We start from the raw sequence: 110982 nt of genomic DNA, 5'->3' as shown, positions 1-110982 counted from the left end.
ACGATTGGGGGCACGATGATGCGTCAGCGCCGCTGGCACGATCTGTGGCTTGTGATCACGGGACGGCAGAGGCGCGGCGAGCCCGAGGCGGCCGTGGAGGTGGCGCTGCGGGATAGTGATCTCGCCTTCGACGGCCAGATGACCTACGGGCTCGATGCGGACCGGCGCGAGGGCCGGCCCTTGCGACGCAGGCGGCCGCGGGAGCCGGTCGGCTTCTGACGAAGAGAAAGGCGGCGTCAGCTTTCGGCGACGGCGCCTTTCGTCTGTTTGGCCTTGTAGCCGGTGATCTCCTCGCCGGCGGTCGGCGAGAAGCGCAGGTTCCAGAAAGTGGCGGTGATCGAGATGATGGTGACGACGATGAAGGCCGCCGAGAAATCGCCAAGGGCCGGCGTCTCAGTGCCTGACAAGGCCATGGAACCGTGCAGCGCCAAGGCGCCGATGCAGATGCCGAGCGATAGCATCAGCTGCTGGAAGGTGGTGTAGAAGCTGGTGGCCGAGCTCATCCGCTCCTTGCTGATCTCGTCATAGGCAATGGTGTTATAGGCCGTGAACTGGAACGACAGGAAAAAGGCGCTGAGCACCAGGACGATAAAGACCAGCGGCATCGGCCAATCCGGCCGGAAGGCGGCACAGAGGCCATAGCCGATCGTACCGAGGATGCCGTTGAGGATGAGGCTTCGCCGGAAGCCCAGCCGGCGGAAGACAAACTTCGCCATCGGCTTCATGGCGAGAGCGCCAAGAGCGGTCGCGATGATGATCTGGCCGGCCGCGGCCGCAGACAGGCCGAAGCCGATCTGGAAGAGCAGCGGCAGCAGAAAGGGCTGCGCCCCTTGCGTGATGCGGGTCAGCGAACCGGCAATGACCGACGTGCCGAAGCTCGGCACCTTCATCAGCGAAAAATCCATGATCGGCGACGGGTGCTTGCGGGCATGTCTGAGATAGGCGATGCCGAAGAGCAGGCCGATGGCGATCAGGAAGATCGAAAAGGCGCCCTCGCCCTCATGGCTCGACATTTCGAAGCCGAAGAGCAGCGAGCCGAGCGAGATGCCCGAGAGGATGAAGCCGATCGTATCGAAGGGACCGCTTGCCTTGCCCTTTACCTCGTCGATGTAGATCGAGACGAAGATCATGCCGATGATGCCGATCGGCACATTGATATAAAAGATCCAGCGCCAGTCGAGATAGGTGACGATGAAGCCGCCGAGCGGCGGGCCGACGATCGGGCCGATCAGCGCCGGCACGAGCAGCCAGGACATGGCACTGACCATATCCTTGCGGTCAACGCTGCGCATCAGCACCAGGCGCCCGACCGGCATCATCATCGCGCCGCCGATGCCCTGAAGCAGCCGCGCCAGAACCAGGAAGGACAGCGTCGGCGCCAGCGCGCAGAGGATGGAGCCGACGACGAAGACGGCGATTGCAGAGCGGAAAACGGTGCGGGAGCCGAAACTGTCGGCCATCCTGCCGCTTGCCGGAATGAAGATCGCGAGGCTCAGGAGATAGGAGGTCAGGGCGATCGACATGGCCGGGGCGCCGACGCCGAAATCGCGCGCCATGGTGGGCAGCGCGGTCGCAAGCACGGTCGCGTCGATGTTTTCCATCAGCATCGCACTCGCGACAATCATCGCGATCACCCGGAAATTGGGCGCGGCGCGCCGAACCATCGGCGCCTGGTAAATCTGATCCGACATCGTCCGGGATCACTCGCGGTGGCGCGGCGGAGCACACAAGGCAGCAAGGCCGCGGGGGATGACATGGCGCAAAGCCAAGGGGAGACGATTTGCTATACGCCCGCGATCATGGCGGCGCTATGTCGTTTATGGCAAAGCTGCTTTGACGAGAGGTAAAGGCAGATCACGATTCCTTGCATGGGTCTGATCTTCGTGAAGGTCTTCATCGCCCGGCTTGCACGGCATGCATCCTAGCCCTACCTATGAACCATGACCTCCGCCCTGCAGAAAAACCGGCCCGGTGCGGCCTTTCCGTTCGACAACAGCTATGTCGGCTTGCCGCCACACTTCTTTGCGGCGCAAGCGCCGACTGCGGTGGCGGAGCCCTGGCTGATCAAGCTCAACGAGGCGCTCGCTGCCGAACTCGGGCTCGACGTCGAGGCCTTGCGCCGCGATGGCGCGGCGATCTTTTCCGGCAATCTCGTTCCCGAAGGGGCCGAACCGCTGGCGATGGCCTATGCGGGGCATCAGTTCGGCGGCTTCTCGCCGCAGCTCGGCGACGGGCGGGCGATCCTGCTCGGCGAGGTCGTCGACCGCAGCGGCAAGCGCTACGACATCCAGCTGAAGGGCGCCGGGCCGACACCGTTTTCGCGTCGTGGCGACGGGCGGGCGGCAATCGGACCGGTATTGCGCGAATATATCATCAGCGAGGCGATGTTTGCGCTCGGCATTCCGGCCACACGGGCGCTGGCGGCGGTGACGACAGGCGAGCCGGTCTATCGCGAAGAGGTGCTGCCGGGCGCGGTCTTCACCCGCGTCGCGGCCAGCCATATCCGCGTCGGCACCTTCCAGTACTTCGCGGCCAGGGGCGACACCGATGGCGTGCGGGCTCTGGCCGACTATGTGATCGACCGGCATTATCCCGCGCTGAAAGAGGCCGAGAACCCCTATCTCGCGCTCTTCGATGCGGTCTGCGAACGGCAGGCGGCGCTGATCGCCCGCTGGCTGCATGTCGGCTTCATCCATGGCGTGATGAACACGGATAATATGACCGTCTCTGGCGAGACGATCGATTTCGGCCCCTGCGCCTTCATGGATGCCTATGATCCGGCCACCGTCTTCTCATCGATCGACCAGCACGGGCGTTATGCCTATGCCAACCAGCCCGGCATCGGCCAATGGAACCTCGCAAGGCTCGGCGAAACGCTGCTGCCGCTGATCGACGCCGAGCCCGACAGCGCCGTCGACAAGGCGAATGCGGTGATCAAGAGTTACGGCGAACGGTTCCAGGCGCATTGGCTGGCCGGCATGCTCGAAAAGATCGGCCTTGCCGGCGAAGAGGACGGCGATCTCGATCTGGTGCAGGCGCTGCTGTCGCTGATGCAGGCGCAGGGCGCCGATTTCACCCTCACTTTCCGGCGGCTGTCGGATCTTGCCGGCGATGACGCCGCAGAGCCTGAATTCGCGGCGAGTTTCCGCGAGCCGGATGCCTGCGGCGCGTGGCTTACGCAGTGGCGCGAGCGGCTCTCACGCGATCCGCAGACGGCCAGTGAGCGCGCCATTGCCATGCGCAGCGTCAATCCGGCCTTCATTCCGCGCAATCACCGCGTCGAACAGGCAATCGAGGCCGCCGTCGACAACGGCGATTTTTCGCTGTTCGAGGCGCTGCTGAGCGTGCTTTCGAAACCCTATGAGGACCAGCCGGGCTTTGCCGCCTATAGGGAACCCCCGAAACCCAGCGAACGGGTGCTTGCGACCTTCTGCGGAACGTGACAGGCGATCTTGCCCGTTTCGGTGGAGCATTTGTGCCACTGCGATCCGCTTCCAACCTGCCCGACGCCCGGTTCGGTGCATCCGTGCCCTGCGGCAATTGTGGCCGTTGAAAGGCATATCCTTCGCGCTATCTGCCTGATCGGCGGGACTTTTCCGCCGATCCTTCAGCCCGGCTAACCTCAGCGGGAGACAGCCTTATGGCGATCATCGTCACCTCCATCTTCTTCATCATCGTCGGTCTTACTCTCGGCGGCGGTGGGCTCTGGCTTGTCACGCTCGGCGGCAGCGTCTTCTATCTGTTCGCCGGGCTGATGTTCCTGATTACCGCCGGGCTGCTGTTGATGCGCAAGGCGGTGGCGCTCTGGGTCTATGCGGTGCTCGTCGTCGCAGCACTCGCCTGGGCGATCTGGGAGGTCGGCTTCGACTGGTGGCAACTCGGCCCGCGCGGCGGCATGATCATCCTGCTCGGGCTCTGGCTGCTGACGCCGTGGATCCGCCGGCCGCTCGGCCTGCGCAGCCCGACGGGCATTACCTATGCCGCCAACCCGTGGCCGCTCGCCGTGCCTGTCATCCTCGCCATCCTCGTCGCCCTTTATTCGATGACGACTGACCCGCATGATCTCGCCGGCGAACTGCCGAAGGATACGGTCGCCGCCAATCCCGCCTTCGGCGGCAGCGTACCGGATGGCGAATGGCATCAATACGGCCGCACGCCCTTCGGCCAGCGCTATTCGCCGCTCGACCAGATCACCGCCGAGAACGTCTCCACCCTCAAGGAAGCGTGGCGATACCAGACCGGCGACGTCAAGCGGCCGGACGATGTCGGCGAGACGACCTATCAGGTGACGCCGCTCAAGGTGAAGGACACGCTCTATCTCTGCACGCCGCATAACTGGGCGATCGCGCTCGACGCCAAGACCGGCAAGGAGAAATGGAAATACGACGCCAACTCCGGCATGAACCCCGACCGGCAGCATCAGACCTGCCGCGGCGTCACCTATTATGCCGATCCTGCCGTTGCCGCCGGCCAGCCCTGCGCCGAGCGCGTCTACCTGCCGACCTCCGACGCCCGGCTGATCGCGCTCGATGCTGCGGACGGGAAGGTCTGCACCAGCTTTGCCGATCAAGGCGTGCTGCATTTGGAAACCGGCATGCGCTACAACCCGGCCGGCTATTATTATTCCACTTCGCCGCCGGTCGCGGTGGCGGGCAAGATCATCGTCGGTGGGGCGGTCAACGACAATTATTCGACTGAGGAACAATCCGGCGTCATCCGCGCCTTCGACATCAATACCGGCGCCTTGGTCTGGAACTGGGATTCCGGCAATCCCGATCTGACGACGCCGATCACCGAGGGCCAGACCTACACGACCAACTCACCGAACAGCTGGTCAGTCTTCAGCGTCGATGAGGCGCTCGGCATGGTCTACATCCCGCTCGGCAACCAGGTGCCCGACCAGATCGGCATCAACCGCAGCGACAATGTCGAGAAATTTTCCTCCTCTATCGTCGCGCTCGATATCGCCACCGGCCAGTTGCGCTGGGTACGCCAGACAGTGCATCACGATCTCTGGGACATGGACGTGCCGGCCCAACCGGCGCTGATCGATCTGACGAAGCAGGACGGCACCGTTGTTCCGGCCTTGGTCGGCCCGACCAAGCAGGGCGATATCTATGTGCTCGACCGGCGCAGCGGCGAGCCGATCATCCCGGTCAAGGAAATACCAGCGCCAGGCGGCGCTGTCTCGGGCGATCATACCTCGCCGACACAGCCGATCTCGGACCTCACCTTCTCGCCCGAGCCGCTTCAGGAAAAGGACATGTGGGGCGTGTCGCTGTTTGATCAGATGGCCTGCCGCATCGACTTCCACCGCTACCACTATGAGGGCCGCTATACGCCGCCTTCGCTCAAAGGCACGATCGTCTATCCCGGCAATTTCGGCACCTTCAACTGGGGCTCGGTGGCGGTGGATCCGGAGCGGCAGATCATGTTCGGCATGCCGACCTATCTCGCCTTCACCTCGCGCCTGGTACCGGCCGCCGATATTCCGCCGCGAGGCCAGGACGAGAAGGGCAGCGAACAGGGGCTCAACCGCAATGACGGCGCGCCCTACGGCGTCTTCATGGGTCCCTTCCTCGGGCTGCTTCAAATCCCCTGCCAGGCGCCGCCATGGGGCTATGTCGCCGGCGTCGACCTGCGCACCGGCAAGATCGCCTATATGCACAAGAACGGCACCGTGCACGACATGACGCCACTGCCCCTGCCCTTCAAGGTCGGCGTACCCGGCATCGGCGGGCCGATGCTGACCAAGGGCGGCGTTGCCTTCCTGGGGGCCGCGGTCGACAACTACCTGCGCGCCTATGACGTGACGAGTGGCCGGGAGCTCTGGCAGGGACGGCTTCCCGCCGGCGGCCAGGCGACTCCGATGACCTACATGACTGATGACAACAAGCAATATGTCGTCATGGTCGCCGGCGGCCACGGCTCGGTCGGCACGACACCCGGCGACTACGTGATCGCCTATACGCTGCCTTGATGCGAGAGCCCCTTCTCCTCAAGAGAAGGCGCCGGCGCAAGCTCTAGGCATGGTTGCAACGCCATTCTCTCCCCGGTTTTCGGGGAGAGTTTTTATGGAAATCTCTAACAATATTCGCAACTATTACGGCATCGGCGGCCTTTTCGATCAGTCGGCCAAATCCAAGAATCAGCAGACGACGGACTTCACCAAAACGGCGCCCAATGCCGCGCCCGGTCTCGAGCCCAGCGGCACGCCGCCTTCGATCGCCAATACGATCTGGGCTCTTCAAAGCACCGGAGGCCCCTATATCAATCCGCCTTCCGACGACGAAGCGGCGGCCAGTGCTGCGCATGACGCCCTGGTCGACGAATTCTCCAAATGGGGCAACATGACGCCGGCGGAGTATATCCGCGCCCGCTATCTCGAGCAGCACGATCTGACCGAGGCCGATCTGGCCGCCATGCCGGCCGACCAGCGCGCCGCAATCGAGAAGGAAATCGCCGAGCAGATCAAGCGCGAGATGGCCGGTATCGAGGATGACGGCACCGAGACGGCGGACGACGTTCCGGCTGCTTGAGCGCTGGAAAATCTGCGCGTTTCGAACTGCAGTGCTTTTCTCGGGCTCCGTCCACGGCTGTCGGTTGGCGCCGACGGCTGCCCCTCACCCTAACCCTCTCCCCGTTCTGACGGGGAGAGGGGACGTGCCCTGCGAGAGGTTGGTGGAGAACCGAGAGGGTGCGGCATTCCCCTTCTCCCCGCAAGCGGGGAGAAGGTGGCGGCAGCCGGATGAGGGGCTGGTCTCGCCGAACTCCACGGCGGGATATCGCGTGACATTGAACTCCTGCTCGTGCATCAAACAGATGCTCTATCTCTTTGTTTTTACGTAACTCCTGGGAACCATGTTTCTGTATCTTTCATAGCTCACACCATCTCGACGATCATGCGGCCGACTTCGGCAAAGACCGGGTTGAGTTCCTTCGCCGGCACGGTCGCCTCGCTGATATAAACTGCTGCGACGATCGGACCGCGATCCGGTGGCCAGATCACTGCGATATCGCCGAGAGAGCCATTCGGCCCGGTGCCGGTCTTGTCGCCGACCTTCCAATCCGCCGGCAGGCCGGCCCGCAGCCGTTCCTTGCCGGTCGTGCTTGCCACCAGCCAGGCGATCAGCCTGTCGCAGGAGGCTTCAGTGAGGACCGAGCCGAGCGTCAGATTGCCGAGCGTGTCGAGCATCGCATCCGGTGTGGTCGTGTCGCGCGGATCACCCTTCCTGCCCTCGTTCAGCGTCGGTTCGGTGCGGTCGAGACGCGTCGTGCCGTCACCGATCGAGCGCAGCCAATCGGTCAGCCCCGCCGGACCGCCGAAACTTTCGAGCAGCAGGTTGCCGGCGGTGTTGTCGCTGACGGTCACCGCCGCCTCGCAGAGTTCGGCAAGGGTCATGCCATCGGTTCCGGCATGTTTTTCGCTGATCGGCGAATAGTCGACAAGCTTGTCCTTGCCGTAGCTCACCCGCCGGTCGAGGTTCTCCTCGCCCTTGTCGGCCCGGGCAAGCACGAAAGCGGCGGCCAGCGCCTTGAAGGTGCTGCACATCGGAAAGGCCTCGCTGCCGCGATAGCCGAAGGAGATGCTCGTGTCGGTGTCGAGCACCGAGACGCCGAGGCGGCCGCCGGTGCGTTTTTCCAAAGCGGCAAGGCGATGTTCAATATTGTCCTCGCCCTCACCTGCACTCTCTTTGGCACTCTCCTTGGCCCCCTCCTCAGCATTGGCTCGAAGCGTCAGCATGGGTAGGCACAATGCCGAGCCTATCAGCATGCGGCGGGTCAGACTGAGATCCATGAAATCCTCCGGCGAATCAGGAGGACAGAGCTAAGCAGCGATTGCGGCGACTTGTCGTTCCCGCGGCGACCTTTGTCGTCCGCCGAGCGATGTCAATCTTCCGTCGAGCGATCTTGTCGTCCGCCGAGCGTCTCGGCCCGCCCCGATCATGCGGCGCGCGTGACCTCGACCGTCACATGCGACAATTCCTCCACCGCCGAAAGCCTGCCCTTGTAAAAAGCCGGATCGCGCGGCTGCGAGGTGAGGACGGCAACGATTGCGGCATGATGGCCGGGCCCGACCTGCCAGACATGCAGATCGGTGATCCGGTCGTCCTCCGTCTCGATGGCGCCGCGGATTTCGGCCGGCAGCGTCTCGCCTTCGGGGACGACGTCGAGAAGGACGCCGCCCGAGGATTTCATCAGGCTCCAGGACCAATTGGCGATCACCAACCCGCCGACGATGCCCATCAGAGGATCGAGCCAGAGCCAGCCATAGAGGCTGCCGAACGTCAGCGCCGCTATGGCGAGCACGGAGGTCAGGGCATCGGCGATGACATGCAGATAGGCGGCGCGGATATTGTTGTCGCCGGTCATTGCGTGATGGGCATGGTCGCCATGTCCGTGATGATGATGGCCATGGGCATGACTGCCATGCCCGTGATTGCCATGCCCGTGATGCGCATGATTGGCGTGCGCGACATGGCCGCCGCCGGCCAGCAGCCAGGCGCTCACCAGATTGACGGCAAGACCGAGCACAGCCACGGCGATTGCCTGGGCAAAGCCGATCGGCACGGGATTGGAAAGGCGCAGCAGGCTCTCCCAGGCCATCAGCAGGGCGATCAGCGCGAGGACGATGGCGCTGGCGAAGCCGGCGAGATCGCCGAGCTTGCCGGTGCCGAAGGTGAAACGCGGATTGCGCGCCTGCCGGCGGGCGAAGAGATAGGCGAGTGCGGAAATCAGCAGTGCGCTGGCATGGGTCGACATGTGCCAGCCATCGGCGACGAGCGCCATTGAGCCGTAGACGGTGCCGGCGGCGATTTCCGCCACCATCATCACCGCCGTCAGCGCAATCACCAGCCAGATGCGCCGCTCGTTGCGCGCATGATCAGTGCCGAGGAAGACGTGATCATGTTCCATGGCATCAATTCCAGCTTTGTCGATTCCGGCACTCATGACAGGCTCCTTCGTCGCTTTAACTCTTTGTTTTTGCACAATTCTCGGCAAAACCACTTCGCGCTTTGCCTGGGAAACCCGCTTCACACTTTCATGGAATTGCTCAGCGCATATAGGTTCTCAAGACTTCCGATATTTCCTCGACCGCCTCTGCCCTGGCCGCATCGTCGGCGGCATTCAGCACATGCTCGCGCAGGTGATCGTCAAGCACCTCGCCGGTCAGCCCGGTCAGGGCGCCGCGGATCGAAGCGAGCAGTTGCAGGATCTCGCCACAGGGGCGCTCGGCCTCGAGCGCGCGCTCGACCGCCTCCATCTGCCCCTTCAGGCGACTGATGCGGGCGACGAGCTTCTTTTTCTGCAGGGTGGTGTGGGACATGATGGGCTCGCATATAGCATAGGGGGGTATGGTATCAAGAGTGAAGCCGGAGCTCAATGCCTGTGATGGGCTTGATCCGCCATTGACAAAGCCCGCGTTTCCGACGATCTATGATCCATGATCAAGAACGCGCACCAGAGCCGCTCGTATTTTTGGCTGTACCTGTAAAGGGCGGCCGGACAAGATCATATTGTCAACAAGCCGCCGTCAGGCGGCTTTGTTGTATCGGCAGCGTCCTGACGGCAGACTATCAAAGGACGCGAAGACCATGACCGAAATCGAAGACAGCGAAATTTCACTGATGCGCCCATCGGTGGTGACGATCCGCGCCGCCAAGCCGCGCGACCTGCCTGAACTCGGCGAGATGATCGCCCTGCTTGCCGCCCATCACGGCGATGCGGCTGCTACAACGCCGGAGCAGTTGGAGCGCGACCTCTTCGGGCCCCTGCCCTGGATCAATGCGCTCGTCGCCGAGACCAGCGAAGGGCTGATCGGCTATGCCATTCTCGTGCCGCTCTACAGGGCGCAGGAAGGCAAGCGCGGCATGGACCTGCACCACCTCTTCGTACGTGACGGCCATCGCGGCCACGGCACCGGCCAGTTGCTCGTCGACCGGGCGCGCGAGACCGCCCGCAATGCCGGCTGCGGCTACCTCTCGGTCAGCGCGGCGACCGGAAACGTGCTGGCGCACCGCTTCTACGAACAGCTCGATTTCACCCCGCGTCCGGTGACCGGCATGCGCTACATGCAGTCGATCGCCTAAAGCGCGTGCGCAAAGTGAGCGGCGTTGCGATAGCGGGGTGCGTTGACATAAAGGCCTAAAGCGCGACGAGCGAATCTGAAAGATTGCGACGCGCTTCAGGGCTGGAAGGCATGAAGCGGCCGCCCGGGTTTGTGCAAGGACCGGCTTCAGCCAACTGACAATTATCGAATTGCATGAGGAGCTTTTATGCCAGATTTCAAACTACATTGCTTCGCTCTCTCGGGGAACTGTTACAAGGTCGCGCTCTTCCTCACACTTGCCGGCATCGAGTGGGAGAGCATTTTCGTTGACTATCTGGGTGGCGAAACACGCACCGAACAATGGCGAAAAACCATAAACGAGCAGGGCGAAGCCCCTGTGCTCGAACATGGCCAAACGAAGATCAGCCAATCGGGGATCATCCTGGACTACTTGTCAGAGATGACAGGCCACTTTGGGGCGCAGACAGCCGAAGAACGGCGTGACATCATGCGTTGGATTCTTTTCGACAACCATAAATTCACGAGCTACTACGCGACGCTGAGGTTCATGTATGGCCTCCAGAAGAGCGGCGAGACGCCCGTCGTCGAGTTTTTGAGACTGAGAGCCAAAGCTGCCTATGCCATTGTTGACGAACATCTGGCGCACCGGGCCTTCATGGTCGGCGACCGGCTGACAATCGCAGACCTCTCTCTGGCGGGCTACGTCTTCATGCCGGAGGAAACCGGGATAGATCACAGCGCCTTCCCGGCTATCGCAGCCTGGAAAGATCGTATCAGCAAGATGCCCGGCTGGCGCCATCCCTATGATCTGATGCCAGGTCCCACCTCCCTATAAACAGGCGTGGGACCTTGCGAAGGTGCCAAGCACAACCGCACTTTGGATTTTTGTTTTTACGCATGTCGTTGCCGCAAAACCGCTGCGCAGTTTTGCACAACATGCTTTAGCGTCCCGGCACGGCCTTCAGATAGGCGGCGATCGCTTCACGATCGGAGGCCGGCAGATGGGCGATGTTCTGCTGCACATCGACCATCGAGCCGCCGACGGAATCGAAATCGGGGGTGAAGCCGGTTTCGAGGTAGCTGGCGATATCGGCCTCGCTCCAGCCGCCGATGCTCTCGGAGGCCGGGGTGATATCGGGTATGCGGCCCTTCCCTTCCGGATTGGGCGCGCCGGCAAGCCACTGATTCGCCTTGAAGCCGCCGAGCGCATCACGCGGCGTATGGCATTCGCCGCAATGGCCGGGGCCTTCGACGAGATATTGCCCGCGCTTGATCTTGTCGTCGCTCTTTGCCAGGGCGACGCGCGGCTGGTCGTTGAGATAGAGGAATTTCCAGCCGCCGAGCGCCAGCCGGATGTTGAAGGGGAACGGCAGTTCATGCGGCGGCGCCACGTTTGCGCTCTTCGGCAGGGTTTTCAGGAAGCCATAGAGATCGTTGACGTCCTTGTCGCTCATGCGGGAATAAGAGCCATAGGGAAAAGACGGATAGAGATGTTGCCCGCCCGGGCCGACGCCGCGCTTCATCGCATTGCCGAACTCGGCAAGCGTCCAGGTGCCGATGCCGGCTTTTTCATCGGGTGATATGTTCGGCACGTGGAAGGTGCCGAAAGGGCTCTTCAGTGCCAGGCCGCCTGCAAGTGTCAGCTTGGCATCGCCTTCGGACCCGGGCGCGGCATGACAGCTGACACAGCCGCCCGCCCAGAAGACCGCCTGGCCGTTTGCCGGATCCGGTGCGCCGAGACCCGCCCAATGGCTTTCCGGCAGCGGATCGGGTGCGGTGACGAGATAGAAGGCGCCTCCGCCGAGGACGGCGACGCCGATCAGACAGAGCAGTACCCGGATGAACCTGCGGACCATGCGCCGCCTCCCCTGTTGTCAATATTTCCTTGCAGATCGATCATTCGACCGGTCCGCGCAGGCGGAGAATAAGGCGATCCGCGCCGGCGACAAGGCCGGCGCGGATCCAGTACTATCTTTGCTTTGCGAAATCCCGGACGCAAAACCGCTGCACACTTTTGCTGGAATTGCTCCAGACGAAAACGGCCTATCGCTCACTTGCCGAGGCGATAGGCCTTGTGACAGCCGGCGCAATTGGCCCCGAGCGTGTTCATCGTGGCGCCGATGGCCGCAGGATCGGCCGGAAGCTGAGCCAGCGCGGTTTCGGCATCAGCGGAGAGCTTGGCGGCGCGGGCCTTGAAGTCGTCCATGTTTTCCCAGATCTTCGGGCTCGCTGCCTCGTCGCCTGTCTCCGTGCCCGGCTTGAACTGGTCGGGGAAAACCTTGGCCGTTGCGGCGATCGTCGTCAGCGCCGCCTTCACCGCTTCGGCGTCATAGGGCTTGGTGCCCTTGGCGATGGCTGCCAAGGCCCCGGCCGAACCGCCGATCTGCTTCATCAGCGCAACGCGCGAATCATGGGTTCCGTCGGCGGCGGTCACCGAACCGAAGGCCATGCCGGCCATGACTACGGCCGCAGCCGCTGCTTTCCAATTCATATTGCTCTCCCTTTTTCCTCGGCCAAGCTGGCCGATGGCCAATCTGCACCGGCAGCATGACAAAATCCATGCTTCCGGGCAGTCACGTTTTGCCGGATCATCATAAAAACAATGTGATAGGCCGTTCTCTGCTTTTATGCATGTCGTTATCCCGGAACCGCTGCACACTTCCGGGCGACATGCAGTGGCGCTCAAGCGCTTTTCCACCCCTGCCAGAGGCTGAAGGCAGAGACCGCAACCAGCAGCAGTCCGGCGAAGCGGCCGACAAAGGCCGTAACGTCAGGGTTTGCGATGAGCAGGTCGCGGCTGCGGCCGGCCGTCATCGCCAGCGTGCCGTAAATGGCGAACTGGGTGACGACGGTCATGGCGCCCATGATCAGTCCCTGCATCCAAATCGGGCCATACTCCGGTCTGAGGAACTGCGGGTAGACGGCAAACATGAAGATATAGGCTTTCGGATTGACCAGACAGGTGACGGCGCCCTGGCGGAAGGCGCGCCAGCCGGAGCGTGCGGTTCCCGGCCCGACCGCCTCGACGGTGATCGAACTGCGGATCAGCGAAAGGCCGATCCAGATCATGTAGGCAACGCCGGCAAAGAGCAGCACGTTGAAAAGCTGCGGCAGCATGGTGACGAGCACGCCGACGCCGGCCGCGCCATAGGCCGAATGCACGGCGCCGCCGGCCATGATGCCGCCGGTCGCCGCCAGCCCACGCTTGACGCCGCCGGTCAGCGAATTGGCGAGCACGAAGAGCATGTCCATGCCAGGCACGATGATGATGCCAAAGAGAAGGGTGAAGAAGAGCCAGAGGTTTTCGTGGTAGTTCATGTCAGTTACCGCCTTCAGTTCTGCGGGCCGTTTTGAAAGACCCTGATTGATTTCAATCCGATAGGCGGCTCTATACGGGAACCCAACTGACAGTGTATTGTCAGGAGCGTGGCGGATGGGAGAGGTTAAATGCGCAAGGCCTCGCGGCTTTTCGAGATCATTCAGATCCTCAGGCTGGCAAGAAAGCCGATGACGGCGGCTGTCATGGCGGAGACGCTCGAAGTGACCGTGCGCTCGATCTATCGCGACATCGCCGCCCTTCAGGCAATGCGGGTGCCGATCGAGGGCGGGCGCGGCATCGGCTACATCATGCGGCCGGGCTTCGACCTGCCGCCGCTGATGTTCTCGATCGAGGAGATGGAGGCGATCGTGCTATCGCTGGCGCTGCTCGAACGGACGGCGGACGAGGAGCTGAAGCAGGCCGCGCGCCGGGTCAACCGGAAGATATCAGGCGCCGTGCCGGCGCCGCTGCGCCAGGCGATGGACAATAAGGCGCTTTACGCCTGGGGCTCGATTGCACAGCCGGCAGGCTTCGACCTGGCGATCGTACGCCGCGCGATCCGCGACGAACGCAAGCTGATGCTCGGCTACCGCGACGAGCTCGGCCGCGCCAGCGAGCGGACAATCCGGCCGGTCGCGCTGATCTATTATTCGCAGACCGCCAATATCGTCGCCTGGTGCGAGCTGCGCCAGGCGATCCGCAATTTCCGCAGCGACCGGGTGGAGCGCTGCGCGACAGCTGAGGATTTCTTCAAAGGCGACGGCGATCGGCTGCGGGAACTGTGGACCAGTGGCTGGACGGAGAAACCAGTTGCCGTCTAGCTGCTTGCCCAAGTCGGATGGCTCAGAGCGACATGCCGCCGGAAACCTCGATGCGCTGGGCATTGACCCAACGGTTGGCATCGCTCAACAGGGAGGCGATCATCGGCCCGATATCGTCGGGCACGCCAGCGCGGCCGAGTGCGGTCATGGAGGCGACTGCACGGTTGATCTCCGGATTGTCCCGCACCATGCCGCCGCTGAAATCGGTCTCGATGGCGCCCGGGGCGACGGTGTTGACGGCAATGCCGCGGGGGCCAAGCTCCTTGGCCATGTAGCGCGTCAGCACCTCGACTGCACCCTTCATCGAGCCATAGGCCGAGGCGCCAACCATGGCCATGCGGGCAAGACCGCTGGAGAGGTTGACGATGCGGCCGCCGTCCTCGATCACCGGCAGGAGCTTCTGCGTGAGGAAGAAAACCCCCTTGAAATGCAGGTTGTAAAGCTTGTCCATCTCCGCCTCGGTCGTCTCCGATATCGGCGCGTGGTAGCTGGTGCCGGCATTGTTGACGAGAAAGTCGAAATGCTGACGACCCCAGCCCTCAAGCACCGCGCGGACACTTTCGACAAAAGTATCGAATGCCGCCACGTTGCCGGCATCGAGTTGCAGTGCGGCGGCCTTGCGGCCCAGCGCCTCGATCTCAGCGACGACCTTCTCCGCCTCGTCGCGGTTCGAGTTGTAGGTAAAGATCACATCGACGCCGCTCCTTGCCAGATTGACGACCGTATTGCGGCCAAGGCCGCGGCTTCCGCCGGTGACGATTGCGACTTTCGAGGTTGAGTTCTGGTTAGGCATTTCAGGTACTCCTGATGTTTTGACAGGCCAGTTTTATGCGCCGCAAGCCTGGAATCCTGAATGCCGAAATCCCGCAATTTCTTGCCTATTCCTCCAAACACCTTGCCCAGCCGGGTTGAGGGATTAAGATCATCCTCACCGGCGCGGCAGACCGACCCCGCGTTCATTGGAGACCAGGAATGTCCGCAGATCTGAAGAAGGCGCTCAATGGGTACATGGATGCCCATGGCGGAGGCGACGGGCTCTTTACCACCGCTATTGACGGCTTTTTCCTGATGCGTTCCAGCACTCTCTCCATGCCGAAACCGGCGATCTACCGACCGGCGCTCTGCATCATCGTCGACGGCGCCAAGCAGCTCATGTTTGGAGACCGCCTTTTCGATTACGAAGCGATGCAGGCGCTGATCATCAGCGTCGAGATGCCGGCCTTCGGACAGGTGACGAAAGCCAGTGCCGAACGGCCGATGATCGCCATCAACCTGGAACTCGACGTCACTATCCTGCGCGAGGTGCTGGAGGAGATGGATGCACCGCCGAAGGCGGCAGGCGACGGCGGGCCGGGTGTTTTCGTACAAGAATTCGGCCCCGAGCTGCAGGACTGCATACTGAGACTGATCCGGACGCTCGCGACGCCTAAAGCGATCCCAATCCTTCATCCGGCAATCATGCGAGAGATCAGTTTCTGGTTGCTTTCCGGAAAAAATGGCGATGAGATCTGCAAGCTTGCATTGCCCGACAGCCATACGCGCCGCGTGGCCGAGGCCATCTACCTGTTGCGCGGCAATTTTGCGGACGCCGTCCGGGTGGAAAAGCTTGCGGCGGCAGCCAGGATGAGCCCTTCCTCCTTCCACCAGCATTTCAAAGTGCTGACCTCGATGACGCCGCTGCAGTATCAGAAGCAATTGCGGTTGCTCGAAGCCCGGCGGCTGATGGTGACCGATGGGTTCAACGCCGCAAACGCGGCCTACCAGGTGGGTTACGAGAGCGCCTCGCAGTTCAGCCGCGAATATGCCCGCATGTTCGGCACATCACCGAAGCGCGACATCAGTGAAATGAAGGCGGTGCCGGCTGGGCCAGCAATCAGTTAGATGGAAAGCGTGCGGCTGTCCTCGCGGCCGAAGCCGCGGATTTCGATGCGGTCGGCATGAACTTCGACGATCGCGAAGGCGTTTTGCGTCTCGGTGTCGACGACGCCCTTGAAATTGACGAAGTGACAAGAGCCGGCCATGCCGTAATTGCCGACGTGGTCGTGGCCGTTGAGATAGGCGACGACATTGCTGCTGGAGGCGAGCAGCGCGACGATGCGTTCGCTATCCCACATGCCGTGCTCACCGGGCGGATGCACCGGATAGTGATTCATGACAATCACCTTCTCGCCAGCCTCGGCCGCTTTTGCGATTTCATCGCCGAGCCAGGCGAACTGCTCATCGCTCAGCGCGGCATTCCAGCGATGGGCATTCCTCGCACCTTTTGCCTGCAGCTCCGCCAGCATCTCCGCGGCAAGGGCGCGATGATGATGGCCTTCGGGCGGCGCGAAGATGCTGACCTCGTTGCCGTCGAGCACGATAAAGCGCCAGCCGTGGCGCAAGAAGCTGTAATAGGGCGACGACATGCCGAGACGCGCAGCGACGTCGGAGAGATGCCCAGAAGAGACCGAGAAATCGTGGTTGCCGAGCAGGAAGAGCGCCTCGTGCCTGAGCTTCTCATAGACCGGCAGGATATCGTCGAAGCTTGAAAAGCTGCGGTCGATGACATCGCCAAGCGTCATCACGAAGCTTAGCTCCTCGCCGTTGAAGACCTCGATCGCCGCGGCGACCTTGGCGAGGCTATTGGCATAATAGCGATCCATCGCAATATGCGGCGCGATCGCCGCATATTGCGGGTCGGCGATGATGCCGAAGCGGAACAGGAGAGAAGCAGAGGAGGACATGGGGCGTGATTAGGAGCGGCCGATGACAGGGATGTGACGGCTTCGTGTTAAAACGAAACACCCGGCGTTTGAGGCGCCGGGTGCTGAGTTCGAAGAGGCGGACGACATCGCCGCCGTGGCGGCGCGTCTGATACCGCTTACTTCGTGGCTGCTTCGTAGCGTTCCAGGACGTAGTCCCAGTTGATCAGGCTGTCGACGAAGGCCTCGAGATATTTCGGGCGGGCGTTGCGATAGTCGATGTAATAGGAGTGTTCCCAGACGTCGACGCCGAGGATCGGGGTGGCGCCGTGAACGAGCGGGTTTTCGCCGTTCGGGGTCTTGGAGATTTCGAGCTTGCCGTTCTTGACGGAAACCCAGGCCCAGCCGGAGCCGAACTGGGTGGCGCCGGCAGTGGCGAAATCGGCCTTGAACTTGTCGTAGCCGCCGAGATCGGAGGTAAAGGCCGCTTCGAGCTTGCCCGGCAGCTTGTTGCCGCCGCCGCCCTTCTTCATCCACTTCCAGAAATGGATGTGGTTGTAGTGCTGGGCCGCGTTGTTGAAGAGGCCGGCATTGGTGCCGAAGGACTTCTTGACGACGTCTTCGAGCGACAGGTCCGAAAGACCGGCTTCGGCGGCGAGCTTGTTGCCGTTGTCGACATAGGCCTTGTGGTGCTTGTCGTGGTGGAACTCCAGCGTTTCCTTCGACATGAAGGGAGCAAGCGCTTCGTAATCATAGGGAAGTTCAGGCAATTCGAAAGCCATGTCAGATCTCCTCTTGGCAATAGATTGCGTCTCGGCAGGTGAGGCGGAACATAGGAGGGGAAAGGGGGAGAGGCAACCGGCGAATTATCAAAAAACGACCGGCCGGAGGAAAATTTGCCTCAGTTGCAGGGTTGGAGTCGTGCGTAGAAATCGCCTGGGCAAATCAATGGGAATACTCGCCCCGAAAACCACTTTGCCTGTTATGGAGATCAACGGAGACCCGATATCAACAGGAATATAATCCAGCCTCTCACTGCCGCCGCACTGCTTTGCCTGGCAGGTGTGGCGCATGCCTCTTCCGATGACGCCTGGAAACAGCTCGCCGCCGACGTCGAAGCCAAATGCAAGAAGGCAGCGGTCACGATCGAGAAGCCCAGCGCCACCGTCGATCCCTTCGGCAGCTCGCATTACGGGCTTGCCCTGGTGACCGGCAAGCCGAAGGGCGCCAAGGGGCTGATCGCCCAGATCTGCGTCTACGACAAACAAAAGAAAACCGTCGAGATCGGCAGCGAGCTGGACGCCAACACGCTCGGTCTCACGCCGGCAAAATAGGCCCACTTTCAGGCTGCTCACCGTGCTGGTTTGTGCCTTGCGTCACATTTCCGCGGAACCGAAGCCTACCCTCAGGAGTTGAAAGCCTGGGCTTTAGGGAGGTGCGGCATGTCAGAGCTTCGCAGCAGGGCGGAAGATCAGCAAAAAATCTATCAGCGCTGGGCACCGGTCTATGACCGGGTCTATCGCGGCATCCTGCGCGATGGCCACCGCAAGCTTGCAGCCCTCGCCGCTGCGGCCGGCACCGACATCCTGGAGATCGGCGTCGGCACCGGCCTGACTCTCGGGCATTACCCGCACCACTGCCGGGTGACCGGCATCGACATTTCCGAACACATGATCGCGCGGGCGCGCGAAAAGGCGAAACGCGAAAAGCTTGAGCATGTGCAGGCGCTGGAGGTGATGGATGCGCATGCGCTCACCTTTGCCGACCGGTCTTTCGATGCGGTCTGCCTGCCCTTCGTCATCACGCTCATCCCCGAACCCGAACGGGCGCTGGACGAATGCGCCAGGGTGCTGAGGCCGGGCGGCGAGATCATCCTCGCCAGCAAGCTTGGCGACGGCGCCGGTCTGCAGGGCGCGATCGAGACGGCGGTGGCGCCGCTGGTGCGTCACATCGGCTGGTCCTCCGCCTTCCGCATTCACCGGATCGTCGCCTGGGCGGAGCGCCGCGGCGATTTTGCCGACGCCGATATCCTGCCGGTCTTTCCGAACGGCTTCTTCAAGATCATCCGGCTGAAGCAGCTCAGACTTGCCGGCTGAGACCGGAAATTTATTCCCCGCGTCGCGGGTTCTGCCGCATAATTCCTTAAACCGGAATCGATTTAAGGAGTTATGCGGCAATTCAAAGTGTTACAGCGTCCTTTGCGCGTCTAAAGACGCGCGGCGCTGTAATGCTACCGTTCGTCTGAGGGGACTGCATGACATCGGATATCTTCTTTTTCATCGTCGTGGGTTTCTGCGCGCAGATCGTCGACGGCGCGCTCGGCATGGCCTTCGGTGTGCTGTCGACGACGAGCCTTCTCGCCTTCGGGGTGCCGGCGGCCAATGCCAGCGCCATGACGCATGTGGCGGAAATGTTCACCACCGCCGCCTCGGGCATCTCGCATGCCTATCATCGCAACGTCGACTGGCGTCTGGTGGCGCGGCTCGCACCGGCCGGCATGATCGGCGGCGCGATCGGCGCCTATCTGCTTGCCAATATCGACGGCAAGACGATCGAGCCGTTCGTGTCGGCCTATCTGATCGCGATCGGACTGGTGATCCTCTACAAGGCCTTTCGGCCGCCGCCGAAACGGGATGTTCGCGACTGGATGGTGCCGCCAGTCGGACTTTGCGGCGGCATGCTGGATGCGATCGGCGGCGGCGGATGGGGGCCGATCGTCACCAGTTCGCTCGTCAGCCGCGGCCATGACCTGAAGCGGGTGATCGGCTCAACCAATTTCACCGAATTCGCGGTGACGCTGACGATTTCCCTGACCTTCATCCTGACGCTCGGCTGGTCGGAACTCGATTCGGCGATCGGCCTGATCATCGGCGGTGTCATTGCCGCCCCCTTCGGCGCGATCCTCGTCAAACGGCTGCCGGTGCGGCCGCTGATGGTGGCGGTGTCGATGATCATCATCGGCACTTCGGCGATACGGCTCCTGTAAAGACCGCCTCGCTAGCACTATGCGAGGATTGAAAGTGCTACAGCGCTGTAGGGTTACAGATTCCGGCCGAAATAAACATCCACGGAGGCGATCTTGTCGCCGCGGAAGCGAAAGCACTCGATGTTGCGGAAGCTGCCGCCATCCCATTTTTCGGCACGGTAGCGGACGACCGCCTCATCGCCGTCGATCGCCAGGAATTCGATGTCAAAGCCCCGGAAGACCGGCTCCTTCGGCCAGCAACGCTCGAAATAGGTCGCCCGGTCGATGTGGTCGTCACGCGGACTGGAGAAGGTGAAATCCTCCGTCAACATGGCGCCGACGATATCCTTGCGATCGTCGAGATAGGCGGCGTAAAGATGACGGACGGTCTGCTCTCGGGATGTGCGCATGTCGCTCATGGCAATGTCCTTGGATTAACCGATTGCATCATGCAATCAGTCTTGTTCTAGCACTTTTGCCGGAGAGGGTCCAGATTGCGGCTCTCATTTCCAAAGACAGGTCACCGATGCGAAAGCGCCGTCTTGAAGGATGGGCCATAGCGCGGTTATATCAGCTTGTGCCCGCCCTGGAACGGCGAGCGCATGCACCGCCACGGCCTATGCGCTCGACCTCGAAAAGCTCGATCTTCAGGACAGTTTTACTGCGCCGATCTTCTCGCCGCGGCAAAAGGCACAGCACTTCATCAGGCGCGGCGGAACCCGCGCTTGCCGCATATTTCCTCAAATCGGAACCGATTTTAGGAAATATGCAGATTTCAAAGTGTTACAGCGTCCTTTGCGCGCCTTAAAAGACGCGCGGCGCTGTAGAATCAATGCCGGGGCCGAGAGAATGACCGATACGCAGTGGGACGCCAGCGCCAGGCCGGGCTCGATCTACTGGAAGCGCAATCTCACCATCTCGCTGATCGGCTCCTTCACCACGATCGTGGCGATGACGCTGCTGCTTCCCTTCCTGCCGCTTTATGTCGAGGAACTCGGTGTCAGCGACCATGCTGATATCGTGCAATGGTCGGGCATCGCCTATGGCGCCACCTTCTTTGCCGCGGCTCTCGTCGCGCCGCTGTGGGGCCGGCTCGGCGATATTTACGGCCGCAAGCTGATGCTGGTGCGCGCCAGCCTCGGCATGACGCTGGCAATCTCGCTGATGGGCATGGCCGGCAATGTCTGGCAGCTGGTGGCGCTGCGCCTCTTCGTCGGGCTTGCCGGCGGTTACGCCTCCGGCTCGATGGTGCTGGTGGCGACGCAGACGCCGAAGGACCGCTCGGCCCGGGCGCTTGGCGTGCTCTCTTCCGGCATCATGGCCGGCAATCTCGTCGGGCCGCTGATCGGCGGGGCGCTGCCACCCATCATCGGCATCCGCGGCACGTTCCTCGCCGCCGGCGGCATGATCTTTCTCGCCTTCCTCGCCACAGCCTTCCTGATCAAGGAAGAGAAATCACCGGCCCGCAAGCAGGCGGCCAAGGCCAGCGGCGGCTGGAAATCCATTGCCGACAAGCGGCCCGTCATCGCCATGCTGGCGACCGGCATGCTCTTGATGTTTGCGAATATGTCGATCGAGCCGATCATCACCGTCTATGTCGCGCAGCTCGTGCCCGTCGAATCCCAGGTGACGATGATATCGGGCGTCGTCATGTCGGCGGCCGCCCTCGGCAGCATTCTGTCGGCCTCATGGCTCGGCAAACTCGCAGACAGGATCGGCCACTGGCCGGTGATTTCAGGCGCGCTTGCCGTCGCCGGGCTATTGCTGATCCCGCAGGCCTTCGTCACCAGTTCCTGGCAGCTGATCATCCTGCGCTTCCTGATGGGCGCAGCACTCGGCGGGCTTCTGCCCTGCATCGCCGCCGTCATCCGCCACAGCGTGCCGGATAGTGCGGCCGGCAGCATTCTCGGACTTTCGATTTCCTCGCAATATGTCGGCCAGGTGGCCGGCCCCATTCTTGGCGGTTTTGTCGGCGGGCATATCGGCATGCGGGCGGTGTTCCTCGGCACCTCCGTGCTGCTTCTCGGCGGCGCGGCCTATGCCTGGATCGTGCGGCCGAGGGGCGCGGAGACTCGGGACTCGACCTAAGGATTATTGGCGCTTCCGCAGATCAGCTCGACGCCCGACCGGGCAATCGCTTCCAGCGTCTCGCGGCTGTCGCCGGCGCGGGCGCGGACGGCGAGCGAATGCATGACGGCGGAGGCGAGCCTGGCAAGCATCTGCGGATCGGCGCTTTCCGGAAGCTCGCCCCTTTCCACGCCAAGGCGCATGCGCTTTTCGATCTCATCGTCGAAATCGTTGAGGCTGCGGCCGAGCACCTCGCGGACGCGCTCATGCTGGACCGCCTCGACCGATGCCGTGCCGATCAGCAAACAGCCGCGGGCGGCGGTTTCACCATGCAGATAGATCGCCAGCGCACCGGCATAGACGCGGGCAATATTGTCGCGCAGCGGCAGTGACGGGTCGAGCGCCTCGGCAAGCGTATTCATGCCGTCCTGCCGATAGCCCTCCAGCGTATCGAGATAGAGATCCTCCTTGTCGCCGAAGGCGCCGTAAAGGCTCGGGCGGTTGAGGTTGGTCGCAGCACTCAGATTGTCGAGCGAGGCGGCGGCAAACCCCCTGTCCCAGAAGACATCTCGTGCCTTTCCAAGCGCCGCCTTGGCGTCGAAGGCCCTCGGGCGGCCGCGCTTCTTCTCGTCTTTCATATTTTGTACCGTTTCGCATTAAATTCTTGACGATAGTTATTTTATGCGAAACAGTACAGATGTTCAACGCCATCGACGGGCGGTATCGACCGCCTCCACGAGGAGAGGAAATCCGCAATGAAACTTTACATGCATGCCGCGGCCTGCTCGCTTTCACCGCACATCATCTGCCGGGAGCTGGGCCTCGATATCGAGCTCATCCAGGTCGACCGGCAAACCCACAGGACGAGCACCGGCGAGGATTACCTCGCGATCAACGGCAACGGCTATGTGCCGGCGCTGATGCTCGACGACGGCAAGGTGCTGACCGAGGGGCCGGCCATCGTGCAGTTCCTCGCCGACAGCGTGCCCGAAGGGGCAGCCTTGTTGCCTGAGGTCGGCAACATCCGGCGCAACGAGGTGCAATCCTATCTCAACTTCATCACCGCCGAACTGCACAAGCCGATGGTGCTGCTCTTCAATCCGACCTATTCCAGTGTTCATGGGGAGGTCCGCGCGCTGATATCGAAGCGGCTCACCTGGCTGAACGGCCGACTTGCCGGACCCTATCTCACCGGCGATGCCTTTACCGTGGCGGACGCCTATCTCTTCGTCTGCCTTAACTGGTCGCCCTGGACCGATATCGATCTCAAGCAATGGCCGGCGCTGCACGGCTTCATGGCCCTCGTGGCGGCACGGCCGAAGGTGCGCGAGGCGCTGCAGGCCGAAGATCTCGAGGCCTTCGATGCCGACGGCGTCTATTTCGCGCCGCACGCCTATCTCGCTTCATCAGGACGGACGGGCGAGCCGGTCAGGCCATAAACCCCGGGTCGCGCCCGCGCGCATCCCGCGCTTCGACGACCTTCAGAGCGCGCTGACAGCCACCGGCAAAGCGCGCTTGTGGGCGGTCGCACGATAGGCGGCGAGGATGCGGCGGCGGGCGATCTCGCCGACCGGTTTGCCTTCGAGGAAATCGTCGATCTCGTCATAGCTGACGCCATAGGCCTCCTCGTCGGGGCGCAATGGGCGCTGGTCCTCGAGATCGGCGGTCGGCACCTTGAACACCAGCTCGTCCGGGGCGCCGAGCCGCTTTGCCAGCAGACGGACGCGGCGCTTGTTGAGGCCGGCGAGCGGCAGGATATCGGCTGCGCCATCGCCGAACTTGGTGAAGAAGCCCATGACCGCTTCGGCCGCATGATCGGTGCCGATGACGAGGCTGCCAAGCGCTCCGGCCAGGGCAAACTGGGCGATCATGCGCTGGCGCGCCTTGATATTGCCGAGGATGAAATCCTGCCGGCCGGCATCGGCAAAGGCGAGGCCGCCGTCCTGTGCGGCGGCAAGCATCGCATCCGCCGGCGCCTTGATGTTGACCACCATCGAGCGGTCGGCGCCGATCGTTTCCAGCGCCTTCACCGCATCGGCCTCATCTGCCTGGACACCATAGGGAAGACGCACGGCGATGAATTCGGCCGCATGGCCGCTGTCACGCAGCTCGCGCACCGCCTTCTGAGCCAGCAGCGCCGCCGTCAGCGAATCGACACCGCCGCTGATGCCGAGGACGTAGCCGCGCATGCCGGAGGCGACGAGATAATCCTTGAGGAAAGCGGTTCGCCGTTCGATCTCCCGCTCAGGGTCGATATCGGCGGCGACGCCCAGTTCGCGGATGATCTCGCCTTGTTCGTCGAACAGCACCGTCATAAGCCTCTTCCTCCCCGCTTACGGAATTTCGGCGCCACTATGGCGAAAAGATGGGGGAAGACGAAGCCGTTTAGGGCAGACCTGCCATGCATTTTATGCAAGTGGCCTGTCTGAGCCCGGCAGGGCAGAGGGGGTGGGTTTGCACCTACCGCAAGATCGTGAACAGCTCGACCGGATCGGCAAAACCCTTCAGCCTGTGCGCCCCGACCGACACCACATCCCCTGCCCCCGCTTCCTCGCGAAACGGCGCCGACATCAGCAGGGCCTCTCCCAGTTCGCTGCAGGCGGTCTGGATGCGGCTGACCAGATTGACGTCGCCGCCGATCAGGGTGAAATCGAGGCGGCGGCCGGAGCCGACATTGCCGTAGCTGACCTCGCCGTAATGCAGGGCGATACCGGCTTTGACTCCGATGCCCTCATACTGGAAATGGTCGATCTCATCGAGGATGGCGCGGGTCGATGCCAGGGCCGCGCCGCAGGAATGGGCGGCATCGTAACCCGGGAAGAAGGCGAGCACGGCGTCGCCCATGAACTTCAGCACCTCGCCGCCCTCGCGGGTGATGGCCGGCACGATCCTGTCGAAATAGGCGTTCAGCATGCCGAGCACGGTGCTGCCGGGCAGCCGGTTCGATAATTCGGTGAAGCCGCGCAGATCGCAGAGCAGCAGAGCTGCTTCCATCGATTCGATCTCATCGCGGCGGATGCGGCCGGCCAGAATGCGGCTTGCCGTCAGCGGGCCGATATAGGTATCGAGCAGGCTGAGCTCGACCTGGCGCAGAATGCGCAGCTCGCTGGTGTTGCGCAGCGCCGGCAGGATGCGCTCGATCACCTGACGCTCGGGGACGGTGAAGCCGCCCGGCCGCTTCGTGCCGAAGACGGCGGCGCTGACCGGGCCGTCGACATTGCAGAGCGGCGCGATGACGAGCTGCATCAGGCCGCGATCGGCAAAGACATCGATATGCTGCCAGCGGCCATGCACGCTTTCTCTGGTATCGACGACCAGCGGTTCGCGGGTCTCCATGACCTTGCGCAGCGGCGTATTGGCGATGGCGACGCGCGCACCGTGCTCCCGGTCGTGGATCTCGACCGGCTCGCCCGGCGCCCAGGCGATGGTGCGGCCGATGAATTCGGGATGCAGCGTCATCAGATGCAGGGTCAACCGGTCAACCGGCAGGCCGAGCGCCTGAAGCCGGCGGCCGAGGCCGGAGACGAGCCCCGCTTCGTCGAGCGCGTGGCATTCGTCGCCGGAGAGCCATTCGATGATCGAGAGCAGTGCGCCGATGCTGACGGCATGGCCGACAGCCTTGGGCTGGAGCCTGTCGGCATCGGGAGCATAGATCGCTGACGTCATGGCTTTCTCCTCCTTGAGGGTCGCGCGGCGCTAGTGGGCGCCGCCGCCGGAGAGTTGACCGGGTTTTTTCAGAAGCAGAGTTGCAAGCAGGGCGACGACGAGGGCGACGCCGAGCAGGAAGAAGGTGTCGCTGAAGGCCATGATATTGGCCTGCTTGCGTATTTTGAGCGCGATGGCGACGACGGCCTTGTGGCCGGCGAGCGCCTGATCGCTGACGCCGTGGTTCATGAAATAGCCGGTGAGCCTGGCGATACGATCGCGGGTGGCTTCCTCGAAGACCGAGACCGAGTGGGTCAGGATGTTCGAGTGGAACTGTTCGCGCTTCGACAGGAAGGTCTGCAGCGAGGCGATGCCGACGGCGCCGCCGAGATTGCGCATCATGTTGAAGAGCGCGGAAGCCGAACCGGCATTCTCCTGCTCGATGCCGGCGGTGGCGATTGCCGAGAGCGGTGTGAAGACGAGCGCCTGACCGATCGCGCGGACGATGTTCGGCCAGAACAGCTGATCGCTCGCATAATCGCCGGTCATGTGCACGTTCATGAAGTTCGAGGCGGCGAAGAGGGCAAAGCCGACGATGATCAGCAAGCGCACATCGAAACGCTTCATCAGCCGCGGCACCAGCGGGATCAGCAGCAGCTGCGGGATGCCGGTCCAGGCGAGAACCATGCCGATCTGCTCGGAATTATAGCCCTGGATGCGAGCCAGATAGATCGGCAGCACGAAGACCGAGCCGTAAAGCGCAATGCCGAGCAGGAAATTGGCGACGATGCCGAAGCCGAAATTGCGGCGCACCAGCAGGCGCAGGTTCAAGAGCGGATTGGCGGTCTTCAGCTCGATGATCAGGAACAGCGTCAGCGAGACGGCGGCGATAACAGACAGGCGGACGATGAAATCGGAGCCGAACCAGTCTTCCTTGTTGCCCTCTTCCAGCACGGTCTGCAGGGCCGCCAGGCCGATCGCCATGGTGACGATACCAGGCCAGTCGCCCTTGGCGAGCAGCTTCAGGTCCATCGGTGCGCGGTCGAGCGAGGCCCAGAGCAGGCCGACCATCAGCGCACCGGGCACCAGGTTGACATAGAAGATATGTTCCCAGCCCCAGTTCTCGGTGAGATAACCGCCGATCGTCGGGCCGATCGCCGGTGCGAAGGTGGCAGACAGGGCAAAGAGGGCAAGGCCGACCGGTTGCTTGGCCTTGGGCAGCAGCGTGATGATGATGGTGAAGGCCATCGGGATCAGCACGCCGCCGGAAAAGCCCTGAACGGCGCGCAGGATGATCATCTGCTGCAGATTGGCCGCGAAGGCGCAGGCAACAGAAAAGATCAGGAAGAGGATGGCGTTGGTGAGCAGGTAATTGCGGAGCGAGAAGACGCGCGCCAGCCAGGCGCTGAGCGGAATGACGACGATCTCGGCGATCAGATAGGAGGTCGAAATCCAGCCGCCGTCATCGGTGCCGGCGCCGATCGCGCCCTGGATATCGGCAAGCGAGGCATTGACGATCTGGATATTGAGGACCGCCATGAAAGCGCCGAGCGTCGAACCGACAACGGCAGCCCACATGCGCAGCGGGCTCATGGCGGCAGGTGCCGCGGGGGCCGCCAGCGCATTGCCGTTTGCGGCGATCTGAAGAGTGGCCATGGCTTATCTCCTTCCAGCTCTCGCGGGAAACTTTCTCATGACGGGGTCCGGGTGATCATTCAGGAACGATCGGGATCAATTCGGGAATGATCGGGATCATTCGGGAAAAAGGGAAAGGATCATCCAGCAGGGTTGGATGATCCCTCCTTGGCTGCCCCAGAGGTCTGGGCAGCATGGGTTTGGGCAGCCTTGGTATCGATTTCGGGCTCGACCGACATGCCCGAGCGCAACAGGCCGCTCAGAGCCTCGTCGTCGATGACGATCTTGACCGGGATGCGCTGGACGATCTTGGTGAAATTGCCGGTGGCATTGTCCGGCGGCAGCAGCGAGAATTCCAGCCCGCTTGCCGGCGAAACGCTGTCGACATGGCCCTTGATCGAGATATCGGGAAAGCTGTCGATCTTGATCTCCACCGACTGGCCGGGGCTGATATAGGTCAGCTGCGTTTCCTTGAAATTGGCGACGACATAGACCGCATGCAGCGGCACGACGGCCATCAGCTGGGTGCCCGAGGTGACATACTGGCCGACCCGGATCGACCGGGCGCCGACCGTGCCGTCGACGGCGGCGACGATATCCGTATAGGAGAGGTTGAGCTCCGCCTGCTGCGCGGCGGCCGCCGCACGGTCGCGCTGGGCAACCGTCTGTTCGCGCTCAGTCTGAAGCACCGGCACCTTGTTCTGAGCCGTGACGAGGGCTGCCCGGTCGCGCTCGACGGCGGCAGCGGCCTGGTCGCGGGCCGACTGCGTCTGTTCGGCACGAGACTGGGTGCCGGCGCCGTTGGTGATCAGGCGGGCCGAGCGGGCGGCATCGGACACGGCAAAATCGAACGAGGCCTGCGAGGCATCGACCGTCGCCTTGGCCTGCTCGATCACCGATTGCTGCAGAGAGATCTGGGCGTCGATATTGGTGATGGCGGCCTCGGCCGCCTTCACATCGGCCTTCGCCTGCGACAATGCGGCCTGAAAGTCGCGGTCGTCGATACGGGCGAGAACCTGGCCGGCCTTGACCGCGTCATTGTCGTTGACGAGCACTGCCTTGATATAGCCGGCGACCTTCGGGGCGACGGTGGTGTAATCGGCTTTCACATAGGCATCGTCGGTGGATTCGATGAAGCGGCCGACCGTCCAGTAGCGGTAGCCGAAGTCGCCAGCGAAAGCGACGCCGGCAAGCAGGACGGCGGCGATGACGGCGCGCTTGACGATGCGACGGCCAGTCTTTTTGGGAGCATCCGCGACCGGTGCGTCCGCAACCGGCGCTTCGGAGACAGGCATGGGGCGCGCCTCGACGGCGGGTGCCCTGGCGGCTTCCTCGGCCAGGATCTGCTCAGCCTCCCTCGCACTTTCGAAAACGTCTTTGCGGGGCAACTCGACCATCGTCATTCTCCTTCACCGTTGGCCTCCTCTGCGAGAGGCCCTGTTCGATGCGAAGGAAAATGCACCCTGACATTCATTTTGATAATCTGCTTAAATCGGGAAGGATCATCAACTCTCAGCGGATAATCCGAGGGCAATATGGATCGACTAACCAGCCTCATGGTGTTTGGCCGCGTGGTGGAATGCGGCGGTTTTTCCGCCGCCGCGCGCCGGCTCAACATGTCCGTCACCATGGTCGGCAATCACGTGCAATCGCTGGAGGACCGGCTCGGCGTGCGGCTGCTTAACCGCACGACGCGCAAGGTCAGCCTGACGGAGACCGGCAAATATTATTATGAGCGCTCGTCGCAGATCCTGGCCGAACTCGATGAGGCGGACCGGACGGCCGGCGCGCTGAGCACGACGCCGCGGGGCACGCTGAAGGTCTATACCAGCAGTGCCATCGTGCGTTTCCTGCTGCCCGTCGTCAGCGAATTTATGGAGCTTTATCCGTCGATCTCACTCGATTTCAGCGTCGGCGAACGGATGGTCGACATGATCGAGGATGGCTACGACCTGGTGATGCGCACCGTACCGCCGCCGGATTCATCACTCGTCGCCCGCAAGCTGACACCCTGGCGCCATATGCTCGTCTGCTCGCCGGCCTATTTCCAGAGCCATCCGATGCCGAAGACGCCGGCCGAGGTCGCCGATCACAATTGCCTGCAATATGCCTATTACCCCTATGGCGACGAATGGCGCTTCGAGGATGGCGAGGGGAACAAGGAGAGCGTCAAGATCAGCGGCAACGTCGTCTCCAACAGCGCCGAGATGCTGCGTTTCCTGACGCTGACCGGGCGGGGCATCTTCCTGGCGCCGAGTTTCGTGGTGTTCGACGACATCGCCGAAGGGCGGCTGGTGAAGATCATGCCGGACTACCGGCCGGTGGAATTCAACATCAACGCCGTCTACCCCAACCGCAGCCATCTGCCGACGAAGGTGCGGCTGTTCATCGATCTCTTGGCGGAGAGATTTGCTGAGCATCGGAAGTGGATGACGTGAGGGGTAATTTTACATTGGAGGTCACCCTTCACTGCAACACAGCGGAATTCGGCAGCAATGCCGTTCGGCCCCAAAAATGCCTCGACTTCGCTGGACACCATTCGACTATGAAAAACAACAGGATGGTGTGTCGGCTGTGCCCATAGATATTTGGAATGTTCGGCGAATGGTCATCGCCGCTTTTCTTGGCATCGCGTGTGCAGCTTACCATCGCGCCTTGGATTTTTGGCCGCTTGATTCGGCCAATGGGCTACGAGGACTCTTGGATCTATTGGGAGGGCCGCTGCTCTTTCTCTCGGTCGCGGGCATACTGTTCGTTTGGTTTATCGGCGCATTAGTCGCGTTATTTCGTCGTCGTATCCGTGGAATGGTGAGTCGTCTTATTGCTATCATCATTGTTCCGGTTTGACGATGATCACCGTGCCTTTGTTCGATCCTTGGCTATGGTACGTCATTTTCAATAAATCGCGTTTCGAAGCGTCGGCAGCCGCGAGTGGCTCTGCACAGAACGGTACGATCATCGAGGGGCGCGACGTTTCGACAGGGATCGCCGGCGCGGGTTACAATCATTTTGTCGCTCTCATCTTTAGCGAAAGCGATCCGCCCAAACTGGTTTATGGCGACAGCGATGAAGAAAAATTGGCAGCCAATTCGGTGCTGACGCACCTCTACGGCAATTTCTACAGGCGAGATGAGTACTTTTGACGACCCTTGCGTGAACTGAGAGGCTGCGGCTATCCCCCTTCGCCCCGCAAGCGGGGAGAAGGTGCCGGCAGGCGGATGAGGGGCGGGCTGGGCTCTGATCCGCCGAACCGCTGCAGCCCTGCGCTTGCGCTTCGGGCGTTCGTCGTTGCAATCGATTCACTGGATCGATTGCTCCCGCTTCGCGGGACCTCTCCTCACTCCTCGCTCTCGCTGCGGCCGAAGGCCCAGTCCATGTAAAGTTCCAGCGCCTTGCGGGTGACCGGGCCTTCCTGGAGATTGCGGTCGTCGAGGCGGGTGACGCCGACGACTTTGGAATAGTTGCCGGTGGTGAAGATCTCGTCGGCCTGCAGGAAATCCTCGACGGAGAGCGCTGCTTCATGCACGTCGAAACCGGCCTTGCGCAGCAGGCCGATGACGCGGGAACGCGTAATGCCGGCGAGGAAGGTGCGGTTGGCGGCGGGCGTCATCACCACGCCGTCCTTGACCATGAAGACGTTCGAGGAAGCGGTCTCGACGACGTTGCCGTTCAGGTCGCGCACCAGCGCATTGTCGAAACCGCGGCTGCGCGCTTCGGCGATCATGCGGCCGCTGTTTGGATAGAGCGAGCCGGTCTTCGCCTCGGTCATCGCCGTTTCCGGCGACGGGCGGCGATAGGGCGAGACTGTGAGGCTTGTGCCGCCATGGCCGCCCATCGGCGCCTCGAACAGGCAGAGCGCGAAGCGGGTCGATTCCCCGTCGACGGCGACGACGCTGCCCGGCGAACCGTGCTCGCCCCAATACATCGGCTTGATATAAATCGCCGTGGCGCCATCGAATTTCGCAACGCCTTCCCAGGCAAGTGCCACAATCTCCTCGGCTGATTTCACCGGCTTCAGGCCCATGGCGAGCGCCGAGCGGTTGATGCGCTGGCAGTGCAGGTCGAGATCCGGCGCGATGCCGTCGAACCAGCGGGCGCCGTCGAAGACCGTCGAGCCCAGCCACATGGCATGCGAGGTAGGCCCGATCAGCGGCGGATTGCCGGGGAGCCACTCTCCGTCGACATGAGTCCAGGTGGTTGAACGGGGTGATGTATCGACGGCCATGATGGTTTCCTCCTGAAGCCGGAGAAGGAAAAACCGCCGCGGCAAGCCGGGTCAAGGACAAATCCCGAGCGGAAACACGGAAGCAAGAAAATGCCGGGGAATGGCGCCAGGCCGCAATATTCGTGCGCAGCAACGGCAGCTTCATCGATGGGTGCATCAGCAAAAATGATGGAATGGAATGTTGGAATGGCTGGCTGCCGCATGCGATGATGGGCGCAACAGCGGATAAGCAGCAAGGGAAGACGCCGATGAAAGCCATGTTCTACGAAGCCTTCGAACAGGCGCCCGAAATCCGCACCGTTGCCGATCCGACTCCGACAGAGGACGGTGTCGTCATATCCGTCGGGGCCAGCGGGCTCTGCCGCAGTGACTGGCACGGCTGGATGGGCCACGACCCGGATATCCGCCTGCCGCATGTGCCGGGACATGAGCTTGCCGGGCGGATCGTCGCCACCGGCCGCGGCGTGATGCGCTTCAAGGTGGGCGACCGGGTGACCGTGCCCTTCGTTTCCGGCTGCGGCCATTGCGGGGAGTGCCATTCCGGCAACCAGCAGGTCTGCCCGAACCAGTTCCAGCCGGGCTTCACCCATTGGGGGTCGTTTGCCGAATATGTGGCGATCGATTATGCCGATACCAATCTGGTGCACCTGCCCGATACGATCGACGATGCGACGGCGGCAAGCCTCGGCTGCCGCTTCGCCACCTCGTTTCGCGCCGTCGCCGACCAGGCGCGCACCAGGCCCGGCGAATGGATCTCAGTGCATGGCTGCGGCGGTGTCGGCCTGTCGGCGATCATGATCGCCACGGCGCTTGGGGCGAATGCGATCGGCATCGACATTTCCGAGGAGAAGCTCGCCTTTGCCCGGGAGTGCGGGGCGGTGGCGACGGTCAACGCGTCAGGCGTCGCCGATGTGGCGGAGGCGGTGCGCGAGATCACCAAGGGCGGCGCGCATGTCTCGATCGACGCGCTCGGCCATCCCGTCACCTGCTTCAACTCGATCAAGAATCTGCGCCGGCGCGGACGGCATGTGCAGGTGGGGTTGATGCTCGGCGAGCATGCGACGCCGCAAATCCCGATGGCACAGGTGATCGGCCAAGAGCTGGAAATCTACGGCAGCCACGGCATGCAGGCATGGCGATACGACGCCATGCTGTCGATGCTTTCGGCCGGAAAGATCGCACCGCAGAAGCTGATCGGACGCCGCATCAGCCTCGAGGAGGCCGTGCCGGCGCTGATGGCGCTCGACAAGGCTGAGTCTACGGGGATCAGCGTGATTACCCGGTTTTCATGAGGGAACTCCACCCTCCCCGCCTGTGACGAACACAGGAACCAGGGAGAGTGGAACGGGCAACTGGCCTTATTCGGCCACGCCGATTGAGGCGAGATAGGCAGCAGAGGCCGGGATCTTCAACTTGTCCTTGATCTCGATGATGAGGCGCGGATTGCTTTCGAGCTTGGCAAGGGCTGCGAAGACGGCATGCCAGCGGATCGTGCCTTCGCCGAGGCTCCAGTGGCGGTCGGCATATCCGTCGGCATCCTGCAGGTGGACATGCTGGAGGCGATTGCCGGCGGCCTTGACGTAATAATCGACCGGCGGCGCACCGGTATAGCCATGGGCATAATGGGCGTGACCGGTATCGATCGAGACCGTGACCGCTGGCGAATTGAAGCTCTCGGCAAGCGCCACGCGAATATGCGGATCCTTGTCCTCGATGTTCTCGATGACCATTGTGCAGCCGATATCCTCGGCGCGCCTGACGGCGTCGCGCAGGGTCATGTGCGTGCGCTCGGCCAAGGCTTCGCGGGCGCCGGCATTGTCGTCGAGATTGTTGTAGGACCAGGACGTATAAGGGCTGTGGATGACCATATGGGTCGCGCCGATGGCGGCGCAGACATCGAGGCCCTGCAGCAGGCGCCGGGTGACGATGGCGCGGATATCGGGATCTTCCGAGGCGATGGTGAAGCCCCAGAACGGGCCGTGAATGCCGAGGCGGCCGCCATGACCGTCGAGAAGCCGCCTGGTGCGGGCGGCAAGCGGCGCCCAGTCGCCGTTCAGAACCTCGGCATCGATGAAGCTCTGCAATTCGAGATCGCGGGACTTTTCGAAGAGCCAATCACGGTGAAGTTCAACTTCATCGAGCGTCATGGCGGCGCCGACGACGGGAAGAGAGGACATGGATGCGCTCCATCAATGTGAATGATCAATGTGAATGCCGGGACGGCGTGGAAGGACGGCCCCAAGAACGGCCGCCGCGTTCTATGCACCCCTTCTGTGTCGGCGGTATTACAGGTGCAGAACCTTTCGAAACCCTCGGGCCTCAGTCATTTCCGCATAGCTGATGCGGCATTGGCGGACCTTGCGGAAACGCCCCGAAGTACCGATATCGGCCCCGACAGTCTCGTGACGCAGTGGCGCGCGAGCGGCGTTGAACCCCCGGCAACGGAGCCGTTTGTTCAGCGCTTCCGCTGATATAGCGCGTTTCTTTGAAAGCGCTCGGCGATGTTACCCTCAACAACAGGGCGGGTTGTCAAAGGCGTCGCAAAGGTCTAACGGCTGCGCCCGCAAGAAAAAGCCCGTAAGAAAAAGAAAGAGACATGATGTCCAACTCATTTGTGAAAATGCCTGCCAGCGACGAGGCCAAGCGGTTTTTCGTCCTCGGTGATCGGGTCGAGCGGCGGCTGCGGATCAGCGGAACCTGGCTCAATCTCTTCGACGTCACCGTGCCATCAGGCAGCCGGACGCCGAAACATGCGCATGCGAGCCCTGAAGTGTTCCGCATCCTCGAGGGAAACCTGACGATCTGGCGCCTGAGCGACAGCGGCCCCGAAGAGATCGAGGCCAGCGCCGGCGACATCGTCACCATCCCGCCCTTCATGGTGCACGGCTATTCCAACCGCGGAACCGCCCCCGTGGTCTTTTCTGCGATCGTCGATCGGGACATGGCCGAGTTCATCGAAGCGGAAGGCGCAACCGAGCCACCAAAAGCCAGCCCTTCAGCCGAAACCATCGCCCGCATGACGGCGGCCGCCAATGCCTACGGGATCACCATCCTCGCGGCGTGACGGCGCGAGCGCGTGGTGTCGTTTTTCGGACGACATCATGCGTTCCTTCGTCGGTTATGCTAGGCATTTGGCGGGGCCGATTTCAATCGGCTCACCAGTTCATCCAAAACGGCGTCGACCGTTTTCCAAGCCGTATCGATGACGATCGCATCGTGCCATTCGTCATAGGCTCTTTCGGAAGTCTCTTGCCATGTCGGCTTCACCAGACCTTCGACGTCAGTGAGGCGCGTTTCGACACGGTTGCGGTGCTCGGCTTTGTCCGAGCAAATGACCTCGACCTCCGCCGCCGTCACCCCAGCCGCTTGTGCGACCGAAAGCCACGCCGACCGGGTTATCCGAAGCGAGTTGACGGAGTCGGCAATGACAGTCCTGCCAAGGGTCAGATTGTCTCCGGCAATACCGTAAGCCACGATATAGCCTGCAGGCCCGGCATCATCGGCAATTCCGGAGGCACGGATTGCCTGCTCGATGGTATCGACGCGCACATGGACCGCATTCAACCGCTCAGCCAAGGCGCGGGCAATCGTCGTCTTTCCACTGCCAGGCAGACCACCGAAGATAATGAGCATCGTGACCTCGTCGTTTTTGGAGAGGCTCCACGAGAACGTCAGAGCAGCTCGCGGTCAGCGCAATACTTCACCATTGAGGCCCGGTTCGCAATTCCTTAGTCAGCACCGGGGTTTCACCACCGGCCTCAACGACGGTCCACCCGAGCGCGCCGTAGAATCCCACGGCGTCTCGCGCCGCATTCACAAGCAACCTCTTGACCCCGTGTTGTGATGCCAATTTTTCGAGGCCTGCCATGAGCGTCCGCCCGTACCCCTTTCCCTGGCATTCCGCGCTGATCGCGACGGTTCGCACCCACGCCGCCGCATCGTCCATCAGATCGAGGCGAGCCGCACCGACCGGCGTATTTTCGAGCAAAAGCAGCAAAGGGAAATGTCCATCCCTTCGATCATCGGGATGGTTTGCATCATAGCCAATCAACTCGCGGGCCTCGAAGAGGACAGCGCGGCGGATGTCGTGGTAGGCGTTCCAGTGTTCATCCGAAGACACCTGGACGACGATCCAGGGGTCTTCGCGCTCGTCATTCGGAAATCTGGGCTCGTTCATCGGCGGCCTCGTTGATGCTGGTGGACAACCGGTCGGCAAAATCGGTGACGGCCTCACGGTTCGACAACAGGAATTTCGGACGGGAAAAGACCGAGAACAATCGCGCGTGCGTCTCGAATGAATTCCAGTTGTTCGTTCTACTCCGGTATTCGGCCACCCAGTTCAAAAGGCCATCGAATTGCGTTGCCGTCTCGCCGCCTTGGATGCCTCGCAGCTTGATGTTGGCGATGCATTCCTCCTCCGGCAGATCAATCCAGACCAGGATCGTCGTGCGGTTGAGGACCATGTTCACCAATTGCCCGTAAACGCCCTCCATGACCCAGGCGTCGCCCTCGGCCGCTGCCATGACCATCTCATCCCGCAACGCCCTGTCGCGATCGATACCGTAGCGCCCCGGCTCCCAATGCATGTCATCAAGGTGGACAACCGGATGGTGAAGCTGCTCAGCGATACGACAGGCGAGCCATGTTTTACCCGCGCCGCCATTGCCCATGATGAGCATGCGGTCAAAGGCGGCAGAGGGATTGGGAAACGTCATCGGCAACTCCGAGGACTTTGCGCTTATGCTGGTTTGTGTGACCCTAGCGCGAGATATTGAATGCTTTCAAATCAAAATTGAACGCGTCCTGTCCTTGCAGCTCTGTCCGCTGGAGGAAAACAATGTCTGCCGCCGTCGAGGACGCGTGTGGAGTGTCTAGAACTCTTCCCAGTTGCCCTCGGTCGAAGCCGGTGCGGCTGAGGTGCCGAAGGCGGCTGCGAGCTTGCCGCCGAGTGCGCGCGCCGGCGAGGGAGCGGGCCTGGCATGGTCGGTGGCCGACGCGGGAACCGGTCTGCGCGCCGCAAGCGTCGCCGCGACCGGGCGTGCCAACGGCTTGGCAGTCGTCCTGGCGGCAGGAGCCGCGTTGGCCGTCTGGCCGAGATTGAACTGTGCCAGACGCTCTGAAAGGGCAGATACTTCCGTCACCAGCGTGTGCGAGGCGGCGTTCGATTCCTCGACCATTGCGGCATTCTTCTGGGTCGACTGGTCCATCTGGTTGACCGCCGTGTTGATCTCCAAGAGACCCGTCGACTGTTCGCGGGCGGCCTGGACGACCGCCTGGACATTGCTGTTGATCTGCTGGACTTCGGCAACGATCGCCTGCAGCGCCTTGCCGGTCTGGCCGACGAGATCGACGCCACGCTTGACCTGGTCGCCGGACGAGGTGATCAGCGCCTTGATCTCCTTGGCGGCCGTCGCCGAACGCTGCGCGAGTTCACGCACTTCCTGTGCGACAACGGCGAAGCCCTTGCCGGCCTCCCCTGCACGCGCCGCTTCTACACCTGCATTAAGGGCCAGCAGATTGGTCTGGAAGGCAATATCGTCGATCACGCCGATGATGTTGGAGATCGACTGCGAGGATTGCTCGATGCCGGTCATGGCGTCGACGGCATTGCGCACGACCTCTCCAGACTTTTCCGCACCATCCTTGGTGCGGCTGACGAGCGCGCCCGCTTCCTCGGCGCGAAGAGTGGAGTCCTTGATAGAGGTGGTGATCTGCTCGAGCGCGGCGGCAGTCTCCTCGACGGAGGCGGCCTGCTGTTCTGTGCGGCGAGCGAGATCGTCGGCGCCGGAGCGGATTTCTTCAGAACCCGCCTGGATGACGGCGGCGTTTTCGGAGAAGGAAATCAGGGCTGCCTGAAGCTTTTCGACGGACGCGTTGAAATCGACGCGGATTTCGTCAAGCGAGTCGGCAAACGGCTTTTCCAGCCGGATGGTCATGTCTCCATTCGAAAGGCTGGCCAGTCCGTTGCCGAGTTCGCTGACCGCGAACTTGATCGAATCCTCACGGGCGGCATGATGGACGGAACGTTCCTGCCGTTCGACCTCTTCGCGGGCCCGGGAGGTTTCCGCATCGGCTTCGAGCTTGATCTTCTGGCGATTGCTTTCCAGCAGGATGGCGAGGGAACGCGAGAGGTCGCCGATTTCGTCCTTGGCATTCTTGTCGCTCAATTGCACGTCGAGCTGGCCATGGGCGATGCGATCGGTCTCGGCGATCACGCCCTCTATGCGGCGGATGAATTTGCGGGCGATGAGCCAGCCTGAAAGACCGAGCAGGAGAGCCGCGATGGCGGTGATCGCAACGGCGCTCCAGGCCATGTTGTCGAGCTGGGCAAAGACGGTGGATTTCGGCACCGAGACGACGGCGTACCAGTTCAGGTCAGTCGTCAACTTTACCGGATAGGCGACCGAGAAATAGGTCTTGCCGTCCCGCGCTGCGATCTCCCGCGCGACGCCGGGCTTGGCGATCAACTGATCCCAGCCGGCGGTCAAATCACCGCCGTCCTTGATATTCTTGCCTGCGAGCTCGGCGGAGGGATGGCTGATGATGCTGCCGGCGCCGGTCACCAGGCTAAGATAGCCGGTCTCCATCGGGTGGACTGCCGAGATCGCCTTGTTGGCGTCGTCGAGCGAAATATCCATGCCGGCAACGCCGAGCGCTTTGCCGTCGACCATGATCGGCTTGGCGACCGAGGTCATCAGCACGTCCTTGCCGTCGACCGCGTAAACATAAGGTTCGATGACCACGGCCTTTTTCTGGGTAAAGGGCAGCTGGTAGTAATCGCCGGCGCCCGATACGGCATAGTCGACCAGCGGCGTGTGCTGGATCTTGTCGCCACTGCGGACCCAGTAAGGCACGTAGCGACCGGTCGTGTCGTGGCCTTCCTTGCCGACGAAATCCTTGTCCTTGCCGTCAAAGGCATTCGGTTCCCAGCCGGTCCAAACACCGAGCGCCATCGGATTGTCCTGCAGCATGTTCTTCAGCAGGTCGTCGGCAGCAGCACGATTGGCGCTTCCGCCGTCCTTCATCGTCGACAGCGACGTTTCCAACGCATTGACGATACCGAGCGCAACGCTCATGGATTTCTCGACGTTGAGCGCATTGGCAGCAGCGATCTGCAGCATCTCGTCGAGGCTCGATTTGCGCATATCGTTGTAGGCGATGTAAAAAAGAACGCCCGATGCCGCGATCGTCGCGATGACACCGCAGGCCGCCACGGAAAAAATGTTGCGTCCAGTAGCCGATTTGAACTGCATGCGCTTAACCTCCTCGAGCGGGCAGGTCGTCGATCGCGCACCGATCTATTCCGTCCCGGCTTCCCCCTGACCGAGAACTGATTTCAGGACATGGCTGCACGTCACGGAAATCGTTCGCAATTTAAAGAAAATACGGAGCGGCTGTTAATTTACGGTGTATTGCGCCAGCTTTACCTATGACCGGGCAGCCTGCTGCGCCTCTTTTAAGACGCGCAAATGCTGTGCTTGCTGCCGTTGGCGAAACTGTCACATCAAGACGCTATAAGGATTTTCGCCCTGCGCCTCTTGCGTTGGCACTGTTTCACCGTCAAAATTGCGACATGCCTGACAGCGACCCATCCAGTACAAGCTCCTCCCCTTCCAACCGGGATCTCCCGGCCGAGGAAGCAGGCGACCATTGTAGACGGTGCGATGACCTCCGCCTCGCCTCAGGCATATCAAGGCTCCCGCAGAGAGGGCCGCTTCCCAGACCATTGTCGATGACGGGCGGCCGCGGGGCCTACCCGGTTTTAACGATGGCCCATGACATTCACTTCAAAGGAGCGGCCTGATGGAACCCGCACTGATGTCAACACGATGATGGAAATAGGCGATGCGTATATGCGTATATAGAGCATCCCTTCGAATGCCTCGCCGCTTCGCCTGACGAATGCGGCATTACAACCTCAACGAATAGGGTCCCTGTGTTTCTGGAAATTGGAATTGTGGCGTTTCTCACCATCCTGAATGGTGTGCTCGCCATGTCTGAGCTGGCCGTTGTGTCTTCTCGAACAGCCCGCCTAAAAGTTCTCTCCGACAATGGAAGCAAGGGTGCAGCTCAAGCGATCAAACTTGCCGAAAATCCCGGTCGTTTTCTCTCTACGGTGCAGATCGGCATCACGCTGGTCGGCGTTCTATCCGGCGCTTTCTCAGGGGCCACGCTCGGCGGCCGCCTGAGCGGATGGCTAGAAGCCCAGGGGATGTCATCGACGGCCGCTGATGCCCTTGGCGTAGGTTCGGTCGTTGTGGCAATCACATATCTTTCGTTGATCATCGGCGAACTTGTTCCGAAGCAGATCGCACTACGGGAACCCGAAGCGGTTGCGGCCAAGGTCGCACCAGCCATGGCGGTCCTTTCAAAAATCGCGCTGCCACTCGTGTGGCTTCTAAACGCCTCCGGAAACCTTGTACTGAAGCTCTTGGGCCAGGCAGGAAAAGGTGGCGACAATGTCTCTGACGCAGAGATCAAAACTGTTCTGGCCGAGGCGCAGTCGGCTGGAGTTATCGAAAGCGAAGAGTCCGCGATGATATCAGGTGTCATGCGGCTGGCGGACCGCACCGCCCGAGCGCTTATGACGCCACGACGGGACGTCGAAATTATTGATATCGACGACAGCCTTGATGAAATTCGGACCCAGTTGCACAGGACGAAGCGGTCGCGGTTGCCCGTTCGAAAAGGCAGTTCGGACGAGGTGATCGGCATCCTTCCGGTCAAGGACTTCTACGACTCGATGTCCGAACACGGCAGTGCCGACATCAAGGCTCTGACGCAAGACGTCCCGGTGGTTTCAGACCTTTCAACTGCCATCAATGTGATTGAAGCAATCAGGAAATCGCCCGTTCACATGGTGCTGGTTTTCGACGAGTACGGCCACTTCGAGGGGGTTGTCTCGTCAGGTGACATTTTGGAAGCAATCATGGGGGCTCTCCAGGAGGGGCCTGTCGATGAACAGGCCATCGCTCGTCGAGACGACGGGTCTTATCTCGTGTCGGGCTGGACGCCAATTGACGAGTTCGCTGAATTCCTAAACCTCAGGCTCGATGGCGATTTGGAATATCAGACGGTCGCTGGCCTGGTGTTGGAAGAGTTGAAACATCTGCCGGAATTGGGCGAGAGCTTCACGAGAGATGGATGGCGCTTTGAAGTCGTCGATCTCGACGGGAGGCGCGTGGACAAAATACTTGTGTCGGCTGAGTGAAGCTTCGTCGCCGGCGACTTCGCCTGAGAAGTCGTCAATCTCGACGGCCGTAACATCGACAAGATCCGCATCCACCACATGGACGATGTGGCCTGACAGCAGGAGTGAACGCCATGGCATGGTCCGCCAATCAATATGTGAAATTCGAGGATGAGCGCACGCGACCAGCGCGCGACCTGTTGGCACAGGTGCCGCTGCAAAACATTCGTCATGCCATCGATCTCGGCTGCGGCCCGGGCAATTCGACCGAACTGATCATCGAGCGCTATGGGGCGGACGGCGTCTCCGGCGTCGACAGCGACATGAACATGCTGGAAGCGGCCCGCAAGCGGCTTCCAGGCACTGCCTTCGTCGAGGCCGATCTAGGCATCTGGCAGCCGACTGAGCCCGCCGACCTGCTGTTTGCCAATGCCGTCTTCCAATGGCTGCCCGATCATCTCGATATCTTCGACCGGCTGATGGACGGGCTTTCCGAAGGCGGCGTGCTGGCCGTGCAGATGCCCGACAATCTCGGCGAACCCTCGCATCTGGCGATGGAGGAGACCGCCCATGCCGGCCCGTGGAAATCCGCCTTCGAGGCGAAGAGCGTGCGCCGCAAGCCGCTGCCGCCGCCATCCACCTATTACAGCCGGCTGATCGCCAAAGCCGCGCGTGTCGATATCTGGCACACCGTCTACAATCACCCGATGGCGGATGCTGCAGCGATCGTCGAATGGGTGAAGGGAACCGGGCTGATGCCTTATCTCGCCCATGCCGGCGAAGAGCATCGCGAGGCATTTCTGACGGATTACCTCAAGCGGTTGGAAAAGGCCTATCCCAAGATGTCGGACGGGCGGGTGCTGCTCAGGTTTCCGAGGATCTTCATGGTGGCGGTGAAAGGGTAATCGGCCGCGCCCGGCATGCTGGGTCGTGTCGATGGCTGCCCCTCACACCCTAACCTACCGTGTGGCTTGCCCTCACCCTAACCCTCTCCCCGTAAACAGGGAGAGGGGACGTGCCCTGCGAGAGGCTGGCGGGAACGGAGACGTTGCGGCATGTCCCTTCGCCCCGTTTACGGGGAGAAGGTGCCGGCAGGCGGATGAGGGGCGGGCGGCCGCAGGCGCCGGAGGATGTCAAATGCCTGTTATCCCTCGCCTGCATATGTTGCGGCAAAGCTGGCGCGCAGTATAGTCGGCCGGAAAATCCAAGGAGATGACACATGGACGCTGCCCCTACCCCGCCGGTCACCCTCGTCATCTTCGGCGCCACGGGAGACCTGACGCGTCGCCTGCTGGTGCCGGCGATCATCAATCTGACGCGCAGCCGCCTGGTCGGCGAGGATCTCCAGATTCTCGGCATCGGCATCGAGCCGGGTGACGACGAGTTCCTGCGCGGGCGGCTCGACCAATTCCTCAGCCATCTGAGTGGCGAAGAGCCGAGGGTGAAGGACGAAGCCTGGGAAAGCCTGCGCCGGCGCATTTCCTATACGTCCGGGGATTTCACCAAGGACGATATTTTCGTCGAGATCGGCAAGCGGCTAGGCCCGAATGCCAATGCCGCCTTCTATCTCGCCGTCCCGCCATCCTTTTTCGGGACGATCGTCGAGAAGCTCGCCGCTCATGGGCTGACCGATGAAAGCGACGGCGTCTTTCGCCGCGTCGCGATCGAAAAGCCGTTCGGAACCGATCTCGCCTCGGCGCAGGCGCTCAATGCGCAGATCCTCGCCCAGGTCGAGGAAAGCCAAGTCTACCGGCTCGACCATTTCCTCGGCAAGGAAACCGTGCAGAACCTGATGACGGCGCGCTTTGCCAATATGATGATCGAGTCCTTGTGGAACAACCGCTACATCGACCATGTGCAGATCACCGCCACCGAGATCGTCGATGTCGGCAGCCGCGGCAAATTCTATGATGCAACCGGCGCATTGCGCGACATGGTGCCGAACCATCTCTTCCAGCTGCTGGCGATGATCGCCATGGAGCCGCCGAACAGCTTCGATGCCGAAGCGATCCGCAACGAGAAGAGCAAGGTGCTGAAGGCGCTACGCATCTATACGCCTGAGGAGGCCAAGACGCATGGCGTGCGCGGCGCCTATGGCGCAGGCCCACTTAATGGCACTGAGCTTCCGGCTTATCGCGATACCAAGGACGTCTCGCCCGACAGCAGGACTGAGACCTTCGTGGCGCTGAAGCTCTATGCCGATACCTGGCGCTGGGCCGGCGTGCCCTTCTATCTCAGGACGGGCAAGGCGCTGACGGCGCGCGACACCGAGATCGTCATCACCTTCCAGCCGGTGCCGTTTGCGCAGTTTCGCGAGACCGAGGTCAATAGTCGCCTGCCGCCAAACCGGCTGGTGATCCAGGTGCAGCCCGACGAGGGCATGAGCATGGAAATCTCGATCAAATCGCCGGGGCTTTCCGTTGACACGGTGCCGGTCTCGCTCGATTTCCGCTATGCCGACAAATTCGATATTGCCAAGACGACCGGCTATGAATCACTGCTCTACGATCTCTTCATCGGCGACCAGACGCTGTTCCAGCGCGCCGACGGCATCGAGGCCGGATGGGCGGCGGTGCAACCCTTCCTCGACATCTGGGCTGGGGATCAGAGCGTGCCTGACGCTTACGCGCCGGGCAGCATGGGACCGGCCTGCGCCGACGAACTGATCCAGCGCGACAGGCGGGAGTGGCATGAGCTCGGCGTTTTGTTGCACAGAAACGGCAAATAGACGGTTCTGCCTTCCAATCCCGGACTACCCCGTCAGCGGCAGGCGTCGCTTAGCGTACCGTCGCGCTCGGCCGCGCGGTACTGACGCGTCCCGGGCCGCGGGCACGTGGGTCGATCCGGCGGAATGACGACGTTGATATCACCGGTTTCGACAGAATCGAACGGAATCACGAGTCCGCTGCTGGATTCCGCCCCCGGCACCGTGCCGGGCGGCATACCGCCGAAGCGGCCGCTATAGTCCATATCAGCAAGCGCCTGGGAGAAGGCCGGCGCGGCGAATCCGAGGAGAATGATCGAGGCTGCTGCAAGAAACATACGCATGATGCTATTCCTTCTGGTTTCGGCGATGCGGCAGAAACAGCAGGACGACGTCATTGTTCCCCCGGAAGCGGGGGCGGACGATCAAAGTTTAGCGATCGGAATATGGCGCCTGAGGGCGGGCGATCTCCGGCTCAATCGCGCCAGCGCGACAGCAGTTTGTCGAGGCCTGTCGGATAGAGATCGATGCCGGCGTCACGCAGCCTGTCGCGGCCGAACCAGCGCGCTGTCGCCGCCGTCTCGTCGAGTTCGCAGTAGCGGATTTCGTCGCGCTCATAGAGCGATGCATCGGCCAGTTCGATGTCGGCGGCGAAGATGAATTCGTGACCGGTCGCACCATGATGCTCGTAGATGTTTTCAAGCAAATGCCAGGGGCCGACGATCCGGATATCGGTATCGAGCTCCTCGCCGAATTCACGGTGCAGGGCCTCTTCGCGGCTCTCGCCGAATTCGATCGCGCCGCCGAGCGGGCGGACGCCCTTGATGCGACCGCTGTCATCCTCCACTTCGGCGGCAAGCAGCTGGTCTTTCCGCCAGGCGAGGCCGATCACCTTCACCCGGATCTGCTGCGATGGGCGCCAGACGGTCACGAATTCCCCTTCCATAGGGACAGCGCTTGCTTTTCACCCCGATGCGGGGAGTACTGTGAGCCCCGCAACAAAGCGAGGCTCCTGCCGATTTTTCGTCTCAGACGAACTGGCTGAGGCCCGGGACGGAAGCGACGACCTCGTCGACGACTTCCTCGCCGGCATATTGCTTGGCGATCGCGATGGTTTCCTTGGCAAGCGAGGTGATCTCGCCCATGCCGAGGCCTTCGCCCATCAGTTGCTGGCCGAGCCCCATGATGCCGCCGCCGCCAAGCGAGCTCATCAGCCCGCCGAGCAGACCGCCGCCGCCGGCACCTGCGCCATTGAACTGGGCGACGAGATCGGCGCCGCCGGGGATCGCTTCGATCATCTTGGCAACCGGGCCATCGGCGGCCTCGCGCTGCAGGAAGCCGAGCATCATACCGAGCGCCTTTTCGGCCAAATCAGGCGCAATACCCACGCGATCGGCGATCTGGGTCACAATTTCATTCATCGTCAGCCTCCTGTTTTTTGACGTTAACGTCAACGTTAATCGAGATTTGACCGCAACTCAAGCCGGTCCCTCCCCGCGCCGCACTTTGTCCGGTTTTGCTTTCAATGCAAACAGTTGTCCGCATGCGCCTGCCTGCTTATAACAGGGAAACGATGGTTCGATGAAGGCGGCAGAAGCACGCCTTCTCATACAAATGGCGGCAGAGCCCCAAGGGAGCATTCCGAATGATCGAGGAAGGCAAGATTTTCATCGGCGCGAGCCGCAATCCCGATGACAGTATCAACAAGCCGGAATATCTCGACCTGAAATTCGGCAATCGCCACGGCCTCGTCACCGGCGCAACCGGCACCGGCAAGACGGTGACGCTGCAGGTGCTGGCCGAAGGTTTCTCGCGGGCCGGCGTTCCGGTGTTTGCGGCCGACATCAAGGGCGATCTTTCCGGCATCGCCGCCAAGGGCGAGCCCAAGGACTTCCTGACGAAGCGCGCCGAGCAGATCGGCTTTGCCGACTACGAATTCGACCAGTTTCCGGTGATCTTCTGGGATCTGTTCGGGGAGAAGGGCCACCGGGTGCGCACTACCATCGCCGAGATGGGACCGCTGCTGCTCGCCCGCCTGATGGATGCCTCCGAACCGCAGGAAGGCGTCATCAACATCGCCTTCAAGATCGCCGACCAGGGTGGGCTGCCGTTGCTCGACCTCAAGGATTTCAGCTCGCTGCTCAACTATATGGGCGAGAACGCCAGCCAACTTTCCAACCAGTACGGGCTGATCTCCAAGGCTTCGGTCGGCTCGATTCAGCGGGCGCTGCTCGTTCTCGAACAGCAGGGTGCGGAGCACTTCTTCGGCGAACCGGCGCTGAAGATCACCGACATCATGCGCACCAGCAATAATGGCTACGGCCAGATCTCGGTGCTGGCCGCCGACAAGCTGATGATGAACCCGCGGCTTTACGCCACTTTCCTGCTCTGGCTGCTTTCCGAGCTCTTCGAGGAATTGCCCGAGGTGGGCGATCCCGAAAAGCCGAAGCTCGTCTTCTTCTTCGACGAGGCGCACCTGCTCTTCAACGACGCGCCGAAGGTGCTGACCGAACGCGTCGAGCAAGTGGTACGGTTGATTCGTTCCAAGGGCGTCGGCGTCTACTTCGTGACGCAGAACCCGCTCGACGTGCCGGAAACGGTGCTCGCCCAGCTCGGCAACCGGGCGCAGCACGCGCTTCGCGCCTATTCGCCGCGCGAGCAGAAGGCAGTGAGGACGGCGGCCGACACCTTCCGTGCCAATCCGGCCTTCGATTGCGCCACCGTCATCACCAATCTCGGCACCGGCGAGGCGCTGGTCTCGACGCTGGAGGCCAAGGGCGCGCCTTCGATCGTCGAGCGCACGCTGGTCCGCCCACCATCCGGCCGCGTCGGCCCGGTGACGGATGCCGAGCGCCGGCAGATCATGGACAGGAGCCCGGTTCTCGGTGTCTATGACGAGGATGTCGACCGCGAATCCGCCTTCGAGCTGTTGGCGGCGCGGGCAAAGAAGGCGGCCGATGCCGAGGCCGCCAAGCGAGCGCAGGAAGAAGCACCACAGCAACAGGGCAACACGACCTCCGGCTGGAATCTGCCGGGCTTCGGCGGCGGCAATGACGACGACAACCAGGGCCGCGGCCAATCTCGCGGCCGGACGTCCGGCTATCAGCGCGAAACGGTGGTGGAAGCGGCGATGAAGAGCGTGGCGCGCACGGTTGCGACCCAAGTCGGCCGGGCGCTGGTGCGTGGGATATTGGGGAGCTTGAAGCGGTAGGGCTGAGTGTCTTCTCCGCTTTAGGCATATCGTCGGTGGCGTGGCGTGCAGCCCCTCATCCGCCTGCCGGCACCTTCTCCCCGCTCGCGGGGCGAAGGGGACATGCCGCGACCTCTCCGTCTCCCGTCGGCCCCGCGCATGGCACGTCCCCTCTCCCCGTTTTTACGGGGAGAGGGTTAGGGTGAGGGGCAATCTCAGGACGAAGCCGCCGAGAAAAACGGGGCGGAAAGTCGGCTGTTTTGCTTGAACCCGCAGCCTTTATTCCCTAAATGATCTACCATCGACCAATTCAACAGGATGTGTGCCGCAATGGATTTCAACCCGATCGCAACGCCAGTTCGCCTTGCCAACGGGGACATCCATATCCATGCCTGCATCCATCACCCTCTCCCAAATTTCATGGTCCGCACCTGACGGGCGGCCGCTTTTTTCCAATCTCGACCTGAGTTTCGGGGCGGAGCGTACCGGTCTGGTCGGGCGCAACGGCGTCGGCAAGACCACGCTGCTCAAACTCGTCTCCGGTGAGATACAGCCGCATTCTGGGACGGTATCCGTCGGCGGCAGCCTCGGCGTGCTGCGGCAGAGCGTTCAGGTGGCGCCTGAGGAAACGATCGCCGATCTCTTCGGCGTGACCGATGCGCTCGCTATTCTTCGCCGCGCCGAAGCCGGCCAAGCAACAGCCGACGAGCTTGCATCGGCGGACTGGATGCTGGAGGCGCGCGTCGCCGCGGCGCTCAATCGGACAGGGCTCGACGCGCTGCCGGAGACGCCACTTGCGGCACTCTCCGGCGGGCAGCGCACACGTGCCGGGCTGGCGGCGCTGATCTTCACCGAACCGGACTTTCTGCTGCTCGACGAACCCACAAACAATCTCGACCGCGAGGGCCGCGACGCGGTGATCGCGCTGATGGCAGCCTGGCGGGCCGGCGCCATCATCGTCAGCCATGACCGGGAACTGCTCGAAAGCGTCGACGCGATCGTCGAACTGACGTCGCTTAGTGCCACGCGCTTCGGCGGCAACTGGAGCCATTATCGCGAGCGCAAGGCTCTCGAGCTCGCGGCGGCACAGCATGATCTCACTGAAGCCGAAAAACGCATGGCCGAGGTGGCGCGGAAGGCGCAGGCGACGGTGGAGCGTCAGGCGCACAGAGACAGCGCGGGCCGGAAGACGGCGGCCAAGGGCGGCATTCCACGCATCATGCTCGGCGGCATGAAGGAGCGGAGCGAAACGACGGGTGGCGACAATGCCCGTCTCGCCGACCGCCGGCGCGCGCAAGCAATGGAAGAGGCAACAGCAGCGCGCGAGAAGATCGAGATTCTGCAGCCCTTGTCGGTCACACTGCCGCCGACCGGGCTGCCCGCCAGCAAGATCGTGCTGAAGATGGATGGCGTGACATCGGGCTACCAGCCTGATGATCCCGTCATACGCGATCTCTCCTTCGATGTGACGGGACCCGAGCGTATCGCCGTCACCGGCCGCAACGGCTCGGGCAAGACGACCTTGCTGGCGCTCGTTACCGGCGCTCTGAAACCCTGGGCCGGCACGGTCAGCGTCATGACCGACCTCTCGATGCTTGATCAGAAGGTCAGCCTTCTCGATCCGTCGGCCTCGATCCGCGATAATTTCCGTCGGATCAATCCGCAGGCCGATGAAAATACCTGCCGGGCGGCGCTTGCCCGCTTCATGTTCCGGGCCGATGCCGCGCTGCAGACCGTATCGACGCTGAGCGGCGGGCAATTGCTGCGCGCCGGCCTTGCCTGCGTCCTCGGCTCGGCACCGCCGCCGCTGTTGATCCTCGACGAGCCGACCAACCATCTCGACATCGACTCGATTGCCGCCGTCGAGGCCGGACTGCGCGCTTTCGATGGAGCGCTGCTCGTCGTCAGCCATGACGAGACGTTCCTCGATAGCATAGGGATAACACGGCGGCTGGAGCTGCCTTCCGCCGATCCGGCGGGATAATTCCGGCTCACGCTCGTTCTGCGCTTCGAACACGACGGTTGCGGCGAACGGCAACGATCAACGCCGTCGCACAGATCAGAAGTTCCAGACCGAAGGTCCAGTGCAGCATGAAACTGATGACCCAGTTGCTGTAGGCCGCCGGCACCGTCGTCAGCTCGAATTTGGACCAATCAAATGGTGCCAGCCAGAGCATCGGCGCGGCGACCGTATCCATGATCATGTGGAGCATGACGGCCGCGAAAAAGACGGCGGCCGCGGGAAACCAGCGCGGCGCCAGCCGTCCGACGGCCGGCAGAGCCACAACGGCGAGAGCAAGCCAGAACAGCGGCCAGTGGGAGACATAGTCGTGATGATGGACCTTGCCGCCGGTCAGAAAGAAATAGACCATGTCGAAATCCGGAAGCGCGCTACCGACCAATGCCGCAGCCACGATGCGGGACGCAGCGGATCGCTGCCGCGCGGCGCTCGCCAGAATGTAGCCTGCCGGCAAATGGGCAATGAGCATGCGTCTTGTTCTCCCGGTCGGCCCAGAGGAATCCTCTATGCACGGTTTGTGGTGGAAATCGGCGCACGTCCGGCTCCCTTGCCTCTTTTTGCGGGCAATGTTATTGGAATCCCGCAAGCTTTTGAGAAAGGAGGATCACGCAATGCAATATTATTTTCGGTTTAATCGCCAGCGTGGTCCCGTCAACGCCCTGCAAATGCGTTTGCAGGGCTGACCAGAGACCGTTTCTCGACATCTCTTCCTGGTCTGCCCTTCGTGGCCAATGCGGCGCCGTAGCTGACAGCGCGCATTCCTCTCATTTCCCGGGTCCGAACCGCGCAATCCCGTGATGGCTGAACGCCCCGGACCGCGCTTGATACCCGGTCAAGACCAGAGAACGATCATGACACTCATCAATATCCGCAATCTCGGCGTGACGCTGGGCAATCCCTTGTTTTCCAAGCTCAATCTCGTCGTCAACGCCGGCGACCGCATCGGCCTCGTCGCCGCCAACGGGCGGGGGAAATCGACGCTGCTTGCCTGCATCACCGGCGCGCTGGAGCCGAGCGAGGGCGAGATCACCAAGGCGCGCGGGCTGACCGTCGGCCATGTCGCGCAAAATGTGCCCCCTGCCCTTTTCGACACGCCGTTCTACGATGCGGTGCTGCAGGCGTTGCCGGCCGACCAGGCCGAAAGCGAGAGCTGGCGGGTCGACGTGGTGCTGGAGTCGCTCGACGTGCCGGAGGCCATGCGCGGCCGGCTGCTGAAGCAGTTGAGCGGCGGCTGGCAGCGGCTTGCCATGCTTGCCCGCACCTGGGTAAGCGAACCCGACGTGCTCCTGCTCGACGAGCCGACCAATCATCTCGACCTCGAAAAGATCGCGCAGTTGGAGGCCTGGCTGAATGCGCTGCCGCGCGACGTGCCGGTCATCCTGTCCAGCCACGATCGCGCCTTTCTCGATGCGACGACCAACCGGACTCTGTTCCTGCGGCCCGAGCAATCGCCGGTCTTCGCCCTGCCCTATACAAGGGCGCGCGCCGCCCTCGACGAGGCCGACGCTTCCGAAGCCCGGCGCTACGAGCGCGACATGAAGGTGGCGGAGCAATTACGCAAGCAGGCCGCCAAGCTCAACAATATCGGCATCAACTCCGGCAGCGATCTGCTCGTCGTCAAGACGCAGCAACTCAAGCAGCGGGCGGAAAAGCTGGAGGACGCGGCAAAACCGGCGCATCTGGAACGCTCGGCCGGCGCCATCCGGCTTGCCAATCGCGGCACCCATGCCAAGGTGCTGGTGACGCTGGAGGATGCGGCGGTGACGACGCCGGATGGAACGCTGCTGTTCAAGACCGGCCGGCAGTTCATCTGCCAGGGTGACTGCATCGTGCTGCTCGGCCTCAACGGCGCCGGCAAGTCGCGGCTGGTGTCGATGCTGAAGCAGGCGATCGAAAGACCCGAGACGGCGCGGGACAGCATCAAGGCGACGCCTTCGCTGGTACTCGGCTATGGCGACCAAGCGCTTGCCGATCTTGCCGACACCGACACGCCGATCGGCACGATCATCCGCCGCTTCGATGTCGGCGACCAGCGGGCGCGGGCGTTGCTGGCGGGCGCCGGCATGACGATCGACATGCAGGCAAAACCGATCGGCCAGCTCTCCGGCGGCCAGAAGGCCAGGCTCGGCATGCTGGTGCTGCGGCTGACGGAGCCGAACTTCACCCTGCTCGACGAACCGACCAACCACCTCGACATCGACGGACAGGAGGCGCTGGAGAGCGAGTTGATGGCGCACGAAGCGAGCTGCCTGCTGGTCTCGCACGACCGCAGTTTCGTGCGGGCGGTGGGAAACCGATTCTGGCTGATCGAGAGGAAGCGGCTGGTGGAGGTAGAGAGCCCGGAAGGGTTTTTCGCTTCGGTGGGATCAGGCGCGTGATGGGCGACGGGGCGTGCCGCGCCGCCCCGTCCTTTGCGAGGGTTCGCAACAAATCTCAATGTTAAAGGACACTCCGCAACACCGGCGCGGGGCATGGTTTCTTGAGAGCCGAGTGTCGCAATCGCTCTCTCGGCTTTTCTTCCCATGAACACGAGGCATCTCCATGCATATCAGATTAGTCGCCTGCGCCGCCCTGACGCTTTCCGTTGCCGTTCCTGCCGTTGCCGCTGATCTCACCTATGAAACGCCGCCGGCGCCGTCCGCCGGGCAAGTATCTTCGGCCTATGACTGGTCGGGCTTCTATCTCGGCGCCCAGGGCGGATATTCCTGGAGCCAGGCAACGATCCTCGGCTCGGATCAGGATATCGACAGCGGCACATCCGGCCTGCATGCCGGCTATAATTTCCAATCTGGAAATATCGTCTACGGCATCGAGAACGACTTTAACTACAACTTCGAGAAAAATGACAATGCGAACCTCGAATGGGATGCTTCCGGCCGAGCTCGGGTAGGTTACGCTTGGGATCGAACCCTGTTCTTTGCAACGGCAGGCGTGGCAGCCGGCGGCGGCAAGGTCGACATTCCCGCCGCTGGAAAGAAGGACGGCATCCTGATCGGCTGGACGGCCGGCGGCGGCATCGAACATGCGGTCACCGACAATATCCTGGTGCGCGCCGAATATCGCCATTCCGATTTCGGCAACAAGGACTTCGGATCGACCATCGGTGAGGTCGGCGCCACGCAGGACAAGGTCCTCTTCGGGACCAGCTACAAGTTCTGACGGAAAGGCAGCGGCGGCAGCCTTATGAGGGTCCTGCCGCACGCTGCCACGCCTAGAAAACCTACCGCTTCGGCGCGACCAGGCAGAAGAAGGCGCCTTGTGGGTCGGTGGCCTGGATGATCCAGCTGCCGCCGGGGACTTCCATCGGGCCGTTGACGACCTTGCCGCCGCCTGAGGTGACACGTTCGATCGCGGCGTCGAGGGTCGGCACGATGAAATAATAGCACCAGAAGGTCATCGGCATGTTTTCCGGCTTGGTCATCATGCCGCCGGTCTGCCGGCCGTTATGGGCGAAAAGATAATAGACACCCATCGGGCCCATGTCGAATTCACTGTCCTTCGTCCAGCCGAACAGCTTGGAATAGAAGGCCAGCGCCTCTTTGCCATTGCCGGCATAGAGTTCGCGCCAGCCGATATTGCCGGGTGCGTCGAAGGCCAATTCCGGCATGGGCTTCTCCATCGGCGCCGGCGTCATGATGCAGAGCACCGCGCCATGCGGATCGGCGACGACGGCGAAGCGGCCGATGGTCGGGATGTCGTCCGGCGGACGGCGGACCGAACCGCCATTGGCGGCGAAATCCTTGGCCGACTGGTCGACGTCGTCGACATCGACATAACCCGTCCAGTTCGGTGGAATGCCCTTGCCTTCGAGTTCGGCCGGAAATTCCATCAGACCGGCTACGCCGACGCCGTTCGCCTCGAAGATCGTATAGGTGGGCATGCCCTCCATTTTCATTTCGGAGGTGGTCCAGCCGACGACCGAGCTATAGAATTTCGCGGCAGCCGATGTGTCGGGGGTCATCAACTCGCACCAGATGAACTTTCCATGCGTCTCAGACATCATACTCTCCCTTTTTCGACGCCCTTTTGCCAAGGCCTCTTTTTCGAAACCTCCTTTTCAAGGTTGAGCGCCGCGATTGTCAGATCTTGCGGGCGTAATGTGCTTCCATGAACTGCTTCCAGGAACCGTCAGGCTGCTTGGCGCTGGAGATGAAGGTGCGGTGATCGGCGTCGGTGAAGATGATCTGCTCGCGATAATCGGCAAGCCCCTCGCTGTTGAAGTCGGGACCTGTCGTATAGAGGTCCAGCACATTGCCTGACGCGTCGAGCTCGCCCTCATAGACCCACATATAGTCCATCATGCTGCCGATCCAGCTGCCGACGTATTTGCTTTTTGCGGCGTTGTAGCCGAGCGTCAGGATGCTGGTCGCCTCTTTGCCATCAGGCATGCGGCCGGTCCCTTCGGCGACGAACCAGATGCCGTGCAGTGAGCGGACGGTTTCCGTCCAGGGCTCGCTACCCGTCATGTCGGGTGCGGTGACGGTCCAGTTGCCGACCAGTCTTTCCAGGAAGGAATGTTCCTTCAGCACTTCAGCGGTCTTCATCGTCCTCTTCTCCCTTGAGCGCTGGTGGCGTTTGTCAGTGACAGCAGGATGGCGCCTTGGCGGCCTCCTCATATTCGTCGTGGCGTCGCACGAAATTCATCGTGCTGTCCTCGTTGCGGCCCTTCGGCGCGCGGTCGAGCATCATCAGGGTGCCGATCAGTTCTTCCGGCCCGCGGGCATAACTCGAATAGGTATGGAAGACCTCGCCCTTGTCGTTGCGGTAGAAAGCGCTGAGGCCCGGCAGTTCGTCATTGGCATCAGCGGGCTGCATAGGTGTGAAATTGTAAAACACCTTGTCTTTGGCAAGATCCTCGGGGCTGAAAGAAACGTGATAATCGAAATTGAAATCGCTGCCGAAGGAAGAGACCCAGGGAAATTGCCAGCCCATGCGCTGCTTGTAGGCGGCGATCTTGTCGAGCGGCGCGCGCGAAACGGCGACCCAGGTAACGTCATGATGGTTCAGATGCGGCAGGGCGCCATCGACATGATCCGACAGGAAGGAGCAGCCGGTGCAGCCGGCATCCCAATCCGGGCCAAGCATGAAATGATAGATCAGCAACTGGCTGCGGCCGTCGAAGAGATCGGCGAGCGACTTCCTGCCGTCGGGCGTTTCGAAGACATAATCCTTGTCGACCTTTACCCAGGGCATCGCCAGACGGGCGGCGTTGACGCTGTCGCGCAGCCGCGTCGCCTCCTTCTCCTTTGCCAGCAGGGCACGGCGGGCTTCGAGCCATTCTTCGCGGGAAACAACCTCGTTCTGCATGAAATGCGCCCTCCTCCGGCGCTTGCCGGTGAAGCCGGCTCATCTCCTTCTCCTTGACTAAATACATTGATATCAATAGAAATGGAGCATGTCAAATTCGATCGAGATTCCCTTTTCCACGACGCTGATGGTGCGCGACACCTGCCTCTGCCTGCATGTGCAGCGGGCGGCGCGCGCACTTGCCCGGCTGTTCGACGACGCGCTGAGGCCGGCAGGGCTGACCAACGGGCAGTTTTCGCTGATGATGTCGCTGAACCGGCCCGAGCCGCCGCCGATGGGACCGGTCGCCGCCCTGCTCGCCATGGACCAGACGACGCTGACGGCGGCGCTGAAGCCGTTGCAGCGCAAGGGCTGGGTAAAGGTGATGGAGAACCCCAGAGACAGGCGCGGCCGGCTGCTGAGCCTCACCCCTGACGGCAAGGCGGTGCTGGCGAAAGCACTGCCGATCTGGGAATGCACACATGCGATGATTGACGGAAAGCTGCCGGAAGGCGGCGCAGCCCGGCTGCGGGAGGATCTGCAGGCGCTGTCATAAATGACGATAGAAACGCCGGGGCCGGCCGGGCTGAACGCCGACCTCGTCACGGCGGACGGGCAACGGACGAATAGAGCAAGCCGATGGCGATCCAGCTCGCTCCGATGGCTGCCCCTCACCCTAACCCTCTCCCCGTAAAAACGGGGAGAGGGAACGTGCCCCGCGAGAGGCCTGTGGGGGAACGGAGAGGTCGCGGGATATCCCCTTCGCCCCGCGAGCGGGGAGAAGGTGGCGGCAGCCGGATGAGGGGCTGACCTCACCGATTTCCTGGGCTGGGCTGTACTGCGTTCGTCTCAGGAGCAGAAGCGCGACGGTGTCCGGTCGAAGACAGAAGCTGCTCCCGCACTTTTGCTGGGAATTGCCCCGATCAGGCGACGGTGACCGGGACTTCGGTCGAGGTGCGCATGGCGTGGCTATAAGGGCAGACGATGTGGGCTGCGGCTGCGAGCTTTTCAGCGGTCTCGCGGTCGAGACCCGGGATGTTGACTGTCAGCGCCACTTCGATGCCGAAGCCGCCGCCATCTTCACGCGGGCCGATGCCGACCTTGGCGGAGACCGTCGTGTCCTCGGGAATCTTGACCTTCTGCTGGCCCGCGACAAATTTCAATGCACCGAGGAAGCAGGCGGAGTAGCCAGCAGCGAAAAGCTGTTCGGGATTGGTACCGGTTGCGCCGTCACCACCGAGCTCCTTGGGAACGGTCAGCGTCACGTCCAGAACGCCGTTTTCGGAAACGGCGCGGCCCGCGCGACCGCCGGTGGCAGAGGCTTTGGTCGTATAGAGAATAGGCATGACAATCTCCTTTGGTTGAGCCCTTCGATCGGGTTGGATTTTTATTATCGCACAATTAAATTGTACGCAAGTGAATTTTGCAAATTGCATTTCGGATTCGAAAAGAGGACAATCAGCGTCTCAGGGATGATGGATATGAAAGCGCAAACGACGAAGACGATGGAGATACCGCAAGAGGAGAAGCGGCTGGAAAAGCAGTTGTGCTTCGCGGTCTACGCGACAGCGCATGCTTTCACCCGCGCCTACAAGCCCATCCTCGACAGGGTCGGCCTGACCTATCCGCAATATCTGGTGATGCTGGTGCTGTGGGAACGCGGCGAACTGCCGGTCAAGACGATCGGCGAGCAGCTGGATCTCGATTCCGGCACGCTGTCGCCGCTGTTGAAACGGCTGGAACAGAGCGGGCTGCTCAAACGCATCCGCGACCTGCGCGACGAACGGCAGGTGATCGTGTCGCTGACCCCGCAAGGTGAGGCAATGAAGGGGGAGATCGATACGATCATGGGGGCGATCGGGCAAGCCGCAGGCTGCACGCTTGAGGAAATGGCCGAGATGCGCGACATGCTGCATCGGCTGCGGGGCAATCTCGGGCGGGCCAGCACGAGCGGCTGAACGCATTCACCCCGTAGAGCCGGCACCCGGTAGAGCCGGCGTGCGCGCCGAGAAATCAGGGCCGCGGCTTAGCCGGCGACCGGCGCTTCTTCGCAGGCGCCGCCTTAGGTTCAGCATCGGCCTCCTGCTGCAAACGCAGCGCTTTCAGCTTCTCCGTCTTCTTGTCACGGGCCGATGCCTCGGCGGCGATAATGGCGCGTGCCGTGTGATCGGTCGCTTCCGCCTTGTCGCGAGACGAAAGCTTGGCGGGATTGAAGAATTCTCCCTTGGTGGCGGTCATGTGCCCCTTTCCCAGGTGATGGCGGCTCTACTGCATAGTTCCTCAAATCGGAATCGGTTCAAGGAATTATGCTGAAATGCAAGTGTTACAGCCCCCTTGCGCGTCTGGAAAAGACGCGCGGCGCTGCAAGCCATGGCTCCACGGCAGAAACCATGATTCACGGCTGAACCGTGATTGCCGCGGTTAATCCGTGATGCCACGGTAGGCCGTGATGCCACGCCCGGAATTAGCGGGTGGGGCGCAGAACCTTCTTCGGTGCCGGCAGCAGACCTTCGCGCTGCAGCTTCTTGCGGGCAAGCTTGCGCTGGCGGCGAATGGCCTCGGCCTTTTCGCGGGCGCGCTTCTCGGACGGCTTTTCAAAGGCGCTGCGCGCCTTCATTTCCCGGAACAAGCCTTCCCGCTGCATCTTTTTCTTGAGTACGCGGAGCGCCTGATCGACATTGTTATCTCTGACGAGTACCTGCAAAACGATATCCTTCCTGTTGCGGCGGCGAGGCCGCACTGTCCAAAATAAAAAACCCGGGCCAAAATAAAAAACCCGGAACTACTTCCCGATTTTAATGCTCGAAAACTTCAGCCAGGGCTCGGCGCCGTCGGACTTGGCCGCCGCCTCGGGGGAAGCCCTCGACGGAGATTCACCGGTATCGATGTCGGCCTCAGTGATGCGGCGCTCGAAATTCTCCGCGTCGAACTGGACGCGATATTGCACATGCCCGTGGTCGTTGGGCAGGATGCTGGAGATCCGGCACCGCTTGTCGGCTTTCGCCGTGCGGGTAAGGCCGGATTTCAGCACGATCATGTCGCCGACTTCATAGTTTGGTCTGCCCATTTCAGCGTCCCTTCGACTCTTCGGCTGCTCAATCGGTCAATCAGAACGACCGGGGGTCACTCAGGAACGACCGGGCATTCCGCAAAAGCCTGCGATCAAAGCAAAAAGGCCGGGCTGGTACCCGACCTCTTCCAGTCACTCAGCCCGCCGCCGGTATCGGTAGCTCGCTGCCAGTACATCCGTGGTCAGCTTGCTGCCAGCACATGGCCAGCCCGCTGCCATATTCATGGTCAGCAGAGGCGAATGACAAATCATGCGGCCTGAAGGTTGTCGGCCGAATTCTTGCCGGACTTCTTGTCGCGGACGAGATCGTAGCGGATCTTCTGACCTTCAACGAGTTCGCGCATGCCGGCGCGTTCGACCGCTGAAATATGGACAAAAACGTCCGTAGAACCATCATCGGGCTGAATGAAGCCAAAACCCTTGGTGCCATTGAACCACTTTACGACGCCTGAATTCATAACGATCTCCTTTTCAACCGTTTGTGTTCGCCTGCGGAAAGATATCCGACAAGCCGTATCGATGTTGAGAGGATATCTGACGGAGCGCTCAAGCGCGTGGACAAAGGTCGCAAGCAATTCGATACGCACCATGTAGGATATTTACCGAATTAAGCAATGGTATTTCGGAAAATAATTCTCTCGCGGGCGCAAAATGAAGCTCTTGCCCCCCGGGGAAAGCACCCTTTTCCCCAGGGGCAAAGCACCCTTTTCCCCGGGGCAAAGCAACCGCTTGCCCGGGAAAAGCGATCGATCCGAGGCGGCCGGATTGCGGCCGCCTCGGTGACGATCATTGCCAGACGACGATGGGCGCCTTGGTGGGAACGCGGTCGTAGAGATCGATGATATCCTGGTTCATCAGCCGCACGCAGCCTGACGAGACGGCCTTGCCGATCGAGCGCCAATCGGGATTGCCGTGCAGGCGGTAGAGCGTGTCCTCTCCGTTCGAGAAGATATAGAGCGCGCGGGCGCCGAGCGGGTTCTTCAGACCCGGCTCCATGCCGCCGTTCTCGATCGAATATTTGACGAGTTCCGGCTGGCGGGCAACCATCTCGTTCGGCGGCTTCCAGCGCGGCCATCTCTGACGCCACTGGATGACGCCCGACCCCTGCCAGGCGAAACCCTCGCGGCCGATGCCGACGCCGTAACGCATCGCCATGCCATCGCCCTGGACGAGATAGAGGAAGCGCGACGGCGTATCGACGACGATGGTGCCGGGGGGCTGGCCGGTGGGATCGACGACGCGCTGGCGATAATAGCGCGGATCGATCTGCTCGTAGGGAACGGCTGGAATGAGAAAGCCGCCGTCTTCGATGGGGCCATACATGACGGCAAGCTCGGCCCCACTCGGCACGCTCGACGCACCCGGGGACTGGAACAGGCGCATGGGCGAACGGTAAGTGATCGTCGTATCGCCTGATGTCACGGTGTTGGCTGAGGAGGCGCAGCCGGCAAGCGCGGAGGCTGCGGTCAACGCCGAAAAGGAAAGAAAGCTGCGGCGGGAAAGATGTCTATCGAAGCTCATGACGCGGGACTGATTTCCTCTGATGCGGGAAGCCGGACGAGACGCCGGTTAAACCGGTGATTCGTCCAATGCCGATAACAAGATCAAAAGATCTATCGGCTTGCGTTAAATAAACCATAGCTTCACGCAGACGTGTCCAGCCTGGAGCAGACGATATGGGCCGCGCTGTTGCAGCGCTACATCACAACGATCTCGGCCCTGGCAGGAACGCGGTCGTAAAGATCGATGACGTCCTGGTTCAGCATGCGCACACAGCCCGACGAGGTGGCCTTGCCGATCGACTGCCAGTCGGGTGTACCGTGGACGCGGTAGAGCGTATCCTGCCCGTCTTTGAAGATATACATGGCGCGGGCGCCGAGCGGATTCATCAGCCCCGGATTCATGCCGCCATTCTCCGCCCCGAACGGGCGGACTTCAGGCTGGCGCGAGACCATTTCGACCGACGGCGTCCAGCGCGGCCATTTCTGCTTCCACTGGATGACGCCGCGGCCCGACCAGGCGTAACCGTCGCGGCCGAGGCCGACGCCATAGCGCATCGCCTTGCCGTTGCCCTCGACGAAATAGAGGAAATGCGTCTTGGTATCGATGACCACGGTGCCGGGACGCTCGGTCGTCTGATAATCGACCTCCTGGCGCAGGAACTGCGGCTGCACACGGCTGACCGGGATCGCCGGCAGGGTGAAATCCTCGTCACGCTGCTGTCCGTACATCGCCATATGCACCGGATTGGTCACCGGCAGGCCATAGGTCTGGTGGAACTGGGTCTTGTAGAGTTCGCGCGTCTGCGGCACCGGCTGATCAGGGATCGGCCGCACCCGGCGCGGATCGACGCCGGGCGGCTGATAGAAGACCGGCGAAGTTTCCTGGACGAAGCGGGCGGGCGAATCGGCGGCGACATCGGGAATGAGGATGTTGCAGCCGCTCAGCGACGCAACCGCAATCACGAGCCCGGCAAACGGGAAGACCCGGCGCAGAAAATTCATGGAACCACCCTTATCAACGATCGGCGAGACAGCGATATCTGCCGGAACGATGGCATCTGCGGCTGGCGCGAAGCTGGCGTTGGGGTGGGAAAGGCAAGATCAGGAAACGATGAGCCCGCCGCCATCGGTGGCGGGATCGCGGATCAATCATCCGTCACACTTAATCGCTTTCGCCGGTAACGGCGAAACTCAGGCCGCCACTCCGTGAAAGAAGCGGATGCTCTGTTCGATCTCGGCCGGCAGCGCCGAGGTGTGATTGCCGGCGACGGTTTCCGTTTCGATATGAACGCCGGCGCCGCGGGCGCGGCGGGCCAGCAGATCGGCGCGGTCGTTGAAATGCGGCTCCTCGGTGCCGTGGACCACGCGGACCGGGCATTTGAAGCTGTGGGCGTAACACAGCGCCGAACGCACCTCGAATTCATGCGCGTTGCTATCGTCGAAACGGATGTCCTGCGGATAGCGGTTGAAGAAGCGGAAGGCATCGGGGTTGCCTGAAATCGGTGCAGCGGCGCGGAATTTGTGGGTGGTCATCGCCGTCAGCATGGTCAGCGTGCCGCCGATGCTATGGCCGGCGATGAACAGGCGCTCGGGATCGACCCCCGGCAGATGCGCCAGGCGCTCGGTGGCGGCGAGCACGTCGTCGACCTCGTCGTAGAAGCCGGAGAAATTGCCCATCTGGCCGTTTTCACCGCGCAACGACGGCATCATCACGACGTAACCAGCATCCATATAGGGCTTCATCAGCTGCCAGTGGCCGATGCCCATGGCGTTGCCACCGTGCAGGAAGAGCACCGCCGGCCTGGCGGCGCGCTCGCGCTTGTATTTCGAGACCCAGGCCGCCAGTTCCAGCTCGCCGTAACCCGAGCGGTAGAAGATCTTGTCGGCATCGGCAGGCGCATTGAGCGGTTCGTATTTGTCGGGCGCCGGGCCCTTCTGCAAAAGCTTGGTGCGGAACTGGTGGCGGACCTTGGCATAGTCGCGCTTGGCAAGGCGCGGCTCGTCCGGGACATCGAAAGCGGCCGCCATGCGCGGCAGGATAAGTGCACCGGCGAGACCCGCCAGCACGGCACGGCGCTGGAGGAAAAGGGAATTTCGTTCACGCGAGCTCATAACGCAGCATCCATCATTTCCCCGGCACGCAGAATCTGCACCGGAAGATCGTTGCCGCCAATACACATGCTGTTGAAAATATTGCCCTGCGTCATTGTTGCGCAGGGCTTGCAACTTCACGCCGGCTTGGCCTCGATCATGGCGATCAGCGTGCGCAGCCGGTCGGCCTCGTAGGAGGGTTTGTCGGGGCGAAGGCGGGCGATGCGGGGGAAGCGCATGGCGACCCCCGATTTGTGCCGGGTCGAACGGTTGATGCCCTCGAAGGCCACTTCGACGACGAAGCCGAAATCCTTGTCGGCGCGCACCGCGCGCACCGGGCCGAAACGCTCGGTGGTATTGTTGCGCACAAATTTGTCGAGCACCTCGAGCTCGGCATCGGTGAAGCCGAAATAGGCCTTGCCGACGGGCACCAGCTGTTCGCCGTCCTCGTCATCGGCCCAGACGCCGAAGGTGAAATCGGAATAGTAACTGGAGCGCTTGCCGTGGCCACGCTGGGCATACATCAGCACCGCATCGACATTATAGGGGTTGCGCTTCCACTTGAACCAGGGGCCTTTCATGCGGCCGGCCTGGTAGACGCTGTCGCGGCGCTTGATCATCACGCCTTCGATGACCGGATCGGGCGGCGCGGCGCGCAGAGTATCGAGCTCTTCCCACGACGAGAACAGCACGAGCGGCGAGAGATCGAAACGGTCGTGCGGGGCGCGGTCGATGATCTCGGTCAGCCGATCGCGGCGATCGACATAGGTGCGGCCGCGGACATCGTCGTCGCCATCGAAGAGCAGGTCATAGGTACGGATGAAGGCGGGGTAATCGCCAAGCATCTTTGCCGTCACCGTCTTGCGGTTCAGGCGCTGCTGCAGGTCGGAGAAGGTGCGGGTCGGGCTGTTGGAGCGGGCGGTGCCGCCGACCAGCAGCTCGCCGTCGACGACGCCGGAAAAACTGATTGCGTCGAGAATATCGGGAAAGGCGCCTGATATGTCGTCGCCGGAGCGGGAATAGATCTTGCGCCTGTCGCCGGAGCGGGAGAGCTGGACGCGGATGCCGTCCCATTTCCATTCGGCGGCATAATTCACTGGATCGAGACCGGTCAGATCCCCCTCCTCCACCGCATTGGCGAGCATGACGGAGTGGAAGATCGCCGGGGTGGCCAGCACCGGCTTTTCGCCGCCATCCGCCAGCCATTCGAACAGCGTCTCATAGGGCGGCTGCAGGCCATGCCAGAGGGTTTCGATCTCGGTGACGTCCTTGTCGCCGAGATCGGCGAGCGCCTGCTTGGCAAGGCGGGCGGAAACGCCGATGCGCATGGCGCCGGTGGCAAGCTTGATGAAGGCGAAACGGCCGGACGAATCCAGCCGGTCGAGAAGATCGCGGACGTAGCTGCGCACTTCGGTGCGGCCGAGGGCATTCATACCGGTGACGACCTCGCCGAGACGCGGCTGGGCAAGTGCCGAGCGGTCGATATCCCTCTCATTGTCCCAGACCAGCGAGATGGTTTCGGCAAGATCGCCGACATAGTCGTAGGAATAGCGAAACAGCACCTCGTCCATGCGCTCCAGCACCAGCTCGCGCAGCATGGCGGGCTTGACGTTGCGCACCTCCAGCGTGCCGGCAATGGCGGCAAGGCCGTAGCCGCGGTCCGGATCCGGCGTGTCGCGAAAATAGTCGGTGAGCAGCTTCAGCTTGCCGTTGCGGCTGGGGGTCAGCACCAGGCGGTCGAGGAGATCGGCGAAGGCTTTCATGGGTGCATCCCGCCCTGGGACCAAGGCCCCTCCCCAACCCCTCCCCACAAGGGGGAGGGACTTAACGCGCGGCCCTCGCCGCATTCATCTTCCAGCGCAGGGCATGCAGCAGGCCTAGTTTGCGAGGCGGCGCCACGGGTTAGCCCCTCCCCCTTGTGGGGAGGGGTTGGGGAGGGGTTTGGGCGCAGGTTGCAGCTCATCTCCTCAATCCCCCTCATCCTCATAACCCACCAGATGCAGCGGCTTCGCCTTGATGCCCTGCAAGTGGCACCAGCGCACCAGGGCCTCCTCGCGGCCATGCGTCACCCAGACCTCGGCCGGATGCAGTTCCCGGATCGTTTCGGTCAGTTCCGGCCAGTCGCAATGATCGGAGATGACGAGCGGCAGTTCGACGCCGTGCTGTTTGGCGCGCTGGCGCACCATCATCCAGCCGGAGGCGAAGGCCGGCAGCGGCTCGTTGAAGCGCCGGGCCCAGCGGTCGGCGAAGGCCGATGACGGGCCGATGACGACCGCCCCCCTGAAGGCGGACTTGTCGCGGCTTTCGATCGTCGCCGGCAGCAGCTCGCCGAGATCGATGCCCTGCTCGATGTAATAGTCGCAGAGTTTTTCCATGGCGCCATGGATGTAAATCGGTTCGGCATAACCGGCATCGCGCAGCAGCCGGATGACGCGCTGGGCCTTGCCGAGGGCATAGGCGCCGACGAGATGGGTACGCTCGGGAAATTGCCGCAGCGATGCCAAGAGCTTGGCCGTCTCGTCCATCGGATCGGGATGATGGAAGACCGGCAGGCCGAAGGTCGCCTCGGTGATGAAGACATCGCAGGCAACCGGCACATAGGCGGCGCAGGTCGGGTCGGGGCGGCGTTTGTAGTCGCCGGAGACGACGATGCGGGTGCCGTTCTTCTCGATGGCGATCTGAGCGGAGCCGAGCACATGGCCGGCCGGGTGAAAACTTACCTTGACGCCGTTGACCAGCAGCTCCTCGCCGAAGGCTGCCGCCTGCTCGCTGGCGCAGAAACCGTCGCCGTAACGCAAGCGCATGATGTCGAGCGTCTGGCGGGTGGCAAGCACGTTCACATGGCCGGGGCGGGCATGGTCCGAATGGCCGTGGGTGACGAGCGCCTGCTCGACGGGCCGCACCGGATCGACATAAAAGCCGCCTTCCGGGCAATAGAGCCCCTCCGGGGCGGGATAAAGCAGCGCATCAGGTCTCATGAAAAGAGAGATAGCGGGAAATGGGCGCGAGGCCAGAGGGCGGGAAGAAGGGACTGGCGAATGCGCCGCGGCTGAACGCCGGCGATCGTCACGACCCTATTCCATCGAGGAAGGATTCCACAGCGGCATTAAATTGCGACGGCCGCTGCAGCGGCGCGAAATGGCTGACACCGTTGAGATAGATCATCTCAGCGTTCGGAATGCTGCGGGCAAGATATTCGGCATGGTCCGGCTTGATGAATTCGTCGTGCTCGGCAAGCACGATCGCGACCGGCACGCGGATCAGGCCCAAGTCGGCGGCCTGATAATTCGGCTCCGTTCGCATCATCAGGCTGACCGCTTCGACGAATGGATTAAAATCATCCGGCGTGGTGGAAAGCGCCGCATAATCCTTGGCGTGTCGGCTGAAGCATCGGTCGATGACCGGGGTCGGAACGAATTCCCGCGTGCCGCTCGGATCCATGTTGCAGGCGAAGAAGAAGACGCCCTCGACCCGGGACGGCGCCGCCATGGCGAGGATCAAAGCGATGCAGGCGCCGTCGCTCCAGCCGACGATCGCAGCCTTTTCGACATGCAGTGCGTCCATGACGGCGAGCACATCTGAAGCCATCAGCTCATAGCTATAAGGACGGGAATCGCGGGTGCTTCTTCCATGGCCGCGGCTGTCGATCAGCACGACGCGGCGGCCGCGGCGCAAGAGTGCCGGGACTTGGTGGCCCCAGTTGCCACTGTGGCCGAGGCCGCCATGCAGCAGAATGACGGGTGGGCCAGAGCCATAGCTCGCATACCAGATGCGGGCGCCGTCATGCGCGACATGCCCTTCGACCACGGCCGGCGGCAACGGGGCGGCGCCATGCGCTTCGAAATGGATGAGCTCGTCGTCGTCAAATTCCATAGCGATCAGACTCATTGTTGCCACAGCATAGAAAAGCCGGAAAACAGCCCAAGAACAACCAGAATCGCTTTCTAACCCTTGCGATGCAACCAGGGGGATCGGCATTGGGCAGGAAGCTTTTCTATTGCGCGGCGGCGATCGCGCTCGCTTCGGCGGGCATTTACCTCACCAATACAAGCCTGCTTGCCGAACATCGGCCGGGAAAACCGGTGCTGCTCGCCCATCGCGGCATCGCCCAGCGGTTCGACGAAACCGATCTCAAGAACGACACCTGTACGGCAAGCCGCATGCTGCCGCCGAAACACGACTATCTGGAAAACACCATCCCGTCGATGCAGGCAGGCTTTGCGGCCGGCGCCGATATCGTCGAGATCGACGTGCATCCGACGACGGATGGGCAGTTCGCCGTCTTTCACGACTGGACGCTCGGCTGCCGAACCGACGGGCACGGCGTCACGCGCGAGCATTCGATGGCTGACATGAAGAGGCTCGACATCGGCTATGGTTACACCGCCGATGGCGGCAAGACCTTTCCCTTTCGCGGCCGGGGCATCGGCATGATGCCGACGCTTGCCGAGGTGCTGTCGAGTTTTCCGGATCGGCGCTTCCTCATCAACATCAAGAGCCGCGATCCTTCCGAGGGTGAAAAGCTCGCCGCCGTGCTCAACAGGCTTTCCATTGAGCGACGGGCCGAGATCATCGTTTATGGCGGCGACGAGCCGATCGACGTGCTCCGCCGGCTCGTGCCCGATATCAAGACCGCCTCGCGCAAGAGCCTGAAGGGCTGCCTGTTCGGCTACATCGGCTATGGCTGGACCGGCCTGCTGCCGGAGGAATGCAGACATGCGATGATGCTGGTGCCGATCAATATCGCGCCGTGGCTCTGGGGCTGGCCGGATCGTTTTCTCGACCGGATGGCGGATGCCGGGACCGAGGTTTTCGTGCTCGGCCCCTATCGCGTCAGCGATTTCTCCACAGGCATCGACGACCCCTCGCAACTGGCGCGGCTGCCTGAGGACTATGCGGCGGGCATATGGACCAACGAGATCGAGGCGATCGGCAAGCTTGTCAAATAAGGTTTGAAAGACCTCACATCGACCTGATCGATGCGACGTCTTTCAATGTTTCCTTTTGTGCATGTCTTTCTCCCAAAACCGCTGCACACTTTTGAGCGACATGCACTAGAGACTACGCGCCCGCAGCAATGCCGGGATCTCCTCCGGCGAAACCGGTTTGGAGAAGCGGAAGCCTTGCGCCTCCTCGCAGTGCGCCTGGCGCAGGAAATCCATCTGGGCGTCGGTTTCGACGCCTTCGGCGAGAACCGAGAGCTTCAGCGTCTGCGCCAGCGAAATGACCGCCGAGGCGATGGCGACGGCGGTCTTGTCGCCCGGCAGGGCCTCGACCAGCGAGCGGTCCATCTTCAGGCGATCGAAGGGGAAGGTCTTCAGCGCCGCCAGGCTGGAATAACCGGAGCCGAAATCGTCGATCGACAGGCGCACGCCAAGCCCCCGCAGCGTTTCCATCATGGCGAGCGCCCGTTCGGCATTCTGCATCACCACGCTTTCGGTGACCTCCAGCTCCAGCCAGCGGGACTGCAGGCGGTGGCGCTCCAGCGCCTCGGCGACATGGGTTGCGAAATCCGGATCGGCGAACTGCTTGGCCGAGACGTTGACGGCGATCGTGAGCGGCGCCAGGCCCATTTCCTGCCAGTGGCGCGCCTGGCGGCAGGCCTCGTTCAGCACCCAGAGGCCGAGGGGAACGATGAGGCCGGTCTCTTCGGCGAGCGGAATGAAATTGACCGGCGGCACCCTGCCCTTTGCCGGATGGTTCCAGCGCACCAGCGCCTCGAGCCCGGTGATGCGGCCGGTGGCGACATCGACCTGCGGCTGGTATTGCAGGAACAGCTGGTGGCCGGTGATCGCCTGGTGCAGCTCCTCCTGCTCGCCGAGCGGCATTCCCACAGGCGTGCCGCCGCCATCGTGATGCTGCAATGTGTTGCGGCCGAGTTCCTTGGCGCGGTACATGGCGCGGTCGGCATTGGCCAGAAGCTCTTCCGAGGTCGCGCCATCGAAGGGGAAGGCGGCAACGCCGATGCTCGAGGTGACGGTGATCTCGCCGTTCGCGCCGCGGATCGGCCGGTTGATCGCCTTTTGCAGATCGCGAAGGCGGCGTGTGATGCCGGCATCATGGCTCGACTGGTGGACGAGCACCACGAGGAATTCGTCGCCGCCGAGGCGCACTACCATATCGGACGCCCTGACGCTGTTGGCCATGCGGGCGGCGGTCTCTTTCAGAACCTCGTCGCCCGCGGCATGGCCGCGGCCGTCGTTGATGTCCTTGAAATTGTCGAGATCGATATAGGCCACGGTCACCTTGCGGTTGTTGCGCCGGGCCTGGTCGAGGATGCTCGCCAGCCGCTCCTTGAGGAAGGCGCGGTTCGGCAGGCCCGTCAGATCGTCATGATGGGCCATGAAATGGATGCGGTCGTCGACACGTTTGCGCTCGATGGCGATGCCGGCGATATGGGTGGCAAGCGCCACCAGCGTCATCTCGTGCTCGGTGGGACGGCGGACTTCCCGGGAATAGAGCGCGAACGTGCCGAGCACGTTGTTCTGCGAGGTGGCGATCGGCGTCGACCAGCAGGAGCGGAAGCCGAACGGCGCGATCATCGCGCGGAAATCCTCCCACAGCGGATCGATCGTCACATCCTCGACGATCACCGTCTGGCCGCGCCACACCGCAGTGCCGCAGGAGCCGACCTTGGGGCCGATCGTGACGCCATCGATCAGGCGGCTGTAGCCGCCGGGCAGATTGGGAGAGGCGCCGTGATAGAGCCTGGTGCCCTCGCCGTCGAGCAGCAGCACCGATCCGTCAATCCCATCCAGCTGCGCCTCGATCATCAGCACGAGGGCCTCGAGGATCATTGGCAACGGCTCGTTGCGGGCGATCATTTCGAGCAGGCTCGCCTGGCCGCGATGCAGATCCTCCTGGCGCTTGCGTTCGGTGATATCACGGGAAACGCCGATCAGGCCGACGATCTCGCCGCGATCGTTGCGCAGCGGTATCTTCGAGGTCAGCCGGCATATCGGTCTTCTGCTGCCGGGAAGGACGTAGGATTCCTCCATGTCGATGCGGGCTTCGCCCGTCGCCATGATCTGCTGCTCGATGTCGAAATGGCGGCGCGCCGTCTCGAAATCGAACAGGTCGAAGTCGCGTTTGCCGGTGATCAGATCGGCGCGCTCCAGGCCGAGGCTGCTGGCGGTGACGGCGTTGGCGAAGACGAAGCGGCTGTCACGATCCTTGACGTAGAGGAAATCCGGAAGTTCGTGGACGATCGCCTTGAGGCGCAGGTTCTCGATGCCCTCGGAGAGGTGGTGGGCGGTCGATGCCATCATTGCCTCCGTCGCGGCGACGATGCGTCGCGTTTCGGCCGTCAGGGCATCGGTTGATTCCCATCGCCTGGCACCCAATTCGTGCATGATGCCATTCTCCCCGCCGGCCGAAGGCCGTATCCCGCACTCGTCATCATTGAAATTCCCTTCAAAGTAGTCCTCATTTCCTTCGGCTTGCTTAAATGAAAGGGTGAACAAGACGACAATATAAGCGGCGAGATCCTGCCGTCGGCCTCGGCCATAACGGCAATTTCATTCGCCTTCGCCCAGCCTGTGCCAAAAGAATGCATGCCCGCCTGGCACGTTTCCTGCTACGGGCGCGTTATGACAAGTGATCCCCGGATGCCCTCACGCCGCGACATGCTTTTCTTTTTTGCCGCCTCGGCCGTTGCGGGAGGGGCTTCGCGCACGCTTGCCTCGCCGCTGACTGCGGCCGCTCAGCCCGATCTGCGCGGGGCGATCGACGCGGTGGACTATCGCGCCATTCCCGAAAGCGGCAACCGCAAGACCCGCAACCTGCAGCAGATGATCGAACAGGCGGCGCGCGAGAACGTGCCGGTGTTCCTGCCGCCCGGCACCTACCGGGTCTCCAATCTCACCCTGCCCGACAATACGCGCATATCAGGCGTGCCGGGCGCCTCGCGGATCGTCTATACCGGCGAAGGCCATCTGTTTTCGGCCGAGAACGTGCGGCGCATCGAGCTTTCCAATCTCGTCATCGACGGCGGCAACCGCAGACTTGGCGACTATGCCGGCGGGCTTTTGCAGTTTACCGGTGTCGACGAGGTGCTGATCGACAATTGCGAGATCGGCGGCAGCCGCAAGCACGGGCTGCAACTGGAGCGCTGCGGCGGGCGGATCGAGCGCAGCCGCATTTCGGGGGCTGCCCAATCCGGGCTTTACGCGGTGGATTCCACCACCCTCTCGGTCACCGGCAACACGGTTTTGGATTGCGGCAATGGCGGCATCCTGGTGCATCGCTGGAAAAAGGCGGAGGACGGCACTGTCGTCTCCGGCAACCGCATCTCCAATATCCGCGCCAATGACGGCGGCACCGGGCAAAACGGCAACGGCATCAACATCTTCCGCGCCGACGGCGTGATGGTAATGAACAACCAGATCTCCGATTGCGCCTTCACGGCGATCCGCGCCAATTCGGCCTCTGACATCCAGATCAGCAGCAATCAGTGCCGGCGTTCCGGCGAGACGGCGATCTATGTCGAATTCGCCTTCGAGGGCGCCGTCGTTTCCGCCAATATGATCGACGGGGCGGCAAACGGCATCTCGATCGCCAATTTCGACGAGGGCGGCCGGCTGGCGAGCGTCACCGGCAATGTCGTGCGCAACCTGACGCTGCGCGGCCCCTATCAGCACGAGGTCGGCTTCGGCATCGGCATCGCGGCGGAGGCCGACACGCTGATTTCAGGCAATGTGATCGAAGGCGCGCCGCGCTGGGGCCTGCAGATCGGCTGGGGGCCGTATCTGCGCAACGTCGTTGTGACAGGCAATGTGGTGCGCAAGGCGCCCGTGGGATGCGCCGTTTCGGTCGCCGATGGCGCGGGGACTGCCGTCATCACCGACAACGTGTTCCAGGAGACCTCCGAAGGGGCGGTGCTCGGCTTTCAGTGGGAGAAGAAGGTCTCCGGCGAGATGGCGGGCGGCGGCTCGCCCTATGCGCAGTTGACCGTGGAGCGGAACCGCGTTTCGTAAAGGGCATCAAAAGCTTTCATCGTCCCATCAGCAACAAGGACTTTTCCAGGATCGGTACGGCATCTACGGTCCCTCGGGATAACATCGAGGGGATATCGTTCATGCTGACAATCTACGGGGTCTATCGATCGCGTGCGTCTCGCGTCTACTGGATGGCGGAGGAGCTCGGGCTCGCATTCCAGTCGGTGCCCGTGCTGCAGGCAAGGCGGCTGGCAGAACCGCTCTCAGCGGAGGCGCCCCTCAATACGCATTCGCCAGATTTCATCGCCGTCAATCCGATGGCGCAGATCCCCAGCATCAGGGACGGCAACTTCGTCATGCACGAGTCGCTGGCGATCAATCTTTACCTCGCCCGTAAACATGGCGGACCGCTTTCCGGCCAAACCGTCGAAGAAGACGGATTGCTGACGATGTGGACGGTCTGGGCGGCTTCGCAGGTCGAGCCGCTTACGGTGAAGATCGTGCTCACTTATGATAACGGGCTCGAAAACAGCGAAGGCGGCCAGCAGACGATCGCGGTTTCCTGCCGGTCGCTGCGCAGGCCGCTGGCGGTTCTCGAAAACCACCTTGCCGGCCGGCAATGGATCGTCGGCGACCGCTTCACCGTCGCCGATCTCAACCTCGCCGAGGTGCTGCGCTACGCCCAGACCGAAGAGGCGCTTTTCCAAGCGCATCCGAATATCAAAGCCTGGATCGAGCGCTGCCAGTCCCGCCCGGCCTATAAGGCGATGCAGGCAGCACGGGCCAAGGAACCGATCGAGGTGTGAGGACTACCGGAAGAGAGCCAGTGTGCCGGCCATTTCCTCGCGGATCCAGGCCTTGAAATCCCTCACTTTCTTGGGCTCGCGCGTGCCTTCGGCGGTGACGAAGTAATGGCCGAAGCCGGTCTGCGCACGAATGCCGAAAGGGGCGGTCAGCCGGCCTTCGGCAAGCGCAAAGGCGGCAAGGGTCTGCCAGGCCAGCATGACGCCCTGGCCGGCGATCGCCGCATCGAGGCAGAGCGAGGCGTCGTTGAAGACGTGGCGGGTCGGAAGGGTGGCGCCGGATAGTCCGGCCGCGCGCATCCAGACCTCCCAGGTGAACATCGCGCGGCCATCGATGATGGCAGGCAGTGCGAGGATATCGGCGGGTTCCTTCAGATTCGCCGCCATCTCGGGGGAGCAGACGGGAAAGACCTCCTGTGCCAGCAACAGTTCGGCCTTCACGTCAGGCCACTTGCCGTTGCCGACACGGATGCCGATATCGACGTCGCATAGCGCCGGATTGACGAGATTGGTGGTTGCATCCAGCCGCAGCTTGATGTCGGGATAACGCTCGGCGAAGCGATCGAGCCGATGGACGAGCCAGCGGGCGGCGAAAACCGGCGCCACCGAGATCGTCAGGATCGTATCGTCCTTGCGGCTGGCGATCGACACCGCCGCCGAAAGACGGGCAAAACCCTCGTCGAGCGCGAGCAGCACCGGCCGGCCGGCTTCGGTGGCAACCATGCCCCTGGCGGTGCGCTCGAAGATCACCTGACCGAGCTGGGCTTCGGCCTTGATGACCTGCTGGCTGACGGCGCCGACCGAGACGCCAAGCTCGTCGGCGGCGGCCTGCAGCGAGCCGAGACAGCCGACGGCTTCCAGCGCCCGGAGGCCGTTGAGATGGACCATATTCAGGTTCTTCATATAGCTTTTCTATACCGCCTCAGCGTTATTCTCAATTGAAAATCCGGTTGTTGAGGCCGACATTGCAAGCATAGGCAATCCATTCGAACGCAGAGTGTCGGCCAGATAGGATGGCTCGGAGGCAGAGAGCCGCTGGGCGATCACATCCGCGCCACGGAAGAAAGCGAGGCATGCCATGTCGTTGCTGAAGTTTTTCTTGAGTCCCGTCCTTCATCTGGGCAGTGCGGAAATTGCAGATGCTCCCGCCTGGAAGGACGATCCGCTGCGGCATCCCGCGGTCGAGCGCATGTCGATGCGCGAAATCGCCGATCTGCCGCTGGGGATGCCGGCCGGCTTTCCCAACGAGGCCAAGCCGCCGTTGGCGAAATGCGCCTGAAGATATGGTAGGTTCGCCCTGGCAGAAAGGGCGGAGCAATGGCCGACGACGTCGATGCAATCTTCCAACGCCTGAAGCGGCTGACGGCGGAAGCCGGGCTGCCCGATGTCGAGGAGAGCACCTCCTACGGCAATCCGGCGCTGAAGGTCGGCGGCAAGAGTTTTGTGGCGGTGAAGAATGCCGAGACGATCGTGATCTCGATTTCGCTCGACGACAAGGAGCACCTGCTGGAGATGGCGCCCGACGTCTATTTTCAAACCGATCATTATGTCGGCTGGCCGCATCTACCGGTGCGCGCCGCCGTGATCGGCGACGAGGAATTGCGGCTGCGGCTGATCGGCGCCTGGCTGTTCCGGGCGCCGAAAAAACTTGCCGCCGGATTTAAGGATCAAGCCCGGTCGTAGGCCAGTGCCCGCTGGACGGCGGGACGCAGCAGCATGCGGGCGTGGTGGTCGCTCGCCTTTTCGAAGCGGGCGGGATCGACGCCGTCCGACGGCAGCCAGTCGGTCATGACGAAGAGGTAGGGATCGGCGAGCGAATAGGCTTCGCCCATCACCCATGGGCCTTTGAACATCGTCTGCTCGATCAGCGTAAAACAGTCGGCCATATTCTGCGGCACCTTGGCCTTCATCGCCTCGATTGCCGCCGGCTCGTCGGCCCAGCGCGAACCGCGCGGGCGATGGGCATGGTTAACGTGCACGGTCGAGCAGATATAGCTGTTGAAGGACTGGAGCCTGGCAAATTCGAAAGCATCGTCGAGCGGCGCCAGCTTGGCGGCCGGCGCACTCTGGGCGATATAGGTAAGGATCGCCGGCGTTTCGGTCAACACGCCATAATCGGTGACCAGTGCCGGCACCCGGCCCTTCGGGTTAATCTTCAGATAGTCCGGCGAGCGCTGTTCGCCGTCGCGGAGGCTGATCTTCCTGACTTCGAAGGCCAGGCCGGATTCTTCCAGGGCAATAAGGCTTGCGAGCGCGCAGGTTCCGGGCGCGTAGTACAATGTCAGCATGGTTCTCGACTCCCTTTCCGGAAGGGTTATAGCGTAGCGGTGTGCGGGTCGGAACTGGTGGGATTGGGTTTTGCTTCTCCTCTCCGGAGCCATCAAGGAAAGGATGGGTGCGAGGGCAATGACCGATGTGCCGTGCCTGGCATCCGGCTGCCGCCACCTTCTCCCCGCAGGCGGGGAGAAGGGACATGCCGAGCCGCCTTCCTCCATCTCTACCCTCCGTTTGGCACGTCCCCTCGCCCCGTTTTTACGGGGAGAGGGTTAGGGTGAGGGGCAGCTCTTGCGCCCGAGCTTGTCTTGTCTACCAAGGGAGCGAATACACTCTGCCGCGACGCTCTCACGTCTGACGAGGCCAAAAACCCGCTCAGCCGCAGCCCGGTACATCCTCCAGCCTGTGCCAGACCGGAATGCCGCGTTCCCTGGCGATGCGGACGTCGTTGTCCGCTCCCTTGGAATCGCCGGGCAGGCGTAGCACGCCCTCGCAGAGCTGCAGCAGCCGGCCGGCGACCGGGTGGAAGATCTCTTCGTAGAGCGCATCGCCGACCGACCGGCCGCCGGCGGCGTGCCAGATCGGCAGGGCCACCCATTCGCCGATCATCGGCACATGGCCGGCTTCAAACAGCGCGTGCGAAGGCGCTTCCAGCCGCTTCAGGTTGGCGGCCATCTTTTCCGGGTCGTCGCCCGTTCCGGACCGATAAGGCCCGGCAATCAAAATCAACATGATCCACTCCTTCGCTCCGCATTATGCGTGAGCATTTCCCGGCTTCATGCACGAGACCTCGTGAAAATGCACGATATTTCTTGAATGTCGAGTCATTTCGTGCAATATTCGGCTATTATGTTTAATTTCGTGCAGGAAGCCGATGCTGACAACACAACGTAAGGCCCTCATTCTCGACATTCTGCGCCGTGACGGCCAGGTGGTCGCCAAGCGCGTCGCCGAGGACTTTTCGCTTTCGGAAGACACGATCCGCCGCGACCTCAGGGAAATGGCGGCGGAGGGGCTGCTGAAACGGGTGCATGGCGGGGCGATGCCGCTGGCGCCAGACCTGCCTGATTTCACCGCGCGGCGCAGCGTCTCGTCGCAGATCAAGGCGCGGCTCGGAGTAGCGGCGGTGGCGATGATCAGGCCGGGACAGATGATCTTCCTCGACGGCGGCACGACGACGGCGGAGATCGCCAGGCACTTGCCGCGCGACATGCCGCTGACGGTTGCGACCCACAGCCCGACCATCGCCGCCGAACTCGAACACCACCCGACAGCCGAGGTGATCCTCACCGGCGGACGGCTCTACAAACATTCGATGGTGGCGACGGGGGCAGCGGCGATGGCGGCGATCTCGCAGCTTCGCCCCGATCTCTTCTTCCTCGGGGTGACGGCCGCGCATCCGGTGCACGGGCTTTCTACCGGCGATTTCGAGGAAGCGGCGATCAAGCGACACATCGCCCGCTGCGCGGCTGAAACGCATGTGCTGCTGACCGAGGAGAAGTTCGACCTCGTCTCGCCCTGCCCGGTGCTCGGCATTTCCGAAGTGGCGGGGCTGATTGTGCCCATGGAGATGACGGCCGAACAGTTGAAACCCTATCGCGATCTCAACGGCGCAGTCGTCGCAGCATGATGGCGCTGCGGGAGGGCTGCGGCGCGGCATGCGGCAAGAGGCTTGCGGCAAGGGCCGCGATGAAGGCTGCGAGCACGGCATAGGCCGGCGCCATGCTGCCGGTTCCAAGGGTAAGCGCCGTCTGCAGATATGGCTGCGCCACCGCGATGAGGACGGAAAGTGCCGGCATATCGAGCAGGGTCCCGCCGACCCGCGACAGTTCCGGCATGAAGGCTGCGCCAGCAAGTGCGCCGTAGACCGCCGTTAGGCGGAGTGTGAAGCGCAAGGGCACCGAGGCTGCAAGCGGCAGCGTGTCGCTTTCCTCCAGGGCAAGCATGAGATAGGCGATGAAGGCCACCAGAAACAGCAAGGCGACGGGCAGCGCGGCCAGGGTGGCGGGCCGCGTCAGAGCCGCCGCATCCGCTGCCAGGAAGAGGAGGATCGGCATAGAGGCGACGAACCAGGCGGCGACGACCGGTCCCCAGAACCAGATGAGCGAGAGAGTGTGAAGACGGAGCAGCGTCGTCATGAAGAGCATGCCGATCGCGGTCCAGATGCAGGCGGGCTTGAGCACGCTCGATATCAGCCGGAGGGTCGGTTCGCAGGCGCCGGCCATATCGCCGCAGCCGGACAGTTGGATCGTGAGCCAGGTGATATAATCGAGGCTCAGCGCGGCGAACATGAAGATGCCGATCCCCATCAGCATCCACCAGAGATAGCGGCCTGCAAACATGCCCTGCCCTCACGGCTTCCAGGACTGTGCTCACGTCGCCGCGAAAGGGTGCATCCGCGATCGCAGGACGTACCCTTTTATATTAGGCAATTCTTATTTTTTAATAACTTATATGCAAACTCGCACTCACCCGGCAAAGGCGGAGGTGACCCTGACATCGCCGACATGGATGCCGTTCCAATTGCGCATCGGCGTTGCGGCATAGGCGATCAGCGCCGCATGCACCTCGCTCTCCGTCTCGAAGAAGCGGGCGAGGGTCGCCGCCACCATGGCCTCGGCGGCGCGGGTCATGCCATCCTCGCATTTGAGGGCGATGGCGATGCCCTTTTCCGGGATCGCGGCGCAGAAGACGCCTTCGGCGCCTGTCTTGCAGAAGATGCGGCCGGGGGCGATCTGCATCAGCGCCGTGCAGGCGCGGCCGGAGCCGGCGACATAGAAGGGTTCGGCCATGCAGGCCTCGATCAGCCGGCGGGATGCCTTGGCGCGCAAGGGATCGAGGCCGGTGCCGGTCGCCATTTTGGCAAAACCGTGGGCCAGGCTGCGAAGCGGCACGGCATAGGTCGGAATCGAGCAGCCGTCGGTGCCGCAGCTATCGGCGCCAATCACGGTTCCGGTCAGGCTTTCCATCGCCGCGCGGATCTCGACCTGCAGCGGGTGCTGATAGCCGACATAGCCCTTCGGATCGAGGTCCTGATGGCAGCAGGCGCAGATGAAACCGGCATGTTTTCCCGAGCAATTGTTGTGCAGCGCGGTTGGCGCATCGAGCATGCGCGCCTGCTGGATCAGGATCTTCTGGCTCATGGACCAGTGGGCGCCGCATTCCAGCGCTTGCGCATCGCGGCCGGCGCGCGACAGCATGGAGCGGGCAAGCGCCACATGCTCCTCCTCGCCATTATGCGAGGCGCAGGCCAGCGCCAATTCCTTGTCACCGAAGCCATAGGCATCGGCAGCACCACTCTCGACCAGCGGCAGCGCCTGCATCGCCTTGCAGGACGAGCGCGGGAAGACCGCAGCTTCGACATCGCCCAACGAGAAGACAAGCTTGCCATCGCCATCGACCACAGCCACCGCGCCGCGATGGCGACTTTCGACGAGCAGGCCGCGGGTGACTTCGACGGTGACGGGATTGGTCATGAGCTTTTATCCGGATGCTGGCGGGATAGCGCAGTCCATAACGCGTCACGCGGCGAAAGCCAACGGGGTTTAGACTGCCCCTCACCCTAACCCTCTCCCCGTAAACGGGGCGAGGGGACCTGCCAAACGGAACGTCAAAGATTGAGGAAACGGGTGCGGCATATCCCTTCGCCCCGCAGGCGCGGAAAAGGTGGCGGCCAGCCGGATGAGGGCTGCAAATAATCCTCATGCTTTGCGGAGCTCGTTCGGCGATCACATCGTCCAAATATTCATCACATAAATTGACCGAGGCGATCGAAAACTATCGTTTCTCTGATGGGTCCGATGCGACTAAGAGTGGTGCATCAGGAACCGCTCCCCATGCCATCCACCTTTTCCTTGATCCTTCGCGACAACAGGATCCGCATCCCAACCGTGACCCTCGTCGCGCTCGCCTTCACCTATGCGTCGACCGCGCCCTACCAGTCGATCATCGGGATCAACGAACTCGGCCTGAGCAACGGCGCCTATTCGGCGCTGGTGTTTTTCTCTTCGATCGTCAACGTCACGACGAGCCTGACGCTCGGCATCTGGTCGGACAGGCTGAAAGAGCGCCGGCCGCTGGTGCTGGGGCTTTCCGTCGCCGGCATGCTCGGCTTCGGGTCGATCGCGATCTTTCATAGCCCCATGGTCTTCATCTTCTCCACGCTGTTGCTGGTGCCGATGAGCAATTCTACCTATTCGCTGCTGTTCGCCAGCCTGCGCGCCAGGACCAACCAGATGGACCGTGGCCAGGGGGCGGCGATCACCGCAACGGTGCGGGCACTCTTTTCCGGCTCATGGGCGCTGGCGCCGGGGTTGATCGGCCTCTATCTCGTCAGTTCGCCGTCGATGACGCCGGCCTATGGGATCGCGGCCTTGGCAAGCTGCACCTGCTTCTGCCTGTATTTCTTCTTCGCACCCGGAAATGGCTCAGGCGGCCCTGCCCCCGATCCAGTCGGCTTCCTTGCTTCGCTGAAACGGATTTTCGTGCCGCATGTGCTGTCGCGCGTCATCGTCATGGCGATGCTGTTCGGGCTGCAGCGGCTGAACGCCATGCTCCTGCCGCTGATCATCACCCATGCGGCCGGCGGCACCGTGGTCGATGTCGGCTTCGTGGCAGGCTTGACGGCCTTGCTCGAGATGCCGTTCATGATGATGTGGGGCTTTGCGCAGCGCCGCTTCCGAAGCGCGCATGTGCTTGCCTTCGGCGCGCTGATCTATTGCGTCTATCTGCTGCTGCTCGGCTTTGCTTTCGCACCCTGGCACGTCTACGCACTCCTCCTCTTCAATGCCTGCGGGGCGGCAGCAATCCTCAGCGTGCCGATCACCTATCTGCAGGATCTGATTGCGGACCGGCCGGGGCTCGGAACCTCGCTGATCTCGCTGAACACGTTCATTGGCGTTGGCGTCAGCGCCGGCCTCTTCGCCTTCGGCACCGCGATCACCGATTATTCCGGCACCGCCTTCGTCGGCGCGGCCGCGGGTCTCGCATCGATCGGAGTGCTGCTCTATCTCGAAAGCGGCCGGCGGCAGGCGCGGCAACTGGCTTGAACCACGACGTTCCGATCGACAGGCGTCAACGCGGCGTGACGCGGTAGGCGCAGCGGCGGGCGCCGAGGAGGATGTGTTCGCTGCGCTCGACCTCGGCGCCGAGGACGGCGCGGAAGGTTTCGAGTTCGGAGCGGCAGAAGCCGGCGCAGGCGGTGGCGGCGGCGCAGATCGGGCAATGATTTTCGACCAGCATGAAGGCGCCGTCCGCCTCCGCCCAACAATCGGCCATATAACCCTCGCGGGTGCGGATGCCGGCAAGGGCCTCGACGCGTGCGGCAAGGTCATGCGCCTGGCTGAGTTCCTCCCGATAACGCTTCAGCGTCTCGGCCTCGCGGGCGGAAATGACGGTATCGAGGGCTGCGGGGCCGAGCTGTTCGACGAGCGTGCCGAGGAGGTTTGCCGTCAGTTCGGCATGGCCGTCGGGAAACTGGCGATTGCCGCTCGTTGTAAGGTGCCAGAGCTGGCGCGGCCGGCCGCGGCCCGCGGCGGCAAGGGTGACCGGCTCCACCAGCCCCTCCTCCGCCATCTTCGACAGTTGCTGGCGGGCGGCCTCACCCGAAATGCCGAGTGCATCGCCGATCGCAACGGCGAGCTGCGGCCCGTCGGTCTTTATCAGGATCAGGATCCGGTTGGCTGGGGACTGGCGCATATTTTCCAAGTCAAGTCTTGTTTAATTCGAGACGGCGTGTAATTTTCCAATTTATAACTTGGAAAATAATCCGTCGCCAGCAAAAAATCTCCGGGTCCTCCCATGTCGAATATCGACCAGACAGCAAGCATCCCCAGCGCCAGTTCCGTCTTCCGCCTCTTCCTGCCCGAGCACTTGCCGGCAACATTGATGCTGGCCGGCGGCGTGACGCTTTATGCGGTGGAGAGTTACATCATGGCGACGATCGCGCCTTCGATCGTGCGCGATATCGGCGGCCTCGCGCTGTTTTCCTGGGTCACCAGCCTGTTCGTCGCCGCCGCCGTGCTCGGCTCGATCTTCGTCGCCATGCGGCCGCGCGGCATCGGGCTTCGATCCGTCTATGTGATCGCGGCACTGGTCTTCGGCGTCGGCAGCCTGATTGCCGCGGCCGCACCGTCGATGCCGGTGGTGCTGATCGGACGTGCCGTGCAGGGTCTCGGAACAGGCGCGCTTGCAGCGCTCGGCTATGCCTTCATCCGCTTCGTCTATCCCGAGCCGCTGTGGCCGAAGGCCTCGACGCTCTACGCCGCGATCTGGGGGGTCTCGACTGTCATCGGGCCGACGCTCGGCGGCTTCTTTTCTTCGGGCCACGCCTGGCGCTATGCTTTCATCGTGCTCGTGCCGCTCGGCCTGCTGATGGCGGTCTTGGCGCCTCGGCTTCTGCCCGAGGTCGAGGACGACCGCGAGCAGGAGAAAACCCCGGTTGCCCAGATCGGACTGCTGCTTGCCGCCGTGCTGATGGTGAGTGCGGCCGGCGCGATCGAGACGACGGGCGCGAAAATCGCTTTGATCGCGGCCTCGGTCGTCGCGGTCGCCGGCATGATCGTCATCGAGGGCCGAAGCCCGAACCGGCTGCTGCCCTCCGGCGCCGTCAGCCTTTCCCAGCCGATTTCACGGGTCTACCTGGCGATGCTCGCCGTCACTGTCGTTCTCGTCAGCGACGTCTTCATTCCCTATTTTCTGCAAACCTTGCATGGGGTGCCGGCGATCGTCTCGGGTTATCTCGTGGCGCTCGTCGCCCTCGGCTGGACCTTCGCGGCCTTCCTCAGCGGCTCGTGGACCGGCGGCCGAGCCTATTGGGCAATCGTCATCGGCGCCCTCATCGAAGCGGCGGCGACCGCTTGCCTCGCCGTCTTCCTCGCCAAGGACAATCCCGAGGGGCATATGCTCCTCATCGTGCCGGCGGCGATCGGCATGTTCATGATGGGCTTCGGCATCGGTCTCGGCTGGGCGCATCTCGTCGCCATGGTTTTGAGGCTCGTCGCCGACAACGAGAAGGACAAGGCTTCTGCCGCGATCCCGACAATGAGTTCGCTCGGAGGGGCGTTCGGGGCCGCCTTTGCCGGCGTCATCGCCAATGGCGCCGGCCTCGTTCATCCCGGCGGCATATCAGGCGCGCTGTCGGCAGCGCACTGGCTCTATCTGCTGATGGCGCTGCCCGGTGTTCTCGCCGTCGGCGTGTCGCTGACATTACCGTCCCGCGCATCCGATAGGACGCACTAAGAGCGCCCTATCTCTTTGTTTTGGCGCAATTCCCGGCAAAAGCGCTTCGCGCTTTGCCTGGCAAAACCGCTGCACACTTTTGCTGGAATTGCTCTTTGTTTCTTCGCAATTCCCGGCAAAAGCGCTTCGCGCTTTGCCTGGCAAAACCGCTGCACACTTTTGCTGGAATTGCTCTAGCCGACGCGCAGCATGACCTTGCCGACATGGCTGCCCTCTTCCAGCAGCCGATGGGCTTCGACGACCTCTTCGAAGGCAAAGACCTTGTGGATGACGGGGGCGACGGTGCCGGCTGCGAGCAGCGGCCAAACCTCCGAGAGCAGGTCGTCGCGGATGGCGCGTTTTTCTTCCGCCGTGCGCGGCCGCATGGTGGAGCCGGTGACCGTCAGGCGCTTGACCATGATCGGCGAGAGATTGACCTTTTCGGCGACGGCGCCACCGAGGAAGGCGATGATCGACAGGCAGCCGTCCTTGGCCAGCGAGGCGATGTTGCGCTCGAAATAGGCGGCACCGATCATGTCGAGGATGATATCGACGCCGTGGCCGGTCTCGGCCTTGATCACCTCGGCGAAATCCTCGGTCCGGTAGTTGATCGCGCGTTTGGCGCCAAGCTTTTCGCAGGCTTCGCATTTCTCCTTCGAGCCCGCCGTCGCGTAGACCTCGGCGCCGAAGGCGCGGGCGAGTTGGATTGCCGTGGTGCCGATGCCGCTGGAACCGCCATGGATCAGCACGGTTTCGCCTTCCGTCAACCCGGCCATCTGGAAGAGGTTGGCCCAGACGGTGAAGAAGGTCTCAGGCAAAGCTGCCGCCTTCACCGCGTCATAGGCTTTGGGAATGGGCAGGATCTGGCCTGCCGGCAACAGGCAATATTCGGCATAGGCGCCGCCATTGGCGAGCCCGCAGACTTTGTCGCCGACGGCATGGCCGCGGACGCCGGGACCGACGGCAACGATTTTGCCCGACAATTCCAGGCCGAGAATCGGGCTCGCATCCTTGGGCGCGGGATAGCTGCCCTGGCGTTGAGCAATATCGGGGCGGTTGACACCAATCGCCTCGGCGCGCACCAGGACCTGACCGTCTTGAGGCACAGGAAGCGGGCGCCTGCCGATCGTCATCACCTCCGGGCCACCGAAGGACGGCAGATCGACGAAACGCATATCCTGAGGCAATGGCATGACCCGGTTCCTCCCTAATCCGATGCAAATGGAAATAAATCAGCCCCGCAGGCTTGGGAAGGCTTGATGTGGCAGAGGCGTCAATTCGCCTCGCCCAGCAGGTGGAAGACGAGGCCCTCCTCGCTGTCCTTGGCGGCCGACTTGATGATGGCGATTTCGGCGCTGACGCGGTTGATATCGTCGATGACGAGGCCTTCCGGCAGTTCGATGACGCCGATCGAGCAGCGCATCAGCGGGAACAAAGCTTCGGCGCCGGTGCGGTCGTGACCGAGGATGCGGCCGGCGGCGCGATCCTCGTCGGAATAGAAATCCCGCACGTCGTCGTGGAAATCGCTGATCAGCCGGTCGAGGATCTCCGTCAGTTCCTCCTTGGTCCAGCCGACGATGCCGATGAAGAAATCGTCGCCGCCGACATGGCCGAGGAAATGGCGCTCGGCGAAGAAATAGCGGCGCATCAGCGCGGCAAACAGCGAGATCGCATGGTCGCCGAGATGGAAGCCATAGGCATCGTTGAACGGCTTGAAATTGTCGAAGTCGCAATAGCAGAAGTGGCGGAGCTCATCGCCGTCACGGCCGGACTGACGCATGAAATCGCGGATGGCGCGATTGCCCGGCAGGCCGGTCAGCGGGTTCTGGTCCTGCGCGGTCTTCAGCTGTTTCTCGTTGATGACCTTGATCAGCGAGGCGGCCGAGACGACGCCGGCATAACGCATATTGTCGGTCAGGATCAGGCAGTTGCTGCCTTCCATATTGGCGAAGATCGCCATCAGATGCTCGGCGTCGCTGTCGAGGCCGACGATCGGCGCCATCTCGACGAAGTGCGAGATGCTGCGCTCGTACATCTTGTTCTTCAAGAGATCGCGGCCGAAGGGCTGGTAGATATATTCCTTGAGGTGATGCTCGTGGATGATGCCGCGCGGCTCGTCATTGGCGTTGAGGACGGGAAAGAAGGCCTGGCGTGGATTGCGGCGGAAGAGTTCGAAGACGCTGTCGATGCTGTCATTCTCGTAGACCGTCGGCAGCAGCTCGATCTGCTTGCGGATGAGGATTTCGTCGAGCGACTGGCTGCCCCGCTTGCTCTTGCCGAGTTCCTGCAGATGCGGGAACGACGGCGCCAGCTCCGATATATGCGTCGTCGGGCGGGAGATGTACCAGCCCTGGACGAGGTCGACACCATATTCGCGGCAGGCGATGAATTCGGCCTCGGTCTCGATGCCTTCTGCGATGACGCGCGTGCCGAGCACGTGGGCAATGTTGACGATGCTTTTCAACAGATGGCGCTTGCGCGGGCTGCGGTCGATCTCGGCGACGAAATGCCGGTCGATCTTGAGATAATCGACGGCATAATCGCAGAGCAGCTTCATCTCGCCGTGACCGACGCCGAAATCGTCGATCGCCAGCTTGAAACCGGCCTTGCGCAGCCTGGAAACGAGGCCGGAAAATTCCGGCACGCTGGTATTGTCGAAACGCTCGGAGAATTCGAAGCAGACGGAAGACGGCGGAATATTCGCCTTGCGCAGATGCTGCAGCAGGCTCTCGACCAGGTGTTCGCCATGCGGGATGAGCCGGACATCGAGATTGAGGAACAGCGTCGAGTTGGAGAAATTCGACAGCGTCGAAAATTTGGCGAGAGCGCGGCTGGCGACCATCTGTTCGAGCTGCAGCAGCTGACCGGCCTGGTGAGCCTCGTCGAGGATGTCGACCGGCGTCTCGTAGCCGATGCGATCCTGGCCGCGCATCAGGGATTCGTAGCCGAAGACCGTGCCGGTGCCCGCCTCGACGATCGGCTGGAAGGCATTCTCGACCACGAGCTTGGCAAGGGTTACGATCTGATCACTGGCGTAGCGGCGCAGGACATCCGGCGCGACGGTGGCAGCCAAGGACACCCCAGTCTTCACGCGGCCGGTCTTCATTGGGGCTGATCTCCACTGTGACTTGTTCTTTTTCGTCCGGAACATGCCGCAGAAGGGTCAATGAACTCTTTCGCCAATGTGAAAGTTTTATGAAACGCGCAAGGGTCTTGCACGCGCTCCGCGTTTATTCAATTTTTCCAATGCAATCAAACGCTTGTTCAGGCGGAGCGACGGCGCTCCGCCTCATGATCGGCGAACATGTCGGCGACGCATCTGCCGCCTGACGGAACGCCCTCGTCGTCGAGAACATCGTCCCGGAACTCATTGAGCTTGCGGGTGCTATCCCACAGGCGGAGCGCCTCGCGGACGACCTCGCTGCTCGAGGCATAACCGCCATTGTCGACGGCGGCGCGGATGCCCGCTGCCTGTTGCGGAGAGATGGAAACGGTGACCATCGGCATGAACTTCCTCCCTTTTCTGATCAGGCAGAAACCTGCCTCTGGGGGACGCATGACCATTTTCAGCATTCTCGGCAATCGCGCCGGTGCCTTGGTGCATTCGCACTCAGACCGTTCGCTTGCGCGGAACCGGCCTATAATCCCTTAAGTCTAATCCCCTGTCCTAGTCTTGTCAAAAAAGAACGGGTCTTGTCAAAAAAGAACGACCGCTCTCCACAATCTCAACTGCGGATGCCAAAGCCGAAGGCGATCATCGTCGAGCCTTGGACGATAAGATCGGCGGCCAGGAACAGGCCGAGGATCCAGAGGCTGTTCACGGGCCAGCCGAGCGCGATGACAAAGCCGGCGAGTGCGGTGATGATACCGCTTGCGACGATCCAGCCCCAGCCCTTGACTGGCTTCATGCGCACCCCGACCCAGATACGGAAGACGCCGGCGATGACGAGGGCGACAGCAAGAAAGAGCGTCAGGGCCGCCGACGTGAGGATGGGATTGATGAAGGTGCAAATGCCGGCAAGCACGTAAAGCACGCCGCTCAGCGCCCAGAAGAGGACCTGATCCCAGCCGCGCACCTGGAAGGCGTGGATGAGATAGATTACCCCGCCGGCCAGCATGAGCATGCCGACATAAAAGACCGAGACGACGGTGGCGACCATCAGATTGCTGAGCGCGATCAGACCGCAGATGAGCAGCAACACGCCGAGGCCGACGAACCAGATCCATTTCGATTGGAGAGAGGATGTGGGCATTCCATTGAAGATACTGGTCATAACGCACCTCCTGATAGGGTTGCAAATATGTTGCAGCAATCTCGCAGGGAAAGATGTGCGCTGAATCAAATTAACGGAAAGATTTTTATTGATTGATCAGTCAATCAAAAATAACCTGCTGCTGATTTCAAAGGAGTGGTTTGTTGCCGAAGGTCGGAATGGAGCGGGTGCGCCGCAAAGCGCTTGTCGATGCGGCGCTGCGGGTGATCGGCGATCACGGCTCGCTAACCGTCACCATGTCCGACATCGCCCGGCAGGCCGGCGTGTCGCCTGCCCTGGCGCATCATTATTTCGGCAGCAAGGAGCAATTGCTGATCGAAACGATCCGCTCGCTTCTCCGACAATTGCGCAGCGATACGGCGGCGGCGCTCAAGGCCGCCAGGACGCCGCGTGCCCGGCTTTCGGCCATCATCCGCGTCAGCTTCCATGCCGACCAGTTCGCGCCGGGCACAATTGCCGCCTGGCTTGCCTTTTACGCCGAAGCGCAGCGTTCGGAAGAGACCCGCCGATTCCTGGTGATCTATGCCCGGCGGCTGCGCTCCAATCTGCTGGCCGATCTGAAAGTGCTGTTGCCCGCTGACGCCGCAGAACGCATCGCCGAGGGCGCTGCGGCGATGATCGACGGGCTCTATATCAGGCAAAGTCTGAAATCGGCGCCGATCGGCATTGAAGCCTCGATCGCGCTGACGGAAGATTATCTGAATGCGCTTTTGGCCACCGCCACCGCCACCCCCTCTCCCGGAGGGAGAAGGAACGACCACATCGAACCACCCAAGGGACAAATGACATGAAAGCCCAGCCGAAAGCCTCGCACTTCATCGACGGCGAATATGTCGAGGATACCGATGGCACCGTCATCGAGAGCCTCTATCCGGCGACTGGCGAGGTGATCGCCCGGCTGCATGCCGCAACGCCCGCGATCGTCGAACGGGCGATCGCAGCCGCCAAGCGCGCCCAGCCGGAATGGGCGGCGATGAGCCCGATGGCGCGCGGCCGCATCCTGAAGCGGGCAGCCGACATCATGCGCGAGAGAAACCGGGTGCTTTCCGAACTCGAGACGCTCGACACCGGCAAGCCAATCCAGGAGACTGTTGTCGCCGACCCGACCTCGGGTGCGGATGCCTTCGAATTCTTCGGCGGCATCGCGCCGGCCGGCCTCAACGGTTCGCATATCCCGCTCGGCCAGGATTTCGCCTATACCAAGCGGGTGCCGCTCGGCGTCTGCGTCGGTATCGGCGCCTGGAACTATCCGCAGCAGATCGCCTGCTGGAAAGCTGCGCCGGCGCTTGTCTGCGGCAATGCCATGGTGTTCAAGCCGTCGGAGAACACGCCGCTCGGCGCATTGAAGATCGCCGAGATCCTGCACGAGGCGGGACTGCCGAAGGGGCTCTTCAACGTGATCCAGGGCGACCGCGACACCGGGCCGCTGCTGGTCAACCATCCCGACGTCGCCAAGGTGTCGCTGACCGGCTCGGTGCCGACCGGCCGCAGGGTGGCGGCCGCTGCCGCCGGCAACCTCAAGCACGTGACGATGGAGCTCGGCGGCAAGTCGCCGCTTGTTGTCTTCGACGATGCCGATCTCGATTCGGCGGTCGGCGGCGCGATGCTCGGCAATTTCTATTCGACCGGCCAGGTCTGCTCGAACGGCACGCGCGTCTTCGTGCAGAAGACGATCAAGGACGAATTCCTCAAGCGGCTGAAGGTCCGCACCGAGGCGATGCTGATCGGCGATCCGATGGACGAGGCGACGCAGGTGGGGCCGATGGTCTCCTGGGCGCAGCGCGAAAAGGTGATCTCCTACATCGAGAAGGGCAAGGCCGAGGGCGCGACGCTGATCGCCGGTGGCGGCATTCCGAACAATGTCTCCGGCGAAGGCTATTACGTGCAGCCGACAGTCTTTGCCGATGTCACCGACGACATGACCATCGCCCGCGAGGAGATCTTCGGCCCCGTGATGTGCGTGCTCGATTTCGACGCCGAGGACGAGGTGATCGCGCGCGCCAATGCCAGCGAATTCGGCCTTTCCGGCGGCGTCTTTACCGCCGACCTCACCCGCGCCCACCGCGTCGTCGACCGGCTGGAAGCGGGCACGCTGTGGATCAACACCTACAATCTCTGCCCGGTGGAAATCCCCTTCGGCGGCTCGAAACAATCCGGCTTCGGCCGCGAGAATTCGCTGGCCGCGCTGGAGCATTATTCCGAGCTGAAGACCGTCTATGTGGGCATGGGGCCGGTGGTGGCGCCTTATTGAATTGAAACACATCTGCCCTTGCCTTTGCCCCTCACCCTAACCCTCTCCCCGCGCGCGGGGAGAGGGGACGTGCCCTAAAGCAGCGTCGAGGTTAAGGAAGGCGGTGCGGCATATCCCCTTCTCCCCGCGAGCGGGGAGAAGGTGCCGGCAGGCGGATGAGGGGCAGGCTCTGGGAAAACAAGAAGCAGCCGGATGATGGCAGCTCGAGGGAACAAGACTATGCAAGCAGATTTCGTCATCATCGGCTCGGGCTCCGCCGGCTCCGCCCTCGCCTACCGTCTGTCGGAAGGCGGCAAGAACAGCGTCATCGTCATCGAGGCGGGTGGCAGCGATTTTGGGCCGTTCATCCAGATGCCGGCAGCCCTTGCCTGGCCGATGAGCATGAAGCGCTATAACTGGGGTTATCTGTCCGAGCCGGAGGCGAACCTCAACAACCGGCGCATCACCGCGCCGCGCGGCAAGGTGATCGGCGGCTCCTCGTCGATCAACGGCATGGTCTATGTGCGCGGTCATGCCGAGGATTTCAATCGCTGGGAGGAGCTCGGCGCCAGCGGCTGGGCCTATGCCGACGTGCTTCCCTATTTCAAGCGGATGGAACATTCGCATGGCGGCGAAGAAGGCTGGCGCGGCACCGACGGGCCGCTGCACGTCCAGCGCGGCGGTTTCACCAATCCGCTCTTCCAAGCCTTCGTCGAGGCCGGCAAACAGGCCGGCTTCGAGACGACGGAAGATTACAACGGCAGCAAGCAGGAAGGCTTCGGGCTGATGGAGCAGACCATCTTCGGCGGCCGCCGCTGGTCTGCCGCCAACGCCTATCTGAAACCGGCGCTGAAGCGGGACAATGTCAAGATCGTCTACGGCCTGGCGCAGAGGATCGTGATCGAGGACGGGCGGGCGACCGGCGTCGAGATCGAACGCAACGGCAGGATCGAGGTGGTGAAGGCGAACCGCGAGGTGATCGTCTCGGCCTCCTCGTTCAATTCGCCGAAGCTGCTGATGCTCTCGGGTATCGGTCCCGGCCAACATCTGCAGGACATGGGCATTGCGGTGAAGGCCGACCGGCCGGGCGTCGGCGCCAACCTGCAGGACCATATGGAATTTTATTTCCAGCAGGTCAGCACCAAGCCGGTGTCGCTCTATTCCTGGCTGCCGTGGTTCTGGCAGGGGGTGGCGGGCGCCCAGTGGCTGCTCTCGCGCGGCGGGCTCGGCGCCTCCAACCAGTTCGAAGCCTGCGCCTTCCTGCGCTCGGCACCCGGGCTGAAGCAGCCCGATATCCAGTATCATTTCCTGCCGGTGGCGATCAGCTATGACGGCAAGGCGGCGGCGAAAAGCCACGGCTTCCAGGTTCATGTCGGCTATAATCTGTCGAAATCGCGCGGCAGCGTGAGCTTACGCTCCGCCGATCCCAAGGCCGATCCGGTGCTGCGCTTCAACTATATGAGCCATGCCGAGGATTGGGAAAAATTCCGCCACTGCGTGCGGCTCACCCGCGAAATCTTCGGCCAGAGCGCCTTTCACGACTATCGCGGGCCGGAGATCCAGCCGGGCGAAGGCGTGCAAAGCGACGAAGAGATCGACGCCTTCCTGCGTGAACATCTGGAAAGCGCCTATCACCCTTGCGGCACCTGCCGGATGGGCGCCAAGGACGATCCGATGGCGGTGGTCGATCCACAAACACGGGTGATCGGCATCGATGGCTTGCGCGTCGCCGACAGCTCGATCTTCCCGCATGTCACCTATGGCAACTTGAACGGCCCCTCGATCATGACCGGAGAGAAAGCGGCCGACCATATCCTCGGCAAACAGCCGCTGGCACGCTCGAACCAGGAGCCGTGGATCAATCCGCGCGCGGCCGTCAGCGACAGATAGTCAGTGGTAATCTTCTTCGCGCTGGTGACGGACGGCGAGCACAATGACGCTCGTTTCGCTCACCACTTTGAAAAGAATGACATATCCGGCTGAACCGAATGGTCCGACGAGTTCGCGCAGCAAAGGATCATCCGCAGATGCGCGTCTGGCCATAAGCGGGAAATCCTGGAGTATCATCAGCGCTTTTTGGATGGCGTTGAGGGCACGTTCCGCCAAATCCGGATCACGTTCGATCAGAAAATCGGCGAGCCGGTCCAGATCTTCATAGAAGGTCTGGGTGTACTTTAGCTCGAAGGTCATTTCTGCTGCGCTGATTTACGAGCTTTCGCCTTTTCAAGCTTTTTGCGCATCAACTTCTGAATGTCGTCCGTTGTGTAAAACACACCGGTCCGCTGCGCTTCCGCCAAACCGGCCAGACCGCGTGCGATGAACTCCGCTTGGGTTTTTCTATAATCGATCTGGCGGCGAAGAGAGTCCTCTATCAGCGACGACAGGCTCTCGCCTTCTTTGAGAACGCTTTCGGCGGCAGCGCGCAATTCAGGATCCACGCGAAGGGACGGGAGCGATGCCGTTTTCATGACTTCCTCATGCGTTGCAATTGCAATGCAATATGATGGATCGTCGTGTTATATTCAACTCCCCTCCACCTGACGCAATTCATATGCGCCGGGGTTGAGAAATCGGGAGCGATCACATCAGAGAAATCCGATCCACCGTCCGGCGATCACGGCAGCGATCCAGATCGCGGCCGACAGGGCGGCGAACACACGCAGGCCGGGCCGGACGATTCCTGATGAAACAGCCGTGTTCCAGCCTCGCCCGAGGTGCACGATCGACAGGTTGAGAAGGCCGAGCGCGATCAGGCAAAGCTTGGCGAGGAAAGCGGGATTGCCGGCATATTCGACCGCCCGGACGCTGAAAAGGCAGAAGCCGGTGACAATAGCCGCGGCAAGGCCGACGCCGGCGGAGCGCGACAGAAACGGCGCGACGATCTCAACCGGCACCTTGCGGAAGAAGCCGGCGAGCCTCAGATCGAGCGGCAGGATGGCGCCGACGAGAAGGCCGATCGCCAGGATATGGGCTGCGTTGACGAACATGTAGAGTGTTCCGGAGCGCCGGAGCGCGACCGCAGGTGTCGTTGCCGACAGCCATTCGAGAATGTCGATCACAGCTCAGTTCGCCCAGAGGTCAGTTCGTCTTGATGCGGTCGGGATAGATATCGTAGCGCTTCTCGCCGATGGTGAGGCGCACGGCCTTCAGCCGCTTCTCTTTTGGATCCTGCGAACGGTTTCCAAGGACCGCCACCTTGTCGCCGGGCTTGGCCACACCTTCGACGAAACCGGAGCGTTCCGTCTGGCGCGGATTTCCGAGTTCGATGAGCCAGACGCCGTCATCGGCGGTGGCGACATCGAGCGTCGGATGCGGTCCACCCATGGAGATCTTCTCGATGGTGCCGCGCAGTTCGATCTGATCCGCCTCGGCCCACGACCAGCCGTGATGAGCGGCAGCACCTGTCGCGAGGGCCGCCGAGAATATGGCCGCAGCCACGATCCGCTGTGCTGAAATTCCAAGCATGATACTCTCCCTACCAGCATAGGCAGGCAGGTGGAGCATCCCGACTGGAAGAAAAGGGATTTCACCAAATCTTGAAGCAAGAGGCGTCTCTGCCGGCAAATGACTTCAGGTCATTCGGCAGGACGATATGCCTGGCCCACAGGTTCCGCGCCGAATTCTGCAATGGCAAAGGCGATGATGCTGCGCAAGCGCGGGGTCATGCGTCGATCACGGTGGTAGATGAGCGACATGGGCCGCTCACGCAGATGCCAATCCGGGAAGAGCCGGACGAGAAGGCCAGCCTGAGTATCCGACGTCAGGAGAATGGATGGCTGCATGATGACACCCAGTCCAGCCCGAGCGGCCATGCGGACAGCCTGACCGCTGTTGACGGTGATTGCCGTTTTAGGGACGACTTCGACCTCATCCTTGCCTTTCGACAGCTTCCATGGCGACCGTGCTGCCGGGGTAAAGCCGATGGTTTCGTGGCCGGAAAGTTCGCTTGGATGGCCGGGATTCCCGTGCCTTTCGAGGTAATCGGGTGAAGCACAAATCATCATTCGATAGGGAGCGAGATGACGCGCGATGAGGCGGCTATCGGGCAACTCTCCAATGCGGATAGCAATGTCGAAACCTTCTTCGACGATATCGACGTTGCGATCCGTCAAGGTAATATCCAGCGTCACGTCAGGGGCAAGCTTTCGATAACGATGCAAAGCCGGCATTAAAACCTCTGCCCCAAAAGTCGTCGGTGCCGTGATCCTCAATAACCCTCGCGGTTTCGTCTGCGATGCCTCCGCGTCCTGATCCGTAATTGCTACGCGCTCCAGGATGTCCCTGCACTGCTCGACATAGCTCATGCCGAAATCGGTCAAGCTCTGGCGACGCGTGGTTCTGTTTAGAAGGCGCGTACCAAGCCGCTCTTCCAGTGCGGCCACGTGTTGCCCAACCATCGCCGGCGATATGCCGAGCTTCACCGATGCTGCGCTCATCGAGCCTTCCTGCACCGTCGTGACAAACACCTGCATGGAGCGAAAAAGGCCCATTCGATAATTCTGCTTTCAAATGAATACGAAATTTCTCCAATTATCATGGAATGTCGCTGGAATTACAACGGCCATGACGCAATTCATTTCAAGGAGCAAGACATGACGCAAACCCGATTCATCGGCAAAACGGTTCTCATTACAGGTGCTGGAACGGGTATGGGGCGGGCCGCTGCCCTTCGCCTGGTGGCCGAAGGTGCACAGATTGCCCTCGTCGGCCGCCGCCCCGATCCAATCCGTCAGCTGCTGTCGGAGATCGAGGCATCGGGCGGTGCGGCAATCGCGATTGCTTGCGATATTGCAGATAACGAAGCCGTCGCGGCGACTGTCGAGCAGACGATCGAACGCTTCGGACGCCTGGACGCCGTGTTTGCCAATGCCGGGGTTCTCGGCGAATTCAAGCCACTGGCGGTGACCGATGCGGATGATTTCGACGCGCTGATCGCCACCAACCTTCGAGGGACATTCTTCACGCTCAAGCACTGCCTACCCTTTCTGAAAGGAGGCAGCATCCTCATCAACGCCTCGTGGACGGCAGGCGGCGTGATGCCGGGTGCGGGAGCCTACGCAAGCACGAAGGGGGCCTTGCTTGCCATGATGCGCACCTTCGCGGTGGAGCAAGGTCCTCGAAACATCCGGATCAATGCCATCAATCCAGGCATCATTCTGACCCCGATGGCAGATGATGTTATCGATCCGGTTTTTGCCGCACGCCTCGCCGCGCACACGCCTCTTGGGCGAAACGGGACATCGGAGGATCTTGCGGGGACCGTCGCCTGGCTGCTTTCCGAAGACGCCAACTTCGTCACCGGGCAAGAGATCACCGTTGATGGCGGCTATACGATAGGAGGTCTCCGGCCGTAGGGTCGAGACAATCGTCGTTTATTTGTTCCTGACGTAACCCTAAAGCTCAAGCCAGCAGCCGGGTGACTTCGGCGCTGTGCTTTGGGGCGATGGCATCGGCGATGGTCGTCGAGAACAGCACCTTGCGGGTGGCGTCGGCGACCTTGGCGAAGACGTGGCGGATCTGACAGTTCTGTTCGCCGTCGCAATCGTCGCACCGGCGGTAGGCGGTGATCGACAGGCACGGAAGCGGTGCGATCGGACCATCGATGATGCGCAGGATCTCGCCGAAGGTGATGGTGTGGGCGGGCTTCAGCAGAAGATAACCGCCCTGCTTGCCGCGACGGCTGGCGACGACGCCGTGATGTTTCAGGTCGAGCAGGATCTGTTCGAGGAACTTCTTCGGGATCTTCTGCTGCGCCGCGATATCTGAAATCATCACCGGTTCGTCGGCATCGGCATCAGCCAGGACCGTGAGCGCCCGCAGCGCATATTTCGCCTTTTGCGTAATCATTTTTGACCATCGACACACACAGGCGGCACGAATCTTCGCACCGCTACGGAAGTTCTTTTGCCTCTATGGCACAACCAGCATGAACGGAATTTGAACGCGCCGGAGAAAGCCTTGAGAGACAAGCGTTTTGACCTTGTTTTTTGCTCTCGGCCAAGTGCGCTTAATCTATGCCAAAACCGCGCCTTCTGCACCATTTTCGGCATCACTTCAGATTTCGGATTGACAGGCTGCGTGTAACTCTACTATTTCTATAGACATTCGAGCTGCCGATGTGGATTTTCATCCGCAGGCGGCTGCTTTTCTGCATCGCGGCAGCTTCGGAGAGATATTTGCTCCTCCGGCCGCAGCTTTCGAAATCCCTTTTTCTGTCCGATCCATGCGTGAACTGCGATACTCCTGGCAACAAAGGACAGGATTCTCATGACTGCTATCAATGCGATTGCGGAAGAAGGGCCGATTGCGGAAGCCGAGGCGCTGAACGACAGACTGGCGGGTCTCGACCTTGCCGGACGTCTGTCGCTGGTCTCCGGCCTTGGCGGCCGCGTGGTGTTCACGACGTCACTCGGCATCGAGGACCAGGTGATCACCGCCGAGATCGGCACGCACCGCCTGCCGATCGATATCGCGACGCTGCAGACCGGCCGGCTGTTTGCCGAGACGCTGTCGCTGATCGAAGAGACCGAAAGCCAGTACGACATCCATATCCATCGCTTCGAGCCCGAGAAGGCCGATATCGACGCCTATGCGGCGCAATACGGCCTCAACGGTTTCTATGAGAGCGTCGAGGCCCGGCATGCCTGTTGCGGCATGCGCAAGCTGAAGCCGCTTGCGCGTGCCCTCGAAGGTGCTGCGATCTGGGTCACCGGCCTGCGCCGCGGCCAATCGGCCAACCGCGCCGAAACGCCTTTTGCCGAATACGACGCTGAACGCCACCTGCTGAAGGTCAATCCGCTCGCCGACTGGGACCTGGAGGCGATCAAGGCCTTCGTTTCCACAAACGGCGTGCCGATCAATCCGCTGCACGCTCGCGGTTATCCCTCGATCGGCTGCGAGCCCTGCACGCGGGCGATCAAGCCCGGCGAGCCGGAACGCGCCGGCCGCTGGTGGTGGGAGCAGGACGAAACGCGCGAATGCGGCCTGCATGTCGCCGAAGAGGCCGCAGCGATCACCGCACAGTAAACCACCCCACGGCTTTCCCAATCAGGGCGCGGCGACCGCCGCAGCCTTGGGAAAGTCAACATTCCCTGGGAAAGCCAACATCAAGTTTTGCGGTGAGCCGCAAACGACCGATAGCCTGGAGTAAGACATGCCCGATAGCCGTCCGGATACGGAACTCAGCAATCCGCAGAGCGCCAAGGCGCCGCTCGACCCGCATCTGAAAGCGCTGGAAAACGAATCCATCCACATCTTCCGCGAGGTTGCGGCCGAATTCGAGCGCCCGGTCATGCTCTATTCGATCGGCAAGGACTCCTCGGTGCTGCTGCATCTGGCGCGCAAGGCCTTCTATCCCGGCCGCGTCCCCTTCCCGCTGCTGCATGTGAACACCGGCTGGAAATTTTCCGAGATGATCGCCTTCCGCGACGAGACCGCGAAGAAGTACGATCTCGATCTGATCGAGCACATCAATCCGCGCGGCAAGGCCGAAAACATCACGCCGTTCACGCATGGATCGGCCGCCTTCACCGACATCATGAAGACCGAGGGGCTGCGCCAGGCGCTCGATGCCGGCCAGTTCGATGCGGCTTTCGGCGGCGCACGGCGCGACGAGGAAGCAAGCCGCGCCAAGGAGCGGATCTATTCCTTCCGCACGCCCGATCATCGCTGGGATCCACGCAACCAACGGCCGGAACTCTGGAACATCTATAACGGCATGATCCGCAAGGGCGAGAGCGTGCGCGCCTTCCCGCTCTCGAACTGGACGGAGGTCGATATCTGGCGCTACATCCAGGCCGAGGACATTCCGCTGGTGCCGCTTTACTACGCCAAGAAGCGGCCTTTCGTGGAGCGCGACGGCATGATGATCCTGGCCGAGGATCCGCGCCTCGAACTGCTGCCCGGCGAAGTCCGCCAGGAAGGCATGATCCGCTTCCGCACCCTCGGCGACTTCCCGCTGACCGGCGCCATCCGCTCACAGGCCACCACCCTCGAAGAGGTGATTGCCGAACTCGAAATTGCAACGGTGTCCGAACGCCAGGGCCGCGCCATCGATCGCGACCAGTCCGGCTCCATGGAAAAAAAGAAGCGTGAAGGATATTTCTGAGATGACCGCAGCCCAAACCGCCGTCTCGGCCGCAACCGTCGTCAACCTGCCCGCCGCCGAGCCGCTCAAGGCCCTGCGCGATACCAGGCCGCTGCGCCTCATCACCTGCGGCAGCGTCGATGACGGCAAGTCGACCCTGATCGGCCGCCTGCTCTGGGACACCAAGGCGGTCAAGGAAGACCAGGCCGCCACGCTGCAGCGCGATTCCACCGGCAAGCAGAACGATCTCGGCCTACCCGACTTCGCGCTGTTGCTCGACGGTCTGCAGGCCGAGCGCGAACAGGGCATCACAATCGACGTCGCCTATCGCTATTTCTCGACCGACAAGCGCTCCTTCATCGTCGCCGACACCCCCGGCCACGAGCAATATACCCGCAACATGGCGACCGGCGCCTCGACCGCCGATCTCGCCATCCTGCTGATCGATGCGCGCTTCGGCATTCTGGAGCAGACCCGCCGTCACGCGACGATCGCCTCGCTGCTCGGCATCAAGCAGTTCGTGCTCGCGATCAACAAGATCGACCTGACGGGCTATGACCGCGCCGGCTTCGACAAGATCAGCCATGACTTCCGGGAATTTGCCCTGTCGCTCGGCGTCAAGCAGATCACCGCCATTCCGATGTCGGCGCTGAAGGGCGAAAACGTCGTCTATTCCGGCCAGGCCGCCATGCCCTGGTATACCGGCCCGACGCTGGTGGAAACGCTGGAGCTTGCCACGGTGCGCTCGTCGCAGACGGTCGGCTTCCGCCTTTCGGTCCAGCGCGTCTCGCGTCCCGGCGAAAGCTTCCGCGGCTATCAGGGCACGGTTGCCGGCGGCTCAGTCAAGCCGGGCGACAGCGTCATGATCTTGCCGTCCGGCATGGTCGCCAACGTCTCCAAGATCGTCACCTTCGATCTCGTCCGCAACGCCGCCGTTGCCGGCGACGCGATCACGCTGGTGCTCGACCGCCAAGTGGATGTGGCGCGCGGCGACATGATCGTTTCGATCGACGCCCAGCCGCAGGTCGGCCTTGCCTTCGACGCGCAGATCGTCGCGCTGCAGCCTGAGGGCATCGAGCCCGGAAAACGCTACTGGCTGAAGAGCGGCAGCCGCCGCCAGCGCGTGCAGGTGCAGCCGCTCAGCCAGCTGGAGCTGAAGACCGGCACCTGGAACGCCGCCCAGCGGCTCTACATGAACGCCATCGGCAAAGTCCGGCTCGTCTTCGATGAGGCGGCGATCTTCGACCCCTATGAGCAGAACCGGCTTTCCGGCTCTTTCATCCTGATCGATCCGGAGACAAACAACACGGTCGCCGGCGGCATGGTGACCGGCAAGCGAACGGAACTCGGCGGCCTGCACAATGGCGAAGCCCGCGTCATCCTCTCGCTTCCGGCCGATCTGGCCGAGCAGATCATGGCGAGCGAGCTCTTCGCCAGCCGCAGCCATGAGGCCGAGGTACGTCGCATGACGGCAGCCGAAGCGGCCGATCTCTGGTCGAGTGCCGCAAGCGACATCTGACAAGGCATAAGGGATAAGGGGCCAGCAAGACTGGCCCCTCACCGCAGCCGAACCCGCTGGCTGGCGGATTCCCTGTCGGCCTCTACGGCCGCTAAAAAATCAGAGTTTGCAGAAAACGGACTTTTTCAATTCACGATTCGCTGTTTACCGCTTGCCCGCGGGCCAATGTGGGGCCATTCTTAGATCGGATCCTGGCGGTGCGGTAAGACGAGAGGTCAGGTTTCACAACGCTCAATCTCGACCTCGAAGCACTGAACGTGGCGCCTTTTCTCGACTGATCCCCGAGCGAGGAGGTTGTCCATGTCCACGCGCTATGTCGACCATCCGCTACAACCGGGCGACCGGGTTCCGAACGTTGTGTTTGACGCGATCTCAAGCGAGGGGAAGATCGCACTTGATGATTTTCGCGGCCGCAGCCCATTGTTGATCGGTTTGTTTCGAGGCCTGCATTGTCCGTTCTGCCGGCGCCATGTCGCGGCCATGGCATATCTCAACCCGATGCTGCGTGAGAAAGGCGTCCAATCCCTGGCGGTGGTAAACACCCCGGTCGAACGCGCGCGGCTCTATTTCCGTTACCATCCGATACCCGATCTTCTTGCTGCTTCCGACCCGGGACGGGCTTCGCACCAAGCCTTCGGCTTACGCGAGGTCGGGATCGACACGGTCATGGCGATACGGATCGACCTTCCGGGCGAGTTGCCCGAGCCTATGAGCGTGATGGCAATGGACGAATTTCTCAACGAGAAGGAAGGATATCAAATTACGGAAGCCGATCAGCAGATGATGACTGCCGACCACGGGCAGCTTGTCGGTCAGTTCCTAATCGACCGGGAGGGCATCGTACGCTGGAGCTTCACTGAAGTTCTGGAAGCTGGGCTCCAGACATTCAAGGCACCGAATTCCGAGGAATTGATGTCGGCAGCGTCCCAAGTCGCACATTAACAACGAAAAACTCGCTCGACGACCAGCCGCCCGGGTGGTGCTCAAGCCAATTGAGCGGACTACTTCCCGAGAGCGTTTTTCAGCGCATCGACGACGACGCGGACGGAGGGGACGTCTTTGATGTCAGAATGGACAACCAGCCAAACCTCTCTTGTCAAAGCCTGTTCGGTCGCAATGCGCTGGAGACCGCTGGACTCCAGGACGGCGAAATCGGGGAGCATGACGACACCGGCGCCAAGGCTTGCGGTTGCGGCCTGAAATTCCAGAACGGACGACCGCACGGCGATCGGCCGGCCGGCCGCCAGTTCGGTCAACCGCAGTTGCTGCGGCGAGGCGTTCATGGTTTCGTCGTAACCGATGAAGGTCCACTCCGACGGGGAAACCGTCTCGAGATAGGTCTTCGACGCGTAGAGATGGAAGCTTGTTTCGCCGAGCTTGACGATGGCGTAATCGCCGTCTTCGGGACGCGACATTCGCACGGCGATATCCGCCTCTCGTCTGTTCAGCGACGCGAGGCGCTTTTCTCCGACAAGCGTGATCTCAACACCCGGATGGTCTCGCCTGAGGGCTGCGATCGGCTTTGCCAGCAGCACGCTTGAGAGAGCGGGTGGCGCGCTGATCCTCACATGGCCGCGCAATTCCGTGGCGCTGCTGCGGCCAAGCTGCTCGATTGCCGCAGTCTGCGCCGCCACAAGAGCAGCGTGCCTGGCAACCTGCTCCCCGTCGGAGGTCAACATGATGCGTCGTCCGCGGCGGTCTACGAGTTTGCGACCCAGGCTGGTTTCAAGCGACGAGACGCGCCGGCTGATCGTCGCGTGTTCGACGCCGAGCTGCTTTGCGGCACCAAGCAACGTTCCCGACTGCGCGAGCGCCAGGAAATGCCGAAGGTCGTCCCAGTCGATTTTTGTGAATTCTCTCCCAATCATTGTGAAGCAATAGGGAATTTTCACACATTAGGCCATCGATTAGTTTGTGCCCATGAAGGAGTATGAGAGATGACCGACCAAATCATATGGCTGAATGCCCCCGGTGACGTCACCCAGTTCCATGTCGAGGAGCATCACCCTTCAGAAGCTCCCGGCAATGGCGAGCTAAAAATCCGTCATCAGGCAATCGGAACCAACTTTCTCGACGTCTATCACCGCAAGGGCATCTACCCCATGCCCTCCTACCCCGCGGTGATCGGCGCCGAGGCGGCGGGCATCGTCGAGGATGTCGGTCCCGGCGTCTCCCTGTTCCAAAAGGGTGACCGCGTTGCCTATGGAGGGCCTCCGGTGGGTGCCTATCGCTCCACCAGGAACATTGCCGCCGAAAGGGCGATCAAGCTTCCAGATGCCGTTTCGGCGAAAACGGCAGCGAGTTCGCTGCTCAAAGGCATGACCGCCTACATGCTGTTGAAGAAGACCTATAATGTGCGTGCAGGAACTCAGGTTCTGATTCATGCGGCCGCGGGCGGGCTTGGGAGCATCCTCGTTCGTTGGGCCAGATCGCTCGATGCTACCGTGATCGGGACAGTCGGCTCCGCCGAAAAGGCAGAACTCGCCGCATCTTATGGAGCCGATCACCTTATCGTTGGACGAGGGGCCGATATCGTCGCAGACGTGAAGCGGCTGACGAACGGGCTTGGTGTCGACGTCGCCTATGACGGGATCGGCGGCGACACGCTTCTCAAGAGCATACGCTCTGTCCGCCCATTCGGCATGGCTGTTACCATCGGTCAGGCCGCCGGTGCTATTCCACCGGTGCCCGTCGAGGAACTTCGCCCAGGCAAGGCGCTCTGCCATCCGAGCATCATGGCCTGGTGCGCTGACATCGGACAGTATCGCGAGGCTGCTCTGGCTGCCGTCGGCGCGATGGAAACAGGGATCGTTTCGCAGATCGGTGCCGAATACCGTTTGGCCGATGTTGCCAAGGCGCACGAAGAGATGGAGTCCGGACGCTCGGCGGGCAGTATTCTGTTGATACCCTGATTGCTCGGCGAAACAGCGCCGGAGTCCGTGGATCGGTTCCGGCGCTTGCGGTCATCCCGGCGCCGGTTTCGACGTTCTGATCGGGATGGCGAACCGATTTGTATCCGCGCTGGCCGGCGCCATTTATCCATAAAATGGCATTATGTTATGTATTTCAGATATCTATAGCCATAGAACCTGTTGCGATAAGGTGCCCGCCATTGAGGTGGGCTCTCGGCACAGGCCGACCGTCCTCTCCGCAAAATGACGCCTGGCACCGCAGTCGGCGTCAATGACAGGGAAAGGTTTAAAGCTCTATGTCTGCACATGAAAAGCCACTGATCGCGATTGCCGGTGCAACGAGCAAACAGGGGCGCAGCGTCGCCGCGGCACTCCTTGAGAGCCAACGTTTCCGGGTGCGAGCTTTCACCCGGAAAAAGGATTCGCCTGAAGCTTTGCATCTGGAGAAACGTGGCGCTGAAATCGTAACCGTCCCTCTCGAACTTGGCCTTCAGAAAGATCTCGTCGCAGCATTCAAAGGCGCGGACGGTGCATTTCTGATGACGCCGCCGATCGCCCCGCCGGAGACAATCGAGACCCCTCTCGGCCGGCAACTGGCGGATGCCGCCGTTGAGGCTGGCGTCGGCCATCTAGTTTTCAGCACGCTTGAGAATGTCGACGAGATCACCAATGGGGCGCAGTATGCGCCGCATTTTACCGACAAAGCGCGCGTTGCCGACTATATTCGCGGCCTGCCGATCTCTCATTCCTTCGTCATGCTGGCATTCTTCTACACGAATCTGCTCGAATATTATGTGCCGCGCATGGAGGGCGATACGCTGCTCCTGCCGGTCTATCTTCCTGAAGATTTCCGAGCGCCTTTTGTCGATCCGCTGACGGCGACCGGGCCGGTCGTGCTTGAAATTTTCTCAAACCCCGCGCGTTACAACGGAAAAACACTGCCGGTGCTTGGCGACATCATTTCTCCGCGCGAGATGATCGAAACCTTTCAGCGCGTGACCGGCCGCAAGGCCGAGTATCGAAACGCGTTCACCCGGGATGGCCTGCTGCACTATTTTCCAGAATTTGCCGCCAACGAACTTCTCGTTCGAGAGCTTCTCGGGATGGTCGAATATGCTGTCGAATATGGCTATTTCGGCAAGGAGCACGACCTCGAATGGAGCCGTCGCCTGAACCCCGACACGCTCAACTGGGAGCAGTATCTGCGGAAGACGGGGTGGCGTGGCGATAAGCGGTCTTTCGGTCTCTAATTAGGAGGGCCGGATTCCCGGTAATCTGGAAACCTCGGCGACAAGAAAGTCGACGAGAAGCCGAACGCGGGCAATGGCGGCACGCTCTGGAACGATCAGCAAGCTCACAGGAACCGATAAAGGACGATAGTCGCCAAGCACGACCTCGAGCTGGCCGTCGTCCAGAAGATCGTGGACCAGCCAGAGGTGTGCGGGACCAATGCCGCGTCCGGCGGCAAAGGCTTCGCGCGCCGCAAGCCCGTGATCGACGCGCAACTTGCCGCTGACGGGGATCATCAGGCTTGTGCCATCGGGAGAGGTAAGAACGAGCTGATCGCTGCCGGCCACATTGGACATCACGACGGTTTCGTAGCGTGACAGATCGGCTGGGCGCTCCGGCCGGCCGTGGACGGACAAATAGGTCGGTGCGCCCACCAGCAGCCGATGGCTTTCGCCGAGCGCATGAAGTTTCATCGCGCTGTCGGCGAGAGGCCCGAGACGGAGTGCCAAGTCGACGCCTTCGCGAACCAGGTCGATACGCTCGTCCGTCAGGTTGAGATCGACCCGGATGTCCGGATGCTTGTCCTGGAAATCGAAGATCAGGCGCGTGATGTGCATCACGCCGAGCGCTGCCGTACACGAAAGCCGAACAGCGCCCGCGGGGGCCTGCCGGGCATCTCTTGCTTCTTCAGCAGCCTGTTCGACCAGCCGTAATATCTGCAGGCAGTTGGTATAATAGCGGCTACCCTCGTCGGTCAGGGTGACGCGTCGCGTGGTTCGGGTGAGAAGCGGTACGCCGACAGCCTCCTCAAGTTCGTTGAGGTGCCGTGTCACAGTGGATTGACCGATACCCAGCTCTCTTGCGACCATCGACAGGTTGCCGCGTTCGGCGACGCGGACAAAGGTGCGCATTCTGTCGAGAGACAGTCCCGTACTATCCATTTTTCAGCACAGTGATCATCATTCCCTCGGTATAGGGAATAATCTGGGCTGTGCCTAGTTCGAGCAGATCGGCCGGATTGATCCGGCCGATCGCTGTTCATGCGAATTTGACGAGATTGAGGACGGGCAACGGCCCGCCGGGGAATTGCGCGAGCTTGCCGCCGATCGAAATCGGCCCGAGATCGATGCCGGCAAAGCCCAGTCTGGAGATCAGCGCCCCCACCTCGGCCTTCGATTGGGCATCGTCGCCGGAATAGAAGAGCACGCGGCTACCGCCCTCGGCGCGGGGATCGGCTGAAACCAGATTCGCCAGGAGATGGTTGAATGCCTTCACGACGCGAGCACCAGGCACCAGGCTGGCGAAGACTTCCGTCGACAGGCGGCCATTCAGCTCGGCCGGTTTGAACAGCGGTGCTTCGATGGGGTTGTTGGCGTCAATCACGATGCGGCCCGCCCAATCGGGAAGGCCCGCCAATGCCTTGGGAAGCTTCGACCAGGGCACGGCGACAAGGACGAGGTCGGCTTTCGCCGCCTCTTCGATCGTCCCGGCGGTGATGTGCGGGGATAGCTCCTCGGTCAGTTCCTGCAATGTGTCAGGGCCGCGACTGTTTGAGATCGTGGCAGCGATGCCGTTGCGGGCAAGGGCTCGGGCGAAGGCGGAGCCGATATTGCCGGCGCCAATGATACCGATGGTCATTGCGATAACTCCATTGTTTGGCTTCGATGGAGCGAATATCGCCTCGTTATTCCCTTGTGATTAGACGGAATTACCTGTTATCAATTTCAAGCATTCATTGAAAGCCGTAGCATGGAGACGCTTGCAAACCTGGAATCCTTCGTGCGCAGCGCCGAGCTTGGGAGCTTCTCCTCGGCGGCACGGCGGCTCGGCCTGACGCCGGCGGCGGTCAGCCGCAATGTCGCAGCCCTTGAAGGCAACCTGAAGCTCAGGCTGTTTCAACGAAGCACCCGAAGTCTGACGCTCACGGAAGCAGGCGAGCGCTTTCTGCTTTCAATCCGTGACCATCTGGACAGCCTTCAGGGAGCGATCTCGGAGGCATCGAACGAACAGTCCGAACCATCCGGCGTGCTGAAACTCAGCATGAGCCCGACACTCGGCATCGGCTACATCCTTCCGCTATTGCCGGAGTTCATGCGGCGATATCCGATGATCCGGCCGGAATGGATGTTCGAAAACAGACAGGTCGATCTGATCGCCGAGGGCTATGATGCTGCGATCGGCGGAGGGTTCGAATTGTCGCCCGGTATCATCGCCAGGCCATTGGCGCCTGCTCATATTATCCCCGTGGCATCACCGGGATATATCGGCGATCGGGTTCCGCCTGATGATCCGTCCGGCCTGCGCGAACTCGATGGTATCGTCATGCGCTCGATGCGGACGGGTCGAATTCACCAGCGGCAGATGCGCAATCTTGCCGGAGATGAGCAGCCTGCGGCCTTGAAAGAGACGATCGTCGTCAACGATCCCGCGGCAATGCGATCCGCAGCATTTCTCGGCCTTGGTGTCGCGATGATCGCCAAGGCGGATGCTCTTGCCTATCTGGAGAGCGGCGAGCTGATCCGGTTGATCCCGGCATGGTATGCCGATGCAGGCCCGATTTCGATCTATTATGCAAACCGCACCCTGCTGCCCTCCAAGACAAGGGTGTTCATCGACTTCCTGACGGAGGTTTTTCAACGTGAGCGGTGGCCGGAACGATTTGCAGGAACACTGGGCTGATATCGGCAGACACAAAGCTGGCAGATCGTACCAGATTGCCGCGTCAAGCTGCGCCAGAGCAATTCCAGGAAAAGTGTGAAGCGGCTTTCCGTACGGAATTGCGTAAAAACAAAAACTTAGAGCGGTTCTGCGTTTCCATGAAAAACTGAACCGCTCTAGACTAGCGCGTCGAGCCGCGTGGGATGACGGAGAAGCCGCAATCGACCTTTTCTTCGCCGGGCGGCTCGCTGCGGACGGCGCGCAGCAGCATATCGGCGACGCGGTAGCCGACTTCGTAGCGCGGTATGTGCACTGTCGTCAGCGAAGGCTCGGTGAAGGCCGAAAATTCCAGATCGTTGAAGCCGCAGATGCCGAAATTCTCCGGCACGCGGATGCCGCGCACGCCGCATTCGATGAGCACGCCGAGCGCCAGTTCGTCGTTCTGGGCAAAGACGGCATCGATATCGGGCACGCGCGCCAACAGGCGGGTCAACAATTCCCTTCCGAGACCGGTGGTGCCCGCCGCATCCGCGCCGATGGCAAGATCGGGATCGAAACGGCCCGCTTCGCGCATCGCGGCCTCATAGCCCTCTCTGCGGCGGCGGGAGCGAACATCCGTGCCGCCGCCGATGAAGCCGATCCTCTGATAGCCCCTCGACAGCAGGAAGCGGGTGGGTTCGGCGCCTGCCGCATGATGGTCAAGGCCGACGACCAGCCTTTCCGGCTCCTGGCTGAGATCGGTGATATGGGCGATCGGACAGGCGGCTTTTTCGATCAGCGGCAGAAGATCGTGATAGGATTCGGCGCCGGCGATGATGACGCCCGCCGGCTTCTGCATCAGGAAGGATTTCAGTTGACCGGCCTCGCCGTCGGCATGGTGGAGCGTGTTGGAATACTGCACGCCGAATTCGGTGGCGCGCAAGCGATCCTCGATGCCGAGCATCAGGCCGGCGAAGCCGTGCTGGTGCAATGCGGGCGTGATGACGCCGACAGTTCCGTTGTGGCGGCCGGCCAGCGCCCGGGCGGCAAGATTGGGGATATACCCCATCTCGTCTACCGTGCGCAGGATGGTCTGGCGCAGATCCTCCGAGACGATTTCGGGATTGCGAAGCGCGCGCGAAATCGTGATGGGGCTGACCCCCACCTTCTTCGCCACATCGCTCAACTTCACCTGCGCGCCGCGCCTGGCTTTCCGCCCCCGCTCCACTGCTGCCCTCATCGCCCCTTATACGTCGCCCGCGAGACTCGCGTGCCCTCGATTCGCGGCTTTTACTTTCTGAAGAAGAAATAATTTAGAGTCTACTAACATTTTATATTCGCAACAGGATCCGGGAATATAACGTCCGGAAAGAGCAACAAGATCGTCTGTCGGCAAATTACGGATGCATGCGGCGAACGGATCACCCCTTCCGGGAATAAGTCCATTTATTTTCGAATGAAAACATCGCGGAGGACGCCAAGCGAAGCAAAATCAGGCCGGAATTTTTGAGACGCTCAAACGCTGGGTGAGCGAAGATTAAATTCCGGTCATATCTTACAAATCGGCAATATAAACATGATCAAACTTTAATTTGTAAATCCGCTTGGTGGGATCATATGAATCCCGAGCGCCAATTCTTCTCTTCCCCCCGGTCGCCGCCCCCGACGACTGCGCGTTCCCAGGAGGAATTGGCGCCAAACGCCATCCGACGCCAGGTCCCAGGACATGGAACCACGACGCCATCCAAGCCAACGCTCTCGCAAGGGACCATCGCCCAAGGGATCACCACCATGTCACACATCCTCCGCAACCATCGCACCGCAGCCCTTGTCGGGGCCGCCATCATCGCCGGCGCAGCCTGCCTGCCCTTCGCCATTTACGCATCCAATGCCGTTGCTGCGCCCTCTGATACCGGCGGCATTCTCGCGCCGAGCGGCTCCTTCGCCTCCATCGTCGATGCCGACAAGCCTGCCGTCGTCACCATCACCACGACGATGAAGGCGACCGATGTCAGCGCCGGAGAGCAGGAATCGCCGATGGACGAGCAGTTCCGCCAGTTCTTCGAGGACCAGGGCATCCCGCTGCCGCGCCAGGCGCCGAAAAGTCGGCCTTCGCAGCAGGCAATGGCGCTCGGCTCCGGCTTCATCATCAGCCCTGACGGGGTGATCGTCACCAACAACCATGTCATCGACAATGCCGTCGACATCAAGGTGACGCTGGATGACGGCACGGAACTGCCGGCCAAGCTGATCGGCACCGATCCGAAATCCGATGTCGCCGTGTTGAAGATAGAAGCGGGCAAGCCGCTGCAAACCATTGCCTGGGGCGATTCCGACAGGCTGAAGCTCGGCGATCAGATTCTGGCGATCGGCAACCCCTTCGGCATCGGCACCACGGTGACGGCAGGCATCGTCTCGGCGCGCGGCCGCGACCTGCACAGCGGGCCCTATGACGATTTCATCCAGATCGACGCGCCGATCAACCACGGCAATTCCGGCGGTCCGCTGGTCGACCGCAGCGGCAATGTCGTCGGCATCAACACCGCCATCTATTCGCCGAACGGCGGCAGCGTCGGTGTCGGTTTCGCCATTCCTTCCGATGAGGCCAAGGCGATCGTCGCCAAGCTGCAGAAGGACGGTTCGATCGATCACGGCTATCTCGGCGTGCAGATCCAGCCGGTCACCAAGGACGTCGCCGATGCCGTCGGCCTCGACAAGACAGGCGGCGCGCTGGTTGCCGCCGTGACCGCCGATACGCCGGCCGCCCATGCCGGCCTGAAGCCGGGCGACATCGTCACTTCCGTCGGCGGCGAGGCCGTCAAGACGCCGAAGGACCTGTCTCGCCTGGTCGCCGACCTTTCGCCGGGCGCCAAAAAATCCCTCAGCGTCTGGCGCGACGGCAAGACGATCGATCTCAACGTCACCGTCGGCACCAATGAGGAAAGCCAGAAGCAGGCGGCGGCCGAAAACCCAGACGCCCAAGGCCAGAGCACCGGCCAGCCGAGCCTCGGCATCGGCCTTGCCGATCTGACGCCCGACGTGCGCCAGGAGCTCAACCTGCCGCGCTCGATCAGCGGCGCTGTGGTCGCCAAGGTCGCCCCGGACAAGTCGGCGGCTGCCGCCGGCATCCAGTCCGGCGACGTCATCGTCTCGGTGAATGACAGACCGGTTCACAACGCCCGCGACGTCAAGACCGCAATCGCCGATGCCGGCAAGGCCGGCCGCAAGTCGGTGCTGCTGCTCGTCGAACGCGACGGCAACAAGACCTTCGTCGCCGTGCCGTTTGGGGCGGCCTGACGGCCGCCCGAGCTTTTGCTGCAAACAAGAAAAGCCCGCCTGACGCGGGCTTTTCAACGGACTGGGGCGGAGAGGCCTTGAAGTCAAGCACCGCTCAGTCGGCAAAAGCCTATAGGGCGCCGTCCGTCCCTCCTGCTCAGGGAGATTTCAGCTTCGTCCGCCTTGCACGCCTACGAAATTTGCCTGTTTGGCGGTTTGCCTCTTGCTGCTTTACCGCATCGGAGTGGCTGCGTTGCGCGGCCTCCAATTGCTGCCGCGTCGGGAGATCATGGTCGTAGCTGGACGCACTGAATGCCGTCGCGTTATCGAACGGACCTTTGTGTGGACGCGCCAGACCATAGGCTTGGTTGTCAGCACTATCGATCCCCTCCTCCGCTGACGATGACCGCGCTTGACGCGCCTGCGCTATGAGATCGTCTGCAGTCGGGCTTAAGGTTGCGATTTTCCGCAAGAAGGCGATGATTTTGCTTTTCCTGGCCCTGTCCTTTGGATCGGCTGGAATCCCAGACATGTCATCTTCCTTGTTCGTCATGTCATCGCGACGATCGGGCGGGGGTTGCCGGCGATATCGCAGCAGGCCCGTTCACGGGATCTCGGATACTCGTTCAGGCAGCCTGGTTTTGGGAAAGCGATAGGCTGGCGGCCGCAGCGGTGCGTCCGCACGCCCGGACGCCGTATACCGCGCGATCCGATGGGCTTTCACCGGCGCACCGCCGTCATCCTGCCATCGGGCAAAGGAGCCGTCTTCCATTGCCTGCGGAAGCGGGCCTGAACTCAACTGTGTCGCGAGATACATTTTCAGCGACGACCTCAACGCGGCTTCATCGACGACGCCCATCTGGAAACAACTAATGAGGAAACTTGTGGCGGTGATCTCACCATCATCGGCCGCATGGGTTTCGCCGCCGCGAAAGCCGGCCTTTCGCAGGATACGATCGAGCATCCTCAAATTGTCGACACCGAAAAACTGATCTGATGTGGAAGACATGGCGTCCTCCTTCGTTGGGGCTAGGGTTCACTGGCGTCAGAGCATGATGCCGAAAAGTGTGAGCGGTTTTCGGCCGACATCATGCTCCAACTATATAATGTAGAACAGGATTCAGATTTTAGGCCGACCCGGCCCAAAAATCATCCTGTTCTAGCATCACTGGCGCGCCCCAAGCAGCGGTGCCCGTATCGTGCCCGCCGATAAATTAGCTTGCGCTTATTGCAAGCTGACCGCAACCTCATTCGGCAGCCGCCATTGATAATGCCGTGGCGGAACCCATTTTAGCTAAAGGAGGATTCGCATCATGCAGTTCAACGATGAAGCGACCCTCACGAAGCCGTCGGCACTGCCGGTGGAAAGGCGTGCACTGGTCGATCACCTGAGAGAGGCGATCGCGCGCCTGACGCACGGGCTGGCAGCCGCCGGATTGGTGGAATTCGTGCCGCCTCTGCTGGAGATCAACAAAGTTCTCCGCGATATGACGGACGAAATTTCCCGTGCGGATTCGCTCTATTCCGATGAGGTTATCACGGGTACGATGCGCTTGATCAAGACATCGGAAGCCTTGCTTGAAAACCGGGTTATCGTGCAGACCATCCACTAAGATCTGCCGACGCCCGGGCATGCAGGCAGGCTGATCGCTGGACATCCGGCGTCAAGCTACTCGCTCCGTCGTGCATCCATCATCACCACCGCTGCCCGAGTTCCGCAGATCGGCCGCGCCCACTCCAAGGATAACCGCAATGGCACTTATTTTCCCCAATAGAAGCCGCAGCTTCGACGAAGCGAGAAAAGGCGTCCGCTTCACCGGCTATGACGGCATGTTCGAAGTCAGGTTTCTGGTCGAAGAGGCAGCCCTCGGCAACGCGATCACCCAGAACTCTTCCGAGGCGGCCTATCTCAATGCCTTTGATGCGGCGCGCTCTTCCATTCAGGAGGCCGCATCGAGAGCCTATCAGCATCGACGCGGAAACAACTTCACGCTGACGGCCGCGGATTTTCGCTAGTCGCGGGGGAACACCGAGCGAAACGGCCGTCATCCTGTTACTGCGGGATGAGACAGGGGGAGCAAAGCATATGGTTTCGACACGATTCCGCCCGAAAGACCTGAAGCTGGCGCGTCGCCATATCGTGAAGGCGGCGCACCGCGTTGCCGATCAGGAAATGCTGATCAGGAAACTATTGCGCAAAGGCAGACCCTCCGGATCGGCCTATGCGCTGCTCAGCAGGCTCTACGACGATCAACGGCGGAAACTCGATCGGCTGAAACTGATCGAAGCAATGGTTGAGGTAGAAGGGCAATTGTGTATGGACGTACCCAGCAATCCTGGCACATCCGCGCCGCCCTTTGCGATCGTGCACAGCAGCGGGATCTCACTGCCGGACCGGCAATCCGCCACGCCTTGCAGCGCAGATGATTGGCGCCCATATCTGGTGTAGTGGCAGTTTGTGAACGGGCGCTGCTTCCCGGGGTGGTCAGAGTTACCCGGCCCCAACCAAAGGAGGGCATCATGTCTTCCACGGTCAACATCCATTCGTGGAAACGCCTCGCCCAGCATATCGGCAGGTTCCGGTACACCGACTTTCTGGTGAAATCGACACCAGCAATCTGTCTGGCCTTTATCGTCTATATCCTCCTCAAGGATGTGTTCTGATAGGCGAGCCAAGACGCTTGGCTGCCTATCAAACGAAGGGCTGAAACGCTGACGGAATTGGATAACGTGATGCAATTGCGAGACATGGGTGAACAAGACTGCCTCGCCTTTCTGGCAGGCCACACCCGTGGCCACCTGGCATGCCTCGGCGAGAAATATCCCTATATCGTTCCCATCCAGCATGCCTATGAAAAAGACCGGCTTTTCATATTTTCCATGCCGGGCCTGAAGATTGATCTATTGCGAGCCCATTCACCCGCCTGTGTTCAGGTTGAAGAATTCGGCGAAAACCGAACGTGGAAAAGCGTGCTTGTTCAGGGCACCTATGATGAGCTGACCGATACGCCGGCCCGGCATGACGAACGCCTCCACGCCTGGTCTCTCCTGCAAAAGCAGCCGTTTTGGTGGGAACCCGGATCGCTTGCTCTAAACTCGGAAAGCGAAGACAACCCTGCTCCCTCCATATTCTTCGATATTTCGATTGACGTGGTATCGGGAAGGCAAGTGGTTTAAGGTGCCGCCTTCAGACCTGCCGCGCCTCCACCATCGATTCTCGGCGCGGCTTTGCTGCACGATATATGGAACTCCAGACAGACACGGCTAAGCGCTGTCCGATACCAGCCTTCCCATAGGGGCGCGGATTGCTTGATGCATCTTACCAACGCGGCTTGCTGAACCAGCATCGCGTTCAATGCCACACGACCACCCACAGGGAAAACGATGACAGACACACCCGAGACTGAAGCCCTTTTCAACATCACCGGACACTACGTGCAGGAATTGAAGACCGTTCTCGAAAGCGAGAAGATCATCGAAGGCGCCGACTACGAAAACAGCGCCTTCGACGAAAAACGACGGAACGAAGGACTTCACCTGCTGCGCTTCCACAAGACCGGGATCGCAGCGCAGGCGACGCAGATCTGGGAAAAACACAAGACGGCCCGAGCGCATCGATAAACGGCGCGAGGCCAATTCTTCGGCCGATGCCGGCTTGAGAACTCCGATACTCGGTCCGGAGCCGATAGAGCATGATGCCGAAAACTGTGAGCGGTTTTCGGACCACATCATGCCCTAACTCTTTAATTGAGAACAGGATTCAGGTTTTTGGGCCGACCCAGCCAAAAAAATCCTGTTCCAGCGCTGACGCGCGGCGACATCTGCTGATGTCCGGCGCAACATTGCCTTGAAAGGAAAAATCATGACCAATGACACAACGAAAAAGATCCAGCCCACCAAAGCGGCCGTGGCTGACGCGCCCTACGACGTCATCTATTTCGCGAAGAAACACCGCATTTCCAACGAGGATGCCAAGGACATCATCGAAAAACACGGCGCCAATCGCAAAGAGGCGGACAAGGCCGGCCGGCGTATCAGCGTCTAGGGCAGAAAATAGCCTCGCAGGCGTTCAAATGCTAAAGTCTTTATTTGATGCATGTCGTTGTCCCAAAACCGCTGTATGGTTTTGGGCGAGATGCAGCAGCCTCTATAGCCTTTGCGCCTGCTTGCGATGCCACGATGCAACAGCAACGGACGAATTAACCCTACTGGCTTACCTTAATATCAGCATGCGCTTGAATACGTCAGCTCCTATGCCATCGTAGCGTCACGATAACACTTCTGGTTCCTGAAGCAGCTCGCCGGAACCGTGGCCCGCTTTTCTTGCGGAGAGGCCGGCTTGCCTTCATAGGGCCCGAGCTCAATCGAATGGAGGGTATGCCGTGAATAACGTCTTGGAATTTCGTCCAAAAAGCCCGCATGTCGAAAGCCTGTCCGACTGCCGGGAAGCACTTGAACCTGCCGTGATGAAGATCGTCAGCGACGCCATCGGCAGGGGATACACGGCTGCGGAAGCCGCCATGGTGGTTGCCGATATCGCCGACGATTACATCCTCATGCTGTCGCGGCAACCACGGCGTTGACGGCTTTGCGGGCGCGCAGCTGTTCCTTCGTGAGCCATCGCAGGTGCTGGGGTCGGCGGATTGCAGTGTCTTCAAGGGGTGAAGCTCTAAAACCGGAGTCGGGAGCGACAGACAGCTTTGCCCGCTGCCGATAGCCGGGAGCAAAGTCCTTCCGTAACTGCTTGAAGTGGACCGCGCAGCAACTGCAGGGGTAGCAGTGGTACAGGAGACGAGACCTGCCGCGCGATCCGCCGGCAAAACCCCTGATATTGTCGGAAGTTCCCCGGCGGAGATGCCACGCCACGATCCCGGAAATTCCTCCGAGGGATCATCGACAACCTGCCCGGGCACGTTGCGACCGTCACACCGATAAGCTCCCGCCGGGCGAAAGCCGACAGGCACATCACAACGCCAACGAAAAACCCCGCCGGAGCGGGGCTTTCAGCGGATCCAAGTGGAGTAAGCCGAAGATTCGGCCGACATCTTAAACAAGATCGATCATTTCAGAACCCCGCAAAAGCACCCCTTTCGCGAGCGTCAAG

General features: G+C 61.8%; 118 protein-coding genes (1 of these 118 running past the window's edge). 55 read left to right on the top strand and 63 right to left on the bottom strand.

Annotation, left to right across the window (positions count from 1 at the left end; all coding sequences use genetic code 11):
- Positions 1 to 219: the 3' portion of a hypothetical protein gene (locus RL_RS07070; protein ID WP_028741549.1), read on the top strand. Its footprint begins 3 nt before the window's first position; only the last 219 of its 222 coding nucleotides appear in the window; its start codon lies beyond the left edge, outside the window; its stop codon occupies positions 217 to 219.
- A gap of 17 nt (positions 220 to 236) precedes the next feature.
- Here the strand turns inward: RL_RS07070 and RL_RS07065 are convergent, their stop codons facing one another.
- Positions 237 to 1691 (bottom strand): MFS transporter, encoded by a 1455-nt coding sequence (locus RL_RS07065; protein WP_028741550.1) that lies wholly within the window; start codon positions 1689 to 1691, stop codon positions 237 to 239.
- A gap of 249 nt (positions 1692 to 1940) precedes the next feature.
- On the opposite strand from RL_RS07065, the gene RL_RS07060 reads away from it, so the two are divergent.
- The 3 genes from RL_RS07060 (at position 1941) to RL_RS07050 (ending at position 6539) form a co-directional block, all read left to right on the top strand.
- A complete protein-coding gene (locus tag RL_RS07060; RefSeq protein WP_011651066.1) occupies positions 1941 to 3443 on the top strand; it encodes a protein adenylyltransferase SelO in 1503 nt (500 codons plus the stop codon).
- A 197-nt stretch (positions 3444 to 3640) separates the two neighbouring features.
- A complete protein-coding gene (locus tag RL_RS07055) occupies positions 3641 to 5980 on the top strand; it encodes a glucose/quinate/shikimate family membrane-bound PQQ-dependent dehydrogenase (RefSeq protein WP_011651065.1) in 2340 nt (779 codons plus the stop codon).
- A gap of 94 nt (positions 5981 to 6074) precedes the next feature.
- A complete protein-coding gene (locus RL_RS07050; RefSeq protein WP_011651064.1) occupies positions 6075 to 6539 on the top strand; it encodes a hypothetical protein in 465 nt (154 codons plus the stop codon).
- 344 nt (positions 6540 to 6883) lie between these two features.
- On the opposite strand, the gene bla is transcribed toward RL_RS07050, so the two are convergent.
- The 3 genes from bla to dmeR all read right to left on the bottom strand — a co-directional run bounded on the left by bla (position 6884) and on the right by dmeR (position 9328).
- Positions 6884 to 7798, bottom strand: coding sequence for a class A beta-lactamase (gene bla, locus RL_RS07045; protein WP_011651063.1), 915 nt, complete (start codon positions 7796 to 7798; stop codon positions 6884 to 6886).
- A 146-nt stretch (positions 7799 to 7944) separates the two neighbouring features.
- Positions 7945 to 8952: a CDF family Co(II)/Ni(II) efflux transporter DmeF gene (gene dmeF, locus RL_RS07040; protein WP_041936231.1), complete on the bottom strand. Its 1008-nt coding sequence runs from the start codon at positions 8950 to 8952 to the stop codon at positions 7945 to 7947.
- A 103-nt stretch (positions 8953 to 9055) separates the two neighbouring features.
- Entirely contained in the window at positions 9056 to 9328 is a 273-nt protein-coding gene (dmeR, locus tag RL_RS07035; protein ID WP_003546569.1) for a Ni(II)/Co(II)-sensing transcriptional repressor DmeR, read from the bottom strand.
- Between the two features lie 268 nt (positions 9329 to 9596).
- On the opposite strand from dmeR, the gene RL_RS07030 reads away from it, so the two are divergent.
- A complete protein-coding gene (locus RL_RS07030; RefSeq protein WP_012756624.1) occupies positions 9597 to 10091 on the top strand; it encodes a GNAT family N-acetyltransferase in 495 nt (164 codons plus the stop codon).
- A 186-nt stretch (positions 10092 to 10277) separates the two neighbouring features.
- Entirely contained in the window at positions 10278 to 10907 is a 630-nt protein-coding gene (locus RL_RS07025; RefSeq protein WP_011651060.1) for a glutathione S-transferase family protein, read from the top strand.
- Between the two features lie 106 nt (positions 10908 to 11013).
- Here RL_RS07025 and RL_RS07020 read toward each other — a convergent pair whose 3' ends face one another.
- The 3 genes from RL_RS07020 to RL_RS07010 form a co-directional block, all read right to left on the bottom strand.
- Positions 11014 to 11928 (bottom strand): cytochrome c, encoded by a 915-nt coding sequence (locus tag RL_RS07020; RefSeq protein ID WP_011651059.1) that lies wholly within the window; start codon positions 11926 to 11928, stop codon positions 11014 to 11016.
- 194 nt (positions 11929 to 12122) lie between these two features.
- Positions 12123 to 12563, bottom strand: a complete 441-nt coding sequence (locus tag RL_RS07015; protein ID WP_011651058.1) for a c-type cytochrome — start codon at positions 12561 to 12563, stop codon at positions 12123 to 12125.
- Positions 12564 to 12754: 191 nt separating this feature from the next.
- The gene (locus tag RL_RS07010; protein ID WP_011651057.1) at positions 12755 to 13390 is read right to left on the bottom strand and encodes a LysE family translocator; all 636 of its coding nucleotides are present in this window, start codon (positions 13388 to 13390) and stop codon (positions 12755 to 12757) included.
- Positions 13391 to 13519: 129 nt separating this feature from the next.
- Between RL_RS07010 and RL_RS07005 the strand changes: the two genes are divergently transcribed.
- Positions 13520 to 14212, top strand: a complete 693-nt coding sequence (locus tag RL_RS07005) for a helix-turn-helix transcriptional regulator (protein ID WP_011651056.1) — start codon at positions 13520 to 13522, stop codon at positions 14210 to 14212.
- A gap of 22 nt (positions 14213 to 14234) precedes the next feature.
- Here the strand turns inward: RL_RS07005 and RL_RS07000 are convergent, their stop codons facing one another.
- Entirely contained in the window at positions 14235 to 15005 is a 771-nt protein-coding gene (locus RL_RS07000) for an SDR family NAD(P)-dependent oxidoreductase (RefSeq protein WP_011651055.1), read from the bottom strand.
- A gap of 179 nt (positions 15006 to 15184) precedes the next feature.
- On the opposite strand from RL_RS07000, the gene RL_RS06995 reads away from it, so the two are divergent.
- A complete protein-coding gene (locus RL_RS06995; RefSeq protein ID WP_011651054.1) occupies positions 15185 to 16093 on the top strand; it encodes an AraC family transcriptional regulator in 909 nt (302 codons plus the stop codon).
- On the opposite strand, the gene RL_RS06990 is transcribed toward RL_RS06995, so the two are convergent.
- Together RL_RS06990 and RL_RS06985 are read right to left on the bottom strand one after the other, a co-directional pair.
- On the bottom strand, positions 16090 to 16935 hold the full coding sequence (locus RL_RS06990) for a metallophosphoesterase (protein ID WP_011651053.1): 846 nt from the start codon (positions 16933 to 16935) through the stop codon (positions 16090 to 16092). The two genes, RL_RS06995 and RL_RS06990, sit on opposite strands and share 4 nt — an antisense overlap.
- A 137-nt stretch (positions 16936 to 17072) precedes the next feature.
- A complete protein-coding gene (locus tag RL_RS06985; protein ID WP_003546549.1) occupies positions 17073 to 17675 on the bottom strand; it encodes a superoxide dismutase in 603 nt (200 codons plus the stop codon).
- Between the two features lie 225 nt (positions 17676 to 17900).
- Between RL_RS06985 and RL_RS06980 the strand changes: the two genes are divergently transcribed.
- The 3 genes from RL_RS06980 to RL_RS06970 all read left to right on the top strand — a co-directional run bounded on the left by RL_RS06980 (position 17901) and on the right by RL_RS06970 (position 19879).
- Complete coding sequence (locus RL_RS06980) at positions 17901 to 18227, top strand: hypothetical protein (protein WP_028741557.1); 327 nt, start codon at positions 17901 to 17903, stop codon at positions 18225 to 18227.
- Between the two features lie 108 nt (positions 18228 to 18335).
- Positions 18336 to 18989: a class I SAM-dependent methyltransferase gene (locus tag RL_RS06975; RefSeq protein WP_011651052.1), complete on the top strand. Its 654-nt coding sequence runs from the start codon at positions 18336 to 18338 to the stop codon at positions 18987 to 18989.
- A gap of 158 nt (positions 18990 to 19147) precedes the next feature.
- On the top strand, positions 19148 to 19879 hold the full coding sequence (locus tag RL_RS06970; protein WP_003546546.1) for a sulfite exporter TauE/SafE family protein: 732 nt from the start codon (positions 19148 to 19150) through the stop codon (positions 19877 to 19879).
- A gap of 53 nt (positions 19880 to 19932) precedes the next feature.
- Here RL_RS06970 and RL_RS06965 read toward each other — a convergent pair whose 3' ends face one another.
- Complete coding sequence (locus RL_RS06965; protein ID WP_011651051.1) at positions 19933 to 20277, bottom strand: nuclear transport factor 2 family protein; 345 nt, start codon at positions 20275 to 20277, stop codon at positions 19933 to 19935.
- Between the two features lie 430 nt (positions 20278 to 20707).
- Here RL_RS06965 and RL_RS06960 point away from each other — a divergent pair, with 430 nt between their 5' ends.
- Positions 20708 to 21946, top strand: a complete 1239-nt coding sequence (locus tag RL_RS06960) for a multidrug efflux MFS transporter (protein ID WP_011651050.1) — start codon at positions 20708 to 20710, stop codon at positions 21944 to 21946.
- On the opposite strand, the gene RL_RS06955 is transcribed toward RL_RS06960, so the two are convergent.
- Positions 21943 to 22563 (bottom strand): TetR/AcrR family transcriptional regulator, encoded by a 621-nt coding sequence (locus tag RL_RS06955; protein WP_011651049.1) that lies wholly within the window; start codon positions 22561 to 22563, stop codon positions 21943 to 21945. The genes RL_RS06960 and RL_RS06955 overlap by 4 nt on opposite strands.
- 117 nt (positions 22564 to 22680) lie before the next feature.
- Between RL_RS06955 and gstA the strand changes: the two genes are divergently transcribed.
- Positions 22681 to 23364 (top strand): glutathione transferase GstA, encoded by a 684-nt coding sequence (gene gstA / locus RL_RS06950; RefSeq protein ID WP_011651048.1) that lies wholly within the window; start codon positions 22681 to 22683, stop codon positions 23362 to 23364.
- A 42-nt stretch (positions 23365 to 23406) separates the two neighbouring features.
- Here gstA and nadE read toward each other — a convergent pair whose 3' ends face one another.
- The 4 genes from nadE to RL_RS06930 form a co-directional block, all read right to left on the bottom strand.
- Positions 23407 to 24240, bottom strand: a complete 834-nt coding sequence (gene nadE, locus RL_RS06945; protein WP_011651047.1) for an ammonia-dependent NAD(+) synthetase — start codon at positions 24238 to 24240, stop codon at positions 23407 to 23409.
- A 145-nt stretch (positions 24241 to 24385) separates the two neighbouring features.
- The gene (locus RL_RS06940) at positions 24386 to 25591 is read right to left on the bottom strand and encodes an adenylate/guanylate cyclase domain-containing protein (RefSeq protein ID WP_011651046.1); all 1206 of its coding nucleotides are present in this window, start codon (positions 25589 to 25591) and stop codon (positions 24386 to 24388) included.
- 30 nt (positions 25592 to 25621) lie between these two features.
- Complete coding sequence (locus RL_RS06935) at positions 25622 to 27226, bottom strand: MDR family MFS transporter (protein WP_011651045.1); 1605 nt, start codon at positions 27224 to 27226, stop codon at positions 25622 to 25624.
- Positions 27227 to 27345: 119 nt separating this feature from the next.
- Positions 27346 to 28602, bottom strand: coding sequence for an HlyD family secretion protein (locus RL_RS06930; RefSeq protein WP_028741561.1), 1257 nt, complete (start codon positions 28600 to 28602; stop codon positions 27346 to 27348).
- 138 nt (positions 28603 to 28740) lie between these two features.
- Here RL_RS06930 and RL_RS06925 point away from each other — a divergent pair, with 138 nt between their 5' ends.
- The 3 genes from RL_RS06925 to RL_RS40455 all read left to right on the top strand — a co-directional run bounded on the left by RL_RS06925 (position 28741) and on the right by RL_RS40455 (position 30348).
- Positions 28741 to 29643, top strand: a complete 903-nt coding sequence (locus RL_RS06925; RefSeq protein WP_011651043.1) for a LysR family transcriptional regulator — start codon at positions 28741 to 28743, stop codon at positions 29641 to 29643.
- 166 nt (positions 29644 to 29809) lie between these two features.
- Entirely contained in the window at positions 29810 to 30052 is a 243-nt protein-coding gene (locus RL_RS40460; protein WP_244432360.1) for a hypothetical protein, read from the top strand.
- 2 nt (positions 30053 to 30054) lie between these two features.
- Complete coding sequence (locus RL_RS40455; protein WP_244432359.1) at positions 30055 to 30348, top strand: hypothetical protein; 294 nt, start codon at positions 30055 to 30057, stop codon at positions 30346 to 30348.
- Between the two features lie 194 nt (positions 30349 to 30542).
- Here RL_RS40455 and RL_RS06915 read toward each other — a convergent pair whose 3' ends face one another.
- Entirely contained in the window at positions 30543 to 31430 is an 888-nt protein-coding gene (locus RL_RS06915) for a branched-chain amino acid aminotransferase (RefSeq protein ID WP_011651041.1), read from the bottom strand.
- Between the two features lie 248 nt (positions 31431 to 31678).
- Here RL_RS06915 and RL_RS06910 point away from each other — a divergent pair, with 248 nt between their 5' ends.
- Entirely contained in the window at positions 31679 to 32722 is a 1044-nt protein-coding gene (locus RL_RS06910; protein WP_011651040.1) for a zinc-dependent alcohol dehydrogenase family protein, read from the top strand.
- A gap of 66 nt (positions 32723 to 32788) precedes the next feature.
- On the opposite strand, the gene RL_RS06905 is transcribed toward RL_RS06910, so the two are convergent.
- On the bottom strand, positions 32789 to 33607 hold the full coding sequence (locus tag RL_RS06905) for a sugar phosphate isomerase/epimerase family protein (protein ID WP_011651039.1): 819 nt from the start codon (positions 33605 to 33607) through the stop codon (positions 32789 to 32791).
- A 419-nt stretch (positions 33608 to 34026) separates the two neighbouring features.
- Here RL_RS06905 and RL_RS06895 point away from each other — a divergent pair, with 419 nt between their 5' ends.
- Positions 34027 to 34494 (top strand): cupin domain-containing protein, encoded by a 468-nt coding sequence (locus RL_RS06895; protein WP_028741565.1) that lies wholly within the window; start codon positions 34027 to 34029, stop codon positions 34492 to 34494.
- 59 nt (positions 34495 to 34553) lie between these two features.
- Here the strand turns inward: RL_RS06895 and RL_RS06890 are convergent, their stop codons facing one another.
- From RL_RS06890 to RL_RS06875, 4 genes are all read right to left on the bottom strand, one after another.
- On the bottom strand, positions 34554 to 35063 hold the full coding sequence (locus tag RL_RS06890; RefSeq protein ID WP_011651036.1) for an AAA family ATPase: 510 nt from the start codon (positions 35061 to 35063) through the stop codon (positions 34554 to 34556).
- Positions 35064 to 35130: 67 nt separating this feature from the next.
- Positions 35131 to 35607 carry a GNAT family N-acetyltransferase gene (locus tag RL_RS06885; RefSeq protein WP_028741566.1) on the bottom strand — a complete coding sequence of 159 codons (477 nt, stop codon included), beginning with the start codon at positions 35605 to 35607 and terminating at the stop codon, positions 35131 to 35133.
- Positions 35582 to 36145, bottom strand: a complete 564-nt coding sequence (locus tag RL_RS06880) for an ATPase AAA (RefSeq protein WP_011651034.1) — start codon at positions 36143 to 36145, stop codon at positions 35582 to 35584. The genes RL_RS06885 and RL_RS06880 overlap by 26 nt, the downstream gene beginning before the upstream one ends.
- A 156-nt stretch (positions 36146 to 36301) precedes the next feature.
- Positions 36302 to 38683, bottom strand: coding sequence for a methyl-accepting chemotaxis protein (locus RL_RS06875; protein WP_011651033.1), 2382 nt, complete (start codon positions 38681 to 38683; stop codon positions 36302 to 36304).
- 683 nt (positions 38684 to 39366) lie between these two features.
- Between RL_RS06875 and RL_RS06870 the strand changes: the two genes are divergently transcribed.
- From RL_RS06870 to zwf, 3 genes are all read left to right on the top strand, one after another.
- A complete protein-coding gene (locus tag RL_RS06870; RefSeq protein ID WP_011651032.1) occupies positions 39367 to 40641 on the top strand; it encodes a hemolysin family protein in 1275 nt (424 codons plus the stop codon).
- Positions 40642 to 40754: 113 nt separating this feature from the next.
- Complete coding sequence (tam, locus tag RL_RS06865; protein WP_028741567.1) at positions 40755 to 41525, top strand: trans-aconitate 2-methyltransferase; 771 nt, start codon at positions 40755 to 40757, stop codon at positions 41523 to 41525.
- Between the two features lie 314 nt (positions 41526 to 41839).
- Entirely contained in the window at positions 41840 to 43348 is a 1509-nt protein-coding gene (zwf, locus tag RL_RS06860; protein ID WP_011651030.1) for a glucose-6-phosphate dehydrogenase, read from the top strand.
- A 32-nt stretch (positions 43349 to 43380) separates the two neighbouring features.
- Here the strand turns inward: zwf and RL_RS06855 are convergent, their stop codons facing one another.
- The 3 genes from RL_RS06855 to RL_RS06845 all read right to left on the bottom strand — a co-directional run bounded on the left by RL_RS06855 (position 43381) and on the right by RL_RS06845 (position 44745).
- A complete protein-coding gene (locus tag RL_RS06855; protein WP_028741569.1) occupies positions 43381 to 43668 on the bottom strand; it encodes a hypothetical protein in 288 nt (95 codons plus the stop codon).
- Positions 43669 to 43799: 131 nt separating this feature from the next.
- Positions 43800 to 44255 carry an NUDIX hydrolase gene (locus RL_RS06850; protein ID WP_011651028.1) on the bottom strand — a complete coding sequence of 152 codons (456 nt, stop codon included), beginning with the start codon at positions 44253 to 44255 and terminating at the stop codon, positions 43800 to 43802.
- Between the two features lie 97 nt (positions 44256 to 44352).
- Positions 44353 to 44745: a hypothetical protein gene (locus RL_RS06845; protein ID WP_003546502.1), complete on the bottom strand. Its 393-nt coding sequence runs from the start codon at positions 44743 to 44745 to the stop codon at positions 44353 to 44355.
- 224 nt (positions 44746 to 44969) lie between these two features.
- On the opposite strand from RL_RS06845, the gene RL_RS06840 reads away from it, so the two are divergent.
- Entirely contained in the window at positions 44970 to 46535 is a 1566-nt protein-coding gene (locus tag RL_RS06840; RefSeq protein ID WP_011651027.1) for a helicase HerA-like C-terminal domain-containing protein, read from the top strand.
- Positions 46536 to 46902: 367 nt separating this feature from the next.
- The gene (locus RL_RS06835) at positions 46903 to 48498 is read left to right on the top strand and encodes an ABC-F family ATP-binding cassette domain-containing protein (RefSeq protein ID WP_011651026.1); all 1596 of its coding nucleotides are present in this window, start codon (positions 46903 to 46905) and stop codon (positions 48496 to 48498) included.
- Between the two features lie 7 nt (positions 48499 to 48505).
- Here the strand turns inward: RL_RS06835 and RL_RS06830 are convergent, their stop codons facing one another.
- A complete protein-coding gene (locus RL_RS06830; RefSeq protein ID WP_011651025.1) occupies positions 48506 to 49003 on the bottom strand; it encodes a metal-dependent hydrolase in 498 nt (165 codons plus the stop codon).
- A gap of 382 nt (positions 49004 to 49385) precedes the next feature.
- Here RL_RS06830 and RL_RS06820 point away from each other — a divergent pair, with 382 nt between their 5' ends.
- Together RL_RS06820 and RL_RS06815 are read left to right on the top strand one after the other, a co-directional pair.
- The gene (locus RL_RS06820; protein ID WP_041936230.1) at positions 49386 to 50912 is read left to right on the top strand and encodes an ABC-F family ATP-binding cassette domain-containing protein; all 1527 of its coding nucleotides are present in this window, start codon (positions 49386 to 49388) and stop codon (positions 50910 to 50912) included.
- 163 nt (positions 50913 to 51075) lie between these two features.
- Positions 51076 to 51693, top strand: a complete 618-nt coding sequence (locus RL_RS06815) for an outer membrane protein (protein ID WP_011651023.1) — start codon at positions 51076 to 51078, stop codon at positions 51691 to 51693.
- Positions 51694 to 51754: 61 nt separating this feature from the next.
- On the opposite strand, the gene RL_RS06810 is transcribed toward RL_RS06815, so the two are convergent.
- From RL_RS06810 to RL_RS06800, 3 genes are all read right to left on the bottom strand, one after another.
- Positions 51755 to 52534: a VOC family protein gene (locus RL_RS06810; protein ID WP_011651022.1), complete on the bottom strand. Its 780-nt coding sequence runs from the start codon at positions 52532 to 52534 to the stop codon at positions 51755 to 51757.
- Between the two features lie 79 nt (positions 52535 to 52613).
- Positions 52614 to 53078 carry a DUF1579 domain-containing protein gene (locus RL_RS06805; protein WP_011651021.1) on the bottom strand — a complete coding sequence of 155 codons (465 nt, stop codon included), beginning with the start codon at positions 53076 to 53078 and terminating at the stop codon, positions 52614 to 52616.
- A 34-nt stretch (positions 53079 to 53112) separates the two neighbouring features.
- Positions 53113 to 53841: a DUF899 domain-containing protein gene (locus RL_RS06800; RefSeq protein WP_011651020.1), complete on the bottom strand. Its 729-nt coding sequence runs from the start codon at positions 53839 to 53841 to the stop codon at positions 53113 to 53115.
- 88 nt (positions 53842 to 53929) lie between these two features.
- Here RL_RS06800 and RL_RS06795 point away from each other — a divergent pair, with 88 nt between their 5' ends.
- On the top strand, positions 53930 to 54376 hold the full coding sequence (locus RL_RS06795) for a MarR family winged helix-turn-helix transcriptional regulator (RefSeq protein ID WP_011651019.1): 447 nt from the start codon (positions 53930 to 53932) through the stop codon (positions 54374 to 54376).
- Positions 54377 to 54743: 367 nt separating this feature from the next.
- Here the strand turns inward: RL_RS06795 and RL_RS06790 are convergent, their stop codons facing one another.
- Positions 54744 to 55166, bottom strand: coding sequence for an organic hydroperoxide resistance protein (locus tag RL_RS06790; RefSeq protein WP_003546481.1), 423 nt, complete (start codon positions 55164 to 55166; stop codon positions 54744 to 54746).
- Between the two features lie 126 nt (positions 55167 to 55292).
- Between RL_RS06790 and RL_RS06785 the strand changes: the two genes are divergently transcribed.
- On the top strand, positions 55293 to 55778 hold the full coding sequence (locus RL_RS06785) for a MarR family winged helix-turn-helix transcriptional regulator (RefSeq protein WP_011651018.1): 486 nt from the start codon (positions 55293 to 55295) through the stop codon (positions 55776 to 55778).
- 55 nt (positions 55779 to 55833) lie between these two features.
- On the opposite strand, the gene RL_RS06780 is transcribed toward RL_RS06785, so the two are convergent.
- The 10 genes from RL_RS06780 to RL_RS06735 all read right to left on the bottom strand — a co-directional run bounded on the left by RL_RS06780 (position 55834) and on the right by RL_RS06735 (position 64356).
- Complete coding sequence (locus RL_RS06780; RefSeq protein WP_011651017.1) at positions 55834 to 56058, bottom strand: hypothetical protein; 225 nt, start codon at positions 56056 to 56058, stop codon at positions 55834 to 55836.
- A gap of 226 nt (positions 56059 to 56284) precedes the next feature.
- A complete protein-coding gene (gene rpsU / locus RL_RS06775) occupies positions 56285 to 56524 on the bottom strand; it encodes a 30S ribosomal protein S21 (RefSeq protein ID WP_003546477.1) in 240 nt (79 codons plus the stop codon).
- 78 nt (positions 56525 to 56602) lie between these two features.
- Positions 56603 to 56887, bottom strand: coding sequence for a hypothetical protein (locus RL_RS06770; RefSeq protein ID WP_011651016.1), 285 nt, complete (start codon positions 56885 to 56887; stop codon positions 56603 to 56605).
- A 251-nt stretch (positions 56888 to 57138) separates the two neighbouring features.
- Positions 57139 to 57348: a cold-shock protein gene (locus RL_RS06765; RefSeq protein ID WP_003546468.1), complete on the bottom strand. Its 210-nt coding sequence runs from the start codon at positions 57346 to 57348 to the stop codon at positions 57139 to 57141.
- Positions 57349 to 57676: 328 nt separating this feature from the next.
- Positions 57677 to 58411 (bottom strand): L,D-transpeptidase, encoded by a 735-nt coding sequence (locus tag RL_RS06760; RefSeq protein WP_003557650.1) that lies wholly within the window; start codon positions 58409 to 58411, stop codon positions 57677 to 57679.
- Between the two features lie 176 nt (positions 58412 to 58587).
- Complete coding sequence (locus RL_RS06755) at positions 58588 to 59394, bottom strand: L,D-transpeptidase (RefSeq protein WP_011651015.1); 807 nt, start codon at positions 59392 to 59394, stop codon at positions 58588 to 58590.
- Positions 59395 to 59583: 189 nt separating this feature from the next.
- Complete coding sequence (locus RL_RS06750) at positions 59584 to 60504, bottom strand: alpha/beta hydrolase family protein (RefSeq protein WP_028741585.1); 921 nt, start codon at positions 60502 to 60504, stop codon at positions 59584 to 59586.
- 116 nt (positions 60505 to 60620) lie between these two features.
- The gene (locus RL_RS06745) at positions 60621 to 62246 is read right to left on the bottom strand and encodes a cisplatin damage response ATP-dependent DNA ligase (protein ID WP_011651013.1); all 1626 of its coding nucleotides are present in this window, start codon (positions 62244 to 62246) and stop codon (positions 60621 to 60623) included.
- Positions 62247 to 62450: 204 nt separating this feature from the next.
- Positions 62451 to 63461 (bottom strand): ligase-associated DNA damage response exonuclease, encoded by a 1011-nt coding sequence (locus RL_RS06740; RefSeq protein ID WP_011651012.1) that lies wholly within the window; start codon positions 63459 to 63461, stop codon positions 62451 to 62453.
- An 88-nt stretch (positions 63462 to 63549) separates the two neighbouring features.
- Positions 63550 to 64356: an alpha/beta fold hydrolase gene (locus tag RL_RS06735; protein ID WP_011651011.1), complete on the bottom strand. Its 807-nt coding sequence runs from the start codon at positions 64354 to 64356 to the stop codon at positions 63550 to 63552.
- 104 nt (positions 64357 to 64460) lie between these two features.
- Here RL_RS06735 and RL_RS06730 point away from each other — a divergent pair, with 104 nt between their 5' ends.
- Positions 64461 to 65432 (top strand): glycerophosphodiester phosphodiesterase family protein, encoded by a 972-nt coding sequence (locus tag RL_RS06730; RefSeq protein WP_011651010.1) that lies wholly within the window; start codon positions 64461 to 64463, stop codon positions 65430 to 65432.
- Between the two features lie 105 nt (positions 65433 to 65537).
- Here RL_RS06730 and RL_RS06725 read toward each other — a convergent pair whose 3' ends face one another.
- Positions 65538 to 67835 carry a sensor domain-containing protein gene (locus tag RL_RS06725; RefSeq protein ID WP_011651009.1) on the bottom strand — a complete coding sequence of 766 codons (2298 nt, stop codon included), beginning with the start codon at positions 67833 to 67835 and terminating at the stop codon, positions 65538 to 65540.
- A 255-nt stretch (positions 67836 to 68090) separates the two neighbouring features.
- Here RL_RS06725 and RL_RS06720 point away from each other — a divergent pair, with 255 nt between their 5' ends.
- Together RL_RS06720 and RL_RS06715 are read left to right on the top strand one after the other, a co-directional pair.
- Positions 68091 to 69458, top strand: a complete 1368-nt coding sequence (locus RL_RS06720) for a TIGR03808 family TAT-translocated repetitive protein (protein ID WP_028741591.1) — start codon at positions 68091 to 68093, stop codon at positions 69456 to 69458.
- A gap of 101 nt (positions 69459 to 69559) precedes the next feature.
- Positions 69560 to 70225 carry a glutathione S-transferase family protein gene (locus RL_RS06715; protein WP_011651007.1) on the top strand — a complete coding sequence of 222 codons (666 nt, stop codon included), beginning with the start codon at positions 69560 to 69562 and terminating at the stop codon, positions 70223 to 70225.
- Between the two features lie 3 nt (positions 70226 to 70228).
- Here RL_RS06715 and RL_RS06710 read toward each other — a convergent pair whose 3' ends face one another.
- Positions 70229 to 71125 (bottom strand): LysR substrate-binding domain-containing protein, encoded by an 897-nt coding sequence (locus tag RL_RS06710; protein ID WP_011651006.1) that lies wholly within the window; start codon positions 71123 to 71125, stop codon positions 70229 to 70231.
- Between the two features lie 175 nt (positions 71126 to 71300).
- On the opposite strand from RL_RS06710, the gene RL_RS06705 reads away from it, so the two are divergent.
- A complete protein-coding gene (locus RL_RS06705) occupies positions 71301 to 71501 on the top strand; it encodes a hypothetical protein (protein WP_011651005.1) in 201 nt (66 codons plus the stop codon).
- 38 nt (positions 71502 to 71539) lie between these two features.
- Positions 71540 to 71905, top strand: coding sequence for an MmcQ/YjbR family DNA-binding protein (locus RL_RS06700; RefSeq protein ID WP_011651004.1), 366 nt, complete (start codon positions 71540 to 71542; stop codon positions 71903 to 71905).
- Here RL_RS06700 and RL_RS06695 read toward each other — a convergent pair.
- Together RL_RS06695 and RL_RS06690 are read right to left on the bottom strand one after the other, a co-directional pair.
- Positions 71890 to 72510: a glutathione S-transferase family protein gene (locus RL_RS06695; RefSeq protein WP_011651003.1), complete on the bottom strand. Its 621-nt coding sequence runs from the start codon at positions 72508 to 72510 to the stop codon at positions 71890 to 71892. The genes RL_RS06700 and RL_RS06695 overlap by 16 nt on opposite strands.
- A 361-nt stretch (positions 72511 to 72871) precedes the next feature.
- Positions 72872 to 73228: a hypothetical protein gene (locus RL_RS06690; RefSeq protein ID WP_003546432.1), complete on the bottom strand. Its 357-nt coding sequence runs from the start codon at positions 73226 to 73228 to the stop codon at positions 72872 to 72874.
- Between the two features lie 142 nt (positions 73229 to 73370).
- Between RL_RS06690 and RL_RS06685 the strand changes: the two genes are divergently transcribed.
- Complete coding sequence (locus RL_RS06685) at positions 73371 to 74126, top strand: DeoR/GlpR family DNA-binding transcription regulator (protein ID WP_011651002.1); 756 nt, start codon at positions 73371 to 73373, stop codon at positions 74124 to 74126.
- Here the strand turns inward: RL_RS06685 and RL_RS06680 are convergent.
- Together RL_RS06680 and RL_RS06675 are read right to left on the bottom strand one after the other, a co-directional pair.
- The gene (locus tag RL_RS06680; RefSeq protein WP_011651001.1) at positions 74101 to 74838 is read right to left on the bottom strand and encodes a hypothetical protein; all 738 of its coding nucleotides are present in this window, start codon (positions 74836 to 74838) and stop codon (positions 74101 to 74103) included. The genes RL_RS06685 and RL_RS06680 overlap by 26 nt on opposite strands.
- Positions 74839 to 74964: 126 nt before the next feature.
- The gene (locus RL_RS06675; protein ID WP_011651000.1) at positions 74965 to 75972 is read right to left on the bottom strand and encodes an asparaginase; all 1008 of its coding nucleotides are present in this window, start codon (positions 75970 to 75972) and stop codon (positions 74965 to 74967) included.
- Between the two features lie 360 nt (positions 75973 to 76332).
- On the opposite strand from RL_RS06675, the gene RL_RS06670 reads away from it, so the two are divergent.
- The gene (locus tag RL_RS06670) at positions 76333 to 77544 is read left to right on the top strand and encodes an MFS transporter (RefSeq protein WP_011650999.1); all 1212 of its coding nucleotides are present in this window, start codon (positions 76333 to 76335) and stop codon (positions 77542 to 77544) included.
- Between the two features lie 25 nt (positions 77545 to 77569).
- Here RL_RS06670 and RL_RS06665 read toward each other — a convergent pair whose 3' ends face one another.
- Positions 77570 to 78193 (bottom strand): helix-turn-helix transcriptional regulator, encoded by a 624-nt coding sequence (locus RL_RS06665; protein ID WP_041936229.1) that lies wholly within the window; start codon positions 78191 to 78193, stop codon positions 77570 to 77572.
- A gap of 102 nt (positions 78194 to 78295) precedes the next feature.
- Between RL_RS06665 and RL_RS06660 the strand changes: the two genes are divergently transcribed.
- Positions 78296 to 79735, top strand: a complete 1440-nt coding sequence (locus RL_RS06660) for an MFS transporter (protein ID WP_041936228.1) — start codon at positions 78296 to 78298, stop codon at positions 79733 to 79735.
- Between the two features lie 173 nt (positions 79736 to 79908).
- Here RL_RS06660 and RL_RS06655 read toward each other — a convergent pair whose 3' ends face one another.
- The 4 genes from RL_RS06655 to RL_RS06640 form a co-directional block, all read right to left on the bottom strand.
- Positions 79909 to 80907, bottom strand: coding sequence for an NAD(P)H-quinone oxidoreductase (locus RL_RS06655; protein WP_011650996.1), 999 nt, complete (start codon positions 80905 to 80907; stop codon positions 79909 to 79911).
- Positions 80908 to 80987: 80 nt separating this feature from the next.
- Positions 80988 to 82865 carry a bifunctional diguanylate cyclase/phosphodiesterase gene (locus tag RL_RS06650; RefSeq protein ID WP_011650995.1) on the bottom strand — a complete coding sequence of 626 codons (1878 nt, stop codon included), beginning with the start codon at positions 82863 to 82865 and terminating at the stop codon, positions 80988 to 80990.
- Between the two features lie 113 nt (positions 82866 to 82978).
- A complete protein-coding gene (locus RL_RS06645; protein ID WP_003546415.1) occupies positions 82979 to 83221 on the bottom strand; it encodes a ribbon-helix-helix domain-containing protein in 243 nt (80 codons plus the stop codon).
- Positions 83222 to 83439: 218 nt separating this feature from the next.
- Positions 83440 to 83988, bottom strand: a complete 549-nt coding sequence (locus RL_RS06640) for an HdeD family acid-resistance protein (protein ID WP_011650994.1) — start codon at positions 83986 to 83988, stop codon at positions 83440 to 83442.
- A gap of 143 nt (positions 83989 to 84131) precedes the next feature.
- On the opposite strand from RL_RS06640, the gene betI reads away from it, so the two are divergent.
- The 3 genes from betI (at position 84132) to betA (ending at position 88108) form a co-directional block, all read left to right on the top strand.
- Positions 84132 to 84779: a transcriptional regulator BetI gene (betI, locus tag RL_RS06635; protein WP_041936227.1), complete on the top strand. Its 648-nt coding sequence runs from the start codon at positions 84132 to 84134 to the stop codon at positions 84777 to 84779.
- Entirely contained in the window at positions 84776 to 86239 is a 1464-nt protein-coding gene (gene betB, locus RL_RS06630; RefSeq protein ID WP_011650992.1) for a betaine-aldehyde dehydrogenase, read from the top strand. The genes betI and betB overlap by 4 nt, the downstream gene beginning before the upstream one ends.
- Positions 86240 to 86458: 219 nt before the next feature.
- Positions 86459 to 88108, top strand: a complete 1650-nt coding sequence (betA, locus tag RL_RS06625) for a choline dehydrogenase (protein WP_011650991.1) — start codon at positions 86459 to 86461, stop codon at positions 88106 to 88108.
- Here betA and RL_RS06620 read toward each other — a convergent pair whose 3' ends face one another.
- The 5 genes from RL_RS06620 to RL_RS06600 form a co-directional block, all read right to left on the bottom strand.
- On the bottom strand, positions 88109 to 88408 hold the full coding sequence (locus RL_RS06620) for a type II toxin-antitoxin system RelE/ParE family toxin (RefSeq protein WP_011650990.1): 300 nt from the start codon (positions 88406 to 88408) through the stop codon (positions 88109 to 88111).
- Entirely contained in the window at positions 88405 to 88686 is a 282-nt protein-coding gene (locus tag RL_RS06615) for a YlcI/YnfO family protein (protein ID WP_011650989.1), read from the bottom strand. The genes RL_RS06620 and RL_RS06615 overlap by 4 nt, the downstream gene beginning before the upstream one ends.
- Before the next feature lie 117 nt (positions 88687 to 88803).
- Positions 88804 to 89277 carry a DUF6644 family protein gene (locus tag RL_RS06610; protein ID WP_011650988.1) on the bottom strand — a complete coding sequence of 158 codons (474 nt, stop codon included), beginning with the start codon at positions 89275 to 89277 and terminating at the stop codon, positions 88804 to 88806.
- A 19-nt stretch (positions 89278 to 89296) separates the two neighbouring features.
- On the bottom strand, positions 89297 to 89683 hold the full coding sequence (locus tag RL_RS06605; RefSeq protein ID WP_032992592.1) for a DUF6152 family protein: 387 nt from the start codon (positions 89681 to 89683) through the stop codon (positions 89297 to 89299).
- A gap of 110 nt (positions 89684 to 89793) precedes the next feature.
- Complete coding sequence (locus RL_RS06600) at positions 89794 to 90708, bottom strand: LysR family transcriptional regulator (RefSeq protein WP_003546402.1); 915 nt, start codon at positions 90706 to 90708, stop codon at positions 89794 to 89796.
- Positions 90709 to 90810: 102 nt separating this feature from the next.
- On the opposite strand from RL_RS06600, the gene RL_RS06595 reads away from it, so the two are divergent.
- Positions 90811 to 91572, top strand: coding sequence for an SDR family NAD(P)-dependent oxidoreductase (locus RL_RS06595; RefSeq protein ID WP_011650986.1), 762 nt, complete (start codon positions 90811 to 90813; stop codon positions 91570 to 91572).
- A gap of 46 nt (positions 91573 to 91618) precedes the next feature.
- Here RL_RS06595 and RL_RS06590 read toward each other — a convergent pair whose 3' ends face one another.
- On the bottom strand, positions 91619 to 92065 hold the full coding sequence (locus RL_RS06590) for an RrF2 family transcriptional regulator (protein ID WP_003546399.1): 447 nt from the start codon (positions 92063 to 92065) through the stop codon (positions 91619 to 91621).
- 420 nt (positions 92066 to 92485) lie between these two features.
- Between RL_RS06590 and RL_RS06585 the strand changes: the two genes are divergently transcribed.
- The 4 genes from RL_RS06585 to RL_RS06570 all read left to right on the top strand — a co-directional run bounded on the left by RL_RS06585 (position 92486) and on the right by RL_RS06570 (position 96765).
- A complete protein-coding gene (locus RL_RS06585; protein WP_011650985.1) occupies positions 92486 to 93244 on the top strand; it encodes a phosphoadenylyl-sulfate reductase in 759 nt (252 codons plus the stop codon).
- Positions 93245 to 93371: 127 nt separating this feature from the next.
- Positions 93372 to 94325, top strand: coding sequence for a sulfate adenylyltransferase subunit CysD (gene cysD / locus RL_RS06580; protein ID WP_003546395.1), 954 nt, complete (start codon positions 93372 to 93374; stop codon positions 94323 to 94325).
- A 1-nt stretch (position 94326) separates the two neighbouring features.
- Complete coding sequence (cysN, locus tag RL_RS06575) at positions 94327 to 95823, top strand: sulfate adenylyltransferase subunit CysN (protein WP_011650984.1); 1497 nt, start codon at positions 94327 to 94329, stop codon at positions 95821 to 95823.
- A 300-nt stretch (positions 95824 to 96123) separates the two neighbouring features.
- Complete coding sequence (locus RL_RS06570) at positions 96124 to 96765, top strand: peroxiredoxin-like family protein (RefSeq protein ID WP_011650983.1); 642 nt, start codon at positions 96124 to 96126, stop codon at positions 96763 to 96765.
- A gap of 59 nt (positions 96766 to 96824) precedes the next feature.
- Here RL_RS06570 and RL_RS06565 read toward each other — a convergent pair whose 3' ends face one another.
- Positions 96825 to 97691, bottom strand: a complete 867-nt coding sequence (locus RL_RS06565; protein ID WP_041936226.1) for a LysR family transcriptional regulator — start codon at positions 97689 to 97691, stop codon at positions 96825 to 96827.
- A 69-nt stretch (positions 97692 to 97760) separates the two neighbouring features.
- On the opposite strand from RL_RS06565, the gene RL_RS06560 reads away from it, so the two are divergent.
- The gene (locus RL_RS06560; protein ID WP_011650981.1) at positions 97761 to 98735 is read left to right on the top strand and encodes a quinone oxidoreductase family protein; all 975 of its coding nucleotides are present in this window, start codon (positions 97761 to 97763) and stop codon (positions 98733 to 98735) included.
- Positions 98736 to 99031: 296 nt separating this feature from the next.
- The gene (locus RL_RS06555; RefSeq protein ID WP_011650980.1) at positions 99032 to 99985 is read left to right on the top strand and encodes an NmrA/HSCARG family protein; all 954 of its coding nucleotides are present in this window, start codon (positions 99032 to 99034) and stop codon (positions 99983 to 99985) included.
- On the opposite strand, the gene RL_RS06550 is transcribed toward RL_RS06555, so the two are convergent.
- Together RL_RS06550 and RL_RS06545 are read right to left on the bottom strand one after the other, a co-directional pair.
- Positions 99986 to 100906 carry a LysR family transcriptional regulator gene (locus RL_RS06550; RefSeq protein WP_011650979.1) on the bottom strand — a complete coding sequence of 307 codons (921 nt, stop codon included), beginning with the start codon at positions 100904 to 100906 and terminating at the stop codon, positions 99986 to 99988.
- 97 nt (positions 100907 to 101003) lie between these two features.
- Positions 101004 to 101603: an NADPH-dependent F420 reductase gene (locus RL_RS06545; protein WP_011650978.1), complete on the bottom strand. Its 600-nt coding sequence runs from the start codon at positions 101601 to 101603 to the stop codon at positions 101004 to 101006.
- Positions 101604 to 101714: 111 nt separating this feature from the next.
- On the opposite strand from RL_RS06545, the gene RL_RS06540 reads away from it, so the two are divergent.
- On the top strand, positions 101715 to 102644 hold the full coding sequence (locus RL_RS06540) for a LysR family transcriptional regulator (protein WP_041936225.1): 930 nt from the start codon (positions 101715 to 101717) through the stop codon (positions 102642 to 102644).
- Between the two features lie 160 nt (positions 102645 to 102804).
- On the opposite strand, the gene RL_RS06535 is transcribed toward RL_RS06540, so the two are convergent.
- On the bottom strand, positions 102805 to 103842 hold the full coding sequence (locus RL_RS06535; RefSeq protein ID WP_032992595.1) for a LacI family DNA-binding transcriptional regulator: 1038 nt from the start codon (positions 103840 to 103842) through the stop codon (positions 102805 to 102807).
- 551 nt (positions 103843 to 104393) lie between these two features.
- On the opposite strand from RL_RS06535, the gene RL_RS06530 reads away from it, so the two are divergent.
- Positions 104394 to 105899, top strand: a complete 1506-nt coding sequence (locus tag RL_RS06530; RefSeq protein WP_011650975.1) for a DegQ family serine endoprotease — start codon at positions 104394 to 104396, stop codon at positions 105897 to 105899.
- A 136-nt stretch (positions 105900 to 106035) separates the two neighbouring features.
- Here the strand turns inward: RL_RS06530 and RL_RS06525 are convergent, their stop codons facing one another.
- Positions 106036 to 106410: a hypothetical protein gene (locus RL_RS06525; RefSeq protein WP_028741616.1), complete on the bottom strand. Its 375-nt coding sequence runs from the start codon at positions 106408 to 106410 to the stop codon at positions 106036 to 106038.
- A 72-nt stretch (positions 106411 to 106482) separates the two neighbouring features.
- Positions 106483 to 106887, bottom strand: coding sequence for a hypothetical protein (locus RL_RS06520; protein WP_011650974.1), 405 nt, complete (start codon positions 106885 to 106887; stop codon positions 106483 to 106485).
- A gap of 304 nt (positions 106888 to 107191) precedes the next feature.
- Here RL_RS06520 and RL_RS06515 point away from each other — a divergent pair, with 304 nt between their 5' ends.
- The 8 genes from RL_RS06515 to RL_RS06485 all read left to right on the top strand — a co-directional run bounded on the left by RL_RS06515 (position 107192) and on the right by RL_RS06485 (position 110461).
- Positions 107192 to 107491, top strand: a complete 300-nt coding sequence (locus RL_RS06515) for a hypothetical protein (protein WP_011650973.1) — start codon at positions 107192 to 107194, stop codon at positions 107489 to 107491.
- A 139-nt stretch (positions 107492 to 107630) separates the two neighbouring features.
- Positions 107631 to 107894, top strand: a complete 264-nt coding sequence (locus tag RL_RS06510) for a DUF1488 domain-containing protein (RefSeq protein ID WP_011650972.1) — start codon at positions 107631 to 107633, stop codon at positions 107892 to 107894.
- 70 nt (positions 107895 to 107964) lie between these two features.
- The gene (locus tag RL_RS06505) at positions 107965 to 108327 is read left to right on the top strand and encodes a hypothetical protein (RefSeq protein ID WP_011650971.1); all 363 of its coding nucleotides are present in this window, start codon (positions 107965 to 107967) and stop codon (positions 108325 to 108327) included.
- A 71-nt stretch (positions 108328 to 108398) separates the two neighbouring features.
- The gene (locus RL_RS40070) at positions 108399 to 108542 is read left to right on the top strand and encodes a hypothetical protein (RefSeq protein WP_165422407.1); all 144 of its coding nucleotides are present in this window, start codon (positions 108399 to 108401) and stop codon (positions 108540 to 108542) included.
- Between the two features lie 69 nt (positions 108543 to 108611).
- Positions 108612 to 109055: a pyridoxamine 5'-phosphate oxidase family protein gene (locus RL_RS06500; protein WP_041936224.1), complete on the top strand. Its 444-nt coding sequence runs from the start codon at positions 108612 to 108614 to the stop codon at positions 109053 to 109055.
- Positions 109056 to 109262: 207 nt separating this feature from the next.
- Positions 109263 to 109499: a hypothetical protein gene (locus RL_RS06495; protein WP_011650969.1), complete on the top strand. Its 237-nt coding sequence runs from the start codon at positions 109263 to 109265 to the stop codon at positions 109497 to 109499.
- Between the two features lie 241 nt (positions 109500 to 109740).
- The gene (locus RL_RS06490; RefSeq protein WP_041936223.1) at positions 109741 to 109923 is read left to right on the top strand and encodes a DUF3606 domain-containing protein; all 183 of its coding nucleotides are present in this window, start codon (positions 109741 to 109743) and stop codon (positions 109921 to 109923) included.
- Positions 109924 to 110260: 337 nt separating this feature from the next.
- The gene (locus tag RL_RS06485) at positions 110261 to 110461 is read left to right on the top strand and encodes a hypothetical protein (protein WP_028741618.1); all 201 of its coding nucleotides are present in this window, start codon (positions 110261 to 110263) and stop codon (positions 110459 to 110461) included.
- Positions 110462 to 110982 lie beyond the last annotated feature (521 nt).

It is taken from the genome of Rhizobium johnstonii 3841, assembly GCF_000009265.1.
GTDB lineage: Bacteria > Pseudomonadota > Alphaproteobacteria > Rhizobiales > Rhizobiaceae > Rhizobium > Rhizobium acaciae.
Note: the sequence above shows the minus strand (reverse complement) of the source record. Positions and strands in the feature narration are given on the sequence as shown.

Bases quoted from the DNA above. Each gene is read 5' to 3' on its own strand.
- RL_RS07065 (WP_028741550.1), bottom strand. From the start codon at position 1,691: ATGTCGGATCAGATTTACCAGGCGCCGATGGTTCGGCGCGCCGCGCCC.
- RL_RS07060 (WP_011651066.1), top strand. From the start codon at position 1,941: ATGACCTCCGCCCTGCAGAAAAACCGGCCCGGTGCGGCCTTTCCGTTC.
- RL_RS07055 (WP_011651065.1), top strand. From the start codon at position 3,641: ATGGCGATCATCGTCACCTCCATCTTCTTCATCATCGTCGGTCTTACT.
- RL_RS07050 (WP_011651064.1), top strand. From the start codon at position 6,075: ATGGAAATCTCTAACAATATTCGCAACTATTACGGCATCGGCGGCCTT.
- bla (WP_011651063.1), bottom strand. From the start codon at position 7,798: ATGGATCTCAGTCTGACCCGCCGCATGCTGATAGGCTCGGCATTGTGC.
- dmeF (WP_041936231.1), bottom strand. From the start codon at position 8,952: ATGAGTGCCGGAATCGACAAAGCTGGAATTGATGCCATGGAACATGAT.
- dmeR (WP_003546569.1), bottom strand. From the start codon at position 9,328: ATGTCCCACACCACCCTGCAGAAAAAGAAGCTCGTCGCCCGCATCAGT.
- RL_RS07030 (WP_012756624.1), top strand. From the start codon at position 9,597: ATGACCGAAATCGAAGACAGCGAAATTTCACTGATGCGCCCATCGGTG.
- RL_RS07025 (WP_011651060.1), top strand. From the start codon at position 10,278: ATGCCAGATTTCAAACTACATTGCTTCGCTCTCTCGGGGAACTGTTAC.
- RL_RS07020 (WP_011651059.1), bottom strand. From the start codon at position 11,928: ATGGTCCGCAGGTTCATCCGGGTACTGCTCTGTCTGATCGGCGTCGCC.
- RL_RS07015 (WP_011651058.1), bottom strand. From the start codon at position 12,563: ATGAATTGGAAAGCAGCGGCTGCGGCCGTAGTCATGGCCGGCATGGCC.
- RL_RS07010 (WP_011651057.1), bottom strand. From the start codon at position 13,390: ATGAACTACCACGAAAACCTCTGGCTCTTCTTCACCCTTCTCTTTGGC.
- RL_RS07005 (WP_011651056.1), top strand. From the start codon at position 13,520: ATGCGCAAGGCCTCGCGGCTTTTCGAGATCATTCAGATCCTCAGGCTG.
- RL_RS07000 (WP_011651055.1), bottom strand. From the start codon at position 15,005: ATGCCTAACCAGAACTCAACCTCGAAAGTCGCAATCGTCACCGGCGGA.
- RL_RS06995 (WP_011651054.1), top strand. From the start codon at position 15,185: ATGTCCGCAGATCTGAAGAAGGCGCTCAATGGGTACATGGATGCCCAT.
- RL_RS06990 (WP_011651053.1), bottom strand. From the start codon at position 16,935: ATGTCCTCCTCTGCTTCTCTCCTGTTCCGCTTCGGCATCATCGCCGAC.
- RL_RS06985 (WP_003546549.1), bottom strand. From the start codon at position 17,675: ATGGCTTTCGAATTGCCTGAACTTCCCTATGATTACGAAGCGCTTGCT.
- RL_RS06975 (WP_011651052.1), top strand. From the start codon at position 18,336: ATGTCAGAGCTTCGCAGCAGGGCGGAAGATCAGCAAAAAATCTATCAG.
- RL_RS06970 (WP_003546546.1), top strand. From the start codon at position 19,148: ATGACATCGGATATCTTCTTTTTCATCGTCGTGGGTTTCTGCGCGCAG.
- RL_RS06965 (WP_011651051.1), bottom strand. From the start codon at position 20,277: ATGAGCGACATGCGCACATCCCGAGAGCAGACCGTCCGTCATCTTTAC.
- RL_RS06960 (WP_011651050.1), top strand. From the start codon at position 20,708: ATGACCGATACGCAGTGGGACGCCAGCGCCAGGCCGGGCTCGATCTAC.
- RL_RS06955 (WP_011651049.1), bottom strand. From the start codon at position 22,563: ATGAAAGACGAGAAGAAGCGCGGCCGCCCGAGGGCCTTCGACGCCAAG.
- gstA (WP_011651048.1), top strand. From the start codon at position 22,681: ATGAAACTTTACATGCATGCCGCGGCCTGCTCGCTTTCACCGCACATC.
- nadE (WP_011651047.1), bottom strand. From the start codon at position 24,240: ATGACGGTGCTGTTCGACGAACAAGGCGAGATCATCCGCGAACTGGGC.
- RL_RS06940 (WP_011651046.1), bottom strand. From the start codon at position 25,591: ATGACGTCAGCGATCTATGCTCCCGATGCCGACAGGCTCCAGCCCAAG.
- RL_RS06935 (WP_011651045.1), bottom strand. From the start codon at position 27,226: ATGGCCACTCTTCAGATCGCCGCAAACGGCAATGCGCTGGCGGCCCCC.
- RL_RS06930 (WP_028741561.1), bottom strand. From the start codon at position 28,602: ATGGTCGAGTTGCCCCGCAAAGACGTTTTCGAAAGTGCGAGGGAGGCT.
- RL_RS06925 (WP_011651043.1), top strand. From the start codon at position 28,741: ATGGATCGACTAACCAGCCTCATGGTGTTTGGCCGCGTGGTGGAATGC.
- RL_RS40460 (WP_244432360.1), top strand. From the start codon at position 29,810: ATGGTCATCGCCGCTTTTCTTGGCATCGCGTGTGCAGCTTACCATCGC.
- RL_RS40455 (WP_244432359.1), top strand. From the start codon at position 30,055: ATGATCACCGTGCCTTTGTTCGATCCTTGGCTATGGTACGTCATTTTC.
- RL_RS06915 (WP_011651041.1), bottom strand. From the start codon at position 31,430: ATGGCCGTCGATACATCACCCCGTTCAACCACCTGGACTCATGTCGAC.
- RL_RS06910 (WP_011651040.1), top strand. From the start codon at position 31,679: ATGAAAGCCATGTTCTACGAAGCCTTCGAACAGGCGCCCGAAATCCGC.
- RL_RS06905 (WP_011651039.1), bottom strand. From the start codon at position 33,607: ATGTCCTCTCTTCCCGTCGTCGGCGCCGCCATGACGCTCGATGAAGTT.
- RL_RS06895 (WP_028741565.1), top strand. From the start codon at position 34,027: ATGATGTCCAACTCATTTGTGAAAATGCCTGCCAGCGACGAGGCCAAG.
- RL_RS06890 (WP_011651036.1), bottom strand. From the start codon at position 35,063: ATGCTCATTATCTTCGGTGGTCTGCCTGGCAGTGGAAAGACGACGATT.
- RL_RS06885 (WP_028741566.1), bottom strand. From the start codon at position 35,607: ATGAACGAGCCCAGATTTCCGAATGACGAGCGCGAAGACCCCTGGATC.
- RL_RS06880 (WP_011651034.1), bottom strand. From the start codon at position 36,145: ATGACGTTTCCCAATCCCTCTGCCGCCTTTGACCGCATGCTCATCATG.
- RL_RS06875 (WP_011651033.1), bottom strand. From the start codon at position 38,683: ATGCAGTTCAAATCGGCTACTGGACGCAACATTTTTTCCGTGGCGGCC.
- tam (WP_028741567.1), top strand. From the start codon at position 40,755: ATGGCATGGTCCGCCAATCAATATGTGAAATTCGAGGATGAGCGCACG.
- zwf (WP_011651030.1), top strand. From the start codon at position 41,840: ATGGACGCTGCCCCTACCCCGCCGGTCACCCTCGTCATCTTCGGCGCC.
- RL_RS06855 (WP_028741569.1), bottom strand. From the start codon at position 43,668: ATGCGTATGTTTCTTGCAGCAGCCTCGATCATTCTCCTCGGATTCGCC.
- RL_RS06845 (WP_003546502.1), bottom strand. From the start codon at position 44,745: ATGAATGAAATTGTGACCCAGATCGCCGATCGCGTGGGTATTGCGCCT.
- RL_RS06840 (WP_011651027.1), top strand. From the start codon at position 44,970: ATGATCGAGGAAGGCAAGATTTTCATCGGCGCGAGCCGCAATCCCGAT.
- RL_RS06835 (WP_011651026.1), top strand. From the start codon at position 46,903: ATGCCTGCATCCATCACCCTCTCCCAAATTTCATGGTCCGCACCTGAC.
- RL_RS06830 (WP_011651025.1), bottom strand. From the start codon at position 49,003: ATGCTCATTGCCCATTTGCCGGCAGGCTACATTCTGGCGAGCGCCGCG.
- RL_RS06820 (WP_041936230.1), top strand. From the start codon at position 49,386: ATGACACTCATCAATATCCGCAATCTCGGCGTGACGCTGGGCAATCCC.
- RL_RS06815 (WP_011651023.1), top strand. From the start codon at position 51,076: ATGCATATCAGATTAGTCGCCTGCGCCGCCCTGACGCTTTCCGTTGCC.
- RL_RS06810 (WP_011651022.1), bottom strand. From the start codon at position 52,534: ATGTCTGAGACGCATGGAAAGTTCATCTGGTGCGAGTTGATGACCCCC.
- RL_RS06805 (WP_011651021.1), bottom strand. From the start codon at position 53,078: ATGAAGACCGCTGAAGTGCTGAAGGAACATTCCTTCCTGGAAAGACTG.
- RL_RS06800 (WP_011651020.1), bottom strand. From the start codon at position 53,841: ATGCAGAACGAGGTTGTTTCCCGCGAAGAATGGCTCGAAGCCCGCCGT.
- RL_RS06795 (WP_011651019.1), top strand. From the start codon at position 53,930: ATGTCAAATTCGATCGAGATTCCCTTTTCCACGACGCTGATGGTGCGC.
- RL_RS06790 (WP_003546481.1), bottom strand. From the start codon at position 55,166: ATGCCTATTCTCTATACGACCAAAGCCTCTGCCACCGGCGGTCGCGCG.
- RL_RS06785 (WP_011651018.1), top strand. From the start codon at position 55,293: ATGATGGATATGAAAGCGCAAACGACGAAGACGATGGAGATACCGCAA.
- RL_RS06780 (WP_011651017.1), bottom strand. From the start codon at position 56,058: ATGACCGCCACCAAGGGAGAATTCTTCAATCCCGCCAAGCTTTCGTCT.
- RL_RS06770 (WP_011651016.1), bottom strand. From the start codon at position 56,887: ATGGGCAGACCAAACTATGAAGTCGGCGACATGATCGTGCTGAAATCC.
- RL_RS06765 (WP_003546468.1), bottom strand. From the start codon at position 57,348: ATGAATTCAGGCGTCGTAAAGTGGTTCAATGGCACCAAGGGTTTTGGC.
- RL_RS06760 (WP_003557650.1), bottom strand. From the start codon at position 58,411: ATGAGCTTCGATAGACATCTTTCCCGCCGCAGCTTTCTTTCCTTTTCG.
- RL_RS06755 (WP_011651015.1), bottom strand. From the start codon at position 59,394: ATGAATTTTCTGCGCCGGGTCTTCCCGTTTGCCGGGCTCGTGATTGCG.
- RL_RS06750 (WP_028741585.1), bottom strand. From the start codon at position 60,504: ATGAGCTCGCGTGAACGAAATTCCCTTTTCCTCCAGCGCCGTGCCGTG.
- RL_RS06745 (WP_011651013.1), bottom strand. From the start codon at position 62,246: ATGAAAGCCTTCGCCGATCTCCTCGACCGCCTGGTGCTGACCCCCAGC.
- RL_RS06740 (WP_011651012.1), bottom strand. From the start codon at position 63,461: ATGAGACCTGATGCGCTGCTTTATCCCGCCCCGGAGGGGCTCTATTGC.
- RL_RS06735 (WP_011651011.1), bottom strand. From the start codon at position 64,356: ATGGAATTTGACGACGACGAGCTCATCCATTTCGAAGCGCATGGCGCC.
- RL_RS06725 (WP_011651009.1), bottom strand. From the start codon at position 67,835: ATGCACGAATTGGGTGCCAGGCGATGGGAATCAACCGATGCCCTGACG.
- RL_RS06720 (WP_028741591.1), top strand. From the start codon at position 68,091: ATGCCCTCACGCCGCGACATGCTTTTCTTTTTTGCCGCCTCGGCCGTT.
- RL_RS06715 (WP_011651007.1), top strand. From the start codon at position 69,560: ATGCTGACAATCTACGGGGTCTATCGATCGCGTGCGTCTCGCGTCTAC.
- RL_RS06710 (WP_011651006.1), bottom strand. From the start codon at position 71,125: ATGAAGAACCTGAATATGGTCCATCTCAACGGCCTCCGGGCGCTGGAA.
- RL_RS06705 (WP_011651005.1), top strand. From the start codon at position 71,301: ATGTCGTTGCTGAAGTTTTTCTTGAGTCCCGTCCTTCATCTGGGCAGT.
- RL_RS06700 (WP_011651004.1), top strand. From the start codon at position 71,540: ATGGCCGACGACGTCGATGCAATCTTCCAACGCCTGAAGCGGCTGACG.
- RL_RS06695 (WP_011651003.1), bottom strand. From the start codon at position 72,510: ATGCTGACATTGTACTACGCGCCCGGAACCTGCGCGCTCGCAAGCCTT.
- RL_RS06690 (WP_003546432.1), bottom strand. From the start codon at position 73,228: ATGTTGATTTTGATTGCCGGGCCTTATCGGTCCGGAACGGGCGACGAC.
- RL_RS06685 (WP_011651002.1), top strand. From the start codon at position 73,371: ATGCTGACAACACAACGTAAGGCCCTCATTCTCGACATTCTGCGCCGT.
- RL_RS06680 (WP_011651001.1), bottom strand. From the start codon at position 74,838: ATGTTTGCAGGCCGCTATCTCTGGTGGATGCTGATGGGGATCGGCATC.
- RL_RS06675 (WP_011651000.1), bottom strand. From the start codon at position 75,972: ATGACCAATCCCGTCACCGTCGAAGTCACCCGCGGCCTGCTCGTCGAA.
- RL_RS06670 (WP_011650999.1), top strand. From the start codon at position 76,333: ATGCCATCCACCTTTTCCTTGATCCTTCGCGACAACAGGATCCGCATC.
- RL_RS06665 (WP_041936229.1), bottom strand. From the start codon at position 78,193: ATGCGCCAGTCCCCAGCCAACCGGATCCTGATCCTGATAAAGACCGAC.
- RL_RS06660 (WP_041936228.1), top strand. From the start codon at position 78,296: ATGTCGAATATCGACCAGACAGCAAGCATCCCCAGCGCCAGTTCCGTC.
- RL_RS06655 (WP_011650996.1), bottom strand. From the start codon at position 80,907: ATGCCATTGCCTCAGGATATGCGTTTCGTCGATCTGCCGTCCTTCGGT.
- RL_RS06650 (WP_011650995.1), bottom strand. From the start codon at position 82,865: ATGTTCCGGACGAAAAAGAACAAGTCACAGTGGAGATCAGCCCCAATG.
- RL_RS06645 (WP_003546415.1), bottom strand. From the start codon at position 83,221: ATGCCGATGGTCACCGTTTCCATCTCTCCGCAACAGGCAGCGGGCATC.
- RL_RS06640 (WP_011650994.1), bottom strand. From the start codon at position 83,988: ATGACCAGTATCTTCAATGGAATGCCCACATCCTCTCTCCAATCGAAA.
- betB (WP_011650992.1), top strand. From the start codon at position 84,776: ATGAAAGCCCAGCCGAAAGCCTCGCACTTCATCGACGGCGAATATGTC.
- betA (WP_011650991.1), top strand. From the start codon at position 86,459: ATGCAAGCAGATTTCGTCATCATCGGCTCGGGCTCCGCCGGCTCCGCC.
- RL_RS06620 (WP_011650990.1), bottom strand. From the start codon at position 88,408: ATGACCTTCGAGCTAAAGTACACCCAGACCTTCTATGAAGATCTGGAC.
- RL_RS06615 (WP_011650989.1), bottom strand. From the start codon at position 88,686: ATGAAAACGGCATCGCTCCCGTCCCTTCGCGTGGATCCTGAATTGCGC.
- RL_RS06605 (WP_032992592.1), bottom strand. From the start codon at position 89,683: ATGCTTGGAATTTCAGCACAGCGGATCGTGGCTGCGGCCATATTCTCG.
- RL_RS06600 (WP_003546402.1), bottom strand. From the start codon at position 90,708: ATGGGCCTTTTTCGCTCCATGCAGGTGTTTGTCACGACGGTGCAGGAA.
- RL_RS06595 (WP_011650986.1), top strand. From the start codon at position 90,811: ATGACGCAAACCCGATTCATCGGCAAAACGGTTCTCATTACAGGTGCT.
- RL_RS06590 (WP_003546399.1), bottom strand. From the start codon at position 92,065: ATGATTACGCAAAAGGCGAAATATGCGCTGCGGGCGCTCACGGTCCTG.
- RL_RS06585 (WP_011650985.1), top strand. From the start codon at position 92,486: ATGACTGCTATCAATGCGATTGCGGAAGAAGGGCCGATTGCGGAAGCC.
- cysD (WP_003546395.1), top strand. From the start codon at position 93,372: ATGCCCGATAGCCGTCCGGATACGGAACTCAGCAATCCGCAGAGCGCC.
- cysN (WP_011650984.1), top strand. From the start codon at position 94,327: ATGACCGCAGCCCAAACCGCCGTCTCGGCCGCAACCGTCGTCAACCTG.
- RL_RS06570 (WP_011650983.1), top strand. From the start codon at position 96,124: ATGTCCACGCGCTATGTCGACCATCCGCTACAACCGGGCGACCGGGTT.
- RL_RS06565 (WP_041936226.1), bottom strand. From the start codon at position 97,691: ATGATTGGGAGAGAATTCACAAAAATCGACTGGGACGACCTTCGGCAT.
- RL_RS06560 (WP_011650981.1), top strand. From the start codon at position 97,761: ATGACCGACCAAATCATATGGCTGAATGCCCCCGGTGACGTCACCCAG.
- RL_RS06555 (WP_011650980.1), top strand. From the start codon at position 99,032: ATGTCTGCACATGAAAAGCCACTGATCGCGATTGCCGGTGCAACGAGC.
- RL_RS06550 (WP_011650979.1), bottom strand. From the start codon at position 100,906: ATGGATAGTACGGGACTGTCTCTCGACAGAATGCGCACCTTTGTCCGC.
- RL_RS06545 (WP_011650978.1), bottom strand. From the start codon at position 101,603: ATGACCATCGGTATCATTGGCGCCGGCAATATCGGCTCCGCCTTCGCC.
- RL_RS06540 (WP_041936225.1), top strand. From the start codon at position 101,715: ATGGAGACGCTTGCAAACCTGGAATCCTTCGTGCGCAGCGCCGAGCTT.
- RL_RS06535 (WP_032992595.1), bottom strand. From the start codon at position 103,842: ATGAGGGCAGCAGTGGAGCGGGGGCGGAAAGCCAGGCGCGGCGCGCAG.
- RL_RS06530 (WP_011650975.1), top strand. From the start codon at position 104,394: ATGTCACACATCCTCCGCAACCATCGCACCGCAGCCCTTGTCGGGGCC.
- RL_RS06525 (WP_028741616.1), bottom strand. From the start codon at position 106,410: ATGTCTGGGATTCCAGCCGATCCAAAGGACAGGGCCAGGAAAAGCAAA.
- RL_RS06520 (WP_011650974.1), bottom strand. From the start codon at position 106,887: ATGTCTTCCACATCAGATCAGTTTTTCGGTGTCGACAATTTGAGGATG.
- RL_RS06515 (WP_011650973.1), top strand. From the start codon at position 107,192: ATGCAGTTCAACGATGAAGCGACCCTCACGAAGCCGTCGGCACTGCCG.
- RL_RS06510 (WP_011650972.1), top strand. From the start codon at position 107,631: ATGGCACTTATTTTCCCCAATAGAAGCCGCAGCTTCGACGAAGCGAGA.
- RL_RS06505 (WP_011650971.1), top strand. From the start codon at position 107,965: ATGGTTTCGACACGATTCCGCCCGAAAGACCTGAAGCTGGCGCGTCGC.
- RL_RS40070 (WP_165422407.1), top strand. From the start codon at position 108,399: ATGTCTTCCACGGTCAACATCCATTCGTGGAAACGCCTCGCCCAGCAT.
- RL_RS06500 (WP_041936224.1), top strand. From the start codon at position 108,612: ATGCAATTGCGAGACATGGGTGAACAAGACTGCCTCGCCTTTCTGGCA.
- RL_RS06495 (WP_011650969.1), top strand. From the start codon at position 109,263: ATGACAGACACACCCGAGACTGAAGCCCTTTTCAACATCACCGGACAC.
- RL_RS06490 (WP_041936223.1), top strand. From the start codon at position 109,741: ATGACCAATGACACAACGAAAAAGATCCAGCCCACCAAAGCGGCCGTG.